The sequence below is a fragment of the Vibrio sp. HENC-03 genome (assembly GCF_000305755.2).
GTDB classification, from domain to species: domain Bacteria; phylum Pseudomonadota; class Gammaproteobacteria; order Enterobacterales; family Vibrionaceae; genus Vibrio; species Vibrio owensii.
The window spans coordinates 230,687-345,022 of sequence record NZ_JH976122.1; the positions used below are offsets into that span (position 1 = coordinate 230,687).

Consider the following 114,336-nt stretch of genomic DNA (forward strand, 5'->3'; position numbering starts at 1 on the left):
GCCAACATAACGACAATTTTTAATCGCTATAAGCTGCTGTTCAATCTGGTGACATCGCTAATCGGGGTAATTTATTCCAATTAAAGAGGTCAATGGACATGACAGACCAAGCTTTTTTTAACTATGTAAGCAATTTTAGTGAGTACCAAAAACGTTCAATGTTTGGTGGTATTGGTTTATTCAGCAATGACGCAATGTTCGCGTTAGTAAGTAACGACTGTTGTTATTTACGCGGCGGAAATGGGTTGGATGATGAGTTTACTCAACTAAACTGCGAAAAGTATAAGCACGTCAAAAAACAAACGACGGCAACCGTAAACTATTACGACGTAACAGATCTGTTTGATTCGAGCTTTGATGGGCTAGACGAACTGTTACAAAAATCAATTGAATGTTCTATTAAGGAACGCAAATACCAAAAGTCTTCTGCCAGTAGACGTTTGCGCGATCTGCCAAATATGCAGTTAACGCTCGAACGCATGGTAAAGAAAGCCGGCATTGATGATGTCGACACATTTTTAGAACTTGGACCGGTAGAAGTATTCAACAAAGTCAGAGTTGCTTACGGCAGTGACGTTGATGTGAAACTTCTATGGAAATTTGCTGGTGCGATCGATGGTATCCACTGGAAACTAATCCAAGAGCCACGCAAGAAGCAATTGCTAGCGATGTGCGAGTAAGGCGCTTTAGTTTCACGATGATTGACTCGTTTAGGATGAAGTTAGCGAGTCATAAAAGGTGAGTGTTAAAAGCGACAAAAGGAAGTTGATGCTTTTAGCCACTTCATTCGAGTTAGTCATTGCTACAAATCAGTTATCAGAAAAGAAAAACCGAGGCAGATGCCTCGGTTTTTTATTTGTGCTTCTATGGCTGTTCAATCAAGGGATTGATTAGAACTTGAAGCGAGTAGTGAACATCACTTGGTCACCGTAGAAGTCGTTAATACGCGCTTCTGCACCTAGAGAGAATAGCTCTGTAGAGTGGAAACGAGCGTAAACAGAACCAATCCAATCGTCATCGTTATCGATAGATACGTAGCCTGCTTTACCACCCACTTCTAGTTGTGGACCAAGCCATTGGCGTACACCAAGGTTCAGTTCCATACCAACGTCTGTGCTGCTAGAGTTTGATGGTTGTACAACACGCATTAGCATTGCACCTGTTAGGTCAGCCCAGTTGTTTAGTGGAGAGTGGAAGCCAAAACCCGCTGCTGAATCGAAATCGCCATCGAACTCAGAATCGATGCGTGCAATCACGTGTGCATTTGGGTGGATTGATTTGCTGAAGCCAGCACCGAATGTTACTGGGCTTGCACCAATGCGAGCTTCCATGTAGTCGTAGCTAAAGTTGCTCATTGTTGCTGGAGCGTTGTAGTCGTTCGCAGCTAGAGCTTGGCTAGATGCCAGCAAAAGGGCAGCGGCTAATAGTGTTTTACGCATAACTAACGATAAACCTTGTCTTATAGTTCCATGGATCCAAGTAACCACTTGAACCGTAATCTGATTTGTTCGACATCATAATAAAAACCAAGGGCGACGACCAACAAAAAAGTGTCGATGTTTTGTCAAATGAGTCAATTGTGCCAAGTTAACAGCAAAAAACGCGCCATGTTGGGGTGACGCGGCGCGTTTTTGTGTTTAAAGGATTATTCGCCGAAGCTTGCTCGTCTATCTGCCATGGCGTTAAGAATCGATTCTGCGTCTAAAATAGAAGTCCAGGATAGGAGGTTATCATCGTTTTCTATCATAAAAGCAGTCAGTTGCGAGACGATCGCTTCTCTTAATTCTTCACCTTTCCAAGGTTTAGCAATGTAGTAATCAAGACTTGCGTGGTTAACTGCTTCTACAGTGTCTTCAAGCCCTGCTTGTCCAGTAAGGAGTACTTTTCGAGCGGATTTAGTGTCACCATTTTGACTGAGCTCGATTAAGAAGCTGATGCCTGTCTGTTCTGGCATGATGTGGTCACACAGAATTAAGGCGAGCTGAATACCATCTTCCGCCATTTCTTCAATCACTTGTTTGGCTTCCGTAACAGATTCCGCGCCTTCGACCACAAAGTTATCTTCAAATGGGATCAAATCCTGAAGGACACTATCCAAGACTTCTCTTTCATCATCCACACATAAAATCAGATATTTAGTCATGCTTCATCTCCTTCTTGAGTGATAGGTAACCAGACGGTCATGCAAGTGAAATGGTTGAGCTCAGATTCCACTTCTATCCAGCCTTTATGGCCCGCCATGATTTGTTGGCAGATAGAAAGTCCGATTCCTAAACCGAAATTACCTTCTTTCTTCGTTGTAAAGTTGAGTTCAAAAATGGCTTTTTGTTGTGATTCTGGAATGCCGCATCCGTTGTCTTTGAATGAGATGACAGCATAAGTTTGACTGCCTTTCTCGACCAATCTCGACTGAATCACCAGTTCCCCTTTGTCTGGGAAAGCATCAATCGCGTTGGAAATAAGATTGGTCCACACTTGCTGCAGCGCAATCGGCTGGCAAAGGGTGTTTGGTAGCTCAGCATAGTCGGTCGTGACCTTGTGCATTTTGAGTTTGTTTTCAAAGATCACCAACGTATCTTCTATGCCTTCATGCAGGTCTGCAAAATGCAAACTCTCATCATCAGAGCGGGCGTATCCCTTCAAGCTTTTCACCATATCAGCAATCCGAGCGGCGCACACATTTATCGAACGCAGAGAGGCACCAACTTGGTGATACTGCTCTAGGGTTCCCAAGGCGTGCAAGGGTTCGGTTTTTTGACGGTTGAGCTGCGCTATCAAGGTTTGGTCAGATTCGAGTCCGAGATTAACGACTTTCTTAGCGAGCGCTCTGTCGGGTAGGTCGGCGCTTAATTGTTTCACTCGTTCCCGTAGCTCGGACGTAGAAGCGGGTTTGACGCGTTGGGCTTTGGTCAGTAAGGCAACGCCTTTTTCTTGAATGTCATGGCTAGGAAGCTCTTTGAGCAGATTCTCTAACGTCAGTGTCAGGTTTTCTACACCCCGCAAAATTGCCGCAATAGGGTTGTTCAGCTCATGAGCGACCCCAGCGACAAGCTGGCCAAGCATTGCCATCTTTTCACGCTCTATTAATTGCTGGTGGGCGGATTCTAACGACTCTAAGGTTTTTTGCAGTTGCAGCTTAGTATTAATGCTGCGCTGCAAACGTCGGTTGAAATGGCGTAACAACAAGTTGGTAAACAAAGGAAGCAAATTTGAATCGCTCTGCATTACCTTCCGAAAGACTTTTCGATCCAGTTTGATTACTTCGGTTTTGGTGAGCGTTAAGGCTGTCGAGAAGGAACTTTCTCCAGTAACAAACGACATGCCGCCGACAATGTTACCTTTCGAATGTCGAACCACTTCGCGCTGCATACCAAGTTCGTCGCGTTTATAGAGTGCCACTTCACCACTGGTAATAAACCATAAGAAGCTATTTGGTTCGCCTTCTACCGTGAGCAAGTGTTCTGGTGAGTAGGTACGGCAAGCCTTGGTATCGTCATTTTGTTCAAAGAAATGTTGCAGAGCACTGATGACTTGCTCTGCCAATTCTCCGTCGGAAAGGGCGTGATAGTCGTTTAGGAAACCTGCTTGGTAGTTACTCATCTGATTTTCGATGTGCGCACGGAGCAACTTGTGCTGGTCGAGGATTTGACTGTAGCTGAGTAAGTCTTCTCTGTCGTAACGCAGAATAAATTGGGTGAGCTCTTTCTGTGCTGTGTTGAACAGAACCTTGTCAGGGAGTGGCTTAGTTAAGCAATGGTCAAGCCTACCTTCGTTAACGGCGGTTAAAATCGCTTCAATATCCGAAGAACAGCTGATCAGTATTTTGCGCGCTTGTTCAGTATGAGGCTTGCGATCCAAGCCAATAAGGAAATCGACGCCGTTAAAATGTGCGTGATGACTGGCAATGACGAGTGCCACTTTTTGCTCTCTTTCTTCGAGATATTCGAGAGCGCTCTGTGCTTCTTCTATCGATTCCACAGAGAGAATATCAAACTTACTTGAGAAGGCTGACAACTCCAATCGAAACTGTTCGGCACTGATTGGATTGTTGTCGAGGCACAGTACAGCGTAACGGTTCACAGCGGTTTGAGCTCCGGTTAAAACTTGGCACTAACAACATATCAATTAAATGTAAGAATGGGTGGGAGCTGGGTATTATTCTCGATTAATGAACTAAAATAACCATCAATAGTCTGATATATCTCAATGTTTTATCCGCTTTGGGTTTGGGTTAGACTGAGCACAAATACTCAATAAGTGACGTTATGGAAAATCTAAAAAAAATCGGTGCCATTGGTGGCGCTATTTCTCTTGCGCTATGTTGGCCGCTAGCGGTTGGTCAGATTGGTCAAACTATCATTGAAGATGGCATCGCCAACATGAACGATGAAATGGTCAAAGGTGAAATCGTGGAATATGACCGCGGTTACCTGTCTTCAGTCGTTCTGACGCGTTACACCGTTGTCGACCCAGAAATCAAAGCGCAGCTTGAGCGCGATGGTCTGCCGACTGCATTTGATGTAACCAGTGACGTGACTCATGGTTTAACAAGCCTAAGTGCTGACTCTAAATTGGTGGATGCTGACTTCTTGCCACTGACGATGCACAGCAAAACCCAGTTGAATGGCAACACCGATTTCACGTTGGATCTTGCTAGCTGGAATTACCAGAATGATGCTCAAGGTATGCACCTTTCTTCAAGCCCTGCTCAAGTGAAAGGTAATGTAACGGTACTGGGTGATTTGAACTACCAAGTGTCGATTCCTTCGGTACAAATTGATTTTGAAAATGGCGAAGAGATTCACCTAACAGAGCTAAAAGGTGAAGGCAAAGGTAAGCAAGCAAAAGGTTACTGGCTTGGTGAGCAGTCTTTCTCACTACAAAAGCTGGATGTCGTTGATGCGCAACTTGCTCCTATGTTCCTGATTGAGAACGCAAGCTACAGCGGCAATACCTCGCTTAATGAAGCGGGCGATAAGCTAAGCACGAAACTGGTGCTGGATGCGAAGCAAATGCGTTTAACAGATGGCACAGACGTTGATAACTTTAAGTTGGATTTTGCTATTGGCGATGTAGACAGCAAATCTTTCGATGAAATCATGTCAATCTACCAAAGCTCGCCAATGCTGGATGAGCAAGAAGTTCAAAAACTATTGCCACACATTGATACGTTGTTTAGCAAAGGCTTCAACCTATCTGTGAATGAGTTGTCTTTGGCATTTGGTGAAGGCAAGTTCCGCAACGAATGGCAATTATCTGTGCCTCAAGGTACTGACCACATCACTCAAGACCCAATGAAGTTGATGACGGCGACAAATGGTTCTCTAAACACTTACTTCTCGGATGAACTCGTGGATCTTTACCCATTCATTCAAGAAAGTGTGGATGAGCTGATGGTGATGGAGCTTATCCAGAAAAAAGACAAAGGTTATGAACTAAAAGCGCAAATTTCTGATGGGAAATTGAAGTTCGAAAACGGACAAGAGTTTCCTTTAATCGCACTGCTTATGCCAGCCTTGATGCAATAGAGAAGTTTACAAAGTAAGTTTTTAGCTTTTTCAGTTTAAAAAGAGGTCGTAAGACCTCTTTTGTTGTTTTTATCCCTGCCAAAACGTGATATTAATTTCGTAATCTTTACTTAGCAGGAGCAATGAGCATCATGGAACAAAATACGGACAACGTATTTAACTTCAGTGCAGGGCCAGCAGGTCTGCCAAAAGCAGTCATGCAGCAAGCACAAAAGGAGCTAATCAACTGGCAAGGTCTTGGTACTTCAGTGATGGAAATCAGTCACCGAAGCAAAGAGTTCATCAAGGTTGCAGAAGAAGCAGAGCAAGACCTTCGTGATCTTCTGAACATCCCAGACAACTACAAAGTACTGTTTTGCCAAGGTGGTGCTCGTGCTCAATTTGCCGCTGTTCCACTTAACCTTTTAGGCGATGCGGAAACTGCGACTTATATTGATGGCGGTTACTGGGCAGAAAGCGCAGTAGCAGAAGCGAAAAAGTACTGTGAACCAGACGTCTTCAACGCAAAGACGGTTATCGACGGCAAAGCAGCTGTATTGCCAGCGGCAGAATGGAAAATTTCGCCTGACGCGGCTTACGTGCATTTCTGCCCGAACGAAACCATTGATGGTATCGAAATCAACGATCTGCCAATGACGGACAAACCAATCGTTGCTGATATGTCTTCAACCATTCTTTCTCGTGAAATTGACGTTTCAAAATACGGCGTGATTTACGCGGGCGCTCAGAAGAATATTGGTCCTTCAGGTATCGCTATTGCGATCGTTCGTGATGATCTGCTTGGTCTAGCCAAAGAAGTACTGCCAAGCATTTTGGATTACAAAGTGTTGGCAGAGAAAGAGTCAATGTTCAACACGCCACCGACATTTGCTTGGTACTTATCTGGCCTTGTATTCAAGTGGTTGAAAGCGCAAGGCGGCGTAAAAGCGATTGAACAAGTAAACCGTGATAAAGCCGCGCTGCTTTACGATTACATTGACCAATCAGACTTCTACCGCAATGGTGTGCATTCTGCGAACCGTTCTTTAATGAACGTACCATTCCAACTTGCTAAGCCTGAGTTAGACGGTACATTCCTCGAGCTAGCAGACGCGAAAGGTCTGAAAGCACTAAAAGGTCACCGCGCAGTTGGCGGTATGCGTGCTTCTATCTACAACGCAATGCCACTAGAAGGCGTACAAGCCCTTGTCGACTTCATGCGAGAGTTCGAGCAAGAATACGCTTAATCGCGACCTGTGATACAATCCTTCAAAGCGTCGCATTAGCGGCGCTTTTTACTTTCTGCAGAATCGCTATTTTCTAATGGAAGCACACGCACATTTCCAAATGGCGATTTTGAACAACCATCCGCTGTTCGCTATCTTTGTAACATCATCAATTTTCGAGAAATCTAGTGAGAAACCTCTGTCTGACATTTCTGCTTTGCTTATCTTCCTTTGCAAATGCACAAGAGATCCAAGTGTGGAGCGGTATTGAGTACTCTACCGTTGCTGAGATCCAAGAGCGTTTTGAGGCAGAGACGGGCAACAAGCTAGCGATTCGTGAGTTTGACGTAAACAACATTCGCTCAGAGCTGTTATTAGCAAAACAGACAGGGATTACGGTACCTGATGTGATTTGGGTGCCTTCAGATTTTCTAGGGCTACACGATTATTTCGATTTGGCTAAAATCCCTTCGAGCTGGATTGATGAAAAGAGTATTGAGCCAAAAGCGCTTGAGCTGGTCTCGGTTGATGGAGCCATTTATGGCGTGCCTCTTGGATTGGGCAATCACCTTGTGTTGTACGTGAACACAAAGCTAACCAAAGATCTTGAACCGACGTGGGAAGAGCTGCTTGAAGAGGCTGAGCAGGGAAGAACGACGCTGGCGATGCAATATCCGAATATGTATTTTTTGATGTCGTTTGTTCCAATGTTTTCTGACCATCGTTCTAAACCGGTCACAGACATTGACGTTGGTGCTTTAGCTGCTGCGCTGAAGTTTTATGGTGAGCTTCCTGTCGTGGGCGTTTTAAAAGGCGAATACGGCCAAGATCAGGCACGACAACAGTTTATCGATGGTGAAGTGGCGTACTTAATTGATGGTGATTGGGCGTTAGGGGAGCTCAAACAACACTTTTCAAAAGAGCTGAAAATCAGCGGCTTGCCGACTTACAACAACCATCACATGCATTCGTTAAGTGGTGGCAAAGTGCTGGCGTTTAATGCTGAAGCAATGGCAAACCCAGACAAGCGCCAAGCCATGCGAACCCTAGCGACGATTGTACAGAAACCTGAATTCATCGAAGACGTTATCATCAACCAGAATCTGATTTCGACCAACCGCTCAATCAATCGTAAATGGTATGACGCAGACAGCACTTACTACAGCGATCTCTATACTCAGTTGAACCCAGCTTATGTTATGCCGAGTACTGTCGAAATGGCGGTCACATGGGAAGCGTTGATTCGTGGCTACAAACGCTTCCGTGCAGGCATGCCTGCTGAATCCGCAGCAGAGTTTGTGGTGGATTTCATCCAAAAACACTCTCAGCATATCCATAAACGTAGGAAGTCATCATGATAAGTTTACGTAACATCCTAACTTTGATTGTGGTGCTAGGCTCTTTGCTTCCTGCTTATTGGGTCGGGACTAGTATGATCGAAAAACACCAAGAAGATCTGCTGGTGGAGAAAGAGATCAAGCTTGTTAATACCAATCAAGGTATCAAGAAAACAGTGACGGAAGATCTGACGTTCGTCGCGAACTTAACACGTTGGTACTCCAAAGACCGTTTGTTGGTTCAAGGCATGGATAACGTGCTGTATTCAAGCATCATCTGGCAGATGATCGAAACGTTTGAAGAATTGGCCGTTAACGTTAGTACCACCTATATCATCGACAAAAACTGGCAGCCAATGTACGAAAGTAATGGCTCCGTTTACCATTTAGAAACCAGCAAACTGCTTAACAAAATACGCGCCGCTAGCGATGTTTATAAGCAGGGTAAAATGTTCCACACCACTTACTTTGATGAAGGGTTAGTCTTGGAGGGGGGACAAAGTGGAATTGCCTTCGTTAGTCCGCTTTTGCCGTATACGCTGTTGCCTGGATCAGAGTATGAGCCGCAAGGTTATCTAGTGGTGTTGGTTTCGTACCAAGATTTGATTCGTATCTCTCAGCCTTTCCTCTATGCGCAAGAGAGCGTGAACTTCCACTACGGTGACATCAACAAGTTAAAGACGGATAACTCTCGCCATGTGAGTGAGATAGAGGTGAACAACAGTAACTTTGTAGAGCCACTTGAAGTCACTATGGTGCACACTGTTTCTGACGCTGTGCGTAACCAAGACCTTATGCGCTCGAAGCAACAGCTGCTCAATATTATCATCGCGACGCTCATTGTGACCCTGTGCTTTGCGATCGTCGCGAGCCGTTGGTTGACTCAACCTATCAGGAAAATGGAGCGGGTGGTACGTAGCTTTAAAAACAACAAGCGTCCGGATCTTCAACCTAAGCAGTTCCAGTTTAAAGAGTTTAGGCAGTTGATGAGGTTGCTCGACTCGTTGTGGCTTCAGTTGACCAACCACATGGATGAATTGGAGATCAGAAACCAAGCACTGCGAAAGGCAAACCTGCAAGTCCAAGAAACCAACGCACAGTTAGCGAACTTTAACCAAGAGCTAGAGCATCGCGTTGATGAACAAACGGCAGAGTTACGTGCGAACTTGACCCGAGAAGAGGCGCACCAAGCTAAATTGATGACCTTGATTAATTTCACCACCAGCCATGCAGGTGTGGGGTATCACGCGATTCCGGAAGTGATTAATTCAGGTTTGATCAAGCTCTTCCCTGATTCAGACATGCGCTTTAGCTTTGAAAAACCGGACTGTGAACGCGTTAAAACGATGCGCTCATCAACGGGTTCTGAGTTGGGTTACTTCGACTACGGTACTTATTCGATGAACGAAGAGGAAGGCATCCTTCTAGAGCTATTCAAGAAGCAGCTCTACTCTTGGCTTGAATTGGAAGAGTTCGCTCGTCGAGATAAATTATCCAAAAGCTTTAACCGAAAAGCGTTTGATGAAGACTATGAGTATGCGCGCCAGTCTGTTGTTCAGGGGCGTTGGCATAGGATGTCGATTCTTATCATCGATATTAACGGATTGAAGACGTTGAATGATACCTACGGGCACGATCGTGGTGATCTGTTAATTGCTAAATCCACTCAACTGATTAAGACAGTACTTCAAGGTAAGCACGCCCTGTATCGGATTGGTGGCGATGAGTTTGCGGTGATTGCACAAGATATGAATGCCGCAGCATTAGATGAACTGATTTCAGCTTTGGAAGCATCTCAGCAAGACAAATGGATAGAGCTATCAGGGCAAAACCGTCACCCAGTTCAGTTCTCTGTTGGCGGTGCATCGAGTGAGTCAGTGGCGCTGGAAAATCTGTTCTCTATCGCAGATGAAGCCATGTACGAGAAAAAACGCGCTTTCTACCAAAAGTAAGCCGCTATTGGAGTAGGGCATAGATATCAGGTCCTATTAATCTAGCGCTACTCGCCTGAATACAAAAAGCCCTTGTTGTCCGTACAGCAAGGGCTTTTTATTTGAGTATGGTGATGCAGTTATTAGTTATTGTTGCTTCAGAGCCCTAGCTGTTGCTTTGGGAGCTCGTTACTACATCAATGGCTCTACTTTAAATGCAAGGTTAATGGCTTTGAGACTGCGATAGATTCAATCGGTGAAGCGTCATCAAGTGGGTAAGAAATGCTAGAGCTAATAATGCCTGCATTGTAGAGGCAGTACACAAGATCCAATTTGATGTTGTTTTGCTCTAGCTCCACACCTGTAAATACCGAACCGCAATCCGAGATCTCGGTAAGGTTCACCGCCTTTTGCAACGATATTTTTAGTAGACGATCTTCTGCGTCGTAGCTAAACGCTCTTACTGCAAAATCATCAATGTCGATAATGGACTGATTTTCCTCGTCAGTATCAAGAAAAATTGGATTTACTTTGTCCCTGTATCGGATTGAGAGCGTTCCGTGCAAATCAAATGGGTAGCGAATCTTTTTCATGCGTTTCACCTGTGAATAAACGTATAGCACTTTAACGCTTCATCTTAACGACTATGAAGCTTGATAAGATAGCATTTACAAATTGATACATACCCCTATTGCTAAGTATCGGGATATTCAATGAGTTGCGTTTGTTTTTTATACGATACACTGTCGATTGAGCAGTGATACCTAATGAGTTCTCAACGCGGATATGTACGGATTAAATGCTCTAACTTAATCAATCCTAAGCATATTATAAAAAGCTAAACTGTTATCTGCCTAGGTAATGCAGCAAATAGGATTTAGAATGGAAACCAATAAGTCAGAGCGTTCAGTTTTTGGCTCAAGTTTCTTAATAATGCGCTCTGGGTACGTTACCGTTGAACTCGTTGATGGCCGTATGCGTAATGTAAGGTCGAAAACTAAATGCGGGCGACGTGGATAATAAAAAGGCCAATCACAACAGGTTAGGAGGGAGAGTCTGCTGTTATTGACCTTTTGATGAACAGTGTCGTTCAAGCACAGAGCGGGGCAGCTGAATGCCGAAACTTTCGTTCTTTGTCGCTAATTAACAAATGCAGTCAGGGTGTTCCGTACAGGTGTCACACTGGCGGTGAGTGCAAACGCCGCAACAAGTGAGCAAGTAGAGAAACTCAGGCTGCGTGAACAGTTCACTGGTTTCAATATACATGATCGCTCTGGTGTAACGCTTAGACCCGACTTTAATCGCGCCAACTGGGTTTTCACCTTCGTAAGCGGCGACACTAAAGCCCATCTTGAGCATAACATCGACAGAACTTTTGAGTGTGACACTCGCGTAATAGTGATGAATATGCGCATTTTGAGCCAAAAAGGTAAATTCAGTGTGTAACTGCCTACGGAAAACACGTTCATTCTTCGAGTGTTGACTGATGGCGTAGTAAGAATATACCCCTTTATCTTTCAGCGGTTTGGTGAGTCTTAGGTCAATGACATCGATCGGTAAGCGGTTTTTCTTTACTCGATCAATTTCATTCTCTAATGTTGGCTCGGTAAAAAACAAGCCAATGTTATGTCCTACTAACTCCCCCCGAGAAAGGTACTTGTAAGCAATTGCGCGACCATCCTTTTGGTATTCCACCAAATCGATAGTAGCCAAATTGTGCTTAATGTTGAGCGACTTCAATTGATTGTGGAAGTTGTTCAAACTGTGAATGAACTCTTGTTCATTACTTTGGCTGAGCTCTTCCTCTTCAATATTATTGTGCTCTACCGGACATGGAGTGTTGTAATCAATCCCCGAGATGATCGACATCGCATCCTGGTAGCGTTGCTTCAACGACAGTTCAAATTGCTCAACTTCATCCTTTAAAGATGAGTCTAATCCCAAACTGCACAGATAAGGCAGCAAGTTGTTTTCAAACGCTCGTAGGACTCTTACTCGACGGCTTAAGCTTGGTTGAGTAATGCCCCGTTCCCATCGACTGAAAGTGACACAGTCTATATTAGCTAAATCACCACCTAATAGATTTAACCTTATCGATGCTTGCTCCTGAGTTAACCCTAATGTGGTTCTTATTGCTTTTAGATAACTCCCGAACACTTTACTTTCCCCCATAGGTTTAAAACATGTCCATAGCTAATTCTTATTTTTCGTTTAAGTTATGTGCATGACATTCCTCTGCCAAATATGTCAATTGTTGGAAATGTTATTCCATTTACTTACGACCCTTTAAAATTGACTTGGCTTATAGGAGGTTGAAAATGCATTAATATTTATGTTGTGTTTGATCATAAATATCATGCAAATCATATTGTGTTTGTTATTAAATTGAGAAGGCATTGTGCTTATTAAGTCGATTGAAGATGCCTAGTGATGGCCAATACTGTCCTAAAATAGATGAAAACAGCCTTGTAATTACAGTCTTTTTTAGTACTTGGTCACGTAGGTTAATGAAATTTATACAATTATACGTTCGGTAAATCATTTTTTGCTGTTATCTTAAAAATGAGAAAGGTTCACGGGAAAGAACATATTTCATATGAGTATATTAGATGTAATTATAAGGTCCTTTCTTCACTGAATTTATTATTTATCTATTAGTGTCAATGCACTAATAGACGCCGTAAGTGAATTTACGGCGCTTAATATATTTCAGGAAAGCCTTATTTAGCGTTTAACGTTTTGCAGTATTTGCTTGGTGTTGATGGAGTAGATATATCATTGAAGGCTGTGCAAGAAGTACGGCAGTATCCACTTTTAGTAAGCATTTGCGATAAGACGTTTTGCCTATGGTTACCGAACCCGATTTGTCTGGCGTGTCATAAGCGACTTTCTCAGCCCCCAAGCTCACTAAATAATCGGTAAATTGATTATCGAACGCGTAATAGTACAACTCAGTGATATTGGAACGTCCTGCCAAGTAATCCACCAACGTCGGATGAAGCATCATAAAGACTTGTTCGCTAGCGGCATATCGGCTCAAGCAACATAGTGCCATACCTCGGTTTTCTGAGTAAGCGCGAGCTTGGCTAAACGGCAAGGTTTGGCTTGGGTTATGAAAATGAGCGTCCAAATCTTCAATCCGGAAAAGGAACGAAATCGAGTGCCCACGCACTTTGTTCGTCTCGCTGTCTTTGTAGACTTTGGCGATTAACTTATCGTCATTGTGCATCGTCACGTAATCGAGATCGAACATCCCTGGGTAATGCGCGTCTGAATTGAGAAAGAAGTTTTTTAAGCGAGCCAGATCGGCGTCAACATGCTCAGTGAAAAGCGTCTCTTCAATGATCTCGACTTCTTTACTCGGTTTTAGCTCTTCGTATCCCGATGTTAGGAGCATCGCTCTCTGCGAATGAAAGCGGTCGTATAAGATGTCATCGAGCATGGTGCCGTCCGGAGACGGAATGGACAGCAAAAATGGCTTTAAGTCTAATGCGAGTTCACGAAGTACTCGGATCGCTTTAACCGCGTTTGGTGATGTTGTGTTTCTTTCCCATCGACTGATCGTTACAGAGTCGATAGAGGCAAACTCTGGGTTTGCGAGGTTGAGCTTTGTGGCAAGTTCCCTTTGCGTCAAGTTGAGCTGATTTCTCAACTGTTTTAAATAGTCTCCAAACATACACTTACCTTGTTTTTATTATGGAAAGGAAGCCAAAACTAATTGGCTTCTTACACTAGGGTAGTTGATTATTGAGGATATTGTTTTTTGAGAAGGAGAAGCAACTCAGGGCGTGTCAGCCAAATCGCACTGTCGAGTTTAAGTAAACAGCGCATGTACTTTTCTGCACCGATTTTGACGATGCCTTGTTCGCTCGGTGCGTCGAAAGCCACTTTTTCGGCGCCGATCCCAATCATATAGTCTGCCGTGAGTTTATCGATGGCATAGTAGTAAAGGTCTTGAACGTTCGCGTGAGTCGCGAGGTAGTCAATACCGGTTTGATGGTCAATCCAAAAGGTAGGCTCATCAGAGCAAAAATGGGTTAACGTACAGATTGCCATCTTTTTGTTGCTTGAATAGGCTTTGGTCTTTTTTATCGGGATCTTAAGAAACGGCGAACAATAATAGTCTTCTAAATCGTCGGCATGGAAGAAGAAAGACAGCGAGTGCCCCAGCAATCGTCCAGACAGCTTATCGAGATACTTCTTGCCGTAAATCTTATGATCTTGCTGATATTGGTATAGGTCGACGTCAAACAAGGTGTCGTACTCAATGCCAATTCCACTCAAGAAGTTCTTCAAACCTGCTTCGTATTTTTCCCCTCTGGATTCAAACAGTGGTGCCTCAAGCACATTACATGCTTCAACCTCTTGGTTTGATTGATACGAAGTATTCATCAAGACATCTTTAGGAGAATGGTAACGCTCTTTCAGATAGTGATTAATCTGAGTCTTGTCCTCATCAATCTCGATGGAGAGAAGGTAAGGCCTTAGATCGTTGGTAAGGGTTCTGAGTACTTTAACCGCTTTAACCGGATTCGGTGCGGTAGTATTGCGTTCCCAACGACTGACCGTTACAGAGTCGATAGAGGCGAACTCTGGGTCTGCCAAGTTAAGTTTTACCGCAAGTTCCTTTTGCGTAAGATTTCCCTCGATCCTAAGCTTTTTCAGGTAATCCCCGAACATACATTGCCCTCATAATAACTTGAATCGTGTTTCTTACACGTGCCTACATTAATTGTAGAAACTATTTTTATGCTAGGCAGTGTCACGTTCAATCATGTCAATAATATGTCTGGATTTGGTTATATCCTGTTCATCTATATAAGAAAGAAGTGACACTTATTAATAATTATTCGCGTTTTAGAAGCTCGATGATCTCTGGTCTGGATAACCAGATAGCGCTATCAACTCGGTATAAACAGCGTTTAAAAGATTGATTGCCAATTTTTACAATGCCGTTTTCATCGGGTGTATCAAAAGCAATTTTCTCTGCATCTAAACTATTCATATAATTGACTGACCAGTGGTCAACAGCATAAAAGTACATATCATGAATGTTGGCATGTGAGGCAACGTATTTCGCACCAAATGCACTGTTTTGCCAAAATACAGATTCAATCGACGAATAACGAGAGATGGTACAAACCGCCATGGCTCGGCTCATGGAATAAGGGCGAGCTTGCTGCAATGGCACTGGATAAAATGGCGATGAGAAATACTGATGTAATTCGTTAGCATCAAATAAAAACGAGATACTATGGCCCAGAATTTCTTTACTTTCTTCATCCGTGTATTTGCGAGCGACCATTTTGTTATCGAGCTGATATTGGTACAAATCGATATCGAACAGCGCTTTGTTATCGAGCGACAAACTATTGAAAAAGTGTTTTAGGCTAGTTAGGTAATCATCCTGATCGCTTTCTAACAGCTGACTTTCCGAAATCGCATTGCATTTCGATTGTGTGTCATAAGAGCTGCTCATTAATGTTGCCCAAGGCGACTTAAATCGATATTCAACAATCTCTTCAAATATGCCTTTTCCTGACTCAGATGGCAGCGTGATGAGAAAGGGCATTAAGTCGGTGGTGAGTACTCTCAGGATTCTGATGGCTTTTACCGTCGTTGGAGCCGTCGTTCCTCTTTCCCAGCGGCTAATAGTTACTGGGTCAATCGAGGCGAAATTTGTGCTCGCGAGGTTCAGTTTGGTCGCGAGTTCTTTTTGTGTTAGTCCAATCTCTTCCCTGAGTTGTTTTAAGTATTCCCCGAACATCAATTTCCTCGCATTTTTTGTTCTGTAATAGGTTATTGATTGCTCTGTCATTATAGGAGTCGCATAGCAAAGCTCAAGCAAACCCATTTTTCGATGCCTACTATTGTGTATTACGTTCCCTTAATCTTTATATTAGAGATCTATTGTTAACGGTAAGACCCATGAAAAATTCAACGAGGGAGGATGAATGTAAAACGGTCTTTGCGGATATTCGTAAAGGCGCTTTCTATCCCATCTTTCAACCAATCTATGGATTGCAGCACGGCCACAAAATTGGTGCTGAAGTGCTAACGCGATGGAACACGCCAAGATGTATCGAAAAATCTTTCCGTTGTATCGAGGAAGAAGGGTACGCCAATTTTTTTACTAAACGATTATTCAAAAAGCTTTCAACGTGTTTGGATGAGCTTCCTGAATCGATTGGCTTCATTTCGGTAAATATTCCACCTTCTTATCTTTCCAGTCTGTCTTTTTTTGCCGATGTGTTGCCCTTATTGAACGCATGTAAGCGTATGGGAAGCACGTTATGGCTTGAACTGACCGAGCAGACGCAGTACCCAACAGAGGTGTGCGATAAGTTAATGTTTAAGATCAACCTACAGTTGTGCCAAAACTTGGGAGTGAAAATTGCGCTGGACGATTTTGGGCGAGACAATCATAAAAATGAATCCATCATTCGGTATGTATCGCCAGATGTGGTGAAGCTCGATCGAAGCTTACTCAGAAGGCAAGGCATTCAATATGAGAAGTTCTGGCAACGTTTGGCGTCTTGGAAGCACCAATACAAATTTGATTTGGTTGCCGAAGGGATTGAAACATCCGATGAACTGAATTTCATGCAAAGTTTGGATGTGAGTTATGCGCAGGGTTATTACCTGCACAGACCAAGTATGGTTTCGGATTTATGCCCAAAACTCTCTAAGCCTAGCTCAAACCATGGCTCATCGGCGATGTGGGCATAACATTTAGCGGTTCCCTGCTTGCTGATTTAACCAACCAATGAAAAGTGCCAACTTGCGTGAGTGCTTTTCATTGGCGGTGACCACATAGTATTTCTGTTTACAGCGAAGTGCTCTCGCAGAAAAAGGCGTAATAAGTGCGCCGGATTTCAACAAGCTTTCGACAAGAGAAAGTCGGCCAATGGCAACGCCGGCGTTATGCATTGCCGCTGTAACCGCAAGATCGGAACGATCAAACGAGATACTCGGGATCCCTTCGATGTCGTTGAGCCCATTTTCACTCGCCCAGAGCGCCCATTCATCATGATGCGAGTTGTAGTCCCATGCTTGTTTGTCATGCAGTAATGTGGCGCTCACAAGTTTATCTGGGGCATCAATGAGTCCCAGTTCTTCTGCGTACTTTTTGGTGCAAACTGGAACAATACTTTCTTCCATCAGCTCTTGGTGCCACAGTTTTTCTGGCATCTGCTCGTCGAAGTAAATGGCAGCATCAATGCCATAGCCTTGGAAATTCACGTTCTCATTACCCGTTAGTATGTTTAGCTCAATCGACGGAAACTGCTGTTTAAACGAGTAAATGCGCGGAACCAGCCAGCTTTGCGCAAAGGAAGGGCGGGAGTAGATGGTCAGTTCGCCCGAAACATCGCCACACTTCACTTCCATTACTTCTTGGTTTAACTCATTCAACGTTCGGTTAAGGGCTAGATATATCCGTTCGCCTTCTTCGGTCAGGGTTATCTTTCGATGTGACCTTACAAACAGCTTGATGCCAAGTTCTTCTTCCAGTTTGTTGATGCGATGTGAGATGGCGCTAGGGGTCATGGAAAGCTCTTCCGCAGCAAGGGAAAAAGAGCAGTGTCTCGCTGCTACTTCAAAGGTGTGTAACTTAGAAAGCTGAAAACTGTTGATGCGCTGATGCTTACCGAAAATGGTGTCGTTGGTGTACATGGCTAATGAATGATTTGCTGCTGTTGATTGGATAATAGGGCTTTTGTGTGTTGTATGTTGAGCTAAAAAGACTTCTTGTCCGCAAAATTCCAACTTAATCACGTTTTTGTTTTAATCCAGCTCATGTGAAAGTGATTTTTGATCGTTTGTCATCTTTGGCGAGAGTTTGGTTAAATAACGATTAAAGACAGTAACTTGCAACTAGGAACCAATGACAACCTACAATGCACACGCACTTGCTACCGAGTTTCCTCTGGTTAAGCGATTGATTGATTTGGAAGAGGTGGTTTGGTTCAACCCAAATATCACCACACTTGAAGAAGGCTTGCCGTTCGTTGGTTTAGGTGTTGCCAACATCAAAGACGCCAGTGAACGACTAGAGCGCTTTGCTCCATACTTAATGAAAGCCTTCCCTGAAACGGCGGCTTCTAACGGAATCATTGAATCGAGCGTGGTCGGCATCGACAAGATTAAGTCCTGCTTGGAAGCGCAATACGGCACTCAAATCCTTGGGCGTTTGATGCTTAAAAAAGACAGTCATTTGCCTATCTCAGGTTCTATTAAGGCACGTGGCGGTATTTATGAAGTGTTGACACATGCGGAGAAGCTGGCGATTGAAGCTGGGCTTCTAAGTGAAAGTGATGACTACAGCAAATTGTTCAGTGAAGAGTTTCGTCAGTTCTTTCAGCAATACAGCATTGCCGTGGGTTCAACCGGAAATCTGGGCATGTCTATCGGCATCATGAGTGCAAAACTTGGCTTCTCTGTATCGGTTCATATGTCGTCAGATGCGAGAGAGTGGAAGAAAAACAAACTGCGCTCTCACGGCGTGAATGTAGTGGAATATGAGCAAGACTACGGTGTTGCTGTTGAACAAGGACGCAAAGAAGCAGAGAAAGATCCAACTTGCTTCTTTATTGATGATGAAAACTCTCAAACCTTGTTCTTAGGTTATTCCGTTGCAGGTGAACGTTTAAAGCAACAGTTTGATGAGATGGGTATTGTCGTTGATTCGAACCACCCGTTGTTTGTTTACCTACCATGTGGGGTAGGCGGAGGCCCTGGTGGTGTGGCGTTCGGCTTGAAGATGGCTTTTGGTGACGATGTGCATTGTCTCTTCGCGGAGCCGACACATTCTCCGTGTATGCTGCTTGGTGTGCACACTGGTTTGCATGATGACATCGCGGTGCAAGATCTTGGTATTGATAACATTACTGCTGCTGACGGTTTAGCGGTAGGTCGTGCGTCTGGTTTTGTTGGCCGAGCGATGGAGAGACTGCTTGATGGGTACTACACCATTACGGATGAGCGCATGTATCACCATCTAGGTGAGCTTAGCGAGCTGGAAGATATTCGTTTAGAACCATCGGCGCTTGCAGGCATGGTTGGTGCGGTGCATGTTTCTAGCCATAAAGCTTACCAAGCGCGAATGCAGTTTACTGAAGAGAAATTAAGCAACGCGACTCACTTAGTTTGGGCGACCGGTGGCGGCATGGTACCGGAAGAGGAAATGTCGGCTTATCTGGCCAAGTCAGGTCGTTAAAGAATTTTGCACTTGTTATGGGAACAGCGAGAGCAAAAGAAAAGGGCTCATCAATTGATGAGCCCTTTGTCTATTTGAATCCCAGTACTACAGAGATTGTAATAGCTGGTGGTAACGACCTTTTTCTGCAAGCAGTGCTTGGTGGCTACCTTGTTCGATGATTTCGCCTTGTTCCATCAAACAGATGTTGTCCATGCTTTCCAACTCAATCAAACGGTGAGTAATGAATACGACCGTTTTATTGGTGAAGTGTTGCTTGAACAATTCCATCACTTTTTGCTCAGTACGCTTGTCTAGACCTTCAGTTGGTTCATCAAGCAGTAGGATAGGAGCGTCACGCAATAGCGCACGAGCAATACCGATACGACGCTTCTCACCACCAGACAGTTGACGACCGCCGTCACCTAGCCAAGCATCCAGTCCTGGTTCGTCTAACAGATTCGCCAAGTCCACTTTAGTTAGAATGTCAGCCAGCTGTTCATCTGTTGCTTCTGGAGCTGCAAGCAATAGGTTGTCACGCAGTGTGCCATTAAGCACATCCACACGTTGGCTAACTACTGTGATTGCAGCACGCAGATCGGATTCGCTCCAATCTTGCAGAGGCGCACCACCAATGCTGACTTGACCTTGGTTTACATCCCAGTAGCGACAAAGCAATTGAATAAGCGTCGATTTACCTGAACCGGTTTGACCAACAATCGCCGTTTTTGAGCCCAATGGCAGTGACAGTGTTAGGTCTTTCAGCACTTTTTGCTGGCCATCAGGGTAGGTGAAATCAACCTTGTCGAACTCAATATTTAACGGTTTATTACCTTCACGCTTCGATGTTTCAGGGAAGACAACGTCTGGCTCCGCTAAGGTGATTTCGTTCAATCGACGTGCGGATGTCAATGTTTGACCTAGGTATTGGAAAGCACCAGCAATTGGCATCAGAATTTCAAAGCTTGCCATGGTTGCAAATGCGAACAGTGCAATCCAAGGATCTGGAGCACGACCGCCGACACCATCCGCAGCAAACCAAAGCATTGCAACAAGGGTTAAGCCGTTAGCGAGCATCAACAAGCCAGATGCCATACCAGTGAGGTTTGCGTTAACAAACTGGTTGGATAGCAGCTGTTTTTGCTTTTCTAAAATCACGTTACGGTAACGCTCTTCTGCACCAAACAGGCTCAGCTCGCTGTAACCTTGTAGCCAGTCCAGTGTTGCTACGCGCAGTTGTGCTTTGTTTTGAGTCAGGTGTTCGCCGTTATGTTTGCCCAGTTTGTAGAACAATACCGGCCACACCAACAGCATTACCGTCAGGATACCGCCAAGCAGTAGCGCAAGGTGCCAGTCAAAGAAGGCAAGTACTGCGGTTAGCGACAAGATACCGAAGATGCCAACAATCACAGGGCTGACAAGACGCAAGTACACGTGATCCATCGCGTCTACGTCTGCCACTAGACGGTTTAGCAGATCCGCATCACGCAGAGTCGAAACGCGACCAGGGATCAGTGGTGCAAGCTTCTTGAAGAAGAAGATACGTAGATCCGTCAGTAGTTTGAATGTTGCATTGTGGCTAACTACACGCTCGCCCCAACGGCCCGCAGTTCGTGCCATCGCAGCGCCACGAACGCCAGCGCCCGGAAGCATGTAGTTGAAGGTTTCACGAGCAATAGTCAAACCCGCTACCGCCGCCGCAGAGATAAACCAACCGGATAAGGTGAGTAGGCCAATAGAAGCAGCCAGCGTTAGAAACGCTAGAAGCATACCGAGTGACAAACCAAACCAGTGCTTTTTATACAGTTTTAGATAAGGGAGTAAATCACGCATCTAAGTTCCCCTTGTCTGATTCACGTTGAGCTAGGTTGGCAGCCAACATTTCTTTAAACAAACCATCTTGTGAAGCCAACGTTGCGTAATCGCCACGTTGAACGATTTGACCCTCTTGCATAACCAGAATCTGGGAGACATTCTGCAGCGGTGCGAGTTGGTGAGTGATCATCAAGTTAGTGGTGGAGTCAGTGTATTTACCGATGCCTTCCATAACTAATTTCTCGCTTCGAGCATCCAAACTTGCGGTTGGTTCATCAAGTAGCCAAAAACGGCCGTTTTGTAACATCGCACGAGCAAGAGCAAGACGTTGTGCCTGACCAACAGACAAACCGCCAGAGCGATCAGAGATTTGGTAATCCAGACCGTGCATTTCAACAAATTCTGCAGCGTGGGAGTCACTCAGTACAGAGTGGACTTGCTGGTCTTGAATATCCTGCTTACCTAGGGTGACGTTGTCACGAATGCTGCCGTGCAAAAGCATTGGGTTTTGACCAATCCAGCTGATGGTTTCGCGCCATGTCGCCAAATCCAACTCGGAAAGTTCACAGCCGTTAATCTTTAAGCTGCCTTTGTATGGCATAAAACCAAGGATGGTATTTACTAAGCTAGTTTTGCCTGCACCACTTGGGCCAACCAGTGCGGTGCTTTGGTTCGCTTCTAGCGAGAAGGATAGGGGACCAGCAAGTTGTTTACCTTCAGGGCTGAAGATAACAAGGTCTTGAGCTTCGATATGAATCGCTGCGTTTGGCTCTACGGCCTTGTTGCCGTCTTTTACTTGGTCTACATCTAGCTCTAGAAATTCAACAATGCTTTCTGCTGCGCCAACTGCTTGTTGCTTCGCATGGTAGAAGGTACCAAGGTCACGCAATGGCTGATAGAACTCAGGCGCAAGGATCAGAATAAACAGACCTGCAAACAGTGTTACACCTGTGCCGTAGTAACCGAAGTTGAGCTCTCCGATATAGCTAAAGCCAAAGTAAACTGCCGTAATCGCAATTGAGATAGAAGTGAAGAACTCAAGAACTGCTGAAGATAGGAATGCAATCTTCAATACATCCATTGTGCGAGTACGGAAAACTTCAGATGCACCTTTTAACGTCTCGGTTTCTGATTGAGTACGGTCGAACAAACGGATGGTTGTCATTGCTTGCAAACGGTCATAAAAGTGACCAGATAAACGTTGCAGAGCTTTGAAGTTCTTACGGTTTGCGTCAGCGGCTTTCATACCCACCAACGCCATAAACATTGGAACCAATGGTGCAGTAATCAGGAAAATTAAACCCGCTGCCCAGTTAATTGGGAAAACCACCACTAGGATGATGAAAGGCACCAAAACAGACAACGACATTTGCGGAAGGTAGCGCGAGAAGAAGTCTTGCATGTCTTCTACTTGCTCTAAAATCAACGTTGCCCAGCTACCTGCTGGCTTGCCTTTGATATAAGCAGGACCAAGTTGGTGAACTTTATCGAGAATCAGTTGGCGGATGTAAACGCGGATCTGTTCACCGCAACGATATCCAGCGATTTCGCGTCCCCAAGTACAAGCTGCGCGACCGATAACGGTGACACCAAGTCCGACGAAGTACCAAACGAGTTCGGATTTGTCGACTTGTTCAATAATGAGTTGGTGGAGAATGGAGGCGAGCAGGGCTGCTTGAGCCAATAAAAACACGCTTGATAGTACGCCTAGGCCTATCGCAACCATCAGCCAGCGCTTGGCCAACTTACTTTGTTGCTTAAGCCACTTATTCAAGCTGCTTTGCTTTTTCTTATCCATCGTGAAGGCTTAATGATAATTGTTTTAATGAGGCGGTAGTATACAAAAGAAAACCCAGCGGGAATACCGCTGGGCTTTAAGGATATGACACAAATGTGAAAAGTTATTTGTCAGTAAGTGCGTCTAAGAAGCGTTCTGCATCTAAAGCTGCCATACAGCCAGTACCTGCAGAGGTGATTGCTTGACGGTAGTTATGATCCATCACGTCGCCTGCTGCAAACACACCTTCGATGCTTGTTTGCGTCGCGTTACCTTCAAGGCCGGATTGAACGAGGATGTAACCATCTTTCATATCGACTTGGCCTTCGAAGATTTGCGTGTTTGGTTGGTGACCGATTGCGATGAATGCACCCATTACATCGATATCTTCAGTTGCACCGCTGTTCACGTCTTTAATGCGAACACCCGTTACACCCATGTCGTCGCCTAGCACTTCATCTAGTGTACGGTCAGTGTGAAGAACGATATTACCGCTTTCAACTTTATCCATCAGGCGTTTTACAAGGATCTTCTCAGCGCGGAATGAATCGCGGCGGTGGATCAGGTGCACTTCTGATGCAATGTTTGATAGGTAAAGCGCTTCTTCAACAGCAGTGTTACCGCCGCCCACAACCGCCACTTTCTGATTGCGGTAGAAGAAGCCATCACAAGTTGCACAAGCTGAAACGCCGCGACCTTTAAATGCTTCTTCAGATTCAAGACCTAGGTATTTCGCTGATGCACCAGTAGAGATGATCAACGCATCACAAGTGTACTCACCAGAGTCACCTTTCAGACGGAATGGACGTTGAGACAGATCCACTTCGTTGATGTGATCGAACACGATTTCTGTTTCGAATCGTTCTGCGTGTTCTTTCATGCGTTCCATCAAACCTGGGCCAGTAAGACCTTCTGCGTCACCAGGCCAGTTTTCTACTTCAGTTGTGGTCGTTAGCTGACCACCTTGCTGCATTCCCGTTACTAGCACAGGGTTTAAGTTAGCACGCGCTGCGTATACTGCTGCGGTGTAACCTGCTGGGCCAGAACCAAGAATTAATAATTTACAGTGTTTTACGTCGCTCATTATGGCTCCATAGAGGGCTGAACATTTCTCCCGATTGTATGGAAATTCTTAGTGCTTTAAAAGCATAAACGAAAGGAGCGGATCGAATTATTGGTTATAGGTTAGAACTTGCTGATGTTTATGGAGAGGTGTTCCAGACTAGAATAAAATTCTGTTTATAGTAGAGAGTTCTAGTTTCAAATACTGCGCAAGCTCCGTTCTGAATGTTTAAACTGCTGTTGATATTAATTGTAGTGCTAAGTGTCGTTTTTTCTTTTTTGTTGAAGCTATCAACGTCAAATTCTGGTAATTGCAGAATATTTGCGTATCCTAAGATGTAAATTAAATGTTAATTCAAACAAGCTAAATGTGCCTCATTAAAGGAGCCAATGATGTTACATTCACGAGAGAACACCCTACATTTAACTCAGCTCAGCATGGCAGCGATTGAGCAACTTTCTCCTTCCTTCGAAGGCCTACCTCGTACGGAACACGCCGACGGTCAATATCGTCTTCGTCGTTACTCTGTCGTTGGATTTGAAAACGGTCAGGTGGTCGATTTAAACAAGAACAGCTTTGTACAATCTTCTGATATCAACCGTTTCCAAGGTGATGTGATTCGCCAGTTTGAGCCGATTGAAAAAGGGATTCTTTCTAGCGAAGGTTTCCGTGAAATGTGTGAGTTGTTCGTTAACGCAAACCACTTACCAGACGGTCAGGAAATCGAGATCCATCAAATTCGAATTACCGCGATTTACGATGAAACCCAAGTTGCACCGGAAGGGGTACACCAAGATGGTTTTGACCACATCGCGCTAGTAGGCGTAGGGCGTCACAACATCATGGGTGGCGACATCATGCTTTACAGCAGCCACAATCAAGCGCCTTTTTTCCGTAAAGTATTGGAAAATGGCGAAGTGGCAATGCTGGCAGACAGCAAACTGTGGCACAACGCGGTGCCAATTCGCTCAGTGATTAATGACCAAGAAGGTCATATGGATGTATTTGTACTGACAGCGACGGACAAACGAAATGAACTTCAATCTTAATCAGATCCGAGAACAATTTCCCGCACTGGCGCAATACCACAATGATCGCCCAGTGACCTTTTTTGATGGACCCGGTGGTTCACAAGTGCCGCAGTCGGTCCTCGATAGCATGGTGAGCTACCTTGGGCGATTCAATTCGAACCTCGGCGGGCATTATTTCTCAAGCCAAGCGACGGTTGATGTAATGCAGTCGGCTCGCGAATCAGCACAAGCTCTGCTAAACGCACCGTCCTCGGGCAATATTGTGTTTGGAGCGAATATGACCTCGCTGACATTCCAGCTAAGTCGCGCCATTAGTCGAGATTGGAAAGAGGGCGATGAAATCATTGTTTCAGCCCTAGACCATTACTCTAACGTGTCGAGTTGGCAACAAGCAGCAGAAGACAAAGGCGCTGTGGTTCACCAAGTCAGAATTAATGAAGAAGATTGCACGCTGGATCTTGCGCATCTTCAGAGCTTGTTGAATGAAAAAACGCGTTTAGTGGCGGTGACTTACGCATCGAACACCACGGGCTCGATTGTTGACATGCACCAAGTGGTCAAAATGGCACACAGTATCGGCGCTCAAGTTTATGTGGATGCCGTGCATTATGCGCCACACCATTTAGTGGATGTACAAGCATTAGGATGTGATTTCTTGGCGTGTTCAGCGTACAAGTTTTTTGGACCACATGTAGGAATCGCGTATGTAGCAGACCAGTGGTTACACAGTGTTAAGCCCTACAAAGTTGAACCTGCAACCAACATTGGACCGGGACGCTTCGAAACCGGAACACAAAGCTTTGAGGGCTTGGCAGGCGTCACCGCTGCGATTGAATACCTAGCCCAGTTTGGCGATGAAGATGCATCACTTCGTCAGCGCTTGGAGCAAAGCTATGCGTTATACAGCCAACATGAGCAGCAATTGAGTGAGCATTTCTTGCAGCGTTTAGGGGCGCTCGATGGCGTGAACTTGTTTGGTATTAACAATGAAAGCAACCAACTGAGAACGCCAACTTTCGCGCTGACTTTTGATAAATACGCTCCAGAGTTCATCGCGAAGACGTTGGGTGAGCACAATATCTGCGTCTGGAATGGGCACTTCTATGCACTAGGACTCGTTCGCCAGTTAGGCTTAGAGGAGTCGGGTGGTGTGGTGCGCATCGGTTGTATGCACTACAACACGACGGCAGAAATCGATATGTTGTTTGATGTGTTAGAAAACATCCTCGACGCCTAAGAATCGAAGACGCCACAAACTAAAAGCTCGAGCCAAGTGCTCGAGCTTTTTCGTTTCGTTTATTCAATGAGTCGAGAGCTTATTCGCTCACTTCAACTTCATAAGAGGTGAACTTACGCACGTTGATCACGCCAGTATCGAAGATCAGGTATTGGCCTTTAATACCTTGCAATGTACCCGTTACAACTGGGTTTTTATCGAAGTTGTGTGAGGTGATTTTAGTTGGATGCTGCTGAACTGGGTAGCTTAGAGAAGTGATGTTTTCGCTTAACACTTCAATTGCGTCATCGCCATACTGCTGTTTAATCTCAGCGATTTTGTCTTCTACTAATGGCAGCAGTTCTGCAAAGCGATCTTGCAGTTCAATTGGGTCGCCATCGCCTTTCAGCAGCGTTCGCCAGTTTGTCTTATCAGCAATGTGTTTCGCTAATTCGATTTCAATCAAGCCAGAGATATGACGAGTTTTTACTTTGAAGATAGGCAAACCTTGTGTCGCACCTTGGTCTATCCAACGGGTTGGAATTTGGGTATGACGCGTGATGCCCACTTTCAAACTTGACGTGTTAGATAGGTAAACGAAGTGGTCCACCATGCAGTTCTCTTCACCCCATTGCGGCTCGCGACATGTGCCTTGTTCGTAGTGACAAGTTTCTGGCTTCATGATGCACATGTCGCAACTCGCCAACTTCTTCATACATACAAAGCAGTGGCCTTGAGAGTAGCTCTTCTTGGTTTTCTTACCGCAAGAACAACAGTAGATGTTGCCAGTGTGAGTTAGGGTGAGGGTTTTACCAAGAAATGGGCTCAAATCCACTTCTTCATCACCCACAGGCAGACGGTAGCTTACTGCACCATCCAGAGAAGCACGCATTTTGTTTAGCGTGCCTGTAGCAATTATTGACATGACATTACTCATTATTGTGTTTTTGCACAGTATATACCGAAGCGGTCTCGATATGCAGAGGTAAGCAAACAAGTCTGTGGTTTTGTGTTCTCTTTGGTGTCTTTTTAATCAAGGCGATGTTGATTGACGTGAGATGCTTCGCACAAATGCTCAAGTGAGAAAAATCCTACATACCTGAAGCAAGATCACGCTTCTTAAATGAGTAATATGTATCGAGAGTGAGAATGCGAGTCAAAAATCACTTTTTAACTTGATAAATAACTTTATTTGAAATGTGAAATAACTTTCAGTACATTTGCTTAATATAAACAGAACGATAGTCAGTAACTAGGTTAGTCACGATGAAGTGGATACACAGATTAATTTTTGCATTATCGATATGCACCATCAGTTTAGTGGCGTTATACAGTTTGCTTGGTGATACCCGTAAGCTAGAAGTCACGCCGGATCAATTTAATATTCATGTCACAAGCGATGCCATTGCTGGTGGTCTGAGTGAATCTGATATTACTTATCAAAACCACAGTTTGGTTCTAAACTGTGACCTAAAAGAAAGTAAGTACGCGTGGCCTTATTGCGGTATCTCCGTTTACACCGATGTGAAGCAAGCGACTAAAGGTTTGGATCTTTCCAGTTACCATACCGTTCGTCTTAAAATTCGTTATGAAACGGCGGGAGAGGGACAAAGCCCAAGCAAAAACCTGCGCCTGTACCTACGTAACTTCAATTCGGCCTATTCAGATCCGAATGACGAATACACCATCAAATACAATGGCATGCAGTTTTCTCCTTCAGACTTTAGCGAAGTTATCGAGATCCCAATAGAAAACCTTCAAGTAATGACGTGGTGGTTGAATGATAACGACGTTGCAATTGAGCACTCTGCGCCTGAATTTGCCAATATTACTCGCATTGATTTGGCTACCGGAGCGGGTGCGGCACTCGGTAAACATAAGATCGTTATCGACAAGATAGAGTTTGAAGGTGCGTATGTTCAGCAATCCACACTCTTGTTCGCGCTGTTGTTCTCTTGGATGGCACTTGGCTTGGCTTTCTCACTGCATGAAATGCGCAAGAACAAAATCGCGTATAACAAAGCACGCAAGCGTCATCGCCATTTAGAAAAAGTGAACAGTACACTGCGCGCTCAAAATTATGAATTTGCAGAACTGGCACATCGTGATGCGTTAACTGGAGCAATGAACCGACATGCGGTACAGAACTGGTTGGAGCAACAGGCTCGACAAGTTCGTTGGGGGCACGATTCCTTCTCTATCCTTTACATGGATCTGGATAAGTTCAAACGTGTAAACGACAAGTATGGTCATCAGATGGGTGACGATATTCTGCGGGAGTTTGTTATGGTGATCGCTAGCTCTATCCAACCAGATGATCGTTTGGTTCGTTGGGGTGGGGAAGAGTTCGTCGTGTTCTGCCCAAATACCGATATTGAGCAAGCAGTGAAGAAAGCCGAAGTCGTGCGCCATAACGTTGAAAAACACCTCTGGGTTCATGGTGAATCGCTAACGTGCAGTATTGGTATCGCCCAAATGCAAAACGAACGAGTTTCAGAAACCATGGCTCGTGCAGATGAAGTGTTGTACTTGGCTAAGCGTAATGGCCGAAACCGAATAGAAGTGAATTACGGTATGCAAAAGAAGTCGGATATCGCTTCTTAACTTAAGCTTCCCAATTGCTGCGCTCTGAGATGGTCGCCGCGCTCACCATTGGCGTGGAAAAGAAAAAAGGTGGCCGACCGACCACCAAAAGGGAAACTGCTGAACATGACTAGGGGGTAGTAGTTAGGTATTCAATTTGATTACCGAGAACAGCAGTTGTAGTGCTAGTTTTGATAAGAGAGCTGCGTTTGGGCGCAGCTCTTTTTTATTTGAGCAATGTTTACCAGAACAACCAAGCGAATAGAGTTAGCGCGCCGATACATGCAACGTTCAACACCATACCGATTCGCATCATCTCTTTCTGTTTGATATGACCCGTCGCAAATACAATCGCGTTAGGTGGCGTTGCTACTGGCAGCATGAAGGCACAAGATGCTGCTACAGCAATCAGTGCTGAGAGAATGACTGGCGATAGACCAAGCGCTTCTGCAATGGTGGCAAAGACTGGCACTAATAGCGCCGCACTTGCGGTGTTACTTGCAAACTCGGTTAGGAAAACAACAAACGCAACCACAGATAGAATCGTAAGTAGGACACCTGCTTGCTCAAGGAAGCCTGCTAGACCGTTAGCCAAGAAGACACTTGTGCCTGTTGCTTTTAGTACGTTACTTAGACAGATACCGCCACCAAACAGGATCAAAACACCCCAGTCAGTTGTCTTTTCAATGTCTTTCCACTCTACTGCGCGAGATGCACCAAGTAATAGAATCGCACCAATTGCAACGAGGGTATCGAACTTAGCAAAACCGCCAAGCATCGCGTTGATTGGTTTGCTGAAAATCCAGAATGTCACTGTTAATAGGAAAATCGCTAAGGTGATCTTCTTGCCGTTTGTCCACTCAACTGGCTGGTGGTCAAGTTCGAACGTGTGGCTTAAATCTGGCTTTGTCATGGTGTAAAGCACCAGGATCGCGATAGGCATCAGAATCAAAGAAATTGGTAAACCCAGCTCCATCCACTCTGTAAAGTTCAAACCGACTTCTGCGGCTGCGATAGCATTCGGTGGGCTACCTACCAGCGTTGCGATGCCGCCAATCGACGCACTGTAAGCGATACCAAGTAGCACGAATAAATAAGTGCTGTGACTCTTCTTCGCGTCTAGTTTGCTCATGACGCCAAGAACCAATGGCAACATCATCGCTGTCGTTGCGGTGTTTGAGATCCACATTGATAGGCCTGCGCTCACACCAAACAACATGAAGACCGCGACAGACATCTTACCGCGCGCAATCAGCAATACTTTGTCGGCAATCGCTTGATCGAGCTTTTGTTTGTGAAGCGCGGCAGCCAATGCGAAACCACCCAAGAACAAGAAAATGATCGAGTTAGAGAAGTTGTTTAGTGCTGCTTGGGTATTGAATACGCCCAAGAATACCGCAAGTAACGGGATTAGCAGGGCAGTGATGCTTACGTGAATGGCTTCCGTTAACCAAAGTACGGCAACGAAAATCAAAATACATAAGCCGGTTACGACTTGAGGCTCAAAGGGTAGGGTGTTGAACAAAATAGCGAACAGCAGGACATTAGACGTCAATATCATGCTGTTGCGTGTGAAGAACCAATTCTTCAGTGTCACAGCGAGTGCGGTCATGGGTTGTGCTCCTTTTGCATTGCCTTAGTGTTGGTTTTTTATGGCAAAGTAACTGACTTGTAGTTATTTATTGATTAAATGTTACTTCGGATGCGAAAGGGTGTTTTGCCTGAATCGACGGCAGAATAAGAAAGTGTGAGGTTGGGAATTGGAAATGGGTAGAAAGCTACCCATTTACTTTTAATGAATTGTTATCGGTGTGTAATGCAGGGCGAGAATATTGAAAGCAGCAACACTTTGGTCGACTTAATGAACCGGAATGTTACGTTCGTTTTCGATGATTTCTTGCTTTTCTTCCACTGTATCTTCGACCGCAACGATTGGCTCTTGAGGACCAAGGAAGCGCGGTTGCGTATTCATGATGTACAAGTCCAAAAACGCTTTCACACGAGCCATAAGTTCACGCGTTCGCATGTTGATCTTCTGCTTACTTGCCGTTGGTCCAGCTACGGCCAAACACTGCGCATCAATATTGTAAGCGTCAGCAATAAACAGCGCTCGTTCACAATGGAATCGTTGAGTGACAATCAAGAAGCGCTCAGAGGCGAATATCTTTTTAGCGCGAACGATGGAGTCCAGAGTTCGGAATCCCGCATAGTCCAGATGAATCACTTCTTCTGGCACGCCTGCTTTGAGTAGATCACGTTTCATCGTCCACGGTTCATTGTAAGAGCGATGTGCGTTGTCCCCACTCAACAAAAACTGCTTCACTTTTCCTTGTTTGTACAGTTCGATAGCGGCGTTGATTCTGTGGGTGTAGTAAGTATTGAGGATCTTCCCAATGTATTTACTGGTGCCGAGAACGACTGCGACTTCATGCTTAGGCACTTGCTCGTAGTCGGTAAAGATTTCTTCTTGTGCTTGGAGCACGACCCAACGGTCAATGGCAATAATCGTGACGAAAAGACCGAGTAAAGAGATCGACAAAACCAAAGCCAGACGCTTCCATGAGAACTTGAGCTTCCACTTTGACTTTATGCGAGAAAACAGCAAAACGTTCGATGTCCTTATTTCAATGTGTATCCCTCATCATATCTGATAGAAATGAAAAGAGAGAAGCCCATTTATGCCAAAATATGGTTAGGATGAGAAAAAAGAGCATAAAAAACAAAAGCCCTCGGAGTGCGAGGGCTAATAATTATACAAAACGTCTTAAAGCTTAGAATGCTGTGCGTTTGTAACGACGGTAAACTGGTTGCCAGAATGCTTGGTCAATTGCATCATTTAGCGCTTCATCAGTGATTTCTAGCGCGACACCTTGCTCAATCGCCTTCTTCGCAACAGCGAATGCAATCTTCTTCGATACCAAATGAATTTCTTCTAGTGGTGGAAGCAGAGCACCGTTACCGTTGATCGCTAATGGTGAACATGTCGCCAATGCGCGGCTTGATTCCATCAACATTTCGTCCGTTACGCGCTTCGCGTTTACCGCAAGTACACCTAAACCAATACCAGGGAAGATGTAGCTGTTGTTACATTGCGCGATAGGGTAAGTGTTGCCTTCATGAACCACTGGCTCAAATGGGCTACCTGTCGCAACTAACGCTTCACCGTTTGTCCAACGAATGATGTCATTTGGTGTTGCTTCTACGCGGCTTGTTGGGTTCGAAAGCGGGAATACAATCGGACGCGCACAGTGCTTGTGCATCTCTTTGATCACTTCTTCACTGAAGAGACCAGGGGCACCAGATACACCAATTAGCACGGTTGGTTTCGCGTTGTGCATCACATCAAGAAGTGAGAAGCCATTTCCTTCATTTTCCCACTTCTTCGTGTTATCGAACTTCTGAACCAAGCGCTGTTGGAAATCAAGAAGGTTAGGCATGCCTTCTTGCAACAGACCCCAACGGTCAACCATGTAAACTTGCGAACGTGCTTTCTTATCAGAGATTCCTTCCGATACCATTTGAGCAATGATCGCTTCTGCAATACCACAACCAGCAGAACCTGCACCCAAGAAAGTGATGCGCTGATCAGACAGTTTAGTGCCTGCCGCTTTACATGCTGCCAGTAGAGAACCTACTGTAACTGCCGCCGTACCTTGAATGTCATCGTTGAAACAACAGATGCGATCTTTGTAGCGCTCTAGAAGTGGCATTGCGTTTTTCTGTGCAAAGTCTTCGAACTGGATCAGGGCATCTGGCCAACGGCGTTGTACTGCTTGGATAAACTCTTCAACAAACGCATCGTAATCAGGACCAGTGATACGAGGGTGACGCCAACCCATGTACATTGGGTCTGCAAGACGTTGCGGGTTGTTAGTACCCACATCAAGTACGATTGGTAGTGTGTAAGCTGGACTGATACCGCCACACGCTGTGTAAAGAGAAAGCTTACCGATTGGAATACCCATGCCGCCGATACCTTGGTCACCCAAGCCCAAGATACGTTCGCCATCAGTGACCACGATAACTTTAACGTTGTGGTTTGCTGCGTTGTTTAGCAGGTCATCGATACGGTCACGGTTCGGGTAAGAGATGAACAGACCACGCCCACGGCGGTAGATGTTTGAGAAGTTCTCACACGCTGCACCAACGGTTGGTGTGTAGATGATTGGCATCATCTCAGAAATGTGGTTTTGAACTAGGCGGTAGAATAGCGTTTCGTTCGTGTCTTGGATGTTGCGCAGGTAAATGTGCTTATCCATGTCACTTTCAAAGCTTTTGTACTGTTGGTACGCACGCTCTACTTGCTCTTGGATGGTTTCAGTCGTCTCTGGTAGAAGACCTTCCAAGTTGAATGAACTACGTTCTTCTCCGGAGAACGCACTGCCCTTGTTCAAAAGAGGGGTCGCTAAAAGAGCCGGACCCGCATATGGGATATAGAGTGGGCGCTTGTCGTTGTTCATTGGGTGCCTTAAATGTAGGGTTGAAGGATGCGTGCAAAATTCTAACGGGTTCACTATTTAGTTGTAAACATTCGTTGATGCACATCAACGTAATGTCGCAAAAAAATCCAATTCCCGACGAAAATATCGTCACTGAAACAATAATACTGTCATTAAATGGCCAGAAACGATTCCTAAAGCAGGAATTTCTCACTCAGGTATAATGCCTCGCAATCCATTATCACGTTCTTATCTTTTATGTCTCAATTACCTATCGATAGCTTACAAGCGGAATTTGACCAACTCGTGAATCACCATCATTTGGTGGTTGAGGCCGAAACCGGCTCAGGTAAATCCACGCGATTGCCACTTTGGGCAGCAAATTACGGTCGAGTATTGGTGATTGAGCCACGCCGAATCGCTTGTACGTCATTAGCTGAATTTCTTGCCGAGCAATCTGGTCAACCTTTAGGTAAACAGGTTGGTTACGCGATCAAGCTTCACGCTCACTATGATGAAAAGACTAAAGTCGTGTTCGTGACGCCCGGTGTTGCGCTGCGTTGGTTCGCGGAAGACAAACTGGCTAACTTCGATATCGTGATGGTGGACGAATTTCATGAACGCCGCTGGGACATTGATCTCCTTACCGCGATTTTAAAGCAAGAAAAACAGCACCGTTTGATTGTCACTTCAGCCACGTTAGAAGGCGAGAAGCTGGCGAACTATTTGGATGCCAAGCGCCTGCGTTCTGAAGGGCGTTGCTTTCCTGTCACCGTGACTCATCGCTCAATGGACAGTCGTTACTTGCCGAACAAGAAAGGTTGTGAGAATGATGTTGTGCGCACGGTAAAAGAAGCACTTGAAGACGAAGAGGGCGATATTCTCGTTTTCTTACCGGGTCGAAAAGAGATCACTCAATGCGCGCAAATGCTGCAAAGTATTGATGATGTGATGGTCGTGAAGCTGCATGCATCGGTGAGTGATGAAGAGCGCCATCGTGCGTTAACGATACAAAAGCAACGTAAAGTGGTGTTGGCAACCAACGTTGCAGAAACCTCTCTGACCATTCCAAACATCCGCGTGGTCATCGATAGTGGTTTGGAACGCAGAACCGTACAACGAAATGGACGAACAGCTCTGACGTTAAGTAACATTTCCAAAGCCAGCGCGGCGCAGCGAATGGGTCGAGCAGGCCGTGTTGCTGAAGGGGCGTGTATTCGCTTGTTTGGTGAGCATGCACCGTTGGAACTGGTGACGCCGCCTGAATTGCATCGTGAAGAACTCGTAGAACCAATGCTCGCTGCGGCTTGTTGTGGATACAGACTTTCCGAACTTTCCTTCCTCGATTCTGTACCTGAAAAGTCACTTAACTCAGCACTCCAAACCCTGCAGGGGATGGCAGCGATAGACGAGCAAGGTGACATCACCGAGCACGGTAAAAAAGTTTACCCTCTACCAATTGATGCCTTATTTGCGGACTTAGTGACTCGTATCCAAACCAAATCAGAAAGAGAAGCAATGATCGACTTAGCTGCAGCGCTTTCTGTGCCCGCTCAGTTGTATCAATTGCAAGGTGGGGAATCGGCCGAAGCATTAGCACAAGAAGAACCATTTGGCTGCGATGCCTCGCTGATGATTCGCTTGGTGCGAGGGGAGCAACTTCCCGGCATTAACCTTGACGCGAGTGTGCTTGAAGAAGCGCAAGGGTTAGCAAAACAAATGCGAGAAGTGTTTGAATTGCCGGATCTTGAAGTCGCATCGCGATACAAACGTGATGAATTGACCAAAGCCATTGCCACGTTACATCCAGAGCTTGTATTTGTGCGCCGAGAACGACGTCGTGACGCGCTAGGCAATGGTTTGATGGAAATGATGGTTGGGCGCAATAGCCGTTTTCCGGAAAAAAGTGAAGCAGCTTTGGTGCTAGATAGCCACAGCGTACCCGGACGAGGTGTAAAACAGACGCTCAATCTTGCCTCCGTAATGCTGCCTGTTTCCCTCAATCTGCTTCGCGAATTAGAGCTTGGTGAGTGGCAACAAGGCGAAACCAATTATGAGGAAGAATCCCCACGCGTGACTATGCATTTGATCTATGCAGGACGAACCATTTGTACGGAATATCAAGCGCTTGAAGGCGAAGTTGCCGTCCAGTCTATTGTTGAGATGATTGAAGACGAAACGCTATTACCGGGTTTTGCGCCATTGAGAAAACAACAAATTCAGCACTGGAAGATCTATAACGCGCTTGGGTTAAATCCTGAGCCTATTGAAAAAACAGAACTCGATGGTTTGTCTTTCGCTACTTGGTTGGTCGAGCAACTGGAAACGCTTGGTGTAGAAAGTGTGGAAGATATCGAGCTGTTTGAAGTTGATGACATCCCATTCGAAGGCATTCCAGACTGGGAATATCAAGATTTTGCTGAGCAGTTCCCTTTAAAGTTGATCTTGGCGGAACTGAAACTCGATGTGGAATACTTTGTGTCTCGTAAATTGGTTCATGTCATTTACACCGAAGGCAGCCGAAAAGGCGACCCTAAACGTTGGGAGCTACCACGCTGGGCAGGTTGGAAAGTGCAGTACAAAAAAGCCAGTCGTGTACTTGATGTAAAATAAGGATATTTATAAGCCGGAACGATAATTGCTTTAATCCGTTTCCCTTGCAGTTTATGACCTGATTATTAGGTGATAAGGAATGAATTTGCCGCTCCGGTTGAGCGGCGTGAAGGAAAACGATGAAGTATAAAGCGATTCCACTATTGTTATGTCCGGTACTAGCGTACGGCAAAAGCATCACACACATCTCAACATACGAAGACAACTACGTTCTGGGTACCTATACCACAGACATCAATCAAGACGCCTACAACGAACTCGGTTCAGATATGGACTCACTTCAGCAGTTTGAAGTGAAGTTTCAAATCTCGGCTTCTATCCCATTCTACCGATTCAGTTCCGGTACGGCTTTGATGGGGTCTTACACGCAAAAGTCTCTCTGGCAACTTGCTAACTCTGACATTTCTTCTCCGTTCAGAGAGACCAATTACAAACCTCAAGTGTTTCTTGCGCATCAATCAAACATGCTGTTATTCAACCATTTAGAGGTGGGGTACAAGCATGAGTCAAATGGCCAATCAAGTAAGCTATCTCGTAGTTGGGATCGCCTTTATATCGCAGCAGAGCGTTTTTCTGGTCCTGTTGAATACGGTGCGCACGCTTGGTGGGTGGTCACCACCGAAAATGATGACATGGAAAACTATTACGCCCCGTATGAGCTTTGGGCAAAGGTCTACACTGGTGCTGGTGTGTTTAATACCCGAGGCTTCTATAACTTTGCCGATGATAAAGGTGGCGTAGAATTGGGGTACACCTTGTACTTCAATGATATCTTAGGTTTGTATGTTCAGGGCTACCATGGCTATGGTGAAACCTTGATTGATTACGACCATTCACAAACGCGTGTTGGGCTTGGGATCAGGTTGGTTAACTTATAACGCCGATCTGCTTGTATCCCTTGTTGCCCCTTAGTTTTAGTTTGGCGTTTAAAATATTAATCAATTGGATGCTTATATATGGCGAAGCTGTACATCATTTGTTACAAAGCTGGTTTTAATATTTCCTTTTGAGGTTAAATTAGGGCATAAAAGACCATTGTTTTATATCCTATTGCTATATCAAAATAATTGAACGATATTTTGTATATCTCATTTCAGAGTGTCGAGGCATAGGATGGAGCAACAAGGAAAGACATGCATTGAATTCGACTACACAAGCTTCCTAGGGGCAACGGGAAGTAAGAAGTGGACCTTCTTGGAGGCATTCGCCACCATCGCTCCCATTTTTGGCCTGATGTGGAAACAGAACATCGCGGAGTTAAGCCAACCAGAGGATCGCCTTTGGGATGCTGCCTTAAAATCGATGTCTTCTCGTCAGAGCGATGAATCCAATCTAGTGATGTTGGTGAAGCTAGCAAAACACGAAGGGATCCATGAATTACGTGTAGTTATGCCTTATTCGTTAGACTCAAAACAAATAGAGTACATTGAATCTCGAAGTAAACTAAAAGTAGAAACTGCAGAGCAAGATGTGCTTAATTTGAAGCTCTAACACCCAAGGAACATTTCCCCCAAACACAAAAGCGACCTGCAACGGTCGCTTTTTTTATGTTTGTTCTATCGATTCTATAAATTGGTTTTCAATTTGTTGGAACTGTGATGAATATAGAGTATTTACACTTAAATTAACAAAAAATTAACATCAAGAAATGCAATTGTCATAACTAGCTTCTAACTTAATGTTTTTTAGGGTAATTAGCCAAACGACCCCAATGCCTAAATTGGCTCGTTACTCAGCGCAGGAAAACGCGCATCGATAAAAACACAATAACAAAGGAAGTTACTATGTCATTGTCTCGCAGAGACTTTATAAAAGTCGTCTCTTCAGGAGCCGTTGCTACCACGCTGACCGCTTGTGGGAGTGATGATAACAATACCGCCAATGCTGCCTCATTCGAGCATGGCGTCGCCAGTGGTGACCCAACTCAAACTCAAGTGATCATCTGGACACGGGTGACTACGCAGGCGAGTTATGTCGATGTCTCTTGGCAGGTGTCTGCAACGGAAGACTTTTCTAGCATCGAGCAAAGTGGCACTTTTACCACCGATACCAGCCGCGATTTTACGGTCAAGGTCGATGTGCAAAACCTTAATCCAAGCTCCCAGTACTACTACCGATTCATGGTGGGACAGAATACGAGCCTCGTTGGTATGGCACAGACCTTACCGGAAGGAAGCGTGAGCAAAGCGTCTATGGCAGTCGTGTCTTGCGCAAATTATCCAGCGGGGTATTTCAACGCCTACAAAGAGATTCTTGTACAGCATCAAAAGGAAGCATTCGATGTGGTTTTGCATCTCGGTGATTACATTTATGAATACGGCGCTGGTGGTTATGCGAGCGAAGATGCAGCTGCGCTAGGGCGTGAGCCGAGTAAAGGCACAGAATGTATTACGTTAGATGATTATCGAAAGCGCTATGCTCAATATCGCCAAGATGAAGATCTGCAAGCTTTACATGCGGCGTTACCAATGATCGCAGTGTGGGATGACCACGAGTTAGCTAATGATGCATGGAAAGAGGGGGCGGAAAACCACCAAGACAACGAAGGCAGCTTTGATGATAGGCGTGCCGCGGCGGCAGCAGCTTGGATTGAATGGCTCCCTGTGCGGGAAAACACCTTTTCAAACATGCTGATTTATCGTCAGTTTGCTTTTGGTGACTTAATCAATCTAATGATGCTCGACACTCGATTGGTAGGCCGCGACCAACCTTTGGATTATTTCTCCCTAACCGCACCATCAATGGAAGCAATTGGTAGCCTAGTCGCTCAGTCACGAAGTACTGATAGAGAACTGCTTGGCACAGAGCAATTAGCTTGGTTGATGAATGCGTTTAATAGCCAAAATGCAAAGTGGAATGTGCTTGGACAGCAAGTGCTGATGTCACGTATGGAGCTTCCGAGTTCTGTTATGTTGGCGATGTTCCAACTATTTACCGCAACCGATGAGCAGAAGATGGACGCATTATTGGCAGTGAACAATGCAATCGCCGGTTATCTTGCTGACCCAAGCTCAGACACGATTAAACTGCCGTATAACCTCGATGCTTGGGATGGTTACTATGTCGAACGCGAGCGCGTTTATGAAATTGCTAAAGCGAGCTCTGGCAACTTTGTGTGTTTGGCGGGTGACACACATAATGCATGGACTAGTGAGTTGAAGGATATATCGAACAATCCTATTGGCGTTGAGTTCGCGACAAGCTCGGTCAGTTCGCCGGGCTTGGAAGAATATTTAGCGTTGGAGCCAGTTGCGATTGCTCAGATGGAATACTCACTGCCGAATTTAGTCTCTGAGCTGCAATGGACAGACATTAAGCAACGCGGTTTCATGCGTGTGACCTTTACGCCAGAGAAAGCGCAATCAACGTGGTACATGCTTTCCAGCATTAAAGATAAAAACTATCAAGTGACAACCAAGTCGGCATCCACAACGGATGGTCTGACGCTCGATATAGAGTAGGGCAGCTAACGAATACGTTCTAGACGACCGCGCTTGAAATAAGAAAGTCCGCACTTGGCGGACTTTCTTGTTGGTTAATCTAGTAACTCAGCGTAAAGGCTGGCTTTAGTCGATTAGACCGTATTCTTTGCTCAAGATTTCGATGATCTCTGCTTTTGGATTCTCGCTCAACTTGATTGGTTGCCCTGTGATTTTTTCTGCGATGCCGATATACGTGCGAGAGATATCCATCAAGGATTCCACTGGTAGGTCGTTATCACGAGCAAGAGCTTCACGCTCTGGCATGCGTTCTTTGTTAAGCAGAATATCAGGATCAGGGAAGTGGTTTAGTAAGAACTGACGGAAACCTTCTTTCGAGTTTTCAACGATGTTACCCGCTTGGTATTCTTTCGTATCCCAAATACGTGACGAATCAGGCGTACCGACTTCGTCCATGTAAATTAGCTTTTCGTTACCGGCAGCGTCGTGCACGTAACCAAATTCAAACTTAGTATCTACGAACGTTTGGTCAACGGCTTCAAGCGCATCGCTGATCACGTTAAAGCCTTCTTTCAATAGCTTTTCGTATTGTGCAATGTCTTCTGCACTTGAGAAGTTGAAAGCTTCATAGTTATCCACGATGTTTTGGCGAGTGATGTTCACGTCATCCGCTTCAGGAACGCCTGGAATACCTTTCAAGATACCTTTGGTTGAAGGTGTCATTAGCAATTCAGGTAGCGCTTTATCTTTCTCAAGACCTTCTGGAAGCTGAATGCCACAGAATTCACGCTCGCCATTTGCGTAAGCGCGCCACATAGAACCTGTGATGTACTTACGGCAGATTGCTTCAATCTTAACTGGCTTCGCTTTTTGTACGATCCAAACAAATGGGTGAGGGATGTCCAAGATATGGCTATCAGCAAGGCCGTTGTCTTTGAACAATTTGAACCAGTGGTTAGAGATCGCGTTGAGTGCAGCGCCTTTACCCGGAACGCCTTTGAGTCCACCTTCGCCATGCCAGATACAATCGAATGCAGAGATACGGTCACTGATCACCATGATGGCCAACGGGGCATCAGGAGCGACATCATATCCTTTTTCTTTGATCAGTCGTGCGCTGTCTTCTTCAGTTAACCAGTAAACAGAGCGAACTTTTCCGCTGTGAACAGGCTTGTGGGTGCGAATTGGCAGGTCGTCATTGACGGCAAGTACTTGATTAGCAAGGCTCATTGCGACATTCCTATCATCTTAATCAAACGTCATAAAGAGAAGATATCCAGCGAAAAAAGCACGCTGAATAAATCGAATGAGGGCATCATACCAGAACTATTTTAACTCGCCAGAGAAAAAGCAAACGTTTGCCTTAATTTGTTAAAGCACAAAAAAAGCCCCCTTAAAAGGAGGCGAGATGCAGGATGGATAACGTCGATCTTGTTAGTGGTACTTGTTCACTCTGCCTTCGACGAAAAAGACTTCACACTGATAACGTTGAGCAATATCGCGAAGCATTGATTGATTCATTAGGGCAATCCTGTTCGATGCGACGACAGCGCTAGCGTTACCAGACTGAATAGCTTTAATCACGATTTCCACTTCAGAAAGCTGTTGAGACGGCTTCATCTGAATGATGTTTTGACAGCGAATGTTGGAAGCAGCAAGTTGCTCAAAATCAGGACGAGGGCACTCAGCGGTAAACAGAATCCATTGCTGTTGTTGAGACAATACTGCCAACTTAGAAAGAAGTTGGTCAGACACATCCATAGGTTGTGTTGCTTGTGCCAATACGTTGTAGCGAGAGTATGTATGAGATTGAGTTTGTAGCTGCATCTTACTGTTCCTTTATACATGCTGTATGTGTATACAGTAGTTTGTTTTTGATGCCTGATCAACCGATTTTTATGAATAGAGTTGAAAAATTTTCCCTTACTTATGATTTGGTTTTTATCTAAGTAATTGAAATTAAACTGTAAAGTTTGATTTTTGATATGTTTGATAAACATGGTGAAATGTGAAGTCACCTGCATTCCGGAGCTGTATATACAGGTGATTACTACTGTATATACAGTTATTTCGGCTTAGCTATACAGTGGTTTTAACCGGTTTATACAGTGCTTTTTCGGGATGGCACACAGTAGTGTTAGTGCTTTTGAGGGAGAAGAAATGAAGAGAAAACAAAAAGGCAGAGGCTGAACGTTCAAGAAAGCGCTTTGCTTTTACAGACAACGTTAAAAAGCAGGCTGCGAATACGCAGCCTGAAAATACAAGGATCGATGTTTAATAATGGTTAGAATTCGGTTTTTGCACGTGCGATTTCTGTTTCAAATTGGCCAAGGTTGCCAGCCCTTACAAGCTGAACCATAGTTTGAAACATAGTGCGAATTTGTTCGATGTTACCTGAATTGGCGCGAGAGCATAAACTGCCAAGGTCGGAGTTTGCTAATCGCAATAATCGACTTTTGTTAGGGCCAGAGACTTTTCTCTTAATTGTATTTTTCAAAACCATCAACTCGCCAGTTGCAACGGCTTCAGGAGGCTGGCTAGCAATAATTGCTTCCGCTTCATCTGTGTACATATGGTCACCTGTTTTTTGTTTGAGCGACAAAACTATACTCCAGATGTATCGTGGGTTTGACCCGCTGACAGGGAAAACCATCAACATCACTATGAAATAAGTGACACTGTTTTTAATAGGTCAATTAATAGCCGATTTGAGAGTGTGAGAACCACCAGAGGACTAGAGAATGTGATTGCGGAGTGTTTTGGTTGTGAGGGCTTCACGTTCTAATGAAGGATCAAAAAAGCGCCTTGTGATAAGGCGCCCTTGAAAATCAGTTCCGTTGATTTGTTCTATTTAGCTTGCTCGTTGTTCCAAACGCTCGCGCATTTGCAATTCGCCTTGGTTGAACAGGCGGACATCGATTTTCGCGATGTCGTAGCAAGAGCTGCATGAACGATGGTATTTACCATCTACGTAATCATGACGAGTTACAAAGCTAGGTTTTTTACACCAGTCACAGGTGCCTTCTTCAGTGAACATTGATTTTCTCCCCACCTACATAAATTTGAGTCGCTAGGTGTTATTTTTCGCCCAGCATTATGGCATATAAAAGATGGTCAAGTTAAATGTCTGTTAATTTGTTTGAGAGGGAGATCGATTGCGAGCCTTTATTTTCTTGGATTAAAAGCTCGCAAGATAAAGGTGTGTGGCTGAGTTTTACTCTTTTGTAACATTTTGTGAAATGGTTTTAAACGCCTGATTTAAACGCTTCATCTCTTCTTCACTTCCCCTGGAATCAGGATGGTAGAGTTTAGATAATTGTCTGTAGCGCAACTTCACTGCTTTACTGTCTGGAATAGTTTGCGGGGTATAGCCAAACATTGCACAAGCGACGAGAAGTTTTTGGTTCTCAGATTGACCTTTGATCTTCTTAAACTCTTTAAATACTTTTTCGAGTTGGCGCTTAAGTTGTTTATTGGCGAACTGAAGTTCTTTCACTTGTGTCTCTAATTGCAGAGAGCGTGACACTTCATTCGCTGCAGTGGCTTTGGTCTTTTGTGTGTGCCTGCGGTAACCGAATGCACCGCCTCCAAGCAGCAGAGCAAAGCCCAGAGCGCCAGAGGCATACCAAACGTTGGAGTTTTCAGCTTTCTTTGCTTGTTGAATCTCGATGGTCTCTTTCTGTTCTTCGTCTGTAGCTTGCTTATCCAACTCTACAATCTCAGAAACTTGTTTAGCTCTGAGTTGATTGAAGCGATCCTCCAAAAACTGGTTATAGGCTTCTTCTGCCTGAGGGTTTTTAAGTGCAGACAGTTGATACCAAGCTTCGACGAGATCAGAGTTCGATACTTCCGCTTGGTGGTGTTGGACAAAATCGGCCAACAAAAAGCCACGATCGGTAGGATCGTTTAGCGCAACAGAAGTGAACCAATAAATCGCTTGGGTGAAATCCGTGTTGCCAGTTAAACCGCGAGCATAATCTTCCGCTAATTGTTTTTGAGCAGGTAAGTAACCTTGATGTGCCGCTTGTTCTAGCCAATAACGTGCGTCAGTCGGTGATTCTGGATTGGGTTTCAATGCCAGTTGCTGCGCAAGGTCGAATTGGGCTTCAGGTTGTGTCGGGTTCTGAGAAGCAAATGCAGTGCTTGTAAGGCAGGCACTTAAAGCAAAGGTGAGGGCAGTGGTTCTGAAAGACATTGGGTATGTCAGGTCTAGCGAACAACGCTAGACCTGCTCCGGTAATAATTGTTATTACCGATATGGTGCAACCAAATTACTTCAGTGGCAAGATCTGGATTTCAACACGACGGTTGCAAGCACGACCTTCAGAAGTTTGGTTTGAGCAAATTGGGTTACGCTCACCGTAGCCACGTGCGATAGCGCGACCTGGTGCAACGTTTTGTGATACTAGGTACTGACGTACCGATTCAGCACGACGCTCTGATAGCGTTTGGTTGTAAGAATCGCTACCTGTGCTGTCTGTGTAACCATCGATCACAAGGCTTGTGTCTGGGTATTCAACTAGGATGCGAGCCACGCCACGTAGTGTGTTGTGGATGCTTGCGTCTAGTTGGTAAGAGCTTGAAGAGAAGCCAATGCCGTTTTCCATGCGAAGAAGCAGTTGGTTTTCGCCAACACGTTCAACTTGTACGCCAGAGTTTAATAGAGCACGACGCAGTTCCGCTTCTTGTTGGTCGAAGTAGTAACCAACACCAGCGCCTGTAGCACCACCAGCCGCCGCACCAATCAATGCGTGTTTACGACGTTCTTTAGCGTCGTCACCAGTCGCAAGACCAATTGCTGCACCCGCAATCGCACCGATAAGCGCACCTTGCGTAGTTGAGTTAGTTTCGTATTCACCTGTAGTTGCGTTTTGGCGTTGTGTTGCTTGACAGCCAGTAAGAGCCAGCACTAGCGCAAGTGCAATAGACATCTTTTTCAAGGGAAAATCTCCGTATAAGCCGAGGCGCAAGTGCGCCTCATAATGGGATGTGAATTATGGAATAGAAGGTATTGATATTTGTTATGCGAACGTCAGATTGATAGAAGCTTTGTAAGCTTTTTCTTATAGTTGGCGATGTTGTAATCAGTTCCAGAGTTATTTAGAAGGGTTATCCAACATTTTTCTCGCCTGCTCTCCGCCAACCCCTCGGTTAACGGAAACTTTGCGACCTTTTTTCAAGCCGACTTCGTAATCTGCAGTGATGTTCTTCATCGCTTCCTTGAGCTGTTTCTTGAACGTCTCACGGTCGATGTTTTTAAATTCTTTATCAATGTAGTTATTGATTTTGTTTGCGGATTCTTCGTCTGGTGAGATCACAGGTAGCTTTTCGAGCGCACCTTCTACCCAACCAGAAACGAACGAGTTAACACGACGCGTTACTTCCATTGAAGAAGTGCCTGAACCCGCGAAACTATTGCGGAACTGTCCGGTGCTTTCGTTCATCTCACGATAGATAATATCAAAGGCAAAAGCCGCAAAAATCGCGCGGTCTGCTTCACCGATAAACTCTACTCGTTTAAGCCCTTTATGGTTCAGAAGAACCGCCTCAACACCGAACTTAGTATTGATGCCGCGAATCACGCGCAATATCGTCGAGCTAATGCTGGCTGGCAAGAGGTGTGAAGACTGAGTCTTACCCATCTTGATAAACTCAATATCGTCCTTATCCAAGCCATATTTCAGCATGAGACGATGCGCCATCTTGATAGCGTTCGCCGCTTCATTAACGTTGGCGGAGTTGCCCAGTTCTAAACACTTGGCGATTTTTTTCAGAGCTTTTTGTTTATCCATCGACGACCAGTACCGGGAACTGAAAATTTAGGAAGTCGGATATATTACCTTTTTTGATGGAAAAACGGAATAACGATGGAGAGGGAAAACTGTGCTGCAAAAAGAAAGCCCCTTATGGAAAGAGGCTTTGAGAAAGGTCGTTGTTTGATAATGTTACAGACCAAGTTGGTCTAGCAGATCATCCGCATCACTTTTTGAGCTTGCTGATTCTGCTGCTTTTTTGTCAGCCATACTTTTGCGAGTGGCTTCTAAAATATCGTCCGGGCTTTCATCTTCAGCCACTTCAAACTCTTCAAGTTGGATAAACTCGGTCTTGTCCATCGCAAGTTCTAGGTAGAAGATATTATTGTTCTCTGTAGAGAAGGTGACTCGGCGCGCTTGAGGACGGTCTAGATTGGTATCAACTTGCAGGATCACCTGTTTGTTGAGCGAAAGCATTTTTGGTTGGTTCTGCGTGATATTTGTCTGCAGCTCTTTACGAATCTTATTCGTGAAGTCGCCGACCAATTGGTTCATCAACTCACCAAGCACATCGCCCACTTCATCTGAAGTGTGTGAGATCGCTAACTCTTCCTCTGGCATGCCCATATTACGCATGTAGTTGGTGTAAATCTCTAAGGCCGCTTTTGCTGTAAAGTTAATCACAACAAGACCAGTGAAGCCTCCATCAAACAATACAAAACAACCAAAATCCGGCTTGAGGCTGGTTTTGTTGATCTTTTGCACCATGGCAGAGTAGTTAACTTGAGAAGAGGTTGCTGAAGTAAGTACGCCAGAAACCGACTGGCAAAGTTTTAGAAGGATATCTTCAGTGGTTACAACTTTATTTTTTTTCATCCTGAAAGCTCATATTGAAAGGCTATTTCTTTTTCAATGTACGGCATCAAGCGTTACAAAATAAAGCATAAGTTTAATTCTTGTATTGAGATTCTGATTTGAACGCCTTTTTAAATGTTGTAAAGTGACGTAATTCAAAGAAAACAACCTCATTCATACCGCTAACTCGCCAATGGTTTTGGTCGTTGATGGTGAGAATGATTAAAAATTAGATAACCCGCAGCTGATTGGATCAGCGCAGTAGGGGGCAGGAAGCAAATGTTACCAAGATTACACTCGCAAACGGATGTCGATCCTCTTGTTCTTAGTTTTCTCAAAGAGCTTGAGCACTCCGGGTTCACTGGCGATATTGAAAGCCAATATTCTAGCCGTCTCGCAGTAGCCACCGACAACAGTGTCTACCAGCAACTTCCTCAGGCTGTTGTCCATCCCAAAACCACCCAAGACGTTTCCCTCATCGGTAAACTCAGCAACAAAGAAAAATACGAGCGTATTACCTTTTCTCCTCGTGGCGGCGGTACGGGGACCAATGGACAGTCTTTAACGAAGGGGATCGTGGTTGATTTGTCTCGCCACATGAACCAAGTTCTAGAAGTGAATGAAGAAGAAGGCTGGGTTCGAGTTCAAACGGGTGTGGTCAAAGACCAGCTGAATGATGCTGTTCGCCCTTATGGTTATTTCTTTTCGCCTGATTTATCAACCAGCAACCGTGCCACGATTGGTGGGATGATCAACACCGATGCGTCCGGTCAAGGCTCGCTTAAGTACGGTAAAACCTCTGACCACGTTCTTTCTCTTCAAGCGGTATTTGCTGATGGTTCGATTTTGGAATCCGACCTTTCTCATGGCTTGCCAAATGAAGGCGAGTTTGCCGAAACCGCGATGCGTGTGACGGAATCGGTATGCCGTGACAAGCGCCAGCAAATTAACGATAAGTTTCCACCGTTAAACCGCTTCTTAACTGGCTACGACCTTAAAAACGCATTTGATGAAGAGGCAGACAGCTTCGATATCACTCGTGTTTTGTGCGGCGCTGAGGGCTCGTTAGCGTTCATCACCGAGGCTAAGCTTAATCTAACCCGCATTCCTAAAGCTCGTACTCTGGTTAACGTTAAATACAACAGTTTTGATTCGGCTCTGCGCAACGCGCCATTTATGGTGGAAGCAAAAGCGTTGTCCGTTGAGACTGTGGATTCAAAAGTTCTGAACTTGGCGAAGCAAGACATTGTTTGGCACACCGTCAGTGATTTGATTACTGACGTACCTGATAAAGAGATGCTTGGCATTAACATGGTCGAATACGCAGGTCAGGATGAAGAGGAGGTTGCTTCTCAAGTCGCGTTCCTAACCGCCAAGCTCGATAGCATGCTAGAAACGGAAGAAGCGGGCATCATTGGTTACCAAGTATGCAGCGATGTAGCGAGCATTGGCCGTATCTACAACATGCGTAAAAAAGCCGTGGGACTATTGGGTGCTGCGAAAGGGCGCGCCAAGCCTGTGGCGTTTGCCGAGGACACTTGTGTTCCGCCAGAAAACTTAGCGGACTTTATCGTTGAATTTCGTGAGTTGCTAGACGCAAAATCACTTAACTACGGCATGTTTGGTCACGTAGATGCAGGTGTGCTTCACGTTCGACCTGCATTGGATCTGTGCGATCCTCACCAAGAAGCCTTGATGCATGAAATCTCGGATGAAGTGGTTAAATTGGTGGCAAAATACGGCGGTTTAATGTGGGGTGAGCACGGTAAAGGTTTCCGCTCTGAGTATGGTCCTGAGTTTTTTGGTGAAGAACTCTTTACTGAATTGCGCCGAGTGAAAGCCGCTTTTGACCCACACAACAAAATGAATCCAGGCAAGATTTGTACGCCCCTGAATAGCGATGCTGAGCTTGTCAAAGTCACTGATACCAAACGCGGCTACTATGATCGTCAGATTGACGTACAAGTACGTGATAGCTTCAAGCAAGCGATGGAGTGTAATGGTAACGGCTTGTGTTTTAACTACGACACAAGCTCGCCGATGTGTCCTTCAATGAAAGTCACTGCAGACCGCCGTCATTCGCCGAAAGGGCGTGCAGGTTTAGTTCGTGAGTGGCTGCGCCAATTGACTGAGCAGGGCATTGATATTCTCGACTTAGAGAAGCAGACGCTGGAAAACAAAACGTCCCTCAAAACCATGATCGACCGTGTGCGTCATTCGATTAATCGTCGTCATGAGTATGACTTCTCCCACGAAGTGTATGAAGCGATGAATGGTTGTTTGGCGTGTAAAGCGTGTGCGAGTCAGTGTCCGATTAAAGTGGATGTACCTAGTTTCCGTTCTCGCTTCCTCAATATTTATCACTCTCGTTACCAACGCCCGGCAAAAGACTACTTGGTGTCGAACATTGAGTCCATGTTGCCATTGATGGCCAAAGCGCCAAGTGTCGTGAATGGTGTGCTCAAGCAATCTTGGGTGCAAAGTCTAACGGCTTCGACGGTGGGTTATGTTGATGCTCCGTTATTGTCTGTACCGACTTTGAAAGAGCGAGTCGAGACGTTAACCACAGCTTATGACCTACAAGCACTAAGTGGCTTATCAAGTGAAGACAAACAAAAACATGTGCTGATTGTTCAAGACCCTTTCACCAGTTACTACGATGCAGAGGTGGTGGAAGATTTCATCAAACTGGTTAAGAAGTTAGGTATGAATCCGGTTCTTCTGCCATTTAAGCCAAACGGCAAAGCGCAGCACATCAAAGGTTTCTTACGTCAGTTTAAGAACACCGCGCAAGATACCGCGAAGTTCTTGGAGATGGTCGCGGACTTAGATATCCCATTGGTAGGAGTCGATCCTGCGTTAGTACTGTGTTACCGCGACGAGTATGCTGAAGTATTGGGTAGCAAGCGTGGTCAGTTTGATGTGCTGACTGTCCATGAGTGGCTTCACCCAAGACTGGGCGAGTTCGATGCTCTTGAGTCTAAAGAGCAAGCACCTTGGTATCTGTTCGCTCATTGTACTGAGAAAACCAAATTGCCAAATGCAGAGAAAGAGTGGGGAGCTATCTTCGCTCATTTTGGAGCGGTGCTGAACACTGTGCCTGTAGGCTGCTGTGGCATGGCAGGGACCTTTGGCCATGAAGTCGATAAGCTCTCGATGTCGCGTGAAATTTATGATCTGAGCTGGAAGCCGAACTTGGACAAATTTGACAACGAACGTTGCTTGATTACGGGGTACTCCTGCCGAAGCCAAGTCAAACGCTTTGAAGGGGTAAAACCTAAGCACCCAGTTCAAGCTTTGCTAACCTTGATATAATGCTTTACGAAAGCCCAGTCTAACTGGGCTTTTTATCATTTAAGAACCGTTACTGACGATGACAACGTTTTATTCTCATAAGGATATGAAGATTGAAAAAGCTTGAGCTTAAAGTGCCACCTGTCGCTTTATTTTTGTTGATGGTACTGCTGATGTACTGGCTGAAAGACGTCGTGCCAGAAATGAAAATTACCGTACCGTTTGTTGAGTTTGTTACTGCTGGGCTTGTTTTGATTGCTGGGTTTGTCGGCATTGCCGGTGTTTACGAGTTTCGTAAAGCCAAGACGACAGTAAACCCAGTGAAACCAGAAACTGCTTCGCTGGTGGTCGATACAGGCGTATTCGCTTACACACGCAATCCAATGTATGTAGCGCTTTTGCTTGTCATTATCGCTATTGGTCTGTGGTGGCAACATCTCAGTGTTATTTTGTGCGCTGTATTGTTTGTCGCGTACATGAATCGCTACCAAATTAAGCCAGAAGAGCGCGCTTTGGAAAGACTATTCGGTGAAGATTACCTAGATTATAAGAACCAAGTACGTCGCTGGATTTAATGAGTAAACAAACCGCAGATAACAAGAAAGCCCAGCATATTTGCTGGGCTTTCTATTGAATTTTCTTTTTTGGAAAGGAGCGGCAGGGCTTATCTGCAGGAGCATTGCTTCCGAAGACTAAGCTGCCTTAGCGAACTTTGCTAAGAAGGCATCCTTACGTTCGTTAAAGCGTTGCACCAAATCGTCAACTGCATCTTGGTCGTATGGTTTAAGGCCACTTGCCACCATACGCTTGATGCCTTTACCAACGACTTCACCGTCTTGTTTGAATGCAAAGTTTAATGTTACAACACCACGTTTGCCTTCCACATCGAACGTTGCGCCTGTGAAGTCGACTTCTGGGTGAGTCAGGTCTAAACGGCAGAACTCAACTTCCATGCTTTCGTAAATCACTAGTGGACGTTGGCAGTTGATCATCATCTGTTTCTCTTCCATTAGAGGAACCATGATGTGAGGGAAGTTCATGCCAGAGAATTGAACGTAGTTAGTCACCACGTGTTCAATGAATGCAGGATCTTGGTTTGTTTCGCCTTCACGAGACATGTGTAGGTATTCTTTACCTGCTTCATCGACCACGGCGCTTTCTTTTTCACACTTATTTTCGATGTGAAGCGCAACGCCGTCATTCACCATTCCAGAGAAATCAAAACGCATCTTTTGGCTCACGCCTTCTTTGCTCAGTAAGACTGCAAAAAGCAGATCGCCTGGAACGCAAAAGCGTTTGTTGTCTTCATCGTGAATAGGGTTGTAATCACCAGCTACGCGTTTTGCGAAGTGACTTGCTTGCTCACGAGTGAACTGAAATTGGTGATTAGTGTTTGAAAAATAAGGTGTTAGAAACATAATTTTTACGTAGTAACCAAAACTGTCAGGGATTATATGCGAATATCTGCGTAGCAATGGTCCATCCAGTGAAAACTTCACTGTATCTTAACAATGAAACGATAACGCAGCGGAATAAAGCACCAAAAAGAGCGCTTTTGTTATGCATTATTCAGTATGGTCATAAATCTGCGATTTACCATATTATTGAGGGACTTGATGCGTATAAATACAATAAAGGCTCCAAGAAGGAGCCTTTAGGGTCATTAGCACAATAGATTAATGCACGCTTGGCAGTAAGCTTTCTGGCATCAATGCGTTATGCAGAGCAAGCTTGAGTAGTGCATTGGCTTGCTCGATATCCGGCGCGAAGTAGCGGTCTTTATCGTAGAACGAGACTTTCTCGCGCAGCATTTGCTTGGCAATTTCGATACGCTCTGAAGATTTGTTTGGTGCACGGAAATCTAGCCCTTGAGCAGCTGACAAGTATTCAACCGCCAAAATGCCACGTGTATTCTCTCCCATTTCCTTTAAACGACGAGCAGCAAAAGTAGCCATCGAAACGTGATCTTCTTGGTTTGCGGATGTTGGCAAACTATCGACAGAAGCTGGGTGAGCCAATGTTTTGTTTTCACTTGCCAATGCTGCCGACGTCACCTGAGCAATCATAAAGCCGGAGTTCACGCCGCCATTGTCGACCAAGAAGGGAGGAAGCTTAGATAGAGCGCTATCTATAAGTAGTGCCATGCGTCGCTCTGACAAGCTACCAATTTCAGCAATCGCAAGTGCAAGGTTATCCGCCGCCATAGCGACTGGCTCTGCATGGAAGTTACCGCCGGAGATGATGTCATCATCTTCCGCAAAGACCAGCGGGTTATCCGACACAGAGTTGGCCTCCACTTGTAGAATGTCTGCTGCATTGCGAATTTGCTGCAAACAAGCTCCCATTACTTGAGGTTGGCAACGCAGTGAATAAGGATCTTGTACCTTCTCACAGTTGGTATGAGATTCACCAATCTCGCTGGTCGCCTCTAACAGGTGGCGGTACGCCAAGGCGGCATCCATTTGGCTACGATGACCACGAACACGATGGATACGTGGGTCGAACGGACGACGACTGCCTAAAGCCGCTTCTACTGACATCGCACCACAAACCGTCGCTGATGAGAACAGGTCCTCGGCAATGAACAAACCTTCTAGTGCAAATGCTGTTGACGCTTGAGTACCATTAAGCAGTGCTAACCCTTCTTTTGGAGCAAGAGTGATTGGCTCAAGACCGGCTATTTGCAGTGCTTCTAGACCTGAAATCACTTTGCCATTATGGCGAGCTTGACCTTCACCAAGAAGAACCGTACTCATATGAGCTAATGGCGCTAAGTCACCAGATGCGCCTACAGAACCCTTCTGAGGGACGCATGGGTAGACCTGAGCATTCACCAAATCAATCAACATGTTGATGACTTTTAAACGTAAGCCAGAGAAGCCACGAGCGAGGCTGTTGATCTTTAATACCATCATCAAACGAACGGTTTCGTCTGACATGAACTTGCCGATACCAGCCGCATGAGAAAGCACGATACTGCGCTGCAGTGTTTCCAAATCTTCTGGCGCAATGCGTGTATTTGCTAGCAAACCGAAGCCGGTGTTAATGCCGTAAACCGTTCGGTCTTCTGCAATCACTCGATCGACCACTTGAGTGCTTTCTTCTATTGCTGGAATCGCGTTTGGATCCAGAGTAAGGTTTACGGGTGAGCGGCTCACTTGGCGTAGTTCGTTTAAGCTAATATGACCTGGCTTTAGCGTTAAATTGAGCATGTCTTTCATCCTTACTTCAGCTTTTTCAGTTCTTCATTGAGCATTGGTAAATCCAGTTTTTGCTCAGCTGCACATTGTTTTGCGATGTCGTATCCTGCATCAGCGTGACGCATAACCCCCGTTGCTGGGTCATTATGTAGAACACGTGCAATGCGCTCTGACGCGTCATCACTGCCGTCACAACAAATCACCATGCCAGAGTGTTGTGAGAAGCCCATACCTACGCCACCACCATGGTGAAGAGATACCCATGTCGCACCCCCTGCGGTATTCAGCAATGCGTTTAGTAGTGGCCAGTCTGAAACGGCGTCTGAGCCATCTATCATTCCTTCGGTTTCACGGTTCGGGCTTGCTACAGACCCTGAGTCTAGATGGTCACGACCAATGACGACAGGGGCTTTGAGCTCACCGTTTTTCACCATTTCATTAAAGGCTTGACCTAAACGTTCTCGATCTTTCAAACCAACCCAGCAGATACGTGCTGGTAGACCTTGGAACTGAATGCGTTCGCGTGCCATGTCTAGCCAGTTATGTAGATGTGGGTTATCCGGGATCAGCTCTTTCACTTTTTGGTCGGTTTTGTAGATGTCCTCTGGGTCTCCAGACAATGCTGCCCAGCGGAACGGTCCGATGCCTTCACAGAATAACGGGCGAATGTAAGCCGGTACAAAGCCAGGGAAGTCAAACGCGTTCTCAATGCCTTCTTCTAAAGCCATCTGACGGATGTTATTTCCGTAATCGAGCGTTGCCGCGCCTCGGTTTTGAAGCTCCAACATAGCTTTCACTTGAATCGCCATCGACTGTTTGGCTGCTTTAACTACGCTCGCTTCATCTTGTAAACGCATGTCTGCTGCATGTGACATGCTCCAACCTTGAGGTAAGTAACCATTCAATGGATCGTGCGCAGAGGTTTGGTCTGTTACTACGTCTGGTGTGATGTTACGTTCTACAAGCTCCGGGAAGATATCTGCTGCATTGCCCAGTAGACCAACTGAAATGGGTGCGTCAGATTCTTTGATCATCGCTAGTGCCTCATCCAAAGACGTTGCTTTTTTGTCAACATAACCGGTGCGTAGGCGGTAATCGATGCGTGATTCGTCACACTCGACCGCAATCATGGAAAAGCCAGCCATGGTGCCAGCAAGAGGTTGAGCACCACCCATGCCACCAAGGCCCCCAGTTAAGATCCAGCGACCTTTGGCATCACCCTTAAAGTGCTTTTTCGCCACAGACACAAAGGTTTCATAAGTACCTTGAACAATGCCTTGTGAGCCAATGTAAATCCAGCTGCCTGCGGTCATTTGACCGTACATCATCAAGCCTTCTTTATCGAGCTCATTGAAGTGTTCCCAATTCGCCCAATGTGGCACTAAGTTTGAGTTCGCAATCAGCACGCGCGGCGCGTTTTTATGCGTCGGAAAAACGCCGACAGGTTTGCCTGATTGGACGAGTAAAGTTTGGTCATCGTCGAGTCTTTCTAACACTTCAACAATCTTATCGAAGCATTCCCAATTTCGTGCTGCTCGACCAATGCCACCATAGACGACAAGCGAGTGAGGGTGCTCGGCTACATCTGGATCAAGGTTGTTCATCAGCATACGAAGTGGCGCTTCCGTCAGCCAAGATTTGGCGCGCAGTTGTGTACCGTGTGGAGCACGAATTGTTCTGCTTGTATCAAGTCGTGGATCTTGTCCCTGGCGCTGTGTCATTTTAAGACTCCTTTAGTTTCACGTTTATATCCAAGTCTCTGCTTGGCTACTTCTCCTCAAATAACTAGGCATGAGAACCGACCATTATTCGAGTTAAGTGTTATTGAATTCGGTTATTTGGGTTTATGGTCTTTCTCTGCCATGGCATTGGCAATATCCCAGCACAGGCGTGCTGCCAATCGAGCCGTTTGGCTATCGACGTCATAAGTGGGGTTGTACTCTGCAATGTCTGCCAACATGAGTTTGTTCTTGTAATGCAGTATTCGATCGAGAAACGGTGCAAGGATGTCGTAGCTCACGCCTCTCGCTGCTGGCGCGCTTACCCCAGGTGCAGTTGCCGCTGGAAATACGTCCAAATCAATCGTCAGATAGAGATAATCACAGTCGTCGATAAAGTGCTGCAGCTGCGTTAAATGGTAGCTGTGGTTCATGTAGCAAAGCTGTTTGTCTTCCACATACCAAACATTGAGTTCGTCCGCTTTCTGGAATAGCGCTTTAGTATTGCTGCTGCGACTTACGCCAATGCAAGCGTAATGAAACTTCCAATCATTGCGTTGGCAGAAGTGATGGATTTGATTAAATGGTGTGCCTGAGCTCGGTTTTACATCTGCTAGCGAACTTTCAAAAGCGCGCAGGTCGAAATGCGCGTCGAAGTTGATAATGCCTATCTTCGGCTGCTTTTCTGGGTGATGAGTTTTAAAGTATTCGGCCAACCCAGAAAATGACGCCCATGCGATCTCGTGTCCGCCTCCTAATACCACGACAGGTGAATGGGGTAGTGCTTGAGCAACCGTGGCTGCGCATTGCGATTGGCTGCTCTCTAGTAAGTCGTCTTCGCAAACAACGGTGCCGAGATCGTAAAGTGGTGCATCTTGGTGCCAAGCGAGATTGGCTAGGGCACGACGGATCAAATCCGGTGACTTTTTCGCGCCGATACGGCCTTTATTTCTGGCAACACCCGCATCGGTAGCAAAGCCAAGGATTGAGACGCCTTCGCTTTTGTTCGGCAACTCTTCAACAGAAATATTTTTAATCACGTGGTGAACGCGTTTACCCAGTTCTCCATCTTCTGCATCGTGGCGGCCTTGCCAGTGAAATGGAGCGGTATTTGGATCTGATTGAGCCATGTTACAGTCCTCCGTGAGAGACATATTCACCATTGACTATACGACCTACCAAACGTTTTGCGCCGACTTGGTAACTGAGGTCTGCTGGGTGTTCGATATCCCAGATTGAGAAGTCAGCGTCATAACCGACTTCAATCACGCCACGAGATTCCCCATAACCCAATGCTTTTGCTGCGTTTTGAGTGACGCCACGCAGTGCTTCTTGAGGTGTTAAACGGAACAGAGTGCAAGCCATGTTCATCATCAGGGTTAAATCTGCAAATGGTGACGTGCCAGGGTTGATATCCGTCGCTATTGCCATTGGCACCTTGTGCGTTCTAAGTAAATCGATAGGTGGTAATTGGGTTTCACGTAAGAAGTAAAATGCGCCAGGGAGCAAGGTTGCCACGGTAGAAGAGTTGGCAAGGGCACGTACGCCAATTTCATCGAGATATTCAATATGATCGGCAGAAAGACCATTGTATTGGGCGGTTAGAGCCGTACCACCTAAATCAGAGAGCTGTTCAGTATGACCTTTCACATGCAAGCCATGTTTTTTTGCCGCTTCAAAGACACGCTCTGTTTGGACTAAGTTAAAACCTATCGATTCACAAAACACATCGACGCTGGTGGCGAGCTTTTCTTCTGCCACGAGGGGAATAATGTCATCACAAATGTGTTGGATATAATCGTCAGCACGGTCTTTAAATTCTGGTGGAAGTGCATGAGCGGCGAGCAGGGTTGTGGTGATTTTGACTTTGCGCTCTTGCTCTAAGGCTTTAGCTGCTCGCAGCATCTTAATTTCATCACCTAGCGTGAGACCGTAACCAGACTTAACCTCGATAGAGGTAACGCCACTGGCAAGTAACCCATCTAAACGTGGTAGAGCGAGCTCAATAAGTTGCTCTTCACTGGCAGCACGAGTGGCATGAACGGTAGAGAGAATACCGTCACCTTGTTTCGCAATCTCTTCATAAGGCACACCATTGAGGCGCATTTCAAACTCGTTGGCTCGATTTCCGGCGTATACAAGATGAGTGTGGCAATCAATCAAACCTGGCAACAAAAGCTTGCTTTGAAGATCAATGGTTTGTTCGTAGTGGTCCGGATTTAGGATGGATTCAGTTTCTGCGCTGTCTTTGCCTTTTGTTGCGGTGCTGAGTGCAACAATTTTTCCTGACCGAATGCCGACACGAGCAAGGGGAGAGGGTAGGTAACCTTGTTCTCCTTCTTGCATAGTGACGAGACGTGCATTTTCAATCAGCAAATCCATTCTGATGTTTCCTTTTGATTTGTACTTTTAAATGTATATACAAATAAATAGGAGAAAAAAGCATCACTGACAAGGCTAATGTTGCAGAAATGTGATCAAAACGAAGAAGTAACGCCTAGTTTATAGCAGGATCTTAGAGCTTAATTTGTACTTGTTGCCCGGATGATAAAGGAGAGCTGTGCTGACCAGTTTATCTTGACTCCATGTACGGCGATTAAGCAGCAAACACGGCTCGTTGGCTTGCATTTTTAGGTCTTGTTTTACACGAGCGTCGGGGATAATCGCTTCGACAGTATGTTCGATGGCACTGAGTGGACAGTTGCCCGACAAGTACTGGTTTGGCGTCATACAAGTGAAATCTTGTTGCAAGTAGTTGGGCGCATATTGGCTGTTGACCCAACGCAGTTCTAGTTGGATCGGAGTGTGATCTTCAAAATGGACAATCTCACTGTAAAACACCGTGGTGCCAAGCATGACGCCAAGCTTGGTCGCAATACTGTCATCGGCTTTGATGGAGATTTGTTGCAACACTTCACTGTGATGCTCTCGTCCGCGATTACTGATTTCATCGGCAATGTTGCGAATGTCTAAAAGTGGAGATTCAGACTTTTCTGCCGGATCGCAAACAAAGGTGCCGAGGCGTGGTCGGCGTTGAAGTTTGCCTTCATTCACTAAATCTCGGATCGCTTTGTTGACGGTCATACGGCTCACACCAAACTGTTCCGTCAATTCGATTTCTGTTGCGATGCGATGACCAACCATCCACTCACCCGAATCAATTTTATCGAGGATAAATCGTTTGATTTGCATATAGAGTGGTGCAGACATAAAGGTTTCCTTTTAATTGACTATACAAATAGTGCGTAATCTATAGACAAATTGCAAACAGACATACGTATTTTGTGCAGTGATAAAAGGAATTAGTCCGCATTCTTGTCGTCTATTGCTTGCAGGAGTTTCATCAGTTGTGTAAACAGAGACTTATCAGAATAACGAAAACAGACAGTCACAAAGGAATCGCATGTTTAAAAAACTAAAAGCGTCACTCGGTATCGGCTCAGCAAAAGTAGATACGATTTTAGATGAGATGAGTGTGTATCAAGGCGCGACTTTGCGTGGTCACGTTCAAATTAAAGGCGGTGATGTTGAGCAACAAATCGATGCCATTACCATTAAATTGAACACAGAAATGAAAGTGGAAGAAGACGACAGCGTTAGCTACCAAACTTTCACCATTGATCAATTGAAAGCGGTTGAGCCGTTTGTCATTCAGCCGAATGAAGAAAAACAAGTACCTTTTGAACTCAAACTGCACGATGAAACGCCCATCACAGCCGTTAACGCACATAAAAACCAGTGTCATGTTTGGGTAGAGACCACACTGGACATCGGCTTTGCGATAGACCCTCGCGATCGTGATTACATTGAGGTTAAACCTTTGCCTGTTGCTGCTCGTGTGATTCAAGCGATCGAGCAAGCCGGTTTTACAATGGTAAAAGCTGATGTTGAAAAAGGCTTCTTACGTGGGAATACCTTCTCCTCACGTTCCGGTATTTACCAAGAATTAGAATTCCGCAATAACGGCTTCGTTTCTACGAAAGAGATAGAGCTTTCCTTTATCTTAGATGGTAGGACTATCCATTGTTTAGCAGAGATTGACCGCTCGTTTAGTATGTCGGGTGACCAATACCGTTCGTTCTCATTACCGATCGGGGCTTCTGATTCACAAGTTGCGGCAGCCATTGCGCCGACATTGAACCTGTAATATTTCTAGCTCTCATTATCTGGAGCGAATAAGTACCGATATCCAAATGTAAAGGCGATATCGGTACTATTATCCATATTCCTCGCATTCTCAATCGCCATGACCTCTATGGCAGAATTCTCCATTAAATAGCGATATCCAATCACGAACTCATTCGATGCGTCGGCAAACTCACTCGGCCCTTCTGTCGAACCTTGATACCAATGGTATTCAAGTATGAAGTGGTGATTGTTTTTTAGTGCATAGCGATAACCGCCAGCAAAGGCGGCGGTGTTATGTCGATAGGGGAAATTAGCGAGCGCTTTATCACTGTTTCTAAAGGTCATTCCGGCCATCGAATAGAATACATTGGCTGCATTGAATCGATAGCTGTAGTTGATTTGTACCCCTTGCTCAAAACTGTTGCCTTTGAAAGAGCCATGAGCAACATCGTTATAATAGAGGCTTCCACCAACAGACAAACCATGATGTTCATTTTGTATTATTTGGTATTGGATATACGTTGAGAGGTTGTTTGCCAGCGTTTCACCTTCAAAATCCTCTATTAAAATGTCGTAGTCAGGCATCGACATATAAAAGCGGTTCTTGTCGACTTCATCACGTCCATTTTGTCCAATACCAAATAGGTCGTGAAAGCTTTCGGTCAATCCATCTAAATGGTTGTCCGCAGCAAAGACCCAACGATAGTTCACTTCCAATTGCCACTTTTCATCGATTTGCCATTTACCGCCTAACTCGAGTTGGTTGTGGTAATAGTCGAGTGAATAGTCGCTGGTATGTGCCCAGACACTAGCAATTGTGCCCGAACCATACGCTTCAACATAACCAGAGGGGAGGGCATATCCGGAGCGAAGTATGTTCGTGTGGCTGACAACTTGCACTGGAGATTGAGCATAGGAACGTAGTGGACCATACAAATCTGAAGCGCAAATTGCCGGCGCAGATAGGAGAATGGTGCAACTCATGAGCGTAGGTTGCCATCTTAAATCCATCATGATGAGAGCCTAAAGTGATATTACTCAATAGATTAACTATAGTCTTATCATGTTTTGAATGCCGTTCAATTGTATTAATTCCTCATTCTGTGCTTATCGATGAATTTGCTGTGATGAAGTTTCAATGACATTTTGAAATCGCACTTTGCATTCTAAATGTGAGCTATGTACAATCCTTGTTCCGATGAAGGTCCGGTATTCGTGTTACTGAGCGACCGTCATCGACTCTCGAAATATCTTCTAATTTGAATAACATGTGTTGCTTGGTGTGCAACACCACTGTAAAGGACATAGCATGCCTATTATTACTCTTCCTGACGGCAGTCAGCGTCAATTTGACAACCCAGTTTCTACTATGGAAGTTGCGCAATCGATCGGTCCTGGTCTTGCAAAAGCAACTATCGCTGGTCGTGTAAACGGTAACCGCGTTGATGCGTGCGATCTAATTGAAGAAGACGCAAGCCTTGAGATCATCACAGTAAAAGATGAAGTCGACGGTCTAGAAATCGTTCGTCACTCATGTGCTCACCTTCTTGGTCACGCTCTTAAGCAGCTTTACCCACAAGCTAAAATGGCGATTGGTCCAACCATCGACAATGGCTTCTACTACGACATCGACTTAGATGAGTCTCTAACGCAAGAAGATCTTGAAAAGATTGAAAAGCGTATGAAAGAGCTAGCGAAAACCAAGTACGAAGTTGTTAAGAAAAAAGTGAGCTGGCAGGAAGCACGTGATACGTTTGAATCACGTGGCGAACCATACAAAGTGGAAATCCTAGACGAAAACGTATCTCGTGATGATCGTCCAGGTCTTTACCACCATGAAGAATACATCGACATGTGTCGTGGTCCTCACGTTCCTAACATGAGCTTCTGTCAACATTTCACTCTATTGAATGTTGCGGGTGCTTACTGGCGTGGTAACAGCGACAACAAAATGCTTCAACGTATCTACGGTACTGCTTTCCACGATAAGAAAGCACTGAAAGCGCACCTTACTCGCTTAGAAGAAGCGGCGAAGCGTGACCACCGTAAGATCGGTAAGCAACTAGACCTATTCCACATGCAGCAAGAAGCACCTGGTATGGTGTTCTGGCATCACAATGGTTGGTCTGTTTTCCGTGATCTAGAAGTATTCATCCGCTCTAAGCTAGATGAGTACGGCTACCAAGAAGTAAAAGGTCCGCTAATGATGGACCGTGTTCTTTGGGAACGCTCTGGTCACTGGGACAAATACGCAGATGCAATGTTCACGACTTCTTCTGAAAACCGTGAATACGCAATCAAGCCAATGAACTGTCCAGGTCACGTACAGATCTTTAACCAAGGTCTTAAGTCGTACCGCGACCTACCGTTACGTATGGCTGAGTTTGGCTCATGTCACCGTAACGAACCATCTGGTGCACTACACGGTATTATGCGTGTACGTGGCTTTACTCAGGATGACGCTCACATTTTCTGTACTGAGAGCCAAATTCAAGAAGAAGTAACAAACTGTATCAAGATGGTGTACGATACGTACCAAACATTTGGTTTCGACAATATCGTGGTGAAGCTGTCTACTCGTCCAGAAAAACGTGTAGGTTCAGACGAAATCTGGGATCAATCTGAAGAAGCATTGAAACAATCTCTTGAATCGATGGAAATCCCATACGAGATTCAAGAAGGCGAGGGTGCATTCTACGGTCCTAAGATCGAATTCACGCTATACGACTGTCTAGACCGTGCGTGGCAGTGTGGTACTGTTCAGCTAGACTTCAACCTACCAGGTCGCCTAGGTGCAACTTATGTAGGTGAAAACAATGAACGTCTTGTACCGGTAATGATTCACCGTGCAATTCTAGGTTCACTAGAGCGTTTCATTGGTATCCTTATCGAAGAATATGCTGGTTTCTTCCCAACTTGGTTGGCGCCAGAACAGGCAATTCTTATGAACATCACTGATAAACAATCAGAATATGTTCAAGAAGTAGTACAAAAACTACAAAAAAGTGGAATAAGAGCTAAAGCGGACTTGAGAAATGAGAAGATTGGCTTTAAAATCCGCGAACACACTTTGAAGCGTGTACCGTATATGCTTGTAGTCGGTGACCAAGAGATGGAAGCAGGCGAAATCGCAGTACGTACTCGTAAAGGTAAAGATCTCGGTAAATTTAAAGTGGATGATTTTATCGCATACATCCAAGACGAGATCTCTAGCCGTAAGCTCAATCTGGAGGAATAAGCTATTAAAGGCGGAAGACGCGGCCAACAGCCGGTAAAACAAAACCCACACCGTATGAACGGTGAAATTCGTGGCGTTCGTGAAGTTCGACTAACTGGCGCTGACGGTGAATCAGTTGGTGTTGTATCGATTCAAGAAGCGATCGCAGCTGCTGAAGAAGCAGGCATGGATCTTGTGGAAATCAGTCCTAACGCTGAGCCGCCAGTCTGTCGTGTTATGGACTACGGCAAATTCCTCTTTGAAAAGAGCAAATCTGCTAAAGAGCAGAAGAAAAAGCAAAAACAGGTTCAGATTAAGGAAGTAAAATTCCGTCCTGGAACTGATATTGGAGACTATCAGGTAAAACTACGCAACCTGACGCGTTTCCTTGAAGAAGGCAACAAAGTGAAGGTAACAATTCGCTTCCGTGGCCGAGAAATGGCACACCAAGACATCGGTGTTGACGTTCTTCATCGCTTGAAAGAAGACACTGCAGACTTTGCTGTAGTGGAATCTTTCCCAAGTAAGATCGAAGGTCGTCAGATGATCATGGTTCTTGCCCCTAAAAAGAAGTAATTAACGGCTCATCAAGTAATTAAGACCTGGCCGTTTCCCTTTTAAAAGGTAAACGGCTGGGTTTTGTTCGCCCTAATTACGTTGTTTATTAAACCTACTCAATGCGGAGTTATTCATCATGCCTAAGATGAAAACCAACAAAGGTGCTGCTAAGCGTTTTAAGAAAACTGCTGGTGGTATTAAGTACAAGCACGCTACAAAACGTCACATTCTGACTAAGCGTACTACTAAGAACAAGCGTCAGCTACGTCCAAATGCAATTCTTCCACGTTGTGAAGTTGCTGCAGTTGTTCGTATGTTGCCATACGCTTAATTCTTTTTAGTTATCAATCGTTTAGTTTAGGAGAAGCATAATGCCTCGCGTAAAACGTGGTGTACAAGCTCGTGCACGTCATAAGAAAGTTCTAAAACAAGCTAAAGGTTACTACGGTGCACGTTCACGTGTTTACCGCGTAGCTTTCCAAGCAGTTACTAAAGCTGGTCAATACGCTTACCGTGACCGTCGCGCTAAGAAACGTCAATTCCGTCAACTATGGATTGCACGTATCAACGCAGCATCTCGTCAAAATGGTCTATCTTACAGCCGTTTCATCAACGGTCTTAAGAAAGCATCTATCGAGATCGACCGTAAGATCCTAGCGGACATCGCAGTATTCGACAAAGCAGCATTTGCTGTTCTAGTTGAAAAAGCGAAAGCTGCTCTTTAATTAGCAGTTTAGGATTAAGAGAAGGAGAGCATTAGCTCTCCTTTTTTATTGTTTTCTGTTTCCTCTACCATAACTCTCCCGTTTCCCGTTTCCCGTTTCCCGTTTCCCGTTTCCCGTTTCCCGTTTCCCATTTCCCGCATATATCCCAACTCTGACCAAATCAGTTGCTCTAGTGGCTGGATTTGTTATTTTGCTTTTACTCATCAAATCATGGATAAGGAGCATCTGTGTTACCGAGCTATTGGGAATCAAAGCGTTTAATCTTTTCTACTTTTGATACAACACAGGCTGAGCTAGCCAAATCTCTATTCGATTCTAATCATCAAAAAGTGGTTTATGACCATACTTTTCGTGATTGGCCAATTGCAGAATATCAAGCGCTGATTTCAAAGAGTGCTCTACCAAAAAATCCCGATGACCTCGAAGCTTTTTACCTCAGAAAAATATCGACACAGGAGGGGGAGCCGATAGGTTATATCCAACTCGAACTGAATTTTCCGTACAAAGGGTGTTTATGGATCCCTATGCTGTGTCTTGTTCCTGACTATCAATGTAGAGGTTTAGGAAAGGAAATCGTCGATAGTGTATTGGACGTTGCTCTTGAGTATGCGTCTTTCAATAAAGCCATGCTAAACGTGTACGTTGAGAATACTGACGCTTTTCGCTTTTGGTTTAAGCAAGGCTTCAATCACATAGAGCAATTTGATGATACTGAGCATGAGTTAGGGCGCGAGTACCATTGCATTGTCCTAAGTAAAGGAATATCGCGTTAAATCATTCTGTTATCTACTTATGATAGGGTTTATTAGGATTACAAACAAAAGGATTAGAAATGGACATTCGACAACTACAAGCGCATATAAAAGAGTTTGATCACGACCCGGAACAGAAACAGCATTATTTCCTCAAACTGATTGAAGAAGTGGGTGAGTTGTCTGAATCGATTAGGAAAGACGCCACTGGACAACCGACAGAGGACACAATTAAAGGAACAATCGCGGAAGAACTCTACGACGTACGCGTATACCCAAATATCCTCAATGCGCTAGGTTCAGCGAGATTGCATTGGTTTGTAGGCGCGGCGGCGATTTAAAGATCTAGTGGTTCTAAATCGAAAATCGACAACAAAGTATACAAGCCAAGGCAACTCGCCCTTTGGGAGCGTGTCACTAACACTATTTCTTTGCCAAACAAAATGGAAATAGAAAGACTATTCCTCAAGTTGTTTGACTTTGAACTAGAGTCAGTGACAACGCTCTGAATCCTGCTCATTGAAGACATTTGGGTATAATATGTTTGTGCATTAGCCAATGTTTATGAAATAGATTTAGAAAAAACGCACGAAGTGAAAGAGATACTGAACAAACGAAAATACAACCGCTAGGGAAGGGGGAGACAACATGGTTCAACGAATCAGTTACGAGTTTTTGCCGCAAATTTCTGGTCCTTATGTTCATGCGACAAGACATTGTGAGACCTTGTATGTTTCAGGGCTGACAGCCATGGGTTCACCAAGTCAAAGTGAAAGCCTAATTGAGCAAACGAAAACGATTCTGTCTTACTTGTCGCAGATACTCACTGAAGAACAAAGAGAGAAACGCGATCTCGTCAAGCTGACGATATTTGTAACCGACATGAACCAATTGCCAGAGATCCGGTCGGTATTATTCGACTTCTATGAAGGGTATTTACCTGCTTGTTCTTTAGTCGAGGTGAGCCGTTTGATTCACCCCGACTTATCTATTGAGATTGAGGCAGTCATCTCATCTGAAGCATTGTAGAGAGGCTTTAATGAAAATAAACCGCTTGGATCACCTTGTACTGACCGTTAAAGACATTCAAACCACACTGGATTTCTATACACAAGTTCTCGGTATGGAAAGTGTTACTTTTGGGGAAGGACGTGTCGCTTTGGTATATGGACGACAAAAAATCAACCTTCATCAGCTTGGCAATGAATTTGAACCTAAGGCGAGTCAGGTGGCCTCTGGGAGTGCCGATTTGTGTTTTGTATGTGATACGCCAATTGCAAACGTGCTCTCCCATTTAGACTCCCATTCTATCCAGGTTATTGATGGCCCCGTTCAACGGACAGGTGCAATTGGTAACATCCTATCGGTTTACATTAGAGACCCAGATGGTAACTTAATTGAGTTATCTAACTATCTTACTGAGGTATAACATGATTTATTCAACAACCGAGACGATTCCTGGACGAGAGATTGCTGAGATAAAAGGTGTTGTGACGGGAAATGTGGTTCAGTCAAAGCACATTGGGCGTGATTTCATGGCTGGCTTAAAAAGCATTGTTGGTGGTGAGATTCGTGGCTACACCGAAATGATGACGGAAGCCCGAAATATTGCTATTCAACGAATGGTAGAGGATGCCGCGAACCTAGGAGCAGATGCTGTTGTCGGTATTCGTTTCACCACCAGTTCGATCGTTGATGGCTCTTCAGAGATTCTTGCATTTGGCACTGCAGTAAAGCTTGTCTAAGAGCGACTGGCCAAGACGATGTGTTGCTAACTCATGATCAATAGAATGGGGTAGTAAGTTCCAACTCGATTATCCATTTCAAGTGAAACGCAGAATCTCGATAGTGATGTTCTGCGTTTGCATTTCTGACGCCCACCTAATGTTCCTACATACTCACCTTATTGATCCTGATCGTAGCGTTCGCAAAAAATAATAGATAGAGATTTAGCATATGCAATTTGAATGATTATGCATTTGGGGTGCATGTTTTGTAGGGTAAATATTCTAAGTTTTTGTGATGTCTTAAGTCGGAAATACTCTGAGAAAACGCTCAAGTTAGTAGTTAATGCGACGAATAGCATGTTGATTAACATGTTTATAATCTATTTTGATAACAACTTATAATGAAACTGAATGCATTTTAAGTGCCAGCATTAACATCATAAATGTGAATGAAAGTATATTAATTCAAAGTTTTCTTATAAAAATATGAACTTATGCCTTGCGAAGTGATTCTAAATTGTTACAAATACTCTACAGCTGTAACATTGCCATAAGGAATTGTAGATGAGAGAACTCACTCCCGAGTACTTGTTAGCCGCATTACGACAAGCGATAAAAACTAAAGGGCTAACATATCGAGAGTTATCTGAGAAAATGGGCATGCCGTTGTCCACTTTTAAACGTCATTTAACTAGTACTAACCTTGCTTTAGATAAGCTACTCGAGTATTGCCGCGCGGTTGACTGCACCCTCGATGAGTTGCAGAAGTTGGCAAATCAACTTCAAGCTGAGGATCAAGATTACTTTAGCCACACGCAAGACGAAGTCTTTTTCCAATTTCCTCATCTTTACGATTTTTATCGAGAATTACGGATGCTTCGTGGGAAAGACGGCTATACCATCCTAATGAAAAAGTATGACCTCTCGAAACAAAGTATGTCGGACTATTTAGGCGCGCTAGAATTACTTGATCTGGTTTATGTTGATGAAGAAAACAACATTACGCTGCATGGTCCGCTCTACTACAGCTATGCTGAAAACTCGAAGCTTAACGACAAGTACACAGAGATCATCAAGGATCAAACGACCACGCACGAGAAGTGTGTTCGAGTCGCTTTGTCTCGCATGAAAATCACAGAAGAACAACTGCTTATCTTGGAAGAACAGGTCGCGAATACTGTGCTTGATTTTCATTCAAAAAATGTAGTGGCAGAGAACTTTAACGTATCCGATTTTACCAATGTCCTTTTGATTGCAGGCCCACATCAGCCCGTTACTTTTTCAGATGGTATCGTTCAAACAGAGACAAACTTTATTGATGATATTCGTTATGCGATAGCATCCGCAGGGGATAAGCCGAGTCTCTCGATATAATCTCTAGTTATTTTTAATGATTTATAAATTCATTCTTGAAATGTTTATTTGTTGAACTATTATGACGAAGTGTCAATTATGACGATTCGTCAGAAATGTGATGTCGTTTCTGCAAACCATATTCGTGTTACACTTCATTTGGGTTACACAGGGATACGGAACAGGGAAATATGTTTAACTTCGGCTGCAAGAAAAATGACAAACAAGAAGGGTGTCGAGTGGTTTCTGGTTTAACTAAGAAACAGCAAGCGATCGCCGATCGTGAGGTGGAGTTGATCCAACTTGCAAAGTCATTGGTTCAAGAGCAGGGGTTTGCGAATCTCACCATGGATAAGCTGACCGCCGCAAGCCCTTACTCAAAAGGGACAATCTACAACCATTTCTGCAGCAAAGAAGATGTGATTCTCGCGCTTTGTATCCATTCTCTAAAAAGTGAGGCGGTGTTTTTTGAACGCACGGCCAACTTTGATGGCAATACTCGTGAGAAGATCATTGCAATGCATGTGGGCTACCGAATCTACGCTCGCATGGAGCCTGTCTTATCGACGTGCGCAATTGTTGCTAAAACCCCTTGGGTGATAGAGAAAGCCTCTCCGGCCCGCCTAAATGAATTGAATAAGCTTGAAGAGGAAGTGATTTCCGGTGCGGATGCATTAGTGAACCATGCGGTAGAAGTTGGGGATTTAAAATTCTCACCCGCAGTAGGCTCTGATGCCATTGTATTCGCAAACTGGTCTATTGCTTTTGGTTCTAATGCGCTTGCGCAAAATGCGTCGAATAGTCGATGCATACAGCGTTTGCAAGACCCTTTTTCAGTGCTTCATAACGCCAATATGTTACTTGACGGTTTGGGTTGGTTACCGCTCTCAACTGAGTGGGATTACCGCAAAACCTGGCGTCGAGTAGAGCAGGAATTATTCAGTGAAGAACTTGCTTATCTTGACTCAGTCAATCGTTAAGTAAGCAACAAGCCAATCAAACCAGCGGATTGGCTTTTTAATCACACTATTTGACGGATCGTCAATAACGATGATTTCTACACCAATACCTCTAATTAAATCGGTGTAGAGATTGCGTTAGAAACGTATCTGGAATTAGAGAACAGCATAAGCTGCTTTTTTAACTCCGTTTTATGACGAAACGTCACAAAGGGAGAGTGTGATGAAACACCACCAAGCTCAACAAGCTTCCTCTGTTCAATGGGGGAAGATTCCAACCAAGTACAGTATATGGGTACTACTGGCCACAGTATTACTCGTTGTTATCGCGACAATAGGAGGAAAGAACCTTTATTTTCGTGGTGACTACAATATCTTCTTTGATGGTACCAATAAGCAGTTATTGGCGTTCGATGAAATTCAAACCACTTTTGCTAAAACAGACAATCTCGCCATTGTCGTTGCACCAGCCAGCAACGACGTCTTCACTCCGGAAATCCTCCAACTTATACAAAGCCTCACCGTCGATTCGTGGCAGGTGCCTTATTCCAGTCGTGTTGACTCTATCGCCAACTACCAACATACCGAAGCGTTCGAAGACGATCTTCTCGTCGAGGGTTTGTTGTATGAAGACTATGAGCTAACCCCCCAACGCATCGCTAAAGTTAAAAGTATTGCGTTGTCAGAACCTGTATTGAAAAGCGCATTGATTTCGGAAAAAGGGGACGTAACGGTTGTGAACATTACTGTTCAACTGCCAGAAATAGACAAGACGGCCGAAGTGCAAGAGGTGATGTCTCATATCAGCGCAATGCTAGAGCGTTACCAAGAGAAGTACCCAAATGTTGAGTTCCATAAAGCAGGCATTATCGCCATGAACTATGCGTTTATGACGGCGGCGCAAGAGGACAGTTCAACGCTGGTGCCAACCATGCTGTTAGTGATTTTGGTGTTTTTGACCATTATGTTGCGCTCATTCTTGAGTGTCGTCGCCACCTTGATCGTTATCATCGGCTCAGTCATGGCGACGATGGGGCTTTCTGGTTGGGCGGGCATGTTCTTGAGCACGGCGACCGTTAATGTGCCAACACTGGTGATGACACTTGCCGTTGCGGACTGTGTGCATGTCATCACCACCATGCGTCATTCGATGCAAAATGGCTTTAGCAAAGCACATTCTATCGAGAGAAGTATTTCACTTAACTTCATGCCAATTCTGATCACTTCAGTGACCACCGCAATCGGCTTTTTGATGATGAATATGTCCGATTCTCCGGTATTGAGAGACTTCGGTAACTTGTCAGCGTTAGGTGTAATGATCGCATGTTTCCTTTCTGTCACGCTTCTTCCTGCCTTACTGAAGTTGCTTCCTATCAATGTTAAGCAAACGCCTTCGAACGGGAAGTCTGACTTTATGGACAAACTGGGCGACTTTGTTGTTACACATCGCAAAGCGTTACTGCCTGCATCTGTTTTGGTTATTGCAGTCAGCGCGAGTTTGATTCCTTTGAATCGCGTCAATGATGAATCCGTGAAGTACTTCGATAACCGCAGTGATTTTCGTCAAGCTGCCGACTTTATGGAAGCGCGCATCAGTGGCATGACTAACATCAGTATTGCGATTAAAACTAACGAGTCACAAGGGATTGCAGACCCGGTATTTCTCAATGCTATTGGTGGGTTTACGGATTGGCTGCGAGTTCAGCCAGAAACTGACCATGTTGCGACGCTAGCGGATGTGTATAAACGTCTCAACAAGAACATGCATGGCGACGATGAAAGCTACTACGCGTTACCACAAAATCGCGAACTGGCTGCGCAATATCTGTTGCTTTATGAGATGTCCTTGCCTTATGGGCTCGACCTAAACAACCAAATCAATGTTGATAAATCGTCAATTAAAATGGTTCTCACCGTCGATAACTTAGGCAGTGTTGAATTGGTTGATCTTGAGAATCGTATCTATGCGTGGTTTGCTGACAATGTCCCTCAATATGAAGTAGTCGCCTCGAGTCCTTCTTTGATGTTCGCTCACATTGGTGAGACCAACATGGCGAGTATGCTCTCTACTTTACCTATTACATTAGTGCTCATTTCCGCGCTGCTTATCTTTGCGCTTCGCTCTCTTAAGCTGGGCTTGATCAGCTTGGTGCCAAACATCGCACCGGCCGTGATTGGTTTTGGTCTCTGGGCGCTTATCTCTGGTGAAATCAACCTCGGATTATCTGTTGTTGTCACATTGACGCTCGGGATTGTTGTCGATGATGCCGTTCACTTCCTTTCTAAATACCAGCGTGCTCGAAAAGAAGGCCAAACCGCCGAACAGGCAGTGCGTTACGCCTTCCATACTGTTGGGCGCGCGCTCTGGATTACCACTGTTGTCTTGGTGGCAGGCTTTTCGGTGTTGGCCATGTCGAGCTTCCGTTTGAATGCTGATATGGGCCAACTCAGCGCGATTGTCATCTTTATCGCTTTAGTAGTGGATTTCTTATTCTTACCGACTTTGTTGATGCTGTTTGATAAGGCCGCTTACTCACAAAACAAAGGGACGAAAAAAACACCTTCAGAATCTGAGAAAAACGTTACGGCGACACCGTTGTAATCGAGAAACGAACTTCAGGAATTAAGACAAGGAACACATGATGAAACTAGTTAAAACACCATTCAAAGTCGCCGCGTTATCGGTTTCACTTTTGCTTTCGCCTTTTACATGGGCCGATGAGGCAAAAGGATTAGAGATTGCACAGGAGCGCAAAGCTCGTGATGAAGGTTGGGGGGATTCGGTGGCAACCATGCAAATGATCCTTCGCAACGCACAAGGGGAGAGCAGTACGCGTTTGATGCGCTTGAAATCACTTGAGGTTGCTGATGATGGTGACAAAGGGTTGACCATTTTTGATGAGCCTCGTGATGTAAAAGGCACTGCATTCCTCAACCATTCTCATACAGTCGGTGCTGATGACCAATGGCTCTACCTGCCAGCTCTTAAGCGTGTAAAACGTATTGCTTCACGCAATAAATCCGGTCCGTTTATGGGCAGTGAGTTTGCTTATGAAGACCTGAGCTCATTCGAGATTGAAAAATACCGTTTCAATTACCTTAAAGATGAAACGATGAATGACCAAGAGACGTTTGTGTTAGAGCAAATCCCGACAGATAAAAACTCCGGTTACACCAAGCAGGTGGTTTGGTTGGACAAGGCGCACTATCGTCCTCTGAAAGTAGAGTTTTATGACCGCAAAGGTGCGTTGTTAAAAACACTTTTATTCTCCGACTACAAGCAATATCTGAATCAATACTGGCGCGCTCACACCATGGCGATGACGAATCACCAAACGGGCAAGAGCACGGAACTGACGACCAGCGAATTGACTTTCCAGACTGGTTTGAAAGAAAACGATTTCAACAAAAACGTCCTTAAGCGCGTTAAGTAGGGAGGTTGAATGACTAGGGCAATCGCTGCAAGCCGAACCTTGGCTGGCATTACGGCCATACTGTGTTCTTCGCCTTTGCTTGGCGTTGAACTAGCGGGGCAGGTCAATATCGAGTATCGCCAGTTTTTCTCTGACGGTGCTCAGGGGCAAGACAAAGGGCAAACATCACTTGTGTTGCAACCCGAGTTTTATTGGGATCTGCAGGACGGTGATGCGAGTTTCACTTTCACACCTTTTTATCGCTGGGACAGCATGGATGATGAGCGTACTCATGGTGATATTCGAGAAGCTTTATATTTAACCTATTGGGATGATTACGAACTCCGAGTTGGCATCAGCAAAGTGTTTTGGGGCGTCACAGAGTCTGCGCACTTGGTTGATGTTGTAAACCAAATTGATGCGATAGAGGCGGTTGATGGAGAAGATAAGCTCGGCCAGCCTATGGTTCATTTTACCTCTATCAAAGAGTGGGGGACGGTGGATGCGATGTTATTGCCTTATTTTCGTGAGCGAACATTTGCAGGTAAAGATGGACGTTTGAGGATTGATCCCGTTGTCTCTGATGATCCGTTGTATGAATCTAGCCGAGAAGAAAAGCATGTGGATGTCGCGTTTCGGTACGCACAAATGTTCGGCGATTGGGATGTAGGTTTAAGCTATGTTTATGGAACAAACCGTGACCCGTATTTTCGGTTTGATCAAGGAGAGCTAAAACCTTACTACGCCCTAATGAGCCATGTCGGACTGGATGTTCAAGGCATCGTGGGCGATTGGTTATGGAAACTAGAGAGTGTCTACCGCGATAGCTTCGATAATCATGTCGGCGTCGTGACGGGTTTTGAATACACGATAGTCGGCGCTTTTGATACGGTATGGGACGTAGGCATTATTGGTGAGTATCTCTATGATAGCCGTGGTAACAATGCGCAAAACATCGGTCAAAATGATGTCTTTGCAGGCATTCGTTTAGCACTCAATGACGAAGACGGCACAGAAATCTTAACGGGTATAACGCAAGATCTCGACAACTCCGATGTGTACAACGCAAAACTTGAGGCTTCCAGCCGCATTTCAAATCATTTCAAGTGGCAAATCGATGCTTGGTTGTTTAAAAATGACACGCCAACGGACCTGCTTTATTTCGCACGGGACGACGACTTTATCGAACTCTCTATCCAGTATTATTTTTAAATTGGTAGATAAACTAATCGAAAAGTTGGAGGCAAGTAGATCCACGTCATTATTTTGACTGACTGCTAAAGCGTTAAGGAAGATTTGTCGATACTATTCCTTATGTTTATTGTGGTATTGATAGTTGTATATAAGCAACTATCAATACTCACTGGTTTTACTCAGGAGTAGTAGCGTTGAATTCATTTCGTTGGGACACATATTTCGAAACTGGAATCGAACAAGTTGATGAGCAACACCAGTATTTAGTCGGCTTCATCAATAAGTACGGCGAACTTTTGGCGCAAAACAGCATCTCCCTGACCGATATTCAAGTCGCATTGTTTGATCTTTCTCGTTACGCAGAGTTTCACTTCAAAGAAGAAGAGAACTTGATGCGCGAAGTGGGAATCTATCCTGAGCATCTACAGAAGCATATCCAAGTCCATCGCGCGTTCATGAGCGATATCATCAGCATGCAAAGCTTCATCAATGAAGAAAATAAGCGTGCAGCCGAACAGTTGCTGGATTTCCTTATTCACTGGCTGGCGTACCATATTCTTGGCATCGATCAGAATATGTCCAAACAAGTGGCGGCGATTCAATCCGGCATGTCTCCAAAAGCAGCGTATGAAGAGCAAGAAAAACAGGCCAATGCCTCAACAGAGCCGCTGCTTGAGGCGCTAAATGCGCTATTTTCACAAGTCTCGGAGCGAAATCGAGAGCTACTCAAGCTGAACCTAGTTCTAGAGGAAAAGGTGGACGAAAGGACGAAGCAGTTATCGAATGCAAATAAACAGCTAGAAGCCTTGTCCCTAACTGATTCGTTAACCCAGTTACCCAATCGTAGAAGCGCGATAAAAACGCTTAAGAAATTGTGGAAGGATGAGGACTCTAAAGACCTGCCTTTGGTTTGCATCATGATCGATGCGGATTACTTCAAACAAGTGAATGATACCTGCGGCCATGAAGCTGGGGATTTAGTTCTAACCGAACTCGCACAAGCATTGAAGCACTACTTCCGCAGTGATGACATTGTGTGTCGTTTAGGCGGCGATGAGTTTTTCGTAATTTGCCCAGATACAGGATTAGAGGGTGGTTTGCATGTGGCAGAAGCAGTGAGAAAGCAGGTCTCCCATATGCTTGTTCCTACTTCATTCGAACCTTGGCGAGGGAGCATCAGTGTTGGTGTTGCAGAGCGTCGAGACAATATGGAAACCTACACGGATTTAATTCGAGTTGCCGATGAGGGCGTTTACTTGGCAAAACAAAACGGTAAAAACCGAGTTCAAACCGTACAAAAACTCACGCCTTTAAACTAGATTACTTCTCATATTCAATCGCCAAAGAAAACGGTCTTCTTTTCTCGCTTGATAAGAACAATACCAGTGACTTTCTTTGGCCTCTTATGCAAAAACAACCTCGATAAAATGGGCGTTATTCCTAGACAACGCTGCTTTTTTTACGTTTTTGTGTTCTTTTTATTCAATAACCTCTTCTTTTCATAATTCAATTTGGCTTTGGTGGCGCGTTTGGCTACTATGTACAGCTATCAAAAAACCAATCACTCCCTTATGGATACTACCAATAGGTAGATGAGGAAACGATGCAACATCTAGAAGAGATCATTGCTAACGCGAGCGCAGCAATTGAAGCCGCAGAATCGCTAGTCGTACTTGATGAAGTGCGTGTTCAGTATCTAGGTAAAAAAGGTGAGCTAACTGCTCAACTTCAAAGCCTAGGTAAACTACCACCAGAAGAGCGCCGTGAAGCTGGTCAAGAGATCAACAAAGCGAAAGGCGTAGTTCAGCAAGCTATCGCAGCTCGTAAAGATGCACTACAACGTGCAGAGCTAGAAGCGAAGCTAGCAGCAGAAACGATCGACGTGACACTACCAGGTCGTCGTATCGAGAACGGTGGTCTACACCCAGTTACTCGTACTGTTGAGCGTATTGAGAAGTTCTTTGGCGAACTTGGCTTTAACACAGAGTCTGGTCCAGAAATCGAAGATGCATTCCACAACTTTGATGCACTAAACATCGCCGCTGATCACCCAGCGCGTACTGACCACGATACTTTCTTCTTCAACCCAGATTTGATGCTTCGTACTCACACGTCAGGCGTACAGATCCGTACGATGGAAAATGGTAAACCACCATTCCGTTTCATCGCACCAGGCCGTGTATACCGTAACGACTACGACCAAACGCACACGCCAATGTTCCACCAAGTGGAAGGCATGTTGGTTGATGAGAACGTGAACTTCGCACAGCTGAAAGGCATCCTGCACGATTTCCTATGTAACTTCTTCGAAGAAGAAGTGGAAGTACGTTTCCGTCCATCTTACTTCCCATTCACTGAGCCTTCAGCAGAAGTTGACGTGAAAGGCAAAAACGGTAAATGGCTAGAAGTACTAGGTTGCGGTATGGTTCACCCGAACGTACTACGTAGCGTAGGCATCGACCCTGAAAAATACTCTGGTTTCGCATTCGGTATGGGTGTTGAGCGTCTAACAATGCTTCGTTACGGCGTAAACGACCTACGTGCGTTCTTCGAGAACGATCTTCGTTTCCTAAAACAGTTCAAGTAATCCAGGGGATAAATCACTATGAAATTCAGCGAATCATGGCTTCGTGAGTGGGTTAGTCCTTCGATTACCACTGACGAACTAACTCACCAAATTACAATGGCGGGTCTAGAAGTTGATGACGTGCTACCTGTAGCAGGTTCGTTTAACGGCGTTAAAGTTGGTCACGTTGTTGAATGTGGTCAACACCCAGATGCAGACAAACTGCGCGTAACTAAAGTTGACGTGGGTGAAGAAGAGCTTCTAGACATCGTTTGTGGCGCGCACAACTGTCGCCAAGGTCTGAAAGTAGCAGTAGCAACAGTTGGTGCTGTTCTTCCAGGCGATTTCAAAATCAAAAAAGCGAAACTACGTGGCCAGCCATCTCACGGCATGCTTTGTTCATTCACTGAACTAGGTATCGACGTTGAGTCAGACGGCATCATGGAACTAGCAGAAGACGCAGTAATTGGTACCGATTTCCGTGAATTCCTAGGTCTAGACGACGTAACGGTAGACGTAGATCTAACAGCAAACCGCGCTGACTGTTTCAGCATTCGTGGTCTAGCTCGTGAAGTTGGCGTACTAAACCGTGCTGACGTGACTGAGCCATCAGTAGAAGCGGTAGCGGCTTCAATCGAAGACAAAGTGTCTATTGAAGTGAAAGCGCCAGCTGCGTGTCCACGTTACCTAGGTCGTGTTGTTAAGAACGTAAACGTTCAAGCTGAAACGCCACTATGGATGCAAGAGAAACTGCGTCGTTGTGGTATTCGCTCTATCGACCCTGTAGTAGACATCACTAACTACGTTCTTCTAGAGCAAGGTCAACCAATGCACGCATTCGATCTAGCGAAGATCGAAGGTGGCATCGTCGTTCGTATGGCTGAGCAAGGTGAGAAGCTAACACTTCTTGACGGCAGCGAAGCAGAGCTAAACGCAGATACACTAGTAGTAGCTGACCACAACAAAGCACTTGCAATCGCAGGTATCTTTGGTGGTGAAGAGTCTGGTGTAACAACTGAGACTAAAGACGTTCTGCTAGAGTGTGCATTCTTTGCACCTGACCACATCCGTGGTCGCGCACGTAGCTACGGTCTGCACACTGATTCTTCAATGCGTTTCGAGCGTGGTGTGGATTACGCACTACAAGTGAGCGCAATGGAGCGTGCGACTCAGCTTCTTGTTGAAATCTGTGGTGGTGAAGTAGCACCTGTTGTTGCAGTAGAGTCTGAAGCAGACCTACCTAAGCCAAACAAAGTTGCTCTACGTCGTACTAAGCTAGACAACCTACTAGGTCACCACATCGCTGATGCTGACGTAGTAGAAATCCTAGAGCGCCTAGGTTTGACTGTTGAAGCTTCAGAAGAAGGTTGGATGGCAGTAGCGCCAACATGGCGTTTCGATATCGCTATCGAACAAGACCTGATTGAAGAAGTTGGCCGTATCTACGGTTACGACAACATTCCTAACCAACACCCAGCAGCAGCACTTAAGATGCACAACCACGTTGAAGCGGATCTTCCACTGAAACGCGTTCGTGATCTTCTTGTTGACCGTGGTTACCACGAAGCAATTACATACAGCTTCGTTGAGCCTGAGCAACAAAAACTAGTTGTACCTGGAGTTGAGCCTCTAGTGCTTCCAAACCCAATTTCTGCAGACATGTCAGCAATGCGTCTTGGTCTTATCCAAGGTCTGCTGAACACGGTTGTTCACAACCAGAAGCGTCAACAGCCACGCGTTCGTCTATTCGAATACGGCCTACGTTTCATCCCATGTGAATCTGCAGAAAACGGCATGCGCCAAGAGCCTATGCTTGCAGGTGTTATTGCTGGTACTCGCGGTGAAGAGCACTGGGATATCGAAACTAACACTGTTGATTTCTTCGACCTTAAGGGCGATCTAGAAGCGATTCTAGAGCTATCTGCGAACGAAAAAGCGTACTCTTTCGCTGCTGCTAAGCACCCAGCACTTCACCCAGGTCAATCTGCGGCAATCATCGTAGACGGCAAAGAAGTGGGCGTGATCGGTACCGTTCACCCTGAGCTTGAGCGTAAGTTCGGTCTAAACGGTCGTACTATCGTATTCGAAATCGAATGGTCTGCAATCAACAGCAAAGTGATCCCAGAAGCGGTAGCACTTTCTAAATTCCCTTCAAACCGTCGTGATATCGCGGTAGTAGTGGATGAAGCTGTTGCATCTGGTGACATCGTTAACGCTTGTCTAGAGCAAGGTGGCGAGTTCCTTAAAGATGCGAAACTGTTCGACGTTTACGTAGGTAAAGGCGTTGAAGAAGGTAAGAAGAGCCTAGCCATCGCTCTGACTCTACAGTCACTTGAGCGTACGCTTGAAGATGCAGATATCGCGGGTGCGGTTGACGCTATCGTTGCTCACGTTTCTGAGAAGTTTGGTGCGTCTCTACGTGACTAATCTCGCGTAACGCATCTTCTTAAGAAATGAAAACCCTGCCAGCTCGGCAGGGTTTTTTGTATTTTGGGAATAGGGAATAGCTAGAGCCAAATTGTCTCCACTTTTATCCTCTCACCTTCAAAGCAAATCTTATTCACACCAATCCTTTCACTTCGGTTGTATTCGTCAATACTGTGGTCAAAGCCATAAGCGGTGGCGGGTGCCATATGTTGAGTCACACCTTGCTGCGATATAGTAAGTGCATCATGACCATGTCCACAAATTACATCCTGAACTCGATGCTTTGCTAAAAGCGCAAGTAAGCTTGCATCGTTCTCCAAGCAAATCGCTTTCATCCAGTCTGAGCCAACAGGAATAATGGGATGGTGGACAACGACAATCGGTTTGGCTACATGGCGAAGCTGTTTAGTTAAGACTGCTAAACCAAGGTTATCAACTCGGCCAGAGCCTAAAGGGTGTCGCTTATCCAATGGTTTTGCACTTGAGTTCAAAAATATAACCTCTCGTCCATGGATCTTGGCTTTATCGACAACGGCGATACAACTTCCACGCAGTTCTCGTTTCATCAGTTCATGGTCATCATGATTACCAGAGATGGCGAAGATACGCTTGTCTCGGGTGTGTTGCTCTATGAAGTTGACTAGAGTGAGGTAAGCGCCAGGTTGAGGGTTGCAACACAGATCGCCAGTGAGAAAAAGAGTATCGCAAGATGAATCATTTTGAGCACACAACAGCGCTTTACGCAGGTTTTCAAAGCTAGGTGGATCGCTTAAGTGACAATCGCTGATCTGGAAAATCGACTTCATGGAATTTCGCAATGTAACGTTTGGTTGAATGGTTTCAGTGTAACACTTAACCTCTTGGTTTTAATAGTAAACCTCTATGTTGCTTATTACCGCTTTGTAAGAAAGGTAGATCTAAATCTTCCACTCGTTAATTGGGTTTTTAGGGAACGTTCTCAAACATAAAGATCAGCATAGCAGCTAACGAGAACTTAAGTACTAAGCCATAAATGAAAAGATGCTTTATAGCGTTAGATTGATCACGGTTTTTGCTGTCTATGATCCGCTGTTATCTATGAATTCGTTATTTGATATGTTATTTTTGCAAACGTTCCCAATTTAAGTTTTAGGTTAAAGTAAATGTCGTTAGCACCATACATTGCCGTTTGTGGGGGAGTTGAAAACATCTCTCGCGTTTTGATTCCTGATTCAGACCTTATTTTTGAAGTGCGTGAACACACGCTAATTCAAGACTCTGAGTTGATTGAGCAACTACAAGAAGTTCAGGGAAAAATGCAAGTGAGATTTGTGCGCTCAGATTCTGTCAGTACGGAAGCATTACTACTGCTAGGAGAGGCGATCGCCAAAGAACAAGAGAAACGTTTTGAATCACTTCAAGAGCCTGTTGAATGTGAGCACCGCCCCTTATGGCATATAACGCCACCACAAGGTTTGCTTAACGACCCAAATGGTTTTGTGTTCCACAATGGCCAATACCACATGTTTTACCAGTGGTATCCGTATGGGTGCGAACACAAAGATAAGCATTGGGCACATTTAACCAGTACTGACTTAATCAACTGGGAATGGCAACCCGTTGCGCTCACGCCTTCAGATTGGTTCGATAGTCATGGTGTATTTTCTGGTCATGCACTTAGCCAAGAAAACGAATTGATGTTGTTCTACACAGGCAATACACGAATTGGGCCGCAACGAGATCGTCATACAACCCAGTGTTTAGCGACTTCAACTGACGGTGTGAACTTCGTTAAGCATGGCCCGGTGATTGGTGAACTACCTCCTGGTGTAACACCTCACATCCGTGATCCTAAGGTGATTCGTCACAATAACCAGTGGCTAATGCTATTGGGTGCGCAGACGGAAGAGCTAAAAGGGCGCTTAGCGATTTACAAATCTGATGACTTGTATCAATGGACGTTTGATGGTTTGTATGGCGATGAGTTTGGTGATTTCGGATATATGTGGGAATGTCCGGACATGTTCAGTTTGTCTGAGCAGAGCTTTGTTGTCATTGGCCCGCAGGGCATTCCTTCGTTTTCTGAACACAACTCAATTCCTCACCATAATGGCATTGTGAAGGCAAAGTGGAATGAAAAAGATGGCCCTCACCTGAGCGAGTTCCAACACCTCGATTTTGGTTTTGATTTTTACGCGCCACAAACCATGCTTACGCCAGATGGTCGCCGCGTTATGTGTGGCTGGATGGGATTACCAGATGAAATCGATCAACCGAGTTCAGACAATGGCTGGGTACATCAACTGACGACAATGCGTGATATGAGCTTCCGTGATGGCAAGCTGTATCAATATCCAATTCATGAGCTTGAATCGCTGATTGAATCAACAAACGAATTTGTATTGAACTCCGATGGTATGGATATCGGAACCAAGTCTTTCGATTTAACTATCACGTTAGAATGGGGAGACGAGTTACGCCTCTTCGAAAATACAACGCAAAAACTGACAATAAAAGCGGATGACGTTGAGCGTCGATTGATCTTAGATCGTTCTAAAACATTGAATCGAGCACAAGATACGGTTCGCGAGTTACCGCTAGAGTCTGACAAGATTGAACTGCGTATCTTAGCGGATACTTCTTCTGTTGAAGTGTTTGTTAACGGTGGCGAAGCGGTGATGACGTCGCGTGTGTTTGCTGACGTCGATGCGACACGTTTGTCTTTACAAGGCGGAGAGCGAAAAGCAACTCTGCATTATTTGAAAGCGGCAACAGCGCCTTTCCAAAACGTTTAATTTAAAAACGACTAATTAAAAAAATCCCCGCGATTGCGGGGATTTCTATTTTATTACCTAAGCTTCAAGCTATGGAAATGTTGTTTTAGATGTAAGCCAACAAAGCATCTTGAGTTGGCAATGCTGTCATCGCGCCTTTTTGCGTCGTCGCTAGAGCACCACAACCATTTGCCCAGTTAACCGCTGAATGGATCGCTTCTTTGTTCGCCCACTCATTGTGTTGAGCTAAACGAGCCAGCAAACCACCCACAAATGCGTCGCCAGCGCCTGTTGTATCTACAGGCTTGACGGCTTGGCCCGCGATCAGCTCTTGTTCACCTTCGAATACAACCAACGCGCCTTTTGCACCTTGAGTAATAAGGACAAGCGTGTTGTTGAATGCTTTAATAGCTTCAAGACCTGCTTCGAGTGAGTCCGTGTCGGTCAGGAACAGCAGCTCATCGTCAGAGAATTTCACCACGTCAGCCAGCTCAATTGCTTGGCGAACCACAGGTTTTAACTCTTCTGGATTAGCCCAAACTTCTTCACGTAGGTTTGGATCAAAGCTGACGAAGCCACCGGCTACTTTAATATCTTGCATCGCTTTTAGTGTACTGCTGCGGCTCGGTTCGTTTGCTAGTGCGATTGAACACACATGCAGCCATTCACCCTGAGCAAATTCTGGGATGTCAGCAGGGATTAGGAATTGGTCTGCACTTGGCTTCACCATAAAAGTAAAACTGCGTTCACCTGAGTCATCTAAATCTACAATCACAGTTGATGTGCGCTGTGCTTCATCCAACAGCATGTAATCTGTGTTGACTTGTTCTTGTGCCAGCGTTGCTTTCATGAAGCGACCCAAAGGATCTTGACCAACACGGCCAAAGAAAGCACTGTTACCGCCTAATCGAGAGATTGCGACTGCAACGTTGGCTGGTGCGCCACCAGGGCACTTCAAATACGTGCTTTCTGTATCTGGAATCAAATCAACAACGGCATCGCCAGTCACCCAAATCTTACTCATAACTATTACCTAAAATAGAATCTAATCACTAACTACATTTTTGCTAAATCGTTTTAGCTAATCAATGTTTATTTGAACCAAAAAGGTCAAAATGACGTTAATTGTGATCTTAACCATGATCTAGAGTGTTTGCCCAAGCGCAAAGTGGGGGATTGTGATGGCTTTCATAATTAACCTGAGTATCATTGGCGGGATAATAAAAAAGCCCAAGCTTAAAATAACCACGGAATGACCAGGTGAAGAACAAAAAATTAAAGCTAGCGGACATTGCAGAACTGGCCGGAGTGTCTAAATCCACAGTCAGCTTTGTCTTAAATGGACACGCCAAGAAACACCGAATCAATGAAGACACCGTAAAACGTGTCCAAGCAGTCGTCGCGGAACACAATTACGCACCAAGCCTTTATGCACGCGCTTTAAAAGCGAAAAAGACATATACCCTTGGCTTGGTTATTCCTGATTTGGCTAACATGGGTTTTGCCACAACCGCTAAGCAACTCGAGAAGCTCGCTCGAAGCAGTGGTTATCAGTTGTTGATCGCCTCTTCTGAGGATGAACCTGAGCAGGAGCAAGAAGCAGTAAAGAGCCTATTAGAAAGACAAGTTGATTTGCTGATGGTCGCAACGTCTATGTCTGACGATAGCTTTTATCAAGAAGTCAGACAGTCTACGCCTGTGATCTTGTTTGACCGTGTTATTGAACAGCAACAGATGACGACAATCAAAACCGACGCTCACAACGCCGCTAAGCAAGTGGTGGAGAAGTTGGGTAAGGAAGCAAAAGAATGCGCTTACTTTGGTGGTCAGTTAGAGCTGTCCCCAAGTAAAGACCGTTTTGCTGGTTACCAAGCAGGATTGGAACAAGCCGGAGTGAAATTTGAAGCGGCATTGGTCAAACATAAGGATTACCAACCCGAGTCAGGCTATCAAATGATGCAGGAAACCTATCAAGAGTTAGGTCGCCTTCCAGAACGCTTGTTCGTTGCTTCTTACTCTATCCTAGAAGGGGTGTTGCGTTTCCTTTCAGAGCAGCAACTGCTAAATGAAGAGATGAAAATTGCGACGTTCGACAACTACGCGATTTTGGATTGCTTACCAATTAAGATAGATTCGATTGAGCAGGATTGTGATTTGATTGCGCAAAGCTTATATGAAGCTGGCAAAGCACTGCTAACCGATCCAAAACACACCCCGCAGCAAGTGGTGCTTCCTGCGAAGATCCACTATCGCTAGGGCTGATTTGCTCAAGAGAGTGAAAGGGTAAACAACAGCAGTAGCGGCAACGTGATTATGCTGAAGAAATTACCAAACAACACCATTGAAGCGACTGTCATTGGCTCAATGTTCAGTCGCTCTGCAAACAAATAGTTCATGACGGCTGGTGGCAGCATAGTGAACAACACCATCATTTGCAGTTGCATTGTCGGCAGTGGAATCAACCAATAGATTAATGCAAATGCGATCGCACCAGTCCCAAGCGATTGCACGGTACACATAAGACCTACCTTTAAACCTCCTAATCTCAGGTTCAACATCTGGGCACCCAATGAAAGCAACATCACTGGTACCGCCGCTTGTCCGAGTAATGCGGTCGCCTCATACAGCGGGTTCCAAATGCCAATTCCGGAAAGATTAATGAACAAAGCGAGTGAAGCAGATAAGAAAATCGGCATCTTAATGATCTGTTTGAAGGGATTGCCGCTACTGAGCAGCATTACACCCAAACTGATGTGTAAACAGGCTGAGACAACGAACAACAGCACTGCCGAGGGTAAAGCGAGTTCACCGAACGTATACGTGAACAGCGGGATCGCTAAGTTTCCGCTATTTCGGAACATGTGTGGTGGTGCCCATGCTTTAAATGAAAGACCGGTCAGTCTCGTAATCGGTAGCATCACAATGCCGGGAACGACGACAGCAATAACAGCAGCAACTAAAAGAGGGGCTTGGTCCATGTCGAGAGGCATGCTTACCAGCGATGAAAAGACGAGTGCTGGCGTGAACACATCCATATTAATGCGATTGATGGGGCGAAAATCTGGTCTGATGTAGCGGCCAACGAGATAGCCAACAAAAACCAAAGCGAATACAGGGAAGAGAATGCTGACGACTTGGTGAAACATGTTGGCTCGCTAGTAAGAGGGCGGTATGTGAAAACAGTATCAATGTTTCCATTTGCCGTCATGGAGTAACACGCAGAATTTTGCCTTCGTTCAAGCTTTCGTTTTTCAATTCACCTATCAGAATAGGTAAAAAAAGTATGCTGAATGTGACTGGTCAGATCTATTTTTGAAGTGACTCAAACTACTGAAAAACAGAGAAGTTTTGTGTCAATTGTTTGTAAAACAGCCAGTATCTGACATTTTTATTAAATAGTGATTAATGTTGTTTTAAGGTTTTAAACTAGTAATTTAAACTGGATATTTTTCTCGATAGAGAGGGAATTAAAGTAAAATCTGGAAATGATGGTAGGTAAAGTACAGCAGTGGTAAAACATTCGGTATATTAGCAAAGAAAAAAGTTGGCGAAAATCATAAGCTTGGCATACACTTCCTGATGTAACCCCGATATGTTGTTGAATTGGTAGGGTAAAACTGCTCTGGCGCTACACTAGGTAGCATTGTTTAACATAGCTTTGAGGAAAGTTTTATGGCGCTCACAAAAGCCGAACTTGCAGAAAACCTGTTTGATAAATTGGGATTTAGTAAACGGGACGCCAAGGAAACGGTGGAAGTGTTCTTTGAAGAAATTCGTAAGGCACTAGAAAGTGGCGAACAGGTAAAACTGTCAGGTTTTGGTAACTTTGACCTTCGTGACAAGAATGAACGACCTGGTCGTAACCCGAAAACTGGCGAAGATATTCCTATTACTGCTCGACGTGTCGTTACGTTCCGCCCGGGTCAGAAGTTGAAAGCTCGCGTAGAGAACCTAAAGGCAGACCAGTAAGCCATGTAACATGGAATGAGACCACGCTTTGTCGTGGTCTTTTTGTCTGTATGCTTCGTTACTTACTAAAGAACAAATAAAAAACCACCGCAATTGCGGTGGTTTTTCAGTATTGAGGAAATCAGTTTCTAAAAGACGGCTTGTTTACGCCGCTTCTAGGTGTGTTGTCAGGTACGGATGCCAAGCTTCTTGATACAAGTTTTTCGATTGAGTGCGCATGCTGCGAATCGAAGCTGTCTCGATATCATTCAAGTTTCGGCCTTCTACCAGAGCTTGACGCTCCAGCTTCTGAATTTGTTCGTACAAATCATGCTCCGGGCCATTCTTAACATCAGCAATGGCTTTAAGGTGCAGTTGAACTTCAGCAATCAAATTCGTTTTAGGAAGACGAACCAACAGGTTCAAGTCGCGGTAGCCAGAAGCCGTTGGTTTCTTAAAGCGGTTTTTCACTTTAACGATGGTAGTTTCACGCTCTAACGCTTCGTACACAGAGACAAGGCTTGCAACGTCATCCGCGACGATAGTTGCTCGTGCTAAGTCTGTAATTCGCTCTACTTGACCATCCAATTCGTGAGCAATTTTTTCTTCGGCACGATGTTGAGATTTAACGCCTGCGAAGTAAGGTTGGGCGTCAGTAAGAAGGGCAGTACTTTTACAGATGGTTTCTAACTCGAACTGCGCTTGGTGAGCTTTGCTGTAAAGTACGTCGAAATCTGAATAAGGTTGAGTTGGTTTGGAGTCGATTGACTGAATGCCATACAAACCACTAAGGCTATGCTTAAACAATTTTGAGCAAACTTCGTTTTGGCTAGCAGAACGGTTTTGTTGCTCGTTACTCGGGACATTTGGAAGTGCGGCGAACGCCGGCGCACGGCTTAGTACTAAAAGCATCAATGCTGTAGTACGTAAAAATAAGCTCATTCACTCTCCTTAACTTGCTTGCACTTAGAAAATGGGTAACGAAAAGGTCACTAAGATTTGCAAATCAGGTACTACCTAGTTAATGGGGGCTCTACGATAGATTCCAAGGCTGTTTTTTAGCCTTATGGTGGAATCGTGTTCTAGATCACCATTTTGCTTTCCTTTATTCTGACAACCAGAAAAAGGAAGGGTTCATTCTTGAACGATAGCCATACTACCATCGCAGTATTAACCAAAGATGAACGGCATAGACAAATTTGAAAAAATCATTAGTCTTACCCCACAAAAGCGAAGCGCAAAGCTCGAATCCACAATCAGCCGACAAGTAGAAGTAAAATGAGAGATCAAGAATTTTGGCATAGTAAATGGGCGAGTAACCAAATTGGTTTTCACCTAGATGACGTGAATCCACTGTTACCTGCATTCTGGCAGCATACCAATCCTAAACGTGAAGACACCGTGTTAGTTCCTTTGTGCGGAAAGTCAGAAGATTTGGTATGGCTTGCGACAAAGCATGATGACGTGCAGGGTGTCGAACTCAGCCTTATCGCCGTGCGTGCGTTTTTTGCTGAACATTTCTATACGCCGACTGTCACATCACTAAACGGCATGCATGAGTTGTATCAGTTCGATGAGTTGTCGATTTACACTGGCGACTTTTTTACTGCGCCTGTTTCTAAAGCCGATATCATTTACGACCGTGCTGCGCTTGTGGCTTTGCCGCAAGAAATGCGAGAAGAATACGTAGCTCGTCTTAAGCAACTGTTGAACCCTGGCGGACGTATTTTACTTGTGAGTCTTAACTACCCACAGGATGAGATGTCAGGCCCTCCATTTAGCGTGCCAGTCGAAGAGATTGAACAGCTGTTTGCGGGTTATAAGGTAACTTGTTTGAATGTCGATCAAGCCGACGAAAACCATCCCAAAATTGCTAAGAAAGGTCTAAGTCGCTTCTCTGAAGAAGTCTACTTGATAGAGAGCGAATAAAGGGCTATTCAAGCTTACAGAAAGAAAAAGCGCAGCCAATTGAGCTGCGCTTTTGTTTATTTATAGCTTATCAACGAAATCAGTAAACGATCTGCACTTTAGATGCGTTATTTACTGCATCTTCAATCGAATCTTCAATAGTCTTACGACGCGTTAAAACAACGCCTAAGCGACGACGACCGTCGATTTCAGGTTTGCCAAACAAACGTACTTGAGTTTGTGGCTGAGCCAGTGCTTTGGCGACATTGTCAAAGCGGATATCAGTTGATGTACCTTGGCCTAAAATAACCGCTGATGCTGATGGTCCATACTGAACTATATTGTTGATCGGCATTCCGGTGAACGCTCGAACATGCAGTGCGAACTCAGACATTTCTTGAGAAATCATGGTTACCATGCCGGTGTCGTGTGGGCGAGGGGATACTTCATTGAAAATGACCTTATCGCCTTTAACAAACAGCTCGACACCAAAGATGCCGTAGCCACCCAGTGCATTAACAACTTTCTCTGCTGTATATTCAGCCGCTTTGATAGCGTTGTCTGACATTGCTTGTGGCTGCCATGATTCACGGTAATCACCATCTTCTTGACGATGTCCGATCGGAGCACAAAAGTGCACTCCATCAGCTGCGCGCACGGTTAGCAATGTGATTTCGTAATCAAAGTCAATAAAGCCTTCAACAATCACACGCCCTGCACCTGTACGACCACCTTCTTGTGCGTAATCCCAAGCCGTTTGAACATCTTCTTCTGATTTGATAACGCTTTGGCCTTTACCAGAAGAGCTCATCACTGGCTTAACAACACACGGGATTCCAACGTGTTCTACTGCTGCTTTAAAGTCCTCAAAGCTGTCAGCAAATTGATAAGGGGAAGTGTTTAGGGCCAACTCTTCAGCAGCAAGGCGACGAATGCCTTCACGGTTCATTGTCAACTTAGTTGCTTTCGCTGTAGGAACAACGTTCAAGCCTTTCTCTTCTAACTCAACCAATTTGTCGGTCGCGATAGCTTCAATTTCAGGAACCACGTAAGCAGGTTGCTCTTTATTGATGATCTCTTCTAGTGCCTGACCATCAAGCATGTCGACGACGTAGCTACGATGCGCAACTTGCATCGCTGGAGCATCGGCATAACGGTCGCACGCGATCACTTCCAAACCAAGACGTTGGCATTCAATTGCCACTTCTTTACCAAGCTCGCCAGAGCCCAAAAGTAATACACGGGTAGCATGAGTGCTAGTAGCAGTACCGAACATAGTGTTCCCTTACAAAATAAAGTGATGAAACCGAATTTGCAGGGGATCATACTGATTTTTTGTAATGATGCAAACGTTTGCGTCATCGCTTGGTTTCTTCGTTTGTAATAATTAATATGCAATCAATCACAATAAATGATTATTCTCATTGAGAATATATTTCATATTGATAGATTTCTTCGCTTCTATAAAAAGGAGTCTAATATAATGAAATATATAAGAATAATCGGTTGTGCTATTGCAGTGATGCTTTTGTCTGGGTGTGTATCTCAAAAGGCGATGGATATCCCTTCAGACTTTTGGCAAACGGGTGGCGACAAAAATATCGCCGTTGCGTTTGTTCAGCCTCCAGAGATGGATGCGCACAGGAAAGGTGGTGAAGGTCTGCTGGATATGGCCATCAATGAAATGGTGACAGATAGTGTTGAATCTCATATCCAGTCACTGAAACACGATAAGTTTGAATTGGGTAAATCCAAGGTCGCGACACTTATCAAGAGCCGAGGAAGTCGCAGTGTGATTCTTCCAGAATACTATGAAGCGACCGATGAACATAAACTGCCGAAAGAAGAACGTAAAAAGGGCTACTTTGACTACGATGTTTCTGCAGTAAAAGAACAGTATCAAGCGACCCACTTATTGGTAATTCAAACCATGGCTGCCGGAACGCTACGTGATTACTATGGTTTTATTCCACTTACATCGCCACGTGGTTATGTTAATGCTGAAGTGACATTGGTTGATCTCAGCAATAACAAGATTGTTATGGAACACCAGATTCTTGAAGAGGTAATGCTACCGGAAGATGTTGATTGGGACGATCCTGACAACCAATATCCAGAGATTACAAAGGTGATCAACTTGGCATTAGAAAGAGCCGCGAATCGATTAACTGAATTCTTATAATAAAAAAGAGCCCGACGGGCTCTTTTTTTTGTATTGAAGCTTATGAATTAAACGTTCACAAAGCTCACTGGAATATCAGGGTTTAGCGCTTCTAGCGTTGATTGAGTATCGGCTAGGTGGCTGATCTTGCCTTGCGAGTTCTCAACCAGAGCTGCAGCTTTGATGTCTTCAAACTGCTCACCAGCCATCAGGATTTGAATCAGTGCAACCTGAAGTGGTGGAAGGCTAGGGTTGAACGCAGCGTTTTCTGCGTAAGCGCCTTGGAATACGCGACCACTGTTCATCTCAAGAGCAATACCGCTCAAGTTGTTAGTGTAAGGCGCGTGGCTGATGTTCATAGCGCTGACCGCTTTTTGAATCAGAGCGTCATCTTCATCACACACAAACTCGTGTTTTACATCTGCCATTAGACCAGATTCGATGCCTAAGTCTGCAGGACCAAAAGCTTCTGGAAGGTAGTGGTGTAGTGACTTTTCTTCGCGTTCTGGCAATTGGATCTTAAGTTCTTTTGCCGTAGTGAGCTCATTCATGAACTGACGACAGTGACCACAAGGGCTGTAGTTGATGGTGATGTCTTTCACACCATGTTCGCCTTTCATCCAAGCGTGGCTGATTGCACACTGCTCAGCATGAACGGTTTGACCCAGTTGAACGCCGAAAAACTCCATGTTCGCACCAAAGTAAAGGCGACCAGATAGACCGCGAACAATCGCACCGACATAGAATTCAGAAATTGGAGCGTAAGAAAACGCTGCGGCAAAAGGAAGTAGAGCAACACGAAGCTCTTTGTCTGAAAGGTTGGTAGCGTTCAGCAGCTCATCAAACTGTTGCTCAGAAATAGTGGCATCAAAATCGTCAGCGAGAACGATAGGAGCAAGATGGGTTGAAAGTGCTTCAGGAGCGCTTGCTAGCGCCTGTTCAATGCGACTTTTCATGTTGAATCCTTGTTATTGCATGGACAGTTATTCTATGTGAAAGATGGAAATGTTCTGTGCTTTAGATCACGTTAATGTGTGTAATGATAATTTACGTTACATAATTAGAGTGAGCTCACACATGTATTCGATTTCACGACGATTTAACGTTATCTCTGTCCCACTAATAACTATATCAACGTATATTCATACTGCGAATTTTCTGGATGAGATTATGACCTGCTCATTTTATCAGGAAGCAAAGTAGAGCAGGTCATTGAGGTCTTTATTGGTATAGCCAAACAGCCAAAGCAAAGAAGCTTGGCGCAAGAATAGAAGTGATGATGCCACACAGCACCAAAGCTAGAGAAGAGAAAGCCGCATCACCAGGCTGTTTTTCAGCACATGTTGCTGTCCCAAGTGCGTGGGAGACAGTACCCATTGTCAGACCACGAGCGATAGGGTGCTTAATGCCGATAAGGTTAAAGATTGGGTAAGCCAAGATTGCACCGAATAAACCCACGATAAGCACTAAAATAGCGGCAACAGCGGCTTCACCACCTAAGTGACTAGAGATTTCCATCGCAATAGGGGTGGTTACCGATTTGCCCACTAAGCTTGCAATGAGGCTGATGTCTGCTTTGAACGCAACGGCGATCAGTGTCGCTGTTAGCATCGACATCACGCTGCCCAGAGAGCAAGCCAGTGCGATAATGCGCCAATTGGCTTTGATTTGAGGTAGCTGCTCATAGAGCGGATACGCTAGCGCAACAACAGCGGGTTGAAGCAAGAAGCTAATATACTCGTTATCGGCGTAGTAGGTTTCAAACGGCACTTTCAAAAAGGTGAGTAGAGGGATCAATACTGCAATGCTGATTAAAAGCGGGTTGGCGATTGGGTTGTTCACCTTAATCGCGATTTGACGAGCGGCAAGGAAAACCACAATAGTGACAAGTAACCACATATTAGTGTTTCTCCTTCAGCAAGTAATCTAAGAACCACGCTAAGCTGACCAATACGATCAGTGACCCGCCTACGGCACTCGCAATAATTGGCAGTGCATTCGCCAGCAACATATCAAAGTGCTGCATCAAACCAACACTGATTGGGACGAACAATAAGATCATGTAGCGAATGAAAAGCGTCGCGCCAGGCTTAACCCATTCGACTTTGACGAAGCCAAGGGTCATAGAGAAAAACAGCACTAGCATGCCGATGACACTTCCAGGAACAGAAACGCCAGTGAATTTTTGAATAGTGTTGCCGATGCCAAGTGCTCCCATGATGAGTGCGAGGGAAATGAGCAAATGGACCAGCTGTAGTAATCGATCTTTAATCATTTTGACAGCATATAAAACAACAAGCACACCCGAAGGTGCGCTTGAACAAGGTAAGAAATTAGGAGGCTAAGCTCTCTACATAACGATAGACGGATTTTAGTATCGCTATCTTCTTTTCGTCACTTTCATGTTCGTGAACTAAGTTTTCTAAATTCAGCATGTACTCTTCAATTTGGCTTTCGAAAACTTCACGACAGTGTTGTGCCCAACGTCTTTGTTCTTGTTCATCCAGTGTGCCGGCGTAGTGACGGGCACGGTAACGGAACAGCAACGGCTTGATGCGTTTGTCATCAAACTCAATATCCAGCGCAGCAAGGTTATTTGGATCTGTTTCACGAATGATGTCCATCGCTGCGCGATCTGCTGGTGAAAAGAAGCCATCGTACAGTTGCGTATCCACATCATCGCTCTTTTCGAACTCACGCTCAATAGAGAATAGACTAATTAGCTTCTCACGGATTTCTGGGTGTTGACGCAGCAGCGCTAGATTACTCAAACATTTCTGACGGTCGATTCCGATTACTTCTGCGTTCTCTGCCGTTAACGTTTTAGCTGGAGCAAGGATAGGGCACTTGTTCAGATGCACTAGCTTTACGGGTACAGGCAATAAGCCACCCAGTTCTTCACGTTTGGTGTACAAACGCTCTTTTAACTCTTCTGCTGAAAGCTCAAGGATCGGCTGAGGATCTTTGGCTAAATCAATCGTGATGACGGCGTTGTTGTTGGTTGGATGCCAAGCCACTGGCACAATCCAGCTTGTGTATTGGCACTCACGTCCCATCATGCCTGACACGTGCATCAATGGCGTCATGTTTACAATATCGACTAACTCGTTCAGCTTGCGCTTGTTACGCATCGAGTAAAAGTAATCAAACAGCTTTGGTTGCGCGGCTTTGACTTTCTTCGCCATCTCAATAGTAGCAATTACATCTGCCATCGCATCGTGAGCATTGCTGTGTTCAATGCCGTTGGCGACGGATAAATGCTCAAGCTTGAAACTCGTAAAGCCTTCATCATTCTCCGGCCATTCCACGCCCTCAGGACGAAGGGCATGACACGCTCTCATCACATCGAGCAAATCCCAGCGCGAGTTACCGTTTTGCCAGCTCCACGCATACGGGTCGATAAAGTTGCGGTAACAAGTGTAACGTGTGACTTCATCATCGAAACGGATGCTGTTGTAACCAAGGCTCGTTGTGTTTGATTTAGAAAGCTCGGCGTGGATCTTAGCGATAAACTCTGGCTCAGGTAGGCCTTCTTGCATGGCTTTTTGTGGCGTAATGCCAGTGATCAAAGCAGCTTCTGGTGAAGGGAGATAATCAGCAGGTGGACGACAGTACATGACCAAAGGTTCACCAATGATATTGAAGTTTTCATCAGTGCGAACGCCTGCGAATTGGCTTGGACGATCTTTGGCTGGACTTGTTCCCCAAGTCTCGTAATCAAAAAAGAAAAAAGTGGGCTGATTATCTTGGTGCATTCTGCTTACCGTTTACGGAACCGATTGAGAGTATTAGACCATTCAACGCCTTGACTCGCAACGAAAGATGCAAGGTGATGTTGTGAAAATGGAAAAGCCGAAGGCGAACCGTCGGCTTAATATTTGGGAATTGACTAATGCTTAGACTATTGAGGTGTTGTATCACCCAAAATCTAAGGTTAATAGCAAGCGAGGCTCACTCGAATCAATGCTCGGAGACCGATGTACCAGACCTCTGTTTTCATTGCCGCTCCAACGTTCACCTTTCAGAAGTGCAACATCACCCACAGACAAATGTTGAATGTCATTCTCTTTCATGTACAAACCTGATTCTGAGTCTGGGAGTCCATTGCTACCGTGCCCCAGTTTGGCGCGATTGACGGCATCGTTGGCTAGCCATTGTGTCGCATTACCATAATATGTGGTTACCAATCGGCAAGGTACTTGGTCAACGTGAAAGCGGGGGCACATTGCGCTATTAAGCGTTGCAAGGCGTAATCCTGCATCTTTTAGTTCAAACAAATAGCAGAACATATCAACCAACTCAGCAATATTTCTTAGTAGCACTTCTGGCGCTTTTCCGTCAGTTGCGAATTGCAACGTTTCTAAAGCATTTTCTGGGGAGACGCTCAACGACTTACCAAAGTTGGGGTTTGATGTAACAAACGCTTTGCTGGCATCAATCAGTTGTTGATCAAATTGACGCTGCCAAATCGCGATATTGATGTCTTCCTGATAAATGTCTGCCAACACCGTCGGTTCTTTCCGTGCACTGAAACATGCTGTTTTGTGTGTGTTTCCCAAGGCTTCAGTTGTAATGGACTCGGTTAAAGTTGAAGTCATGATATAACCTCCGATGTTATTCGTATGCGGCTTTAGTTTGTTGAGATGTTATATCATAACAATTATTGCTAACAACCCCATTTGCCGCAAATGTTGTTTAGACTCTGGTAAGTCTTTGAAAGAGGTTGGGGGAGATTCGTCAGGCTTTTATTTTCGCGAGTCTGAAAACCAAAAAAGCCGATGGGCAAACCATCGGCTCGTGTAAGAAATGTTTATTGGGTAGCGACTACGCTTTCTGTTCTTCCAACGCAGTTTCGCTATTGGTCGACTTTAATACTCGGCTAGTAATCGTTCCGGCTGTCATCGCGCCAGACACATTAAGTGCAGTTCGCGCCATATCGATCAATGGTTCGATAGAGATAAGCAACGCTGCAATTGTCACAGGCAAGCCCATTGCTGGTAGTACAATCAATGCCGCAAAAGTTGCGCCGCCGCCTACACCGGCAATACCGAATGAGCTAATCGTGATAATAGCAATCAGTGACAAAATGAAGTTGATGTCTAGAGGATCAATACCCATCGTTGGCGCTACCATCACTGCAAGCATTGCAGGGTAAATACCTGCACAGCCGTTCTGACCGATTGTGGCACCGAAAGATGCGGACAAGTTCGCAATCGCTGGTGGGACGTTTAGCTTGGTGATTTGTGCTTCAACGTTAAGTGGAATCGTTGCTGCTGAGCTGCGTGATGTAAATGCAAATGTCAGTACAGGCCAGATCTTCTTAAAGTACTCTGCTGGGCTCACACCAACGAAAGACACTAGCAGTCCGTGTACAAGGAACATAAGTAAAATAGCAACGTACGATGCCACGATGAAGCCTAACAGGTTAAGGATGTCACCAGCACTTGAAGTGGCAACGACTTTTGCCATCAGAGCTGCGATACCGTAAGGCGTCAATGCCATGATCATCTTAACCAAACGCATCACGATAGATTGAGCAGCCTCAACGAAAGTGCGAATAGGAGATTCTAGCTCTTCTTTTTCTGCCATCACTTTACGTGCAGCGATACCCACTAACACACCAAAGATAACCACAGCAATGATCGATGTAGAGCGAGCACCTGTTAGGTCAGCAAATGGGTTGGTTGGAATAAAGCTAACTAGCATCTGAGGAATCGTTAGGTCGCTTACTGAGCCTACACGGCTTTCTAGCACCGCAATACGGGCTGTTTCACGCGCACCTTCTGTGAGGCCTTCGGCAGAAAGACCAAACGTTGTGGTCACCAGAATACCAATCATGGCAGCAATAGCGGTCGTAACGAGAAGAACAGAAATCGTAAGGCCAGAAATCTTACCCAGAGAGCCGCCTTTTTCCAGCTTAACAACCGCTGAAATCATAGAGACCAGTACCAATGGCATAATGACCATCTTCAACAGGCCAACGTAACCACTACCAACGATACCAACCCACTCAAGCGTTTGAGCAATTACATCGCTACCTTCGCCATGAACCAGTTGTAAAGCAAGACCGAAAAGTGAACCAGTCACAAGACCAATTAACACAAGACGAGATAACGTGTTCTTTTTTTGTTGTTGGTTAAAAAGAAAGAATAATATGGCGATAAACACCGCCAGAGAGGCAACCACTGCGAAATTCATAATCTGACCTTATTAATCAGCACCAAATGCTGACTGTTTTTTATATGGGGCTATATACTGGTAACGTAAGATACCGATCGGGATATAACTTTAAAAATGAAAAACAGGTATTAGATAGATCGAAAATGAATATAAAAGTGAGACGCATATCTCGTGCAATAACGTTTTAGCACGAGATTTATCCGATTTTACTTAGTCATAATGCTTGATGAGGTCCATCATCTCTCTTCTATGCAAATAGACGATTGGGTCTTGTTGATAGCTGAAAACTTGGTAAATCATCGCTTTGGCTACGTCTTGAGCTTGAATAGGCACAAAATTAGCCAGTTTTCCCAGCATAAGCGGACGAATTACTTTAGAAAGAGTCTGAACAACCTTCTCATCTGTACGAGGATTTTCTCGTTGCCCGACCAGAGGCCCTGGTCTTGCGAAGACCACTTCTTCAAAGCCCATCTTTTCAATATTTTTTTCCATGTGGCCTTTGCAAGCAAGATAGTGGGATGATGAAGAGGCTTTTGCACCCAAACTCGATACGACTGCAAGGCGTTTTACGCCAATCAACTTCATTTGCTGAGCCACTTTACACACTAACTCGACATCGATTTTCCTTAAACCGTCTTTGCTGCCGGCTTGCTTCAATGTTGTACCAAGACAAATAAAACCAACACGAGGGGTCGGTTGTTGTTCGTCCCAGTCATGAATGGTGAGCTCAGCATCGAGAAGTGGGATGATTTTATTATCAGGGTCGGCAATGTCAGTGAGGGCTCGTCGAGAAAGGGAATACAGAGTTTCGATGCTAGGCTGTGAGATCAGTTGAAGGAGGACTTCTCTACCAACCAGCCCTGTTGCGCCAGCGATAATGACACATGCATTTGAATCGTTACTCATTGTATTCTTCCTCATAGAGAACAGTTGCTTAGGCTATTTATTGTAGCTTAATTGTTCAGCCAAGCATTAGGCATGCTATCAATGTTTGACGCACGACCCGTTTGATTGCTCTTCAAACAAGGAAAATAAAAAGACCCGCGGGACAAACGGGTCTTTTTTCTTAGGAGAATGATAAGGGTATGGATCGCCGAGATTGGCGTGGTGGGTTTGGCTTGCCTCTCTTAGCGGGGCGACGACTTTGATTGGCAAACATAATTTCTCGCTTTTTGTGTTAGGGACGATTTCTCTAAAGCATCACACGTGCCAACTTTCAAAATACAGACGATGAGGAAATCAGCTCTCGTTTCATTTACGCCTAATCTGTGTTAGATGTGCTATTGGATAGTTTTTATTTATCAATGCTTTAAGTTGTTTTTTAGACTGATATTGACCGTCAGACGTTATCAATTAGAGCGCTGAAAAATAAATGACTGAGACTGAGTTGGTTTAAGTTGAATGCTTTTGTTAGTGGAACAAACTTGTTGAAATAACATTTTTATCAATATGACTGTCGAATTGACAAAATGCGCTGTCAAAAAGAGAAAATCAGATGAAATTGCACGGGAGAGGGGTACACTTGTTCTCTCAATTTGTCGGGAGTCTCATTTCTCTCGCGGTTTTCTAAGACCAAGGACGTCGTATGAACATAGATCTCAGTACGCTTGCGCCAACGCAGGTGTACCATTTGATGACTCAAACTGTCATTCCTCGCCCAATCGCTTGGGTGCTCACAGACTCAGGTGAGCAAAACTTCAACTTAGCGCCATTTTCCTACTTTACTGCGGTTTCTAGCCGTCCACCTTTATTGATGATTTCTGTGGGAAAAAAGCCCAATGGTGATATCAAAGACACCACGCGAAATGCATTAGAAACAGGTAAGTTGGTTATCCATATTGCACCCAGCGATCTCTCGGATAAAGTCACTTTATCTTCTGCCACATTAGAACATGGGGAATCTGAACTGGAGACGACTCAACTTGAGACGGTTGATTTCCAAGGTTTCGAATTACCACGCTTAGAGGGCGCGCCAATTGCATTCGGCTGTAAGTTGCATGAAGTGATAGAGATGGGGGAGACACCGCAAAGTTTAATCTTTGCAGAGATTGAACACATTTATGTCGATGAGCGGGTCATATCCATGGAGGGTGACCGTTTAAAAGTTGATGCCTTAGCTGTAGACCCATTAGCTCGGTTAGGCGGTAATGAATACGCCACGTTAGAAAAAACTTTTTCTGTCGCTCGTCCAAAATAAAGAATAAAGAATAAAGAATAAGGAATCATCATCATGGATCGCTCTTTTGCCTCAGAAATTCAAGCTCGCATTGATAACAAAACCAAACCATTAGGCGCTCTTGGTTTGCTCGAAAAAGTGGCGCTAGAACTGGCGTTAATTCAAAGCCAAGATAAGCTTCAATCGGTTGAAACAATAGAAATTCGCAAACCAAGCATGTTGGTATTCGCTGGTGATCATGGTATCGCGGAAGAAGGGGTGAGCATTGCACCAAGCGCCGTGACTCAACAAATGGTGGCGAATTTTCTCGCTGGTGGCGCTGCTATTAACTGTTTCTGCGATCTCAACCAAATTGACTTTAAGGTGATTGATTGTGGCATGTTGTCACCGATCGATACCTTAGTTGCTGACTTTAAACATCATCCCAACTTGATTGAGAAACGTCTGGGAAATGGCACGGCAAACTTTGCCAAACAAACTGCGATGTCGTTAGAGCAAGTTGCATTGGGTTTGGAATATGGTGCCCAGGTCGCGCAGCAGGCGATTCTTAATGGCTCGAACTTGTTGATGTTTGGTGAGATGGGGATTGGCAATACCAGTTCGGCATCGGCATTGTTAACTGCGCTGAGTCCATTGGAAGTCGACCATTGCGTTGGCTATGGCACGGGCATTACTCAAGAGCAGCTAAACCGTAAGATCAAGCTAGTCGCACAAGGTGTGAATCGCTGTGGTGATCTAGATACCAAAGGCGCGTTGGCTCAAGTCGGTGGGTTCGAAATTGTGCAAATGATTGGCGCATTCTTAGAAGCGAAACGCCACAAAACGCCAGTCTTGGTCGATGGATTTATCGTCTCTGTTGCCGCTTATGTCGCGACTCTATTGGATGAAGAGACGCGAGATTACATGTTGTTTGCTCATAACTCAGAAGAGAATGGGCACAAGTTTGTGCTGGAATGCTTACAAGCGGAGCCTCTCTTAGATCTTGGACTGCGCTTAGGTGAAGGAACCGGAGCTGCACTTGCTTTGCCACTCGTAAAAGCGGCGGCTCAGTTTTACAACAACATGGCGAGCTTTGAGAGTGCGGGAGTGAGGGTTTAGTGTCTGCTTCTGATAATACACTCCATTCAGAGACTCGTTCTTTGCGCTATCAGAGTGAGCTTTTCTTGCTCGCAGTAAGCTTTTTTAGCCGTATACCTGTGCCTTCTGATTTACCTTACAGTGAAACGCGCATGAACCAAGCGGGGAGATACTTTGCTTTGGTCGGTGTGTTGCTTGGGCTACTGTGCGCAGCTGTGTTTTCACTGGCAAGTTTATTGTTCCCAAACTCAGTTTCCATCGTGTTAACCATGGCATTTAGCCTGTTGCTTACCGGCGCGTTTCATGAGGACGGTTTAACGGATATGGCAGATGGCATTGGCGGTGGTATGACGTTAGAGCGCCGCTTAACCATCATGAAAGACAGCCGCATCGGGACGTACGGAGCGGCAACGCTAGTGATGGCGCTGTTAGCGAAGTTTGTATTTTGGAGCGAGTTAGCCAATGAGCCTCAGTTTTGGCTGATGATCGTTGTGGCGTATACCGTGAGCCGAGCACTGGCTGCCACTCTCATATACGACATGCCTTACGTTAGTGACGCTGACACCTCGAAAAGCAAACCGTTAGCGAATAAACAATCGAGCTTAGAGGTCGCGATACTACTCTTAACTGGTGGGATTGTAGCGTTGTTATTGGGCGTGACTCAGGCTGCTGTGATTGTATTGGTATTGGCACTGTTTCGTGTCGGCTTTAAACGCTGGCTGACCAAACGTATCGGCGGATTTACTGGCGATTGCCTTGGTGCCGCGCAGCAGCTTTCAGAGTTGCTTGTTTATCTCATTCTTATCGCATTTAGTCATTCATTATGAAGCAACTTATTCTAGGTGGTGCTCGCTCAGGAAAGTCGAGCTTAGCAGAGAGCAGGGCGCAACAGTCGGCACAAAACAAAAACGGAATGCTTCACTACGTGGCGACCGCATTGCCTTTTGATGAAGAAATGAGGCAACGCATTACTCACCATAAACAGCAGCGAGGGGCTGGGTGGATTGAATATGAATGTCCGCTTAACTTGCCTGAGCTCATTTGTGAGTTTTCGTCTCAAGATGTCGTATTAATTGACTGCCTTACGCTTTGGCTCAACAACTGGATCTTTGAACTCGGTGATGACTGCTGTAATGAGCGGTTAGAGGAGCAAATTGAGTTGTTGGTGAATGCCGCAGCACAATCTGACGCGACGCTGATTTTTGTCTCTAACGAAGTCGGGATGGGTATTGTGCCGCTCGGCGCCGTTAGTCGTTACTTTGTTGATAATGCGGGACGGATGAATCAAAAACTGGCGACCGTATGTGAGCAAGTCACGTTTGTCGCTGCGGGTTTGCCGCTTGAGCTCAAACCATAGGACGGGAATAAATGAAAACGTTGAATATCTACTTACTGCGACACGGGAAAGTGAACGCAGCCCCAGGTTTACACGGACAAGCCGATTTAAAAGTCGATGAAGCTGAGCAACGCAAAATTGCTCAAGCCTGGCAACAAACGGGCCGAGAAGTAGAAGGGATCATCAGCTCTCCTTTGTCACGTTGTCACGACCTTGCTGAGATACTTGCGGAGCAGCAACTTTTGCCTTTAAGTGTGGAGCCACAACTTCAAGAATTGGATTTTGGTGATTTCGACGGGATCCCATTTGACATGCTTTCTGAGCACTGGAATAAGCTCGATGCATTTTGGAAAGCACCGGCACAACACACCTTACCGAATGCTGAGAGCTTGGATGATTTCTCTCATCGTGTAACTTGTGCTTGGTCTCAAATCATCAACGATATCAATGACAACTTGCTAATTGTCACGCATGGTGGCGTAATTAGAATGATTCTTGCCCATGTATTGGGTGTAGATTGGCGCAATCCGCGATGGTATTCGACATTAGCGATAGGAAATGCGTCAGTAACATATATAACAATTACCATCGATGATCAGATTTACGCCTCAATTCGTTCGATAGGCGTACCACTATTTGAAAATTAGTCACGGAAGTAGCCAACGCTTGGATCTCTACCGAGTTTAAGAGAGAAAAGGGCTGGCTCGATTACATCAAAAGGAACTATAAATGACCGCTCCTAGCTGGGATTTATCCATCGTTTATAACGATCTCGCTGACCCACGAATTCAAGATGACATTGCCCTAGTAGAGCAATGCATTGACCTACTCAATAAACAGTCTGCTGATTGTAACTCTGTTGAAGTGATGCAAAACGCAATCTTAACCAGTGAAGCGGCAAGCCGTTTGGCTGGCACGATTGCTAACTTCGCTAACTGTTACGCCTCAGTGGATGCGACAAATGCAGAGGCGAAAGCACTGCTAGGTCGTATGACGCGTATTTTCTCTGAGCTTTCTCAAGCTTACAGTGCCTTTGAGCTTAAATTGACTCACGCTGATGAGGAGTTCATTACTCGCGTTTTGGATCATGAAAATCCAGACATCAGTGGTCAGGCGTTTTCAATCCTAAACTCTCGCAAACTGGCTGACACACGCTTAAGCACAGAAGAAGAAAAGCTATTAGCGGCAATGAGTGTGGATGGAAAATCTGCGTGGGGTAAGTTATACAACAACCTCACGGGCTCTTTGAAAGTGAAGCTTGACTACGCTGATGGTGAAAGTGAAGAGCTTGGCTTCTCGCAAGCAGCAAGCATTCTTTATGGCTCTGAATTTGATCGCCAAGAAGCTGCATGGCGTGGCGTTCAAAAGGCGATGGCGACACATCAAGAGTCTTTTGCCTCTATCCTTAACGCACTTTCAGGTTGGCGTTTAACAGAGAACAAAAAGCGTTCTACCAAACGTGATGTTCATTTCCTTGATCCAAGCTTGCATGGCAGCCGAATCAAAGCCGAAACGTTGGATGCCATGATGAAAGTGGCTAAAGACAGTCGTGAAATCGGCCAAAAAGCCGGTTTGCTAATGGCTAAGGTCCACGGTCTGGATGAGATGAAACCGTGGAATCATCTTGCTGCGATGCCTGCTTTGAGTGGTGAAGCGAAAGTTTACCCTTTCGATGAAGCAATCGACGTCATTTGTGAAGCGTTCGAAACCGTGAATCCAGACATGTCTGAGTTTGTCCGCATGATGGTACAAAACGGCTGGATTGATGCAGCGCCTAATGCCAACAAACGCCTTGGCGCATACTGTACTAAGCTGCCGGCGACGCGCACGCCGCTCGTGTTTATGACGTGGAGTGGTAGCCGCTCAGACCTGATGACGCTGGCTCACGAGCTTGGTCACGCATTCCACAACTGGGTGATTCGTGACTTACCGCTTTGCCAAACGTACTATCCAATGACGTTGGCAGAAACCGCCTCGATTTTCGCTGAAAACATCGTTCGTGATCACCTGATTTCAAAAGCAGAAAGTGTGGATGATAAGCTCGAAATGCTGTGGGAAGAGCTCTCTTCGGCGTTAGCGCTGATGATCAATATCCCTGTTCGTTACGAGTTCGAAAAAGCTTTCTACGAGCGTCGTCAAGAGGGCGAACTGACAGCAGATGATTTTTGTGAGCTGATGTCAGAAACGTGGAAAGATTGGTATGGCGATGTGATGAGCGAAGCTGACCCTTATTTCTGGGCGAGCAAACTGCACTTCTCAATCTCTGGGGTGAGCTTCTACAACTACCCATATCTGTTCGGCTTCTTGTTCAGTAAAGGTATCTACGCTCAACGTGAAGCTAAAGGGGAGCGCTTCTACGACGATTACGTAGATCTTTTACGTGACACTGGCAACATGATGGCAGAAGAGGTTGTCGAGAAGCATCTAGCAATGGATCTGACGCAACCAGAATTCTGGCAGCAGAGTGTAGAGCTAGTTCGTGACAAAGTAGACGAATTTGAACGTTTACTCGCACAACGTGGTGAATAAACGCTAAAAGTTGATCAAATCATAATGATCTTCTTTAGGGCTGTGGTAAAGTTCACAGCCCTAACACTTTGTAATTGTTTAAAAAATAAACGCCCCAATGCTTGATTTGAGTGCATGGCGCGAAAAGGTATGGGATTTTAAATAAATTTGATGGCTTCTACTCATAAGTGGGATCGCAACAACAAAAATCCTTTGTACAATTTATTAACATACCCGCCGTGCTATTAAGGAGTAACGCATGACGAAGTCTCTCTTTCGCCAATCGTTTTTAACTGACACGTTAGATGTTCATATTGATGTCGCGCCAGCGGAGCAGGTGCTGTCTAATGGTGTAAAACTTAAACTCTATCAGCGTGGTGTGCTAGAAGTGATTCCTGACGAATACACTCAGGAAACAAAGAACGTCATCATCTCTTGTGGTGTCCACGGGGATGAAACCGCACCGATGGAGCTGGTGGATTCAATTATCAAAGACATCGAATCTGGCTTCCAGAAAGTCGAGGCTCGATGCTTATTCATTATCGCTCACCCAGAATCGACTCTGGCGCACACGCGATTTTTAGAAGAAAACCTTAACCGACTGTTTGATGAGAAAGAGCACGAGCCGACCAAAGAGCTTGCGATTGCTGATACCCTCAAATTGTTAGTCAGAGATTTCTATCAAGATACAGCAGCGGAAACACGCTGGCACTTAGATTTGCACTGCGCGATCCGTGATTCAAAGCACTACACCTTTGCGGTGAGTCCGAAAACGCGTCATCCTGTTCGTAGCAAAGCTTTGATTGATTTTCTCGACAGTGCACATATTGAAGCGGTGCTGCTTTCTAACTCGCCAACCAGTACATTTAGCTGGTTCAGTGCAGAGAACTACGGCGCTCAAGCTTTGACGATGGAACTGGGTCGTGTGGCTCGCATTGGTGAAAATGACTTAGACAAACTGACAGCATTCGATTTATCACTGCGTAACCTAATTGCAGAGGCGAAAGCGGAGCACTTGTCTAAACCATGTATCAAGTACCGTGTTAGTCGTACGATTGTGCGTTTGCACGAAGATTTCGATTTCATGTTTGATGACAACGTCGAGAACTTTACCTCATTCGTTCACGGCGAAGTGTTTGGTCACGATGGTGACAAACCATTGATGGCAAAGAACGATAACGAAGCCGTTGTTTTCCCAAACCGCCACGTCGCGATTGGTCAACGCGCAGCATTAATGGTGTGTGAAGTGAAAACACGCTACGAAGATGGTGAGTTAGTCTACGATTAATGCCATATCGCTTTAATTTCGGCGAATAAAGCGTAAGAACACATTTGCAATTTACCGAGGCTTAACTGTAAGGTTAAGCCTCGTTTGTATTTATCGGCTACTATGGATTTTCAACAACTTATCCTGAACAAGGAACGACGCTGGCAACGCAATCTTTTGATTATGTCAGTGATTCTCGTGCTGCTCTCTGCTATCCACTTGATGGTCGGAGAGGTATTCCTTTCTCCTTTTCAGTCTCTCTCTGCATTTGAACAAAAACTCTTGTTGGATTTACGCCTGCCACGTTTGGTTTCTGCCGCCATTATCGGGGCAGCATTGGCGGTCTCTGGTGCTACCTTACAAGTTCTACTCGGGAACGTATTAGCCGAACCCGGCGTTCTCGGGATCTCCGGTGGTGCGAGCTTGGCAATGGTGCTCGTCATGTTTGCCTTACCAGCTTTACCGTCTCCAATGATCTTTATGTTGGCTGCCATTGCCGGTTCGATGTTGTTTACTGTTATTTTGGTTGGTATCGCTAGGGCAATGCATCTTACTACCGCACGGTTGCTGCTCGTCGGTGTAGCTCTGGGTATTTTGTCGAGCGCAATTGTGACGTGGGCATTCTACTTTAGCGATGACTTGAGCCTGCGTCAGTTAATGTATTGGCTAATGGGGAGCATTGGTGGAGCAAGTTGGTATCAGCACACGGTTACTTTGGTCATGCTACCTGTGCTAATTTGGCTCTGCTGCAAGGGCAAACCGCTTGATAAGTTGATGCTAGGGGAAATCCATGCCACTCAACTGGGCATTGATGTTCATCAGATGCGCTGGAAACTCATTTTGGCAATCTCCGTACTTGTTGGTGGTTCCGTTGCGTTGGGTGGGATCATTAGCTTTGTGGGCTTAGTCGTGCCGCATCTGCTTCGATTAGCGTTTGGTACAGAAAACCGTTACCTGTTGCCTCTTTCTGCGATATCTGGCGCAGCCTTATTGGTGTTTGCGGATATCGGCGCGCGTTTGTTGCTTGATTCTGCTGAGCTGCCGCTGGGAGTGATGACCACTTCTATCGGCGCACCTATCTTCATTTGGATGCTGGTGAAAAGTCATGATGCACGTTAAGCACATCGCAGTGGGAAGTCGACTGCTACCGCTCTCCTTTGAATGTAAGCCGGGTGAGGTTGTCCATGTCGTGGGTCCAAACGGCTCCGGGAAAAGCACATTACTTGGTGCGATATCTGGCACCTTAACTCAGCGTGAAGGCGTGAGTGGGGAAGTACTTGTCGACAATAACGACCTACTCACAATGCCACTTTCAGAACAAGCGCATATCCGTGGGTATCTGTGTCAGCAATCGAGACCTGCATTCAATGTTGATGTCTTTCAATACTTAGCACTTTCACTGCCAACTGGCGCCAATATCGGCGATGAGAAAGTACGAGATGCAGTCAATATCGTTATTGAGTTAGTGCAACTGCAAGACAAGCTTCATCGAAGTATTCAGACATTATCCGGCGGTGAATGGCAACGTGTCCGTCTAGCCGGGGTGTGTTTGCAAGTGTGGCGCACAATTAACCCTTACTCTCAGCTATTGATTTTGGATGAACCCGCAGCGCCGCTGGATATTGCCCAAGAAGGACTGCTATATCAGCTCATTAATGCCATTGCTGCGCAAGGCATCGGGGTGTTGGTCGCAAACCACGATCTGAACCGAACGCTTAAGCACGCTGATAAAGTCTTGCTGCTCAATAACGGCGTATTGCATTCTTCCGGTAACGCCGATGAAGTGCTATCAGAAGAAGGATTAGCTGAGGTGTTCCAAACTCAAGTTAAGAAGGTCTTAGTAGAAGAAAGGCCGTATTTAATTTTTGATTAATATCTTAAAGAAATACAGAGCATCCAGATGCCAAGCGTTTATTTGGTGAGAGACTAAAACAGAGGCATCTGATGTGAATGGGACTTCTTGATATCTAATGGGTTATCGACTCCCTGAAAGTACTCCACCCAAACTTTATTACTTCTCGGAAACTCTCGCCGGAGGGCTTTCTTAATGTGTTTACGCGTACTGACCAAATCTCCTATCATTGTTTGATTGTGATACCCCGTTTCAACAACTTGGAACTCGCTATCTGCTAGACAGTAAATCAGAAAGCCGCGATCTCTTTTGTAAGTCTTAAACTCTACCGCCTCTTTAGGCTGCAATTCTTTGAGCTGTTTTTCGACTATCGGCAACACCTGAGATATATGAATCATAAGTAATCCACGATATGGTAACTGAGATAAGGTTATCAGAGAGATAGACCTCAGAAATATCAATAAATACTGAACAGATGTTTAGTGGCGTTAAAAGCATGGATTTAGCTTCATTGACCGGAGATTCGATGAGGTTTAACTTTTGAGTAATGAGGCTCTGAGCGGACATAAAAAAGCGCCCACAATATCGAGCATTGTGGGCGCTGAATTTTATCTGTAATACTTAATCGATGACTTATTGTGTAAGTGGCTTAAGGTCTGCAGGGCGGTAGTAAACCGACTTTAGAACCTTGCCTTTACGTACCGTTTTGCCTTCAGATACAAAATCTTCTGCACATTTTGCAATGATGTATTCGCCTTTTTGAACCGCCATCAGCTTAATGCCTTGTTCAGCGTAGAACGCTTCTGTTTCTGCGTATTCTTGCTCGTTACGACACACTTTGCTCATGTTGCTTGAGTGCACTTCGTCCCAGCAAGGGATAAAGTCGATACCACGGTTCACCGCTACGTTAAGCAGTAGATCAATCAGGTAGCTGATCGCTAGGTTATCTTCAACTTTGCTGTCACCAAGGTGTACTAGACGACCCATTAGAACGTAAACGCTGTCAATAATTGCGTCTGCTTGCTCGGTTTTGCAATCCGCTTCCGCTAGTTCAGTAAGCTCTTCGATCGCAAGAGAAGTGTGTAGCGTATCTGCTTGTGCGTCTAGGCTTGCAACATCCGCCACTGGTAGGTCGAAAGTGCTACGGAACTCTGTGATGTCACGGTATAGGTGATCAAAAATCTCTTGGGTTAGCTTTGACAGTTGCATTCTAATGTCCATTGAATCGATTGAAGTCGCAATCATATCAAACCGAACTTTAATCCCCAAGCGATCCCATTCTAACTGGTTAGAAATCTGTCTCCTGGGGAGTGAGTTTTAGCGGAATAGGTAAGGGAAGAGCTTCTTACGTTCTTCCTCTGAAAGCGCTGAAACACGTGCAATATTGGTATCTGGAATGGACTCTGGATCAGGGTAGTGTTTGAGTACCTTTTCCATGCTCTCTTCACGGATCAAATGAAACACTGGGTATGGAGAGCGATTCGTCAGGTTTTCATCATCTTCTGGTTCTGCACCGCCAAAGCAGTAATCAGGATGGAAGGTGGCAACTTGGAAAATGCCTTCCCAATCTTGCTGTTTGATCAAGCCTTCAACCCAATCAATGAAGAAGTTGTAATCCCAGAAATCTTGCAGCATGTTTGGAACCACAACCAAGGTTGTCTCCAGTTTTTCTGGCTCGGTATTACTGAGTTCGAACAGTTGCAGCAAAATGTCTTCAAGTAGAGCTTCTTCTTGCGAGGCTTCACTAACGAAGATTTTGATTTGTTTATTGCGCTGTGGCTTAGCGGCGAACGGGCAGAGATTTAACCCGATCACGACATCGTTGAGCCACTGATCGACTTGCTCTGTGATCGCATTGATATCGGTGTTTGGTGATTCTTGTGTTGAGCGCGTTGGCATACGACTTTCTTGCTTTTATGAATGTGGCGCAAGCATAGCAGACCAACGCCACAACATAAAATCAATAGGGCTTAACGCCTTGCTAAGCAGTTATATCTGCGTTATCGCCAGCGTCAATTCGCTCTGTAATGTGTTTTAAGAATGCGATAGCAGCGAACATGGCAATGTACAGTGTGCTACCGCCGATGAGTACACTCGACCAACCGCCGTTTTGCCAGCAATAGAGCAATAGGAATCCACCTAAACTGCCGCCAATATAGTAATGCACAAGATACAATGCGGTCGCCGTCGCTTTTGCTTGTGTTGCGTTTTGTCCAACCCAACCGTAGGCGAGCGTGTGAGTGAAGAACGCACCGAAGCTGATCAATAACAAACCTGTCAACATTGCAGGTATGCTTTCAATTACTGCGATCCACATGCCAGCCATGCTGACGATAGAGCCTAAAAACATGCCAAATATCGGCGAAAAGCGTTTACTCCAATGTCCGGCGCAGCGGGAAGAGAACGTACCACCTAAATAGCAAACAAAGATGAGAGAAGCTAACCCGACAGGCACATTATGTGGTGCACTAACCAAGCGGAATCCCATTACCGAATAAAGATTAACGAACAAGGCAAAGTTCAAACCGCCAATTAGCATAGCGAACCACACACGTTGATTTTTGAAGTGTCCGATAATAGCTCGATTGTGGTGCCTTAAACTACTTGAAGAAGGGGTGAAGTTTTTCTGTTTTGGTAGCAAGTAATGCACGCTGACCACACCGGTAAGGGTTACTAGCATCATGACTTCGATGGCGACGTCGATGCTGAAGTTGTCTGCCAACAAACCTCCGCTGATACGCCCTGCGATCCCTCCCAATGAATTGGCTGCGATATAAGTACCGATCGCCATTGAAAATGCGTGTTTATCTAGCTCTTCCGCCATATAAGCAACGGCAACAGCAGCAAACGCGGCAAGCGCAACACCGATCAAAGCTCGGCACACGACTAAGAATAAAAACGAATCACCAAACAGCATTAGTGCGGAGATAGCAGGGATCGAGAATAGACCAAACATCATTACGGGTTTGCGCCCAATTGATTCAGAGAGCACAGCCATCGGGACCAAGCTAAAGGAGAGAGCCAGTGTGGTGGCGGCGAATAGCCAGTTGACCTGCGTTTCCGAGATCTGAAAGTGTGCCGCAAAGCTTGGCAGCATCGGTTGGAGGAGGTAAAGGTTTGAGAAAACCAAAAAAGAGCCTAGCGCCAGAGATAGCGTAATGCGTTTGTATTTCGGAGTGCCGAAACTGACCATGAGTCCTGCCTAATGCGAGCGAGCAAATATAAAGAAACTGTGATCAATCTATCAGTTAGTTGTGGATTGAAAAAATATATTAAAAATATGGTTGGTATATATTTTTGATCTAATGGAATCGAAACAACTCAAACACTTTTTGGCGGTTGCGGAACACGGCAACATTACTCATGCAGCTAAGGCTTTGCACATTGCTCAGCCAGCGTTAAGCATTTCAATTAAGAAGTTCGAACAGTCTCTTGGTGTGACGCTGTTTCGCCGAGAAGAAAAGAAAATCAGCTTAACCAAAGAAGGGGAAACCTTGTTGGTTCACGCTAAGCGAGTAATTCAGCAGTTACACGATGCGCAGCTAGCGATTGATGAGCTCAAAGGTTTAGCCAAAGGGGAAGTGCGCCTTGGTACGCCTTCAATGATGGGCAGCTATTTTTTCCCTCGAATTGTCATGGCGTTTAAGAGCCAGTATCCAGATTTAAAGCTGACGCTGGTGGAGGCGGGCACTCAGTCTATTCGTCGAATGTTACTTAATGGCCAGCTCGATATTGGCGTGATCAGCTGTGACGATGTACCAGAAGACTTAGAAACTGACCATCTGTTTACTAGCCAAATGGTCGCCGTCGTGGCTCCGGAGCATGACTTAGCTCAGCGCAGTGCCATCACATTTGATCAGTTTTTCGAGCATGATTTGGTGATGTTCCAACATGGCTACTTCCACCGAGAATTCTTAGACCACGTGAGTGAAGAGCATGGCTTTACGATGAAGTCCTCATTCGAAACCAACTTGCTGCCGCTCATTCTGAGTATCGTTAAACAAGAATTTGCTATTACTGCGCTCCTAGAATTGGTGACACAACATGAGCAAGGTGTAGTGGGTATTCCATTTGAACCGAGCGTTAAGCTCGACCTTGCACTCGCGTGGCGAAAACAAGGCTATCTATCCATTGCCGACCGAACTTTCATTGACTTTGTTAAGCGGTATGTTTGATTTGCATCCAATCAAAACCAAACTATTCAATGGAAAGCCTCCCTTTAATTGGGAGGCTTTTCTTTTTATGGAGTTATCTCTTTCTCATTAAGTGGTATCAAAACCCCTAGAGCCACCATGGCAGCGCCACCGATTACGGTGAACAATACTCGCTGCGAAAAGATCAATTCAGCCATTTCCGGATTAAAAGGGCCCACCGATACAGTAAGAATAAGCAGCATGATACAAGCTGTGGCAATGGTGTAGTTGTGCTCGAGATATACAAGGATGCCGTAAAGCGAAGCGATGACCAAAACCCACATGGTTATTGTCATTGCCATGTCGGAGTTGAACGAGCCCAATAGCAATCCCACAGGCAAATAAACTAATGCGCCAAGCAAGGTTCCGTTCAAACGTTGCCAAGCTTTCGGTGCTAAATCTTTGCTGAACGGGCTGTGGATCATCATAAATAGGTAAGCACCTAAAACGGCTCCTGTGCCACCCCATATACCTAGCGACAGCACCAAGCCAATCCCTAGCGCTTTGCGGCTGGAGTACTTGAGATCAACACGACCAATTTTATGTGTGGTGCTCATCGAGCCATTCTGGGTGTTGGCGTTTGTCCAAACCAACGTACTAGCAATGATCGCCACAGTGATGCCAAGCACAACCGATACTGAACGTTGAAGCATAAGTTCTGTGGCTGGGATATCTACTGGTATCATCATCGATAACAACATAAACGTCAGCGGCAGAATGTACTTTGGTACTCCTTGATGGTGTTTATCGCGCTCTGTTATGACGAGTAAGAAGGCAAACAGCGCACTAGTAAAAGGCGCATAAGTGATAGGCACCATGGAAAGTGGTACCGCAATTAATGTCATGATCAAAGGATGAAGGCTACCTAGTAGAGTGTCCTTTGTTGTGCTGAATTTGAGATTGTATAGGTAGTGGATGATTCCCACTTCCACCGCCACAAAAGCTTCTCCGACATCATAAAAATACGCGCTGATGATAAGCAGCACGATAGAAAGCAAAAACATGCGGTTGCCTAACACAAGGTAAGGCTTTGGTGGGATGAATTTTTTAGCGAGTGAATCGAGCATGGCGTATTTCCCATCCTTCAGTGAATAACAATATGGAAGGTATGAGATTACCAATTTGATGAAATATTCATTGCCAGTTTGCGACAATAGTGATGAAAGCTTGAGCAGCATAAAGTGCCCAAGCTTAATGCGACTACGCGGTCTTCTTGTCGCGAGATTCGAAGAAATAGGTCACAAATACCATGTAAGCAACGACCAACACTAACTGCCATATCCGAACGTAAAACTTATCGTCTAGCGCACCGCTGCTCATGGAGGTACCCATTAACACCATAAAGCCCGTAAATGCAGTGGCGTAGACTGGGGATTTGGCGGGCTCGGTGTAAATCTTGGTCCCAAGTAACGTAATAACCACCAACATCACGAGCATGTAGATATACATATTTGGCACCAAAGAAATGGTAACGAAGGCCGCGAAAGCGAGTAGTCCTCCTAACACATTGCTGATAACAAAAAACAATGATGTCTTGCCCGCTTTGTTGCTGGTTGCCATCAGAGAAAGCAGCATGACAAACGCAACGGTGAGCAATATTTGTGACAGTTGGAAATAGAAATAAAAACAAACTAAGGGAAACGACATCATCCAAGCTCGAATCGCAGCATTCCAACGAACTTGTTTGCTTAAGGGGGAAGGGGGGAAGCCAGCAAATTCCGTCGCATCCTCTTCTGGGAAGTAAACATGCGACACCCCGTAAAGCGCTACGGCGACGATACCAGAAAACGCAAAACCGATGCCTACGTCTAAAGCAGCTTGCTTGTCGATGATAGTGACCGATGGAATCAAAATCAGGGCAATCATTAAGAAAGTGGCAAACATTACCCATTTCGGATCGGTAAATAGGTAATAGCTCCATAACATGCCCAGCGACAGAGCAGCCAGAAAACCTATTTTGTACTCTGGCAAGCCGCTCGATACCAAAAAGCCAATGACCGCAGTGGAGATCAACGCATAGCCAAGTTGTTTGACATGCAGAATATGAAACTGCGGTTTATCGACGATGAATTTTGCAGTCAAGAGAGGCGTACAAAATGCCAAAGGCCAGTTAAACCATAACGCGATAAAAGTAGCCAAACCTACAGTGACAACATAGCGTAGGATTCGACGTTCTTGTGCTTGGGTCAGGCTATCTAACATAAGAGAACACGCTCACTAGGTTGATCCAAATCTTACCCAAAAAGTTAAATAGAGCGTTGCTCTCTGTGTAGATCACCACATCTGCTTGTCCACCGATGCGCATGAAGTCAGCCGCATGTTTATCATCGAGCTTAATGGTCACGGGCATACGCTGTGTATCGCGTAGCCAACCATTTTGGTTTTTCACTGTGGCTAAGGTGCCTGGCTGATTATTTGCGCCCCATGCAACCCCTAAATCTACGGAAGATACCGTGCCAGAGAAGGTTTGTCCGGGAGCATAATCGAGTGCAATTTCAACTTTATCTCCGGCGTTAATATTGCCCATGCTGTTTTCGCGGAAGAAGGCTTCAAGCCATAAACCGTCGCTTTCAACAAACGTCATCAAAGGAGAACCTGCTGTGGCATAAGCGCCTTGCGACAAATTAAAATTGGTTACAGCGCCATCAGAAGGTGCTCGCATTGTCGTGCGTGATAAGTTCAGTTGCGCTTGTTGCAGTTCCAGTAAAGCCGATTGGATCTGAGCGTTATCTTCACCTGCCGCTCCCACCTGAACTTTTGCTTTTTCTAGGTTAGCTTTGGCGTTAACGACATCGGCATTCGCTTTATCAATGGCTGCGCGAGTTGTGTCTGCATCTGATTTTGAAACCACGCCTTTTTCTGCCATGGCTAAAACTCGTTGACCTTGGCGTTTAGCATTTTCTTGTGCCACGAGCGCGGTGGTCAATTGAGCTTGTGCTGACATCACACCAGCCATTTGCGAGCCAACATTCTGTCCTGCGATTTTGAGCTTTGCTTCTGCTTGCTTGACCGCAATCTGGTGATCGGTGGTATTGATTTGCAGTAGCACATCGCCTTTTTTGACTTCGGTATTGGGTTTAACGCTGACACTGTCTACTTGGCCAGAAACTTGTGGGATCAATGAGACGACATTGCCTTCCACACGGACATTATCGGTCGTCGGAATGATGCGATCTGCCACAATCGCTGTACCAATGGACACCATAGTGAGTGCCAATAATGCATTGGTGGTGCGCTTGACCTTATTAACCGGTTGCGGGGCCTGGGTAGCTTGGTTTTTTGTTGCTGTCTCTGACATATTCACACTCACTTATGGTGGAGAAGGACGGTCAGAGTTCACGATCGACGCAAGATAGGGCGCCCCTTAACTGAGACCGGTTCGTTTGAGCGTTAAAATACAGCTTGTAAGCAAGTGAAAATTGCCATTACACGACATTCGATAATTTTAAAGAGTCGTGGTTTGAACAAGAGTGAGTAGACAAAGAAATAGGGTGGGCAGATACAAAAAGAGCCTCTCTTTGGAGAAGCTCTTCAGTGTGGACTAAGTAACCGGGCAATTGGATTGGTTTGCCACTTAGTTGCTGTACATTTTTTCAAAGTTCTTTGGGTTCCAGCCAATCATGACGCGATCACCAATCTTCAGTACAGGTACAGAACGAGCACCCAGTGCATCGAGCTCTTTGCGACCGCGTTGCATTTTTGCGTTGCACAAGCGGTAGTTAATATTTTTCGAATCAAGATAACGTTGAGCATCTTTGCAGTGCGGGCATTTGTCTTTGACGTAAAGAACGACACGTTTCATTCAATTTCTCTCCATTATCGTCGGGAGGCGAAGTTTAGCGAGGTTTCAAGGGAAAGAAAAGCTCGGTGAACGACTAAGTAAAGTAGGAATAGCGGGAAGAAGAGCTTAGACATCAGAGAGACTGAAGATAAAAAAATCCCCTCCGTAGGGAGGGGGAGTAATAAAGCAATATGTAGTTCAAGACTAAAGACTTGTTATCCCATTAAACAAAAGGATATTGGCTATAATACTTAAGAAATACTTTATGAATATGGCATTTTAATAGCATTGAAAAATTAAGTGCTAATTAATAATAAATAGACTAATTTAGCATTTAAAAAAATAATTATTTAAAACCGCTATTTTGTTTCATGTAATTGATGACATAAAATTAACAGAGTTAGTTCTCTTATTAAAAATATTTTTATCGAGATTCAATTATGCCTAAAAATCAATCGGAACGTTCTGGTGATTTCATTAAAAAAGCAAAAGAAAAGTATGGAGAATTGTATGATTATTCACGTGTTGAGTATATTAATCAGAATATTCATGTTGCCATAGTTTGTTCAAAACATGGAGTTTTTTATACTTCACCTAAGAGTTATCTTGCTGCAACAAGAAAGGTTGGATGCCCTTACTGTAGTCGGGAAAAAAGGAGAGTGTTGTTGGCTAAATCAACAACAAAAGAAGTAAAGTCGTGTGAAACGAACAATTTTAATGTAATAGGAGGAACTAAAAAGAATAAAGAATTACTACTAAATGTATTCAAATAGAAATCAATAATCCATATAAAATTAAAGATTTGTCTTTGATGACATATTTCTTCTTAAAGCTTCTAGTTTGCTTTTGGCGTGAGTAATTAAATATAAAAATGGTTTTGCAGATAGATAGTTTTCAGTTTTAAACTTTAGTCGTACATAAGAATATCTTTTACCAAACAACTTTACTCCACCTTTTCTTACCGGTTTTCCTTTAGAAATTACTTCATATTCTGTAAATTGCTCATACAACTGTAAAATTTCTTCATGATAACAGTTTGTGATGAAATATTTAATGTCAATGTTTTCTTTTAGAAGTTCTACCGTATGTAAAAAAATTGCAAGTCTAAACTCAGGGATTGGACTGTAATCCGAGATGAAGAACAAACTCAAACCTTGAGTTTGACGTTTGTCTAGTTTTTTGAAAACATTACTAGACTTTTGAAGCTCAAGATCCAAAAGTTCGTCTGGGTAGTTTATCGGTATAAATGTGTATAGCAAGTGCCCACATAGGTGGCCTGTGATAGTTTCTGCTTTTGAAAATGCAACATTATGGTTTTTGAATAAGTTATCATTCACGTCGAGTTGTAGAAAATTTTTGTGAAAACTAATGATATTTGATGATGTTTTTTTATCTATGGGGAAAAAGCCTTCATACAAAGTAACTCTTTCTTTTCCTAGTTGGTAAGGGTCTTGCGTTGGACCTATATATTCCTTTAAAAATATCTCTTCTGCATCCTTAAAACTCAATTTGTCATCTATAAGTACTTTTATATCATCTTTGTAAATTCTAGCTACTAAAATTTGCTTAGAAATTTTTGGTGTTGTAACTCCTCTTTCCCATCGACTATATGTTGTAATGTCGAGACTTCTAAATGAAGTATCATTTTCTGATAAGTAATCTATAACTTGTTGTTGCGTTAACCCTCTATTTGATCGCAATCTTTTTAAATAGTTCGCAAACACACTCATCACTTTTCCTCTCTCTTGATATGTTTATTTACACACATTTTCTTGTAAGTAAATGAATTTGTGTTAATTAAAAGCTAAAATTCTCAATTTTAACAAGCCGAGTAATGGTAAATGTGTAAGATAGGTAAATATTAATCTTTTTCTTTAATAAGTGTCTTGTTGTTATTAATTTTATATATGATCATTATTGCTTATGGGTTTGTATGTTTTTTTGTTTTTAAAGTATGTGAAATAAGAATTATTGTATTTAAACTTATGTGAAATCGCGAAAAATTTGAATCTATTTATATTTTTGGCATGGAAAAGTTAATCACCGAATCACCAAACTAATTTTTAGAACTTCAAGTGGCTTTTATTTGAGATTATTGTGGCTGTTGAGGTTTGTTATTAATTACTTTTAATTAGTATTTGAAATGTTTTCTTTTTTTTCAACACTTTATGGTTTTTTAGGCA

102 protein-coding genes are annotated in these 114,336 nt (G+C 44.8%); 50 read left to right on the forward strand and 52 right to left on the reverse strand.

All coding sequences use genetic code 11. The features are described 5' to 3' along the window. Positions 1–92: 92 nt before the first annotated feature. Positions 93–680 (forward strand): TfoX/Sxy family DNA transformation protein, encoded by a 588-nt coding sequence (locus VCHENC03_RS14070; RefSeq protein WP_009705834.1) that lies wholly within the window; start codon positions 93–95, stop codon positions 678–680. Positions 681–890: 210 nt separating this feature from the next. On the opposite strand, the gene VCHENC03_RS14065 is transcribed toward VCHENC03_RS14070, so the two are convergent. The 3 genes from VCHENC03_RS14065 to VCHENC03_RS14055 form a co-directional block, all read right to left on the reverse strand. After that, positions 891–1,439, reverse strand: a complete 549-nt coding sequence (locus VCHENC03_RS14065) for a hypothetical protein (RefSeq protein ID WP_005442235.1) — start codon at positions 1,437–1,439, stop codon at positions 891–893. A gap of 206 nt (positions 1,440–1,645) precedes the next feature. Then, positions 1,646–2,143, reverse strand: a complete 498-nt coding sequence (locus VCHENC03_RS14060) for a response regulator (protein ID WP_009705835.1) — start codon at positions 2,141–2,143, stop codon at positions 1,646–1,648. Further along, positions 2,140–4,080 (reverse strand): ATP-binding protein, encoded by a 1,941-nt coding sequence (locus tag VCHENC03_RS14055; RefSeq protein WP_009705836.1) that lies wholly within the window; start codon positions 4,078–4,080, stop codon positions 2,140–2,142. The genes VCHENC03_RS14060 and VCHENC03_RS14055 overlap by 4 nt, the downstream gene beginning before the upstream one ends. 185 nt (positions 4,081–4,265) lie before the next feature. Between VCHENC03_RS14055 and VCHENC03_RS14050 the strand changes: the two genes are divergently transcribed. The 4 genes from VCHENC03_RS14050 to VCHENC03_RS14035 all read left to right on the forward strand — a co-directional run bounded on the left by VCHENC03_RS14050 (position 4,266) and on the right by VCHENC03_RS14035 (position 10,022). After that, entirely contained in the window at positions 4,266–5,528 is a 1,263-nt protein-coding gene (locus VCHENC03_RS14050; RefSeq protein ID WP_009705837.1) for a DUF945 family protein, read from the forward strand. A 131-nt stretch (positions 5,529–5,659) separates the two neighbouring features. Then, entirely contained in the window at positions 5,660–6,754 is a 1,095-nt protein-coding gene (gene serC, locus VCHENC03_RS14045; protein ID WP_009705838.1) for a 3-phosphoserine/phosphohydroxythreonine transaminase, read from the forward strand. Between the two features lie 233 nt (positions 6,755–6,987). Beyond that, entirely contained in the window at positions 6,988–8,091 is a 1,104-nt protein-coding gene (locus VCHENC03_RS14040; RefSeq protein WP_009705839.1) for a sugar ABC transporter substrate-binding protein, read from the forward strand. Beyond that, positions 8,088–10,022 (forward strand): GGDEF domain-containing protein, encoded by a 1,935-nt coding sequence (locus tag VCHENC03_RS14035; protein ID WP_009705840.1) that lies wholly within the window; start codon positions 8,088–8,090, stop codon positions 10,020–10,022. The genes VCHENC03_RS14040 and VCHENC03_RS14035 overlap by 4 nt, the downstream gene beginning before the upstream one ends. 185 nt (positions 10,023–10,207) lie before the next feature. Here the strand turns inward: VCHENC03_RS14035 and VCHENC03_RS14030 are convergent, their stop codons facing one another. The 5 genes from VCHENC03_RS14030 to VCHENC03_RS14010 form a co-directional block, all read right to left on the reverse strand. Beyond that, positions 10,208–10,594 (reverse strand): hypothetical protein, encoded by a 387-nt coding sequence (locus VCHENC03_RS14030; protein WP_009705841.1) that lies wholly within the window; start codon positions 10,592–10,594, stop codon positions 10,208–10,210. A gap of 550 nt (positions 10,595–11,144) precedes the next feature. Next, the gene (locus tag VCHENC03_RS14025; protein ID WP_009705842.1) at positions 11,145–12,158 is read right to left on the reverse strand and encodes a helix-turn-helix domain-containing protein; all 1,014 of its coding nucleotides are present in this window, start codon (positions 12,156–12,158) and stop codon (positions 11,145–11,147) included. A 574-nt stretch (positions 12,159–12,732) separates the two neighbouring features. Then, on the reverse strand, positions 12,733–13,677 hold the full coding sequence (locus tag VCHENC03_RS14020; protein ID WP_009705843.1) for a helix-turn-helix domain-containing protein: 945 nt from the start codon (positions 13,675–13,677) through the stop codon (positions 12,733–12,735). Between the two features lie 68 nt (positions 13,678–13,745). After that, entirely contained in the window at positions 13,746–14,681 is a 936-nt protein-coding gene (locus VCHENC03_RS14015; RefSeq protein ID WP_009705844.1) for a helix-turn-helix domain-containing protein, read from the reverse strand. Between the two features lie 166 nt (positions 14,682–14,847). Next, complete coding sequence (locus VCHENC03_RS14010; RefSeq protein ID WP_232310327.1) at positions 14,848–15,855, reverse strand: helix-turn-helix domain-containing protein; 1,008 nt, start codon at positions 15,853–15,855, stop codon at positions 14,848–14,850. 74 nt (positions 15,856–15,929) lie between these two features. Between VCHENC03_RS14010 and VCHENC03_RS14005 the strand changes: the two genes are divergently transcribed. Continuing rightward, the gene (locus tag VCHENC03_RS14005; protein WP_009705846.1) at positions 15,930–16,730 is read left to right on the forward strand and encodes an EAL domain-containing protein; all 801 of its coding nucleotides are present in this window, start codon (positions 15,930–15,932) and stop codon (positions 16,728–16,730) included. A 3-nt stretch (positions 16,731–16,733) separates the two neighbouring features. Here the strand turns inward: VCHENC03_RS14005 and dsdC are convergent, their stop codons facing one another. Further along, positions 16,734–17,675: a DNA-binding transcriptional regulator DsdC gene (gene dsdC, locus VCHENC03_RS14000; RefSeq protein WP_009705847.1), complete on the reverse strand. Its 942-nt coding sequence runs from the start codon at positions 17,673–17,675 to the stop codon at positions 16,734–16,736. Between the two features lie 211 nt (positions 17,676–17,886). Here dsdC and VCHENC03_RS13995 point away from each other — a divergent pair, with 211 nt between their 5' ends. Next, positions 17,887–19,218: a D-serine ammonia-lyase gene (locus VCHENC03_RS13995; RefSeq protein ID WP_009705848.1), complete on the forward strand. Its 1,332-nt coding sequence runs from the start codon at positions 17,887–17,889 to the stop codon at positions 19,216–19,218. Positions 19,219–19,305: 87 nt separating this feature from the next. On the opposite strand, the gene cydC is transcribed toward VCHENC03_RS13995, so the two are convergent. From cydC to trxB, 3 genes are all read right to left on the reverse strand, one after another. After that, positions 19,306–21,030, reverse strand: a complete 1,725-nt coding sequence (gene cydC, locus VCHENC03_RS13990; protein WP_009705849.1) for a heme ABC transporter ATP-binding protein/permease CydC — start codon at positions 21,028–21,030, stop codon at positions 19,306–19,308. Beyond that, positions 21,023–22,810 (reverse strand): heme ABC transporter permease/ATP-binding protein CydD, encoded by a 1,788-nt coding sequence (cydD, locus tag VCHENC03_RS13985; protein ID WP_009705850.1) that lies wholly within the window; start codon positions 22,808–22,810, stop codon positions 21,023–21,025. Before cydD ends, cydC begins: the two co-directional genes overlap by 8 nt. 103 nt (positions 22,811–22,913) lie before the next feature. Then, on the reverse strand, positions 22,914–23,873 hold the full coding sequence (gene trxB / locus VCHENC03_RS13980) for a thioredoxin-disulfide reductase (RefSeq protein ID WP_009705851.1): 960 nt from the start codon (positions 23,871–23,873) through the stop codon (positions 22,914–22,916). Positions 23,874–24,244: 371 nt separating this feature from the next. Here trxB and VCHENC03_RS13975 point away from each other — a divergent pair, with 371 nt between their 5' ends. Both VCHENC03_RS13975 and VCHENC03_RS13970 read left to right on the forward strand, forming a co-directional pair. Next, positions 24,245–24,901: a 2OG-Fe dioxygenase family protein gene (locus VCHENC03_RS13975; protein ID WP_009705852.1), complete on the forward strand. Its 657-nt coding sequence runs from the start codon at positions 24,245–24,247 to the stop codon at positions 24,899–24,901. Next, complete coding sequence (locus tag VCHENC03_RS13970; RefSeq protein ID WP_009705853.1) at positions 24,885–26,120, forward strand: cysteine desulfurase-like protein; 1,236 nt, start codon at positions 24,885–24,887, stop codon at positions 26,118–26,120. Before VCHENC03_RS13975 ends, VCHENC03_RS13970 begins: the two co-directional genes overlap by 17 nt. Positions 26,121–26,199: 79 nt before the next feature. On the opposite strand, the gene VCHENC03_RS13965 is transcribed toward VCHENC03_RS13970, so the two are convergent. Continuing rightward, positions 26,200–27,024, reverse strand: a complete 825-nt coding sequence (locus VCHENC03_RS13965; RefSeq protein ID WP_009705854.1) for a DUF2797 domain-containing protein — start codon at positions 27,022–27,024, stop codon at positions 26,200–26,202. A 341-nt stretch (positions 27,025–27,365) separates the two neighbouring features. Here VCHENC03_RS13965 and VCHENC03_RS13960 point away from each other — a divergent pair, with 341 nt between their 5' ends. After that, positions 27,366–28,703: a GGDEF domain-containing protein gene (locus VCHENC03_RS13960; protein ID WP_032802691.1), complete on the forward strand. Its 1,338-nt coding sequence runs from the start codon at positions 27,366–27,368 to the stop codon at positions 28,701–28,703. A 220-nt stretch (positions 28,704–28,923) separates the two neighbouring features. On the opposite strand, the gene VCHENC03_RS13955 is transcribed toward VCHENC03_RS13960, so the two are convergent. The 3 genes from VCHENC03_RS13955 to VCHENC03_RS13945 form a co-directional block, all read right to left on the reverse strand. Continuing rightward, on the reverse strand, positions 28,924–30,294 hold the full coding sequence (locus VCHENC03_RS13955; protein ID WP_005443284.1) for an SLC13 family permease: 1,371 nt from the start codon (positions 30,292–30,294) through the stop codon (positions 28,924–28,926). Between the two features lie 246 nt (positions 30,295–30,540). Next, positions 30,541–31,287: a SanA/YdcF family protein gene (locus tag VCHENC03_RS13950; protein WP_005443283.1), complete on the reverse strand. Its 747-nt coding sequence runs from the start codon at positions 31,285–31,287 to the stop codon at positions 30,541–30,543. Positions 31,288–31,453: 166 nt separating this feature from the next. Then, positions 31,454–33,142, reverse strand: a complete 1,689-nt coding sequence (locus tag VCHENC03_RS13945) for an NAD-dependent malic enzyme (RefSeq protein WP_009705856.1) — start codon at positions 33,140–33,142, stop codon at positions 31,454–31,456. 237 nt (positions 33,143–33,379) lie between these two features. Between VCHENC03_RS13945 and VCHENC03_RS13940 the strand changes: the two genes are divergently transcribed. The 4 genes from VCHENC03_RS13940 (at position 33,380) to VCHENC03_RS13925 (ending at position 39,195) form a co-directional block, all read left to right on the forward strand. Beyond that, positions 33,380–35,734 (forward strand): helicase-related protein, encoded by a 2,355-nt coding sequence (locus VCHENC03_RS13940; protein ID WP_009705857.1) that lies wholly within the window; start codon positions 33,380–33,382, stop codon positions 35,732–35,734. 119 nt (positions 35,735–35,853) lie between these two features. Next, entirely contained in the window at positions 35,854–36,612 is a 759-nt protein-coding gene (locus VCHENC03_RS13935; protein ID WP_005443280.1) for a phospholipase A, read from the forward strand. Between the two features lie 235 nt (positions 36,613–36,847). Then, positions 36,848–37,225, forward strand: coding sequence for a hypothetical protein (locus VCHENC03_RS13930; protein WP_005443279.1), 378 nt, complete (start codon positions 36,848–36,850; stop codon positions 37,223–37,225). A gap of 293 nt (positions 37,226–37,518) precedes the next feature. Further along, positions 37,519–39,195: an alkaline phosphatase D family protein gene (locus VCHENC03_RS13925; RefSeq protein ID WP_009705858.1), complete on the forward strand. Its 1,677-nt coding sequence runs from the start codon at positions 37,519–37,521 to the stop codon at positions 39,193–39,195. A gap of 105 nt (positions 39,196–39,300) precedes the next feature. Here VCHENC03_RS13925 and VCHENC03_RS13920 read toward each other — a convergent pair whose 3' ends face one another. From VCHENC03_RS13920 to VCHENC03_RS13885, 8 genes are all read right to left on the reverse strand, one after another. Further along, positions 39,301–40,404, reverse strand: a complete 1,104-nt coding sequence (locus tag VCHENC03_RS13920; protein WP_009705859.1) for a phosphoribosylaminoimidazolesuccinocarboxamide synthase — start codon at positions 40,402–40,404, stop codon at positions 39,301–39,303. 204 nt (positions 40,405–40,608) lie between these two features. After that, a complete protein-coding gene (locus VCHENC03_RS13915) occupies positions 40,609–41,001 on the reverse strand; it encodes a SulA-like leucine-rich domain-containing protein (RefSeq protein WP_009705860.1) in 393 nt (130 codons plus the stop codon). Positions 41,002–41,458: 457 nt separating this feature from the next. Then, positions 41,459–41,776 (reverse strand): hypothetical protein, encoded by a 318-nt coding sequence (locus VCHENC03_RS13910; protein ID WP_227739867.1) that lies wholly within the window; start codon positions 41,774–41,776, stop codon positions 41,459–41,461. Positions 41,777–42,025: 249 nt separating this feature from the next. Continuing rightward, entirely contained in the window at positions 42,026–42,211 is a 186-nt protein-coding gene (locus VCHENC03_RS13905; RefSeq protein ID WP_009705862.1) for a hypothetical protein, read from the reverse strand. Positions 42,212–42,388: 177 nt separating this feature from the next. Further along, positions 42,389–43,369, reverse strand: a complete 981-nt coding sequence (locus VCHENC03_RS13900; protein WP_009705863.1) for a J domain-containing protein — start codon at positions 43,367–43,369, stop codon at positions 42,389–42,391. A 76-nt stretch (positions 43,370–43,445) separates the two neighbouring features. After that, a complete protein-coding gene (locus VCHENC03_RS13895) occupies positions 43,446–44,105 on the reverse strand; it encodes an OmpA family protein (protein WP_005443271.1) in 660 nt (219 codons plus the stop codon). Positions 44,106–44,270: 165 nt separating this feature from the next. Then, positions 44,271–44,966 (reverse strand): DUF2786 domain-containing protein, encoded by a 696-nt coding sequence (locus VCHENC03_RS13890; RefSeq protein WP_005443269.1) that lies wholly within the window; start codon positions 44,964–44,966, stop codon positions 44,271–44,273. Positions 44,967–45,119: 153 nt separating this feature from the next. Beyond that, positions 45,120–45,803 carry a DUF3334 family protein gene (locus VCHENC03_RS13885; protein WP_009705865.1) on the reverse strand — a complete coding sequence of 228 codons (684 nt, stop codon included), beginning with the start codon at positions 45,801–45,803 and terminating at the stop codon, positions 45,120–45,122. 258 nt (positions 45,804–46,061) lie between these two features. Here VCHENC03_RS13885 and ydiJ point away from each other — a divergent pair, with 258 nt between their 5' ends. Beyond that, on the forward strand, positions 46,062–49,097 hold the full coding sequence (ydiJ, locus tag VCHENC03_RS13880) for a D-2-hydroxyglutarate dehydrogenase YdiJ (RefSeq protein ID WP_009705866.1): 3,036 nt from the start codon (positions 46,062–46,064) through the stop codon (positions 49,095–49,097). Between the two features lie 92 nt (positions 49,098–49,189). Continuing rightward, positions 49,190–49,651, forward strand: coding sequence for a methyltransferase family protein (locus tag VCHENC03_RS13875; protein WP_009705867.1), 462 nt, complete (start codon positions 49,190–49,192; stop codon positions 49,649–49,651). A gap of 117 nt (positions 49,652–49,768) precedes the next feature. Here the strand turns inward: VCHENC03_RS13875 and VCHENC03_RS13870 are convergent, their stop codons facing one another. The 6 genes from VCHENC03_RS13870 to hutC all read right to left on the reverse strand — a co-directional run bounded on the left by VCHENC03_RS13870 (position 49,769) and on the right by hutC (position 57,204). Beyond that, positions 49,769–50,494 (reverse strand): DUF3581 domain-containing protein, encoded by a 726-nt coding sequence (locus tag VCHENC03_RS13870; protein WP_009705868.1) that lies wholly within the window; start codon positions 50,492–50,494, stop codon positions 49,769–49,771. Between the two features lie 258 nt (positions 50,495–50,752). After that, positions 50,753–52,288: a histidine ammonia-lyase gene (hutH, locus tag VCHENC03_RS13865; RefSeq protein WP_009697346.1), complete on the reverse strand. Its 1,536-nt coding sequence runs from the start codon at positions 52,286–52,288 to the stop codon at positions 50,753–50,755. An 11-nt stretch (positions 52,289–52,299) separates the two neighbouring features. Beyond that, complete coding sequence (gene hutU / locus VCHENC03_RS13860) at positions 52,300–53,997, reverse strand: urocanate hydratase (RefSeq protein ID WP_009705869.1); 1,698 nt, start codon at positions 53,995–53,997, stop codon at positions 52,300–52,302. A 113-nt stretch (positions 53,998–54,110) separates the two neighbouring features. Further along, positions 54,111–55,124, reverse strand: coding sequence for a formimidoylglutamase (gene hutG, locus VCHENC03_RS13855; protein WP_009705870.1), 1,014 nt, complete (start codon positions 55,122–55,124; stop codon positions 54,111–54,113). 1 nt (position 55,125) lies between these two features. Beyond that, complete coding sequence (hutI, locus tag VCHENC03_RS13850; RefSeq protein ID WP_009705871.1) at positions 55,126–56,376, reverse strand: imidazolonepropionase; 1,251 nt, start codon at positions 56,374–56,376, stop codon at positions 55,126–55,128. Positions 56,377–56,496: 120 nt separating this feature from the next. Beyond that, positions 56,497–57,204: a histidine utilization repressor gene (gene hutC, locus VCHENC03_RS13845; RefSeq protein WP_005536165.1), complete on the reverse strand. Its 708-nt coding sequence runs from the start codon at positions 57,202–57,204 to the stop codon at positions 56,497–56,499. A gap of 193 nt (positions 57,205–57,397) precedes the next feature. On the opposite strand from hutC, the gene VCHENC03_RS13840 reads away from it, so the two are divergent. Beyond that, a complete protein-coding gene (locus tag VCHENC03_RS13840) occupies positions 57,398–58,141 on the forward strand; it encodes a sporulation protein (RefSeq protein ID WP_009705872.1) in 744 nt (247 codons plus the stop codon). Between the two features lie 5 nt (positions 58,142–58,146). Here the strand turns inward: VCHENC03_RS13840 and VCHENC03_RS13835 are convergent, their stop codons facing one another. Continuing rightward, positions 58,147–59,136: a DUF3187 family protein gene (locus VCHENC03_RS13835; RefSeq protein WP_032802694.1), complete on the reverse strand. Its 990-nt coding sequence runs from the start codon at positions 59,134–59,136 to the stop codon at positions 58,147–58,149. 295 nt (positions 59,137–59,431) lie between these two features. Between VCHENC03_RS13835 and thrS the strand changes: the two genes are divergently transcribed. From thrS to pheT, 17 genes are all read left to right on the forward strand, one after another. Beyond that, on the forward strand, positions 59,432–61,360 hold the full coding sequence (gene thrS, locus VCHENC03_RS13830; RefSeq protein WP_009705874.1) for a threonine--tRNA ligase: 1,929 nt from the start codon (positions 59,432–59,434) through the stop codon (positions 61,358–61,360). Between the two features lie 3 nt (positions 61,361–61,363). Further along, a complete protein-coding gene (gene infC / locus VCHENC03_RS0125760; protein WP_080765291.1) occupies positions 61,364–61,915 on the forward strand; it encodes a translation initiation factor IF-3 in 552 nt (183 codons plus the stop codon). 118 nt (positions 61,916–62,033) lie between these two features. Further along, positions 62,034–62,228, forward strand: a complete 195-nt coding sequence (rpmI, locus tag VCHENC03_RS13825; protein ID WP_009705876.1) for a 50S ribosomal protein L35 — start codon at positions 62,034–62,036, stop codon at positions 62,226–62,228. Between the two features lie 40 nt (positions 62,229–62,268). Further along, the gene (gene rplT, locus VCHENC03_RS13820) at positions 62,269–62,622 is read left to right on the forward strand and encodes a 50S ribosomal protein L20 (protein ID WP_004727974.1); all 354 of its coding nucleotides are present in this window, start codon (positions 62,269–62,271) and stop codon (positions 62,620–62,622) included. A 227-nt stretch (positions 62,623–62,849) separates the two neighbouring features. Next, positions 62,850–63,395: a GNAT family N-acetyltransferase gene (locus tag VCHENC03_RS13815; RefSeq protein ID WP_009705877.1), complete on the forward strand. Its 546-nt coding sequence runs from the start codon at positions 62,850–62,852 to the stop codon at positions 63,393–63,395. 59 nt (positions 63,396–63,454) lie between these two features. Beyond that, entirely contained in the window at positions 63,455–63,715 is a 261-nt protein-coding gene (locus VCHENC03_RS0125770) for a hypothetical protein (RefSeq protein WP_009705878.1), read from the forward strand. A gap of 307 nt (positions 63,716–64,022) precedes the next feature. Next, a complete protein-coding gene (locus VCHENC03_RS13810) occupies positions 64,023–64,403 on the forward strand; it encodes a RidA family protein (RefSeq protein ID WP_009705879.1) in 381 nt (126 codons plus the stop codon). A 10-nt stretch (positions 64,404–64,413) separates the two neighbouring features. Then, complete coding sequence (locus VCHENC03_RS13805; protein WP_009705880.1) at positions 64,414–64,803, forward strand: VOC family protein; 390 nt, start codon at positions 64,414–64,416, stop codon at positions 64,801–64,803. Position 64,804: 1 nt separating this feature from the next. After that, entirely contained in the window at positions 64,805–65,119 is a 315-nt protein-coding gene (locus tag VCHENC03_RS13800; protein WP_005443150.1) for a heavy metal-binding domain-containing protein, read from the forward strand. 546 nt (positions 65,120–65,665) lie between these two features. Continuing rightward, on the forward strand, positions 65,666–66,475 hold the full coding sequence (locus VCHENC03_RS13795) for a helix-turn-helix domain-containing protein (protein ID WP_009705881.1): 810 nt from the start codon (positions 65,666–65,668) through the stop codon (positions 66,473–66,475). 170 nt (positions 66,476–66,645) lie between these two features. Next, complete coding sequence (locus VCHENC03_RS13790; protein WP_009705882.1) at positions 66,646–67,434, forward strand: TetR/AcrR family transcriptional regulator; 789 nt, start codon at positions 66,646–66,648, stop codon at positions 67,432–67,434. A gap of 202 nt (positions 67,435–67,636) precedes the next feature. Then, positions 67,637–70,015, forward strand: coding sequence for an efflux RND transporter permease subunit (locus tag VCHENC03_RS13785; protein ID WP_009705883.1), 2,379 nt, complete (start codon positions 67,637–67,639; stop codon positions 70,013–70,015). A gap of 40 nt (positions 70,016–70,055) precedes the next feature. Next, positions 70,056–70,847: an outer membrane lipoprotein-sorting protein gene (locus tag VCHENC03_RS13780; protein ID WP_009705884.1), complete on the forward strand. Its 792-nt coding sequence runs from the start codon at positions 70,056–70,058 to the stop codon at positions 70,845–70,847. Positions 70,848–70,856: 9 nt separating this feature from the next. Further along, positions 70,857–72,038 (forward strand): hypothetical protein, encoded by a 1,182-nt coding sequence (locus VCHENC03_RS13775; RefSeq protein ID WP_032802698.1) that lies wholly within the window; start codon positions 70,857–70,859, stop codon positions 72,036–72,038. A gap of 176 nt (positions 72,039–72,214) precedes the next feature. Continuing rightward, entirely contained in the window at positions 72,215–73,339 is a 1,125-nt protein-coding gene (locus VCHENC03_RS13770; RefSeq protein ID WP_009705886.1) for a GGDEF domain-containing protein, read from the forward strand. Between the two features lie 284 nt (positions 73,340–73,623). Beyond that, the gene (gene pheS / locus VCHENC03_RS13765) at positions 73,624–74,607 is read left to right on the forward strand and encodes a phenylalanine--tRNA ligase subunit alpha (RefSeq protein ID WP_005439802.1); all 984 of its coding nucleotides are present in this window, start codon (positions 73,624–73,626) and stop codon (positions 74,605–74,607) included. 18 nt (positions 74,608–74,625) lie between these two features. Further along, complete coding sequence (gene pheT / locus VCHENC03_RS13760; RefSeq protein WP_009705887.1) at positions 74,626–77,013, forward strand: phenylalanine--tRNA ligase subunit beta; 2,388 nt, start codon at positions 74,626–74,628, stop codon at positions 77,011–77,013. A gap of 80 nt (positions 77,014–77,093) precedes the next feature. On the opposite strand, the gene VCHENC03_RS13755 is transcribed toward pheT, so the two are convergent. Continuing rightward, complete coding sequence (locus VCHENC03_RS13755; protein WP_009705888.1) at positions 77,094–77,819, reverse strand: metallophosphoesterase family protein; 726 nt, start codon at positions 77,817–77,819, stop codon at positions 77,094–77,096. Between the two features lie 336 nt (positions 77,820–78,155). On the opposite strand from VCHENC03_RS13755, the gene VCHENC03_RS13750 reads away from it, so the two are divergent. Beyond that, positions 78,156–79,787: a glycoside hydrolase family 32 protein gene (locus VCHENC03_RS13750; protein ID WP_009705889.1), complete on the forward strand. Its 1,632-nt coding sequence runs from the start codon at positions 78,156–78,158 to the stop codon at positions 79,785–79,787. An 85-nt stretch (positions 79,788–79,872) separates the two neighbouring features. Here VCHENC03_RS13750 and VCHENC03_RS13745 read toward each other — a convergent pair whose 3' ends face one another. After that, positions 79,873–80,790, reverse strand: a complete 918-nt coding sequence (locus tag VCHENC03_RS13745) for an aminoimidazole riboside kinase (RefSeq protein ID WP_009705890.1) — start codon at positions 80,788–80,790, stop codon at positions 79,873–79,875. Between the two features lie 236 nt (positions 80,791–81,026). Here VCHENC03_RS13745 and VCHENC03_RS13740 point away from each other — a divergent pair, with 236 nt between their 5' ends. Continuing rightward, positions 81,027–82,022 (forward strand): LacI family DNA-binding transcriptional regulator, encoded by a 996-nt coding sequence (locus tag VCHENC03_RS13740; RefSeq protein WP_009705891.1) that lies wholly within the window; start codon positions 81,027–81,029, stop codon positions 82,020–82,022. An 11-nt stretch (positions 82,023–82,033) separates the two neighbouring features. Here VCHENC03_RS13740 and VCHENC03_RS13735 read toward each other — a convergent pair whose 3' ends face one another. Continuing rightward, positions 82,034–82,912 (reverse strand): AEC family transporter, encoded by an 879-nt coding sequence (locus VCHENC03_RS13735; protein WP_009705892.1) that lies wholly within the window; start codon positions 82,910–82,912, stop codon positions 82,034–82,036. Positions 82,913–83,438: 526 nt separating this feature from the next. On the opposite strand from VCHENC03_RS13735, the gene ihfA reads away from it, so the two are divergent. Then, positions 83,439–83,735, forward strand: coding sequence for an integration host factor subunit alpha (gene ihfA / locus VCHENC03_RS13730; protein ID WP_005427969.1), 297 nt, complete (start codon positions 83,439–83,441; stop codon positions 83,733–83,735). Between the two features lie 144 nt (positions 83,736–83,879). Here ihfA and VCHENC03_RS13725 read toward each other — a convergent pair whose 3' ends face one another. Next, the gene (locus tag VCHENC03_RS13725; protein ID WP_005439815.1) at positions 83,880–84,656 is read right to left on the reverse strand and encodes a RelA/SpoT domain-containing protein; all 777 of its coding nucleotides are present in this window, start codon (positions 84,654–84,656) and stop codon (positions 83,880–83,882) included. A 336-nt stretch (positions 84,657–84,992) separates the two neighbouring features. Between VCHENC03_RS13725 and VCHENC03_RS13720 the strand changes: the two genes are divergently transcribed. Further along, the gene (locus VCHENC03_RS13720; RefSeq protein ID WP_009705893.1) at positions 84,993–85,643 is read left to right on the forward strand and encodes a thiopurine S-methyltransferase; all 651 of its coding nucleotides are present in this window, start codon (positions 84,993–84,995) and stop codon (positions 85,641–85,643) included. 79 nt (positions 85,644–85,722) lie between these two features. Here the strand turns inward: VCHENC03_RS13720 and purT are convergent, their stop codons facing one another. Further along, positions 85,723–86,898, reverse strand: a complete 1,176-nt coding sequence (gene purT / locus VCHENC03_RS13715; protein ID WP_009705894.1) for a formate-dependent phosphoribosylglycinamide formyltransferase — start codon at positions 86,896–86,898, stop codon at positions 85,723–85,725. A gap of 207 nt (positions 86,899–87,105) precedes the next feature. Here purT and VCHENC03_RS13710 point away from each other — a divergent pair, with 207 nt between their 5' ends. Beyond that, positions 87,106–87,804: a hypothetical protein gene (locus VCHENC03_RS13710; RefSeq protein WP_009705895.1), complete on the forward strand. Its 699-nt coding sequence runs from the start codon at positions 87,106–87,108 to the stop codon at positions 87,802–87,804. Positions 87,805–87,851: 47 nt separating this feature from the next. On the opposite strand, the gene cdd is transcribed toward VCHENC03_RS13710, so the two are convergent. From cdd to VCHENC03_RS13675, 7 genes are all read right to left on the reverse strand, one after another. Continuing rightward, positions 87,852–88,739: a cytidine deaminase gene (cdd, locus tag VCHENC03_RS13705; RefSeq protein ID WP_005439818.1), complete on the reverse strand. Its 888-nt coding sequence runs from the start codon at positions 88,737–88,739 to the stop codon at positions 87,852–87,854. A 265-nt stretch (positions 88,740–89,004) separates the two neighbouring features. Then, entirely contained in the window at positions 89,005–89,682 is a 678-nt protein-coding gene (locus VCHENC03_RS13700; RefSeq protein WP_009705896.1) for an LrgB family protein, read from the reverse strand. Position 89,683: 1 nt separating this feature from the next. Beyond that, on the reverse strand, positions 89,684–90,058 hold the full coding sequence (locus VCHENC03_RS13695) for a CidA/LrgA family protein (RefSeq protein ID WP_005439820.1): 375 nt from the start codon (positions 90,056–90,058) through the stop codon (positions 89,684–89,686). Positions 90,059–90,116: 58 nt separating this feature from the next. Beyond that, on the reverse strand, positions 90,117–91,538 hold the full coding sequence (gene sbcB / locus VCHENC03_RS13690) for an exodeoxyribonuclease I (protein WP_009705898.1): 1,422 nt from the start codon (positions 91,536–91,538) through the stop codon (positions 90,117–90,119). Between the two features lie 162 nt (positions 91,539–91,700). Continuing rightward, a complete protein-coding gene (locus tag VCHENC03_RS13685) occupies positions 91,701–92,381 on the reverse strand; it encodes a DUF1826 domain-containing protein (protein WP_032802699.1) in 681 nt (226 codons plus the stop codon). Between the two features lie 226 nt (positions 92,382–92,607). Continuing rightward, positions 92,608–93,981, reverse strand: coding sequence for an L-cystine transporter (locus tag VCHENC03_RS13680; RefSeq protein ID WP_009705900.1), 1,374 nt, complete (start codon positions 93,979–93,981; stop codon positions 92,608–92,610). A 192-nt stretch (positions 93,982–94,173) separates the two neighbouring features. Then, positions 94,174–94,869, reverse strand: a complete 696-nt coding sequence (locus VCHENC03_RS13675; protein WP_009705901.1) for an NAD(P)H-binding protein — start codon at positions 94,867–94,869, stop codon at positions 94,174–94,176. Between the two features lie 679 nt (positions 94,870–95,548). Between VCHENC03_RS13675 and VCHENC03_RS13670 the strand changes: the two genes are divergently transcribed. The 9 genes from VCHENC03_RS13670 to btuD all read left to right on the forward strand — a co-directional run bounded on the left by VCHENC03_RS13670 (position 95,549) and on the right by btuD (position 104,200). After that, positions 95,549–96,160 carry a flavin reductase family protein gene (locus VCHENC03_RS13670; RefSeq protein WP_009705902.1) on the forward strand — a complete coding sequence of 204 codons (612 nt, stop codon included), beginning with the start codon at positions 95,549–95,551 and terminating at the stop codon, positions 96,158–96,160. Between the two features lie 33 nt (positions 96,161–96,193). After that, positions 96,194–97,237 (forward strand): nicotinate-nucleotide--dimethylbenzimidazole phosphoribosyltransferase, encoded by a 1,044-nt coding sequence (gene cobT, locus VCHENC03_RS13665; RefSeq protein WP_009705903.1) that lies wholly within the window; start codon positions 96,194–96,196, stop codon positions 97,235–97,237. Continuing rightward, positions 97,237–98,043, forward strand: coding sequence for an adenosylcobinamide-GDP ribazoletransferase (locus VCHENC03_RS13660; RefSeq protein WP_050554376.1), 807 nt, complete (start codon positions 97,237–97,239; stop codon positions 98,041–98,043). The genes cobT and VCHENC03_RS13660 overlap by 1 nt, the downstream gene beginning before the upstream one ends. After that, positions 98,040–98,573, forward strand: coding sequence for a bifunctional adenosylcobinamide kinase/adenosylcobinamide-phosphate guanylyltransferase (cobU, locus tag VCHENC03_RS13655; protein WP_009705905.1), 534 nt, complete (start codon positions 98,040–98,042; stop codon positions 98,571–98,573). Before VCHENC03_RS13660 ends, cobU begins: the two co-directional genes overlap by 4 nt. A gap of 11 nt (positions 98,574–98,584) precedes the next feature. After that, the gene (gene cobC / locus VCHENC03_RS13650) at positions 98,585–99,199 is read left to right on the forward strand and encodes an alpha-ribazole phosphatase (RefSeq protein WP_009705906.1); all 615 of its coding nucleotides are present in this window, start codon (positions 98,585–98,587) and stop codon (positions 99,197–99,199) included. Positions 99,200–99,281: 82 nt separating this feature from the next. After that, positions 99,282–101,081: a M3 family oligoendopeptidase gene (locus tag VCHENC03_RS13645; protein ID WP_009705907.1), complete on the forward strand. Its 1,800-nt coding sequence runs from the start codon at positions 99,282–99,284 to the stop codon at positions 101,079–101,081. Between the two features lie 238 nt (positions 101,082–101,319). Continuing rightward, positions 101,320–102,348 carry a succinylglutamate desuccinylase gene (locus VCHENC03_RS13640; RefSeq protein WP_005439838.1) on the forward strand — a complete coding sequence of 343 codons (1,029 nt, stop codon included), beginning with the start codon at positions 101,320–101,322 and terminating at the stop codon, positions 102,346–102,348. A 102-nt stretch (positions 102,349–102,450) separates the two neighbouring features. After that, complete coding sequence (gene btuC, locus VCHENC03_RS13635; protein ID WP_009705908.1) at positions 102,451–103,446, forward strand: vitamin B12 ABC transporter permease BtuC; 996 nt, start codon at positions 102,451–102,453, stop codon at positions 103,444–103,446. After that, positions 103,433–104,200, forward strand: coding sequence for a vitamin B12 ABC transporter ATP-binding protein BtuD (gene btuD / locus VCHENC03_RS13630; protein ID WP_083481830.1), 768 nt, complete (start codon positions 103,433–103,435; stop codon positions 104,198–104,200). The genes btuC and btuD overlap by 14 nt, the downstream gene beginning before the upstream one ends. 315 nt (positions 104,201–104,515) lie before the next feature. Here the strand turns inward: btuD and VCHENC03_RS28025 are convergent, their stop codons facing one another. The 4 genes from VCHENC03_RS28025 to VCHENC03_RS13615 all read right to left on the reverse strand — a co-directional run bounded on the left by VCHENC03_RS28025 (position 104,516) and on the right by VCHENC03_RS13615 (position 107,372). Continuing rightward, on the reverse strand, positions 104,516–104,746 hold the full coding sequence (locus VCHENC03_RS28025) for a hypothetical protein (RefSeq protein WP_157621121.1): 231 nt from the start codon (positions 104,744–104,746) through the stop codon (positions 104,516–104,518). A 66-nt stretch (positions 104,747–104,812) separates the two neighbouring features. Continuing rightward, positions 104,813–105,388: a nucleoside triphosphate pyrophosphohydrolase family protein gene (locus VCHENC03_RS13625; protein ID WP_005445519.1), complete on the reverse strand. Its 576-nt coding sequence runs from the start codon at positions 105,386–105,388 to the stop codon at positions 104,813–104,815. Positions 105,389–105,496: 108 nt separating this feature from the next. Further along, positions 105,497–106,078 (reverse strand): DUF1415 domain-containing protein, encoded by a 582-nt coding sequence (locus VCHENC03_RS13620; protein WP_009705910.1) that lies wholly within the window; start codon positions 106,076–106,078, stop codon positions 105,497–105,499. Positions 106,079–106,160: 82 nt separating this feature from the next. Next, a complete protein-coding gene (locus VCHENC03_RS13615) occupies positions 106,161–107,372 on the reverse strand; it encodes an MFS transporter (protein WP_009705911.1) in 1,212 nt (403 codons plus the stop codon). A 112-nt stretch (positions 107,373–107,484) separates the two neighbouring features. Between VCHENC03_RS13615 and VCHENC03_RS13610 the strand changes: the two genes are divergently transcribed. Then, the gene (locus VCHENC03_RS13610) at positions 107,485–108,354 is read left to right on the forward strand and encodes a LysR family transcriptional regulator (RefSeq protein ID WP_009705912.1); all 870 of its coding nucleotides are present in this window, start codon (positions 107,485–107,487) and stop codon (positions 108,352–108,354) included. A gap of 65 nt (positions 108,355–108,419) precedes the next feature. On the opposite strand, the gene VCHENC03_RS13605 is transcribed toward VCHENC03_RS13610, so the two are convergent. From VCHENC03_RS13605 to VCHENC03_RS13590, 4 genes are all read right to left on the reverse strand, one after another. Beyond that, entirely contained in the window at positions 108,420–109,439 is a 1,020-nt protein-coding gene (locus VCHENC03_RS13605; protein ID WP_009705913.1) for an FUSC family protein, read from the reverse strand. A 133-nt stretch (positions 109,440–109,572) separates the two neighbouring features. Next, positions 109,573–110,574, reverse strand: a complete 1,002-nt coding sequence (locus VCHENC03_RS13600) for a DUF2955 domain-containing protein (RefSeq protein ID WP_009705914.1) — start codon at positions 110,572–110,574, stop codon at positions 109,573–109,575. Beyond that, on the reverse strand, positions 110,564–111,670 hold the full coding sequence (locus VCHENC03_RS13595) for an HlyD family secretion protein (protein WP_009705915.1): 1,107 nt from the start codon (positions 111,668–111,670) through the stop codon (positions 110,564–110,566). Before VCHENC03_RS13595 ends, VCHENC03_RS13600 begins: the two co-directional genes overlap by 11 nt. A 276-nt stretch (positions 111,671–111,946) precedes the next feature. Beyond that, positions 111,947–112,174, reverse strand: a complete 228-nt coding sequence (locus tag VCHENC03_RS13590) for a glutaredoxin family protein (RefSeq protein WP_005439862.1) — start codon at positions 112,172–112,174, stop codon at positions 111,947–111,949. Between the two features lie 419 nt (positions 112,175–112,593). Here VCHENC03_RS13590 and VCHENC03_RS0125780 point away from each other — a divergent pair, with 419 nt between their 5' ends. Next, a complete protein-coding gene (locus VCHENC03_RS0125780) occupies positions 112,594–112,926 on the forward strand; it encodes a hypothetical protein (RefSeq protein WP_032802702.1) in 333 nt (110 codons plus the stop codon). A gap of 21 nt (positions 112,927–112,947) precedes the next feature. Here the strand turns inward: VCHENC03_RS0125780 and VCHENC03_RS13585 are convergent, their stop codons facing one another. Next, positions 112,948–113,883: a helix-turn-helix domain-containing protein gene (locus VCHENC03_RS13585; protein WP_009705916.1), complete on the reverse strand. Its 936-nt coding sequence runs from the start codon at positions 113,881–113,883 to the stop codon at positions 112,948–112,950. Positions 113,884–114,336 lie beyond the last annotated feature (453 nt).

Bases quoted from the DNA above. Each gene is read 5' to 3' on its own strand.
- serC (WP_009705838.1), top strand. From the start codon at position 5,660: ATGGAACAAAATACGGACAACGTATTTAACTTCAGTGCAGGGCCAGCA.
- VCHENC03_RS13780 (WP_009705884.1), top strand. From the start codon at position 70,056: ATGAAACTAGTTAAAACACCATTCAAAGTCGCCGCGTTATCGGTTTCA.
- VCHENC03_RS13600 (WP_009705914.1), bottom strand. From the start codon at position 110,574: ATGTTAGATAGCCTGACCCAAGCACAAGAACGTCGAATCCTACGCTAT.
- VCHENC03_RS13735 (WP_009705892.1), bottom strand. From the start codon at position 82,912: ATGTTTCACCAAGTCGTCAGCATTCTCTTCCCTGTATTCGCTTTGGTT.
- VCHENC03_RS13840 (WP_009705872.1), top strand. From the start codon at position 57,398: ATGTTTAAAAAACTAAAAGCGTCACTCGGTATCGGCTCAGCAAAAGTA.
- VCHENC03_RS13885 (WP_009705865.1), bottom strand. From the start codon at position 45,803: ATGAAAAAAAATAAAGTTGTAACCACTGAAGATATCCTTCTAAAACTT.
- VCHENC03_RS13925 (WP_009705858.1), top strand. From the start codon at position 37,519: ATGTCATTGTCTCGCAGAGACTTTATAAAAGTCGTCTCTTCAGGAGCC.
- VCHENC03_RS13720 (WP_009705893.1), top strand. From the start codon at position 84,993: ATGAGAGATCAAGAATTTTGGCATAGTAAATGGGCGAGTAACCAAATT.
- VCHENC03_RS13915 (WP_009705860.1), bottom strand. From the start codon at position 41,001: ATGCAGCTACAAACTCAATCTCATACATACTCTCGCTACAACGTATTG.
- VCHENC03_RS13795 (WP_009705881.1), top strand. From the start codon at position 65,666: ATGAGAGAACTCACTCCCGAGTACTTGTTAGCCGCATTACGACAAGCG.
- VCHENC03_RS13750 (WP_009705889.1), top strand. From the start codon at position 78,156: ATGTCGTTAGCACCATACATTGCCGTTTGTGGGGGAGTTGAAAACATC.
- VCHENC03_RS13870 (WP_009705868.1), bottom strand. From the start codon at position 50,494: ATGTTTCTAACACCTTATTTTTCAAACACTAATCACCAATTTCAGTTC.
- VCHENC03_RS13905 (WP_009705862.1), bottom strand. From the start codon at position 42,211: ATGTTCACTGAAGAAGGCACCTGTGACTGGTGTAAAAAACCTAGCTTT.
- VCHENC03_RS13595 (WP_009705915.1), bottom strand. From the start codon at position 111,670: ATGTCAGAGACAGCAACAAAAAACCAAGCTACCCAGGCCCCGCAACCG.
- VCHENC03_RS13930 (WP_005443279.1), top strand. From the start codon at position 36,848: ATGGAGCAACAAGGAAAGACATGCATTGAATTCGACTACACAAGCTTC.
- VCHENC03_RS13945 (WP_009705856.1), bottom strand. From the start codon at position 33,142: ATGAACAACGACAAGCGCCCACTCTATATCCCATATGCGGGTCCGGCT.
- VCHENC03_RS13605 (WP_009705913.1), bottom strand. From the start codon at position 109,439: ATGCTCGATTCACTCGCTAAAAAATTCATCCCACCAAAGCCTTACCTT.
- hutU (WP_009705869.1), bottom strand. From the start codon at position 53,997: ATGACACAGCGCCAGGGACAAGATCCACGACTTGATACAAGCAGAACA.
- VCHENC03_RS13935 (WP_005443280.1), top strand. From the start codon at position 35,854: ATGAAGTATAAAGCGATTCCACTATTGTTATGTCCGGTACTAGCGTAC.
- VCHENC03_RS13775 (WP_032802698.1), top strand. From the start codon at position 70,857: ATGACTAGGGCAATCGCTGCAAGCCGAACCTTGGCTGGCATTACGGCC.
- VCHENC03_RS13940 (WP_009705857.1), top strand. From the start codon at position 33,380: ATGTCTCAATTACCTATCGATAGCTTACAAGCGGAATTTGACCAACTC.
- trxB (WP_009705851.1), bottom strand. From the start codon at position 23,873: ATGAGCGACGTAAAACACTGTAAATTATTAATTCTTGGTTCTGGCCCA.
- VCHENC03_RS13645 (WP_009705907.1), top strand. From the start codon at position 99,282: ATGACCGCTCCTAGCTGGGATTTATCCATCGTTTATAACGATCTCGCT.
- VCHENC03_RS28025 (WP_157621121.1), bottom strand. From the start codon at position 104,746: ATGTCCGCTCAGAGCCTCATTACTCAAAAGTTAAACCTCATCGAATCT.
- dsdC (WP_009705847.1), bottom strand. From the start codon at position 17,675: ATGTACACCAACGACACCATTTTCGGTAAGCATCAGCGCATCAACAGT.
- VCHENC03_RS14070 (WP_009705834.1), top strand. From the start codon at position 93: ATGGACATGACAGACCAAGCTTTTTTTAACTATGTAAGCAATTTTAGT.
- VCHENC03_RS13790 (WP_009705882.1), top strand. From the start codon at position 66,646: ATGTTTAACTTCGGCTGCAAGAAAAATGACAAACAAGAAGGGTGTCGA.
- VCHENC03_RS13590 (WP_005439862.1), bottom strand. From the start codon at position 112,174: ATGAAACGTGTCGTTCTTTACGTCAAAGACAAATGCCCGCACTGCAAA.
- purT (WP_009705894.1), bottom strand. From the start codon at position 86,898: ATGTTCGGTACTGCTACTAGCACTCATGCTACCCGTGTATTACTTTTG.
- VCHENC03_RS13700 (WP_009705896.1), bottom strand. From the start codon at position 89,682: ATGTGGTTACTTGTCACTATTGTGGTTTTCCTTGCCGCTCGTCAAATC.
- VCHENC03_RS13800 (WP_005443150.1), top strand. From the start codon at position 64,805: ATGATTTATTCAACAACCGAGACGATTCCTGGACGAGAGATTGCTGAG.
- ihfA (WP_005427969.1), top strand. From the start codon at position 83,439: ATGGCGCTCACAAAAGCCGAACTTGCAGAAAACCTGTTTGATAAATTG.
- VCHENC03_RS13615 (WP_009705911.1), bottom strand. From the start codon at position 107,372: ATGGTCAGTTTCGGCACTCCGAAATACAAACGCATTACGCTATCTCTG.
- VCHENC03_RS14005 (WP_009705846.1), top strand. From the start codon at position 15,930: ATGAAAAATTCAACGAGGGAGGATGAATGTAAAACGGTCTTTGCGGAT.
- VCHENC03_RS14050 (WP_009705837.1), top strand. From the start codon at position 4,266: ATGGAAAATCTAAAAAAAATCGGTGCCATTGGTGGCGCTATTTCTCTT.
- VCHENC03_RS14035 (WP_009705840.1), top strand. From the start codon at position 8,088: ATGATAAGTTTACGTAACATCCTAACTTTGATTGTGGTGCTAGGCTCT.
- VCHENC03_RS13785 (WP_009705883.1), top strand. From the start codon at position 67,637: ATGAAACACCACCAAGCTCAACAAGCTTCCTCTGTTCAATGGGGGAAG.
- VCHENC03_RS13975 (WP_009705852.1), top strand. From the start codon at position 24,245: ATGTTACATTCACGAGAGAACACCCTACATTTAACTCAGCTCAGCATG.
- VCHENC03_RS13810 (WP_009705879.1), top strand. From the start codon at position 64,023: ATGGTTCAACGAATCAGTTACGAGTTTTTGCCGCAAATTTCTGGTCCT.
- pheT (WP_009705887.1), top strand. From the start codon at position 74,626: ATGAAATTCAGCGAATCATGGCTTCGTGAGTGGGTTAGTCCTTCGATT.
- VCHENC03_RS13995 (WP_009705848.1), top strand. From the start codon at position 17,887: ATGACAACCTACAATGCACACGCACTTGCTACCGAGTTTCCTCTGGTT.
- thrS (WP_009705874.1), top strand. From the start codon at position 59,432: ATGCCTATTATTACTCTTCCTGACGGCAGTCAGCGTCAATTTGACAAC.
- VCHENC03_RS13625 (WP_005445519.1), bottom strand. From the start codon at position 105,388: ATGCAACTGTCAAAGCTAACCCAAGAGATTTTTGATCACCTATACCGT.
- cydC (WP_009705849.1), bottom strand. From the start codon at position 21,030: ATGCGTGATTTACTCCCTTATCTAAAACTGTATAAAAAGCACTGGTTT.
- ydiJ (WP_009705866.1), top strand. From the start codon at position 46,062: ATGTTACCAAGATTACACTCGCAAACGGATGTCGATCCTCTTGTTCTT.
- VCHENC03_RS14020 (WP_009705843.1), bottom strand. From the start codon at position 13,677: ATGTTTGGAGACTATTTAAAACAGTTGAGAAATCAGCTCAACTTGACG.
- cobT (WP_009705903.1), top strand. From the start codon at position 96,194: ATGGATCGCTCTTTTGCCTCAGAAATTCAAGCTCGCATTGATAACAAA.
- VCHENC03_RS13920 (WP_009705859.1), bottom strand. From the start codon at position 40,404: ATGAGCCTTGCTAATCAAGTACTTGCCGTCAATGACGACCTGCCAATT.
- VCHENC03_RS13695 (WP_005439820.1), bottom strand. From the start codon at position 90,058: ATGATTAAAGATCGATTACTACAGCTGGTCCATTTGCTCATTTCCCTC.
- cdd (WP_005439818.1), bottom strand. From the start codon at position 88,739: ATGAAAAGTCGCATTGAACAGGCGCTAGCAAGCGCTCCTGAAGCACTT.
- VCHENC03_RS13955 (WP_005443284.1), bottom strand. From the start codon at position 30,294: ATGACCGCACTCGCTGTGACACTGAAGAATTGGTTCTTCACACGCAAC.
- VCHENC03_RS13970 (WP_009705853.1), top strand. From the start codon at position 24,885: ATGAACTTCAATCTTAATCAGATCCGAGAACAATTTCCCGCACTGGCG.
- VCHENC03_RS13890 (WP_005443269.1), bottom strand. From the start codon at position 44,966: ATGGATAAACAAAAAGCTCTGAAAAAAATCGCCAAGTGTTTAGAACTG.
- VCHENC03_RS13585 (WP_009705916.1), bottom strand. From the start codon at position 113,883: ATGAGTGTGTTTGCGAACTATTTAAAAAGATTGCGATCAAATAGAGGG.
- hutI (WP_009705871.1), bottom strand. From the start codon at position 56,376: ATGGATTTGCTGATTGAAAATGCACGTCTCGTCACTATGCAAGAAGGA.
- pheS (WP_005439802.1), top strand. From the start codon at position 73,624: ATGCAACATCTAGAAGAGATCATTGCTAACGCGAGCGCAGCAATTGAA.
- VCHENC03_RS14015 (WP_009705844.1), bottom strand. From the start codon at position 14,681: ATGTTCGGGGATTACCTGAAAAAGCTTAGGATCGAGGGAAATCTTACG.
- rpmI (WP_009705876.1), top strand. From the start codon at position 62,034: ATGCCTAAGATGAAAACCAACAAAGGTGCTGCTAAGCGTTTTAAGAAA.
- rplT (WP_004727974.1), top strand. From the start codon at position 62,269: ATGCCTCGCGTAAAACGTGGTGTACAAGCTCGTGCACGTCATAAGAAA.
- hutH (WP_009697346.1), bottom strand. From the start codon at position 52,288: ATGCTCAATTTAACGCTAAAGCCAGGTCATATTAGCTTAAACGAACTA.
- VCHENC03_RS13675 (WP_009705901.1), bottom strand. From the start codon at position 94,869: ATGAGTAACGATTCAAATGCATGTGTCATTATCGCTGGCGCAACAGGG.
- hutG (WP_009705870.1), bottom strand. From the start codon at position 55,124: ATGGCTCAATCAGATCCAAATACCGCTCCATTTCACTGGCAAGGCCGC.
- VCHENC03_RS13755 (WP_009705888.1), bottom strand. From the start codon at position 77,819: ATGAAGTCGATTTTCCAGATCAGCGATTGTCACTTAAGCGATCCACCT.
- VCHENC03_RS14010 (WP_232310327.1), bottom strand. From the start codon at position 15,855: ATGGGTTTGCTTGAGCTTTGCTATGCGACTCCTATAATGACAGAGCAA.
- VCHENC03_RS13900 (WP_009705863.1), bottom strand. From the start codon at position 43,369: ATGTCTTTCAGAACCACTGCCCTCACCTTTGCTTTAAGTGCCTGCCTT.
- VCHENC03_RS14065 (WP_005442235.1), bottom strand. From the start codon at position 1,439: ATGCGTAAAACACTATTAGCCGCTGCCCTTTTGCTGGCATCTAGCCAA.
- VCHENC03_RS13670 (WP_009705902.1), top strand. From the start codon at position 95,549: ATGAACATAGATCTCAGTACGCTTGCGCCAACGCAGGTGTACCATTTG.
- VCHENC03_RS13620 (WP_009705910.1), bottom strand. From the start codon at position 106,078: ATGCCAACGCGCTCAACACAAGAATCACCAAACACCGATATCAATGCG.
- VCHENC03_RS13610 (WP_009705912.1), top strand. From the start codon at position 107,485: ATGGAATCGAAACAACTCAAACACTTTTTGGCGGTTGCGGAACACGGC.
- btuD (WP_083481830.1), top strand. From the start codon at position 103,433: ATGATGCACGTTAAGCACATCGCAGTGGGAAGTCGACTGCTACCGCTC.
- hutC (WP_005536165.1), bottom strand. From the start codon at position 57,204: ATGTCTGCACCACTCTATATGCAAATCAAACGATTTATCCTCGATAAA.
- btuC (WP_009705908.1), top strand. From the start codon at position 102,451: ATGGATTTTCAACAACTTATCCTGAACAAGGAACGACGCTGGCAACGC.
- VCHENC03_RS13895 (WP_005443271.1), bottom strand. From the start codon at position 44,105: ATGTCTATTGCACTTGCGCTAGTGCTGGCTCTTACTGGCTGTCAAGCA.
- VCHENC03_RS0125780 (WP_032802702.1), top strand. From the start codon at position 112,594: ATGCCTAAAAATCAATCGGAACGTTCTGGTGATTTCATTAAAAAAGCA.
- VCHENC03_RS13685 (WP_032802699.1), bottom strand. From the start codon at position 92,381: ATGACTTCAACTTTAACCGAGTCCATTACAACTGAAGCCTTGGGAAAC.
- VCHENC03_RS13960 (WP_032802691.1), top strand. From the start codon at position 27,366: ATGAAGTGGATACACAGATTAATTTTTGCATTATCGATATGCACCATC.
- VCHENC03_RS13965 (WP_009705854.1), bottom strand. From the start codon at position 27,024: ATGTCAATAATTGCTACAGGCACGCTAAACAAAATGCGTGCTTCTCTG.
- VCHENC03_RS0125770 (WP_009705878.1), top strand. From the start codon at position 63,455: ATGGACATTCGACAACTACAAGCGCATATAAAAGAGTTTGATCACGAC.
- VCHENC03_RS13805 (WP_009705880.1), top strand. From the start codon at position 64,414: ATGAAAATAAACCGCTTGGATCACCTTGTACTGACCGTTAAAGACATT.
- VCHENC03_RS13835 (WP_032802694.1), bottom strand. From the start codon at position 59,136: ATGATGGATTTAAGATGGCAACCTACGCTCATGAGTTGCACCATTCTC.
- VCHENC03_RS13680 (WP_009705900.1), bottom strand. From the start codon at position 93,981: ATGAATTTCGCAGTGGTTGCCTCTCTGGCGGTGTTTATCGCCATATTA.
- VCHENC03_RS13725 (WP_005439815.1), bottom strand. From the start codon at position 84,656: ATGAGCTTATTTTTACGTACTACAGCATTGATGCTTTTAGTACTAAGC.
- VCHENC03_RS14060 (WP_009705835.1), bottom strand. From the start codon at position 2,143: ATGACTAAATATCTGATTTTATGTGTGGATGATGAAAGAGAAGTCTTG.
- VCHENC03_RS13640 (WP_005439838.1), top strand. From the start codon at position 101,320: ATGACGAAGTCTCTCTTTCGCCAATCGTTTTTAACTGACACGTTAGAT.
- VCHENC03_RS13710 (WP_009705895.1), top strand. From the start codon at position 87,106: ATGAAATATATAAGAATAATCGGTTGTGCTATTGCAGTGATGCTTTTG.
- cydD (WP_009705850.1), bottom strand. From the start codon at position 22,810: ATGGATAAGAAAAAGCAAAGCAGCTTGAATAAGTGGCTTAAGCAACAA.
- cobU (WP_009705905.1), top strand. From the start codon at position 98,040: ATGAAGCAACTTATTCTAGGTGGTGCTCGCTCAGGAAAGTCGAGCTTA.
- VCHENC03_RS13745 (WP_009705890.1), bottom strand. From the start codon at position 80,790: ATGAGTAAGATTTGGGTGACTGGCGATGCCGTTGTTGATTTGATTCCA.
- cobC (WP_009705906.1), top strand. From the start codon at position 98,585: ATGAAAACGTTGAATATCTACTTACTGCGACACGGGAAAGTGAACGCA.
- VCHENC03_RS14030 (WP_009705841.1), bottom strand. From the start codon at position 10,594: ATGAAAAAGATTCGCTACCCATTTGATTTGCACGGAACGCTCTCAATC.
- sbcB (WP_009705898.1), bottom strand. From the start codon at position 91,538: ATGCACCAAGATAATCAGCCCACTTTTTTCTTTTTTGATTACGAGACT.